The organism is Arachidicoccus rhizosphaerae (assembly GCF_900107765.1).
GTDB classification, from domain to species: Bacteria; Bacteroidota; Bacteroidia; order Chitinophagales; family Chitinophagaceae; genus Arachidicoccus; species Arachidicoccus rhizosphaerae.
Genome location: NZ_FNQY01000012.1, coordinates 1 through 115,343 on the forward strand (window position 1 = coordinate 1; position 115,343 = coordinate 115,343).

General features: G+C 42.1%; 93 protein-coding genes, 1 tRNA gene and 1 riboswitch. Of the genes, 39 read left to right on the top strand and 55 right to left on the bottom strand.

All coding sequences use genetic code 11. The annotated features are described in order from the left end of the window. The 4 genes from BLU80_RS11180 to gloA2 all read right to left on the bottom strand — a co-directional run. Positions 1-657, bottom strand: a 657-nt coding sequence (locus BLU80_RS11180; protein ID WP_139188133.1) for a transposase, incomplete at its 3' end; no start/stop codon positions are given. 34 nt (positions 658-691) lie between these two features. Continuing rightward, positions 692-823 carry a DarT ssDNA thymidine ADP-ribosyltransferase family protein gene (locus BLU80_RS20120; RefSeq protein WP_139188134.1) on the bottom strand — a complete coding sequence of 44 codons (132 nt, stop codon included), beginning with the start codon at positions 821-823 and terminating at the stop codon, positions 692-694. A 508-nt stretch (positions 824-1,331) separates the two neighbouring features. Next, on the bottom strand, positions 1,332-1,781 hold the full coding sequence (locus BLU80_RS11185; protein WP_091398173.1) for a hypothetical protein: 450 nt from the start codon (positions 1,779-1,781) through the stop codon (positions 1,332-1,334). A 210-nt stretch (positions 1,782-1,991) separates the two neighbouring features. Continuing rightward, the gene (gene gloA2, locus BLU80_RS11190; RefSeq protein ID WP_091398175.1) at positions 1,992-2,381 is read right to left on the bottom strand and encodes an SMU1112c/YaeR family gloxylase I-like metalloprotein; all 390 of its coding nucleotides are present in this window, start codon (positions 2,379-2,381) and stop codon (positions 1,992-1,994) included. A gap of 252 nt (positions 2,382-2,633) precedes the next feature. Between gloA2 and BLU80_RS11195 the strand changes: the two genes are divergently transcribed. Next, on the top strand, positions 2,634-3,236 hold the full coding sequence (locus BLU80_RS11195; RefSeq protein ID WP_139188135.1) for a hypothetical protein: 603 nt from the start codon (positions 2,634-2,636) through the stop codon (positions 3,234-3,236). Between the two features lie 5 nt (positions 3,237-3,241). Here the strand turns inward: BLU80_RS11195 and BLU80_RS11200 are convergent, their stop codons facing one another. From BLU80_RS11200 to BLU80_RS11255, 12 genes are all read right to left on the bottom strand, one after another. Continuing rightward, on the bottom strand, positions 3,242-4,423 hold the full coding sequence (locus BLU80_RS11200) for an alginate lyase family protein (RefSeq protein ID WP_170831215.1): 1,182 nt from the start codon (positions 4,421-4,423) through the stop codon (positions 3,242-3,244). Positions 4,424-4,456: 33 nt separating this feature from the next. Beyond that, positions 4,457-6,907, bottom strand: coding sequence for a glycoside hydrolase family 2 TIM barrel-domain containing protein (locus BLU80_RS11205; protein ID WP_091398183.1), 2,451 nt, complete (start codon positions 6,905-6,907; stop codon positions 4,457-4,459). Between the two features lie 254 nt (positions 6,908-7,161). Then, positions 7,162-7,572, bottom strand: coding sequence for a DoxX family protein (locus tag BLU80_RS11210; protein WP_091398186.1), 411 nt, complete (start codon positions 7,570-7,572; stop codon positions 7,162-7,164). A 74-nt stretch (positions 7,573-7,646) separates the two neighbouring features. Further along, positions 7,647-8,183: a DinB family protein gene (locus BLU80_RS11215; RefSeq protein ID WP_091398189.1), complete on the bottom strand. Its 537-nt coding sequence runs from the start codon at positions 8,181-8,183 to the stop codon at positions 7,647-7,649. A gap of 306 nt (positions 8,184-8,489) precedes the next feature. Next, complete coding sequence (locus BLU80_RS11220; RefSeq protein ID WP_091398192.1) at positions 8,490-9,554, bottom strand: hypothetical protein; 1,065 nt, start codon at positions 9,552-9,554, stop codon at positions 8,490-8,492. A 227-nt stretch (positions 9,555-9,781) separates the two neighbouring features. After that, positions 9,782-11,335 carry an alpha-N-arabinofuranosidase gene (locus tag BLU80_RS11225; protein WP_091398195.1) on the bottom strand — a complete coding sequence of 518 codons (1,554 nt, stop codon included), beginning with the start codon at positions 11,333-11,335 and terminating at the stop codon, positions 9,782-9,784. A gap of 106 nt (positions 11,336-11,441) precedes the next feature. Then, on the bottom strand, positions 11,442-12,278 hold the full coding sequence (locus BLU80_RS11230; RefSeq protein ID WP_244518880.1) for an NUDIX hydrolase: 837 nt from the start codon (positions 12,276-12,278) through the stop codon (positions 11,442-11,444). Between the two features lie 53 nt (positions 12,279-12,331). After that, a complete protein-coding gene (locus BLU80_RS11235) occupies positions 12,332-14,017 on the bottom strand; it encodes a sodium:solute symporter family transporter (RefSeq protein WP_091398198.1) in 1,686 nt (561 codons plus the stop codon). Positions 14,018-14,063: 46 nt separating this feature from the next. Next, on the bottom strand, positions 14,064-15,554 hold the full coding sequence (gene araA / locus BLU80_RS11240) for an L-arabinose isomerase (protein WP_091398201.1): 1,491 nt from the start codon (positions 15,552-15,554) through the stop codon (positions 14,064-14,066). Between the two features lie 65 nt (positions 15,555-15,619). After that, a complete protein-coding gene (locus BLU80_RS11245) occupies positions 15,620-16,318 on the bottom strand; it encodes an L-ribulose-5-phosphate 4-epimerase (RefSeq protein ID WP_091398203.1) in 699 nt (232 codons plus the stop codon). A gap of 51 nt (positions 16,319-16,369) precedes the next feature. Beyond that, complete coding sequence (locus BLU80_RS11250; RefSeq protein WP_091398206.1) at positions 16,370-18,019, bottom strand: ribulokinase; 1,650 nt, start codon at positions 18,017-18,019, stop codon at positions 16,370-16,372. A gap of 121 nt (positions 18,020-18,140) precedes the next feature. Next, positions 18,141-19,043: an AraC family transcriptional regulator gene (locus BLU80_RS11255; protein ID WP_091398208.1), complete on the bottom strand. Its 903-nt coding sequence runs from the start codon at positions 19,041-19,043 to the stop codon at positions 18,141-18,143. Between the two features lie 328 nt (positions 19,044-19,371). Here BLU80_RS11255 and BLU80_RS11260 point away from each other — a divergent pair, with 328 nt between their 5' ends. From BLU80_RS11260 to BLU80_RS11325, 13 genes are all read left to right on the top strand, one after another. Next, positions 19,372-20,292, top strand: a complete 921-nt coding sequence (locus tag BLU80_RS11260) for a dihydrodipicolinate synthase family protein (protein WP_170831216.1) — start codon at positions 19,372-19,374, stop codon at positions 20,290-20,292. 179 nt (positions 20,293-20,471) lie between these two features. Then, positions 20,472-21,971, top strand: coding sequence for an aldehyde dehydrogenase (NADP(+)) (locus BLU80_RS11265; RefSeq protein WP_244518881.1), 1,500 nt, complete (start codon positions 20,472-20,474; stop codon positions 21,969-21,971). 26 nt (positions 21,972-21,997) lie between these two features. Then, complete coding sequence (locus tag BLU80_RS11270; RefSeq protein ID WP_091398213.1) at positions 21,998-22,999, top strand: 4-hydroxyproline epimerase; 1,002 nt, start codon at positions 21,998-22,000, stop codon at positions 22,997-22,999. A 237-nt stretch (positions 23,000-23,236) separates the two neighbouring features. After that, positions 23,237-24,496: an NAD(P)/FAD-dependent oxidoreductase gene (locus BLU80_RS11275; RefSeq protein WP_091398217.1), complete on the top strand. Its 1,260-nt coding sequence runs from the start codon at positions 23,237-23,239 to the stop codon at positions 24,494-24,496. A gap of 10 nt (positions 24,497-24,506) precedes the next feature. Further along, positions 24,507-25,907, top strand: coding sequence for an aminopeptidase P family protein (locus BLU80_RS11280; RefSeq protein ID WP_091398220.1), 1,401 nt, complete (start codon positions 24,507-24,509; stop codon positions 25,905-25,907). A gap of 423 nt (positions 25,908-26,330) precedes the next feature. Then, positions 26,331-27,287: a glycoside hydrolase gene (locus tag BLU80_RS11285; RefSeq protein WP_091398225.1), complete on the top strand. Its 957-nt coding sequence runs from the start codon at positions 26,331-26,333 to the stop codon at positions 27,285-27,287. 61 nt (positions 27,288-27,348) lie between these two features. Next, positions 27,349-29,814: a glycoside hydrolase family 127 protein gene (locus BLU80_RS11290; protein ID WP_244518882.1), complete on the top strand. Its 2,466-nt coding sequence runs from the start codon at positions 27,349-27,351 to the stop codon at positions 29,812-29,814. 367 nt (positions 29,815-30,181) lie between these two features. Further along, positions 30,182-31,930, top strand: a complete 1,749-nt coding sequence (locus BLU80_RS11295; RefSeq protein ID WP_244518883.1) for a M1 family metallopeptidase — start codon at positions 30,182-30,184, stop codon at positions 31,928-31,930. A gap of 180 nt (positions 31,931-32,110) precedes the next feature. Further along, positions 32,111-35,080, top strand: coding sequence for a SusC/RagA family TonB-linked outer membrane protein (locus tag BLU80_RS11300; protein ID WP_091398229.1), 2,970 nt, complete (start codon positions 32,111-32,113; stop codon positions 35,078-35,080). 19 nt (positions 35,081-35,099) lie between these two features. Beyond that, entirely contained in the window at positions 35,100-36,689 is a 1,590-nt protein-coding gene (locus tag BLU80_RS11305; RefSeq protein WP_091398233.1) for a RagB/SusD family nutrient uptake outer membrane protein, read from the top strand. Between the two features lie 306 nt (positions 36,690-36,995). Beyond that, positions 36,996-40,076, top strand: a complete 3,081-nt coding sequence (locus BLU80_RS11310; protein ID WP_091398235.1) for a sensor histidine kinase — start codon at positions 36,996-36,998, stop codon at positions 40,074-40,076. A gap of 517 nt (positions 40,077-40,593) precedes the next feature. Then, positions 40,594-41,427, top strand: a complete 834-nt coding sequence (locus BLU80_RS11320; protein ID WP_091398240.1) for a UDP-2,3-diacylglucosamine diphosphatase — start codon at positions 40,594-40,596, stop codon at positions 41,425-41,427. A 2-nt stretch (positions 41,428-41,429) separates the two neighbouring features. Continuing rightward, a complete protein-coding gene (locus BLU80_RS11325) occupies positions 41,430-42,476 on the top strand; it encodes a glycosyltransferase family protein (protein WP_091398242.1) in 1,047 nt (348 codons plus the stop codon). A 122-nt stretch (positions 42,477-42,598) separates the two neighbouring features. Here the strand turns inward: BLU80_RS11325 and fabG are convergent, their stop codons facing one another. The 10 genes from fabG to BLU80_RS11380 all read right to left on the bottom strand — a co-directional run bounded on the left by fabG (position 42,599) and on the right by BLU80_RS11380 (position 53,800). Continuing rightward, positions 42,599-43,354 (bottom strand): 3-oxoacyl-ACP reductase FabG, encoded by a 756-nt coding sequence (gene fabG, locus BLU80_RS11330; protein ID WP_091398244.1) that lies wholly within the window; start codon positions 43,352-43,354, stop codon positions 42,599-42,601. 12 nt (positions 43,355-43,366) lie between these two features. Further along, positions 43,367-43,867 carry an acyl carrier protein gene (locus tag BLU80_RS11335; protein WP_091398246.1) on the bottom strand — a complete coding sequence of 167 codons (501 nt, stop codon included), beginning with the start codon at positions 43,865-43,867 and terminating at the stop codon, positions 43,367-43,369. A gap of 30 nt (positions 43,868-43,897) precedes the next feature. Continuing rightward, the gene (locus BLU80_RS11340; protein ID WP_091398248.1) at positions 43,898-44,722 is read right to left on the bottom strand and encodes an enoyl-ACP reductase FabI; all 825 of its coding nucleotides are present in this window, start codon (positions 44,720-44,722) and stop codon (positions 43,898-43,900) included. Positions 44,723-44,758: 36 nt separating this feature from the next. Beyond that, positions 44,759-46,042 (bottom strand): beta-ketoacyl-[acyl-carrier-protein] synthase family protein, encoded by a 1,284-nt coding sequence (locus BLU80_RS11345; protein ID WP_091398249.1) that lies wholly within the window; start codon positions 46,040-46,042, stop codon positions 44,759-44,761. Positions 46,043-46,089: 47 nt separating this feature from the next. Beyond that, on the bottom strand, positions 46,090-47,403 hold the full coding sequence (locus BLU80_RS11350; protein WP_091398251.1) for a beta-ketoacyl-[acyl-carrier-protein] synthase family protein: 1,314 nt from the start codon (positions 47,401-47,403) through the stop codon (positions 46,090-46,092). Positions 47,404-47,405: 2 nt separating this feature from the next. Next, the gene (locus tag BLU80_RS11355; RefSeq protein WP_091398253.1) at positions 47,406-47,930 is read right to left on the bottom strand and encodes a 3-hydroxyacyl-ACP dehydratase FabZ family protein; all 525 of its coding nucleotides are present in this window, start codon (positions 47,928-47,930) and stop codon (positions 47,406-47,408) included. Between the two features lie 102 nt (positions 47,931-48,032). Beyond that, positions 48,033-48,812 (bottom strand): lysophospholipid acyltransferase family protein, encoded by a 780-nt coding sequence (locus BLU80_RS11360; RefSeq protein WP_139188136.1) that lies wholly within the window; start codon positions 48,810-48,812, stop codon positions 48,033-48,035. 46 nt (positions 48,813-48,858) lie between these two features. Next, positions 48,859-50,421 (bottom strand): apolipoprotein N-acyltransferase, encoded by a 1,563-nt coding sequence (lnt, locus tag BLU80_RS11365; protein WP_170831217.1) that lies wholly within the window; start codon positions 50,419-50,421, stop codon positions 48,859-48,861. Between the two features lie 184 nt (positions 50,422-50,605). Further along, complete coding sequence (locus BLU80_RS11370) at positions 50,606-51,997, bottom strand: T9SS type A sorting domain-containing protein (protein WP_091398258.1); 1,392 nt, start codon at positions 51,995-51,997, stop codon at positions 50,606-50,608. Positions 51,998-52,663: 666 nt separating this feature from the next. Continuing rightward, positions 52,664-53,800, bottom strand: coding sequence for an aldose epimerase family protein (locus BLU80_RS11380; RefSeq protein ID WP_091398262.1), 1,137 nt, complete (start codon positions 53,798-53,800; stop codon positions 52,664-52,666). A 304-nt stretch (positions 53,801-54,104) separates the two neighbouring features. Between BLU80_RS11380 and BLU80_RS11385 the strand changes: the two genes are divergently transcribed. Then, on the top strand, positions 54,105-54,809 hold the full coding sequence (locus tag BLU80_RS11385; protein WP_091398264.1) for an NUDIX hydrolase: 705 nt from the start codon (positions 54,105-54,107) through the stop codon (positions 54,807-54,809). 101 nt (positions 54,810-54,910) lie between these two features. On the opposite strand, the gene BLU80_RS11390 is transcribed toward BLU80_RS11385, so the two are convergent. Together BLU80_RS11390 and BLU80_RS11395 are read right to left on the bottom strand one after the other, a co-directional pair. Continuing rightward, positions 54,911-57,349 (bottom strand): S9 family peptidase, encoded by a 2,439-nt coding sequence (locus BLU80_RS11390; RefSeq protein ID WP_091398266.1) that lies wholly within the window; start codon positions 57,347-57,349, stop codon positions 54,911-54,913. 159 nt (positions 57,350-57,508) lie between these two features. Continuing rightward, positions 57,509-58,654 carry an alpha/beta fold hydrolase gene (locus tag BLU80_RS11395; RefSeq protein ID WP_091398268.1) on the bottom strand — a complete coding sequence of 382 codons (1,146 nt, stop codon included), beginning with the start codon at positions 58,652-58,654 and terminating at the stop codon, positions 57,509-57,511. Positions 58,655-58,934: 280 nt separating this feature from the next. Between BLU80_RS11395 and BLU80_RS11400 the strand changes: the two genes are divergently transcribed. After that, the gene (locus BLU80_RS11400) at positions 58,935-59,180 is read left to right on the top strand and encodes a hypothetical protein (RefSeq protein ID WP_091398271.1); all 246 of its coding nucleotides are present in this window, start codon (positions 58,935-58,937) and stop codon (positions 59,178-59,180) included. A 67-nt stretch (positions 59,181-59,247) separates the two neighbouring features. Here the strand turns inward: BLU80_RS11400 and BLU80_RS11405 are convergent, their stop codons facing one another. The 9 genes from BLU80_RS11405 to BLU80_RS11450 form a co-directional block, all read right to left on the bottom strand. Continuing rightward, entirely contained in the window at positions 59,248-60,069 is an 822-nt protein-coding gene (locus BLU80_RS11405; RefSeq protein WP_091398274.1) for a copper resistance protein NlpE N-terminal domain-containing protein, read from the bottom strand. A 216-nt stretch (positions 60,070-60,285) separates the two neighbouring features. Beyond that, the gene (locus tag BLU80_RS11410; RefSeq protein WP_091398277.1) at positions 60,286-60,534 is read right to left on the bottom strand and encodes a hypothetical protein; all 249 of its coding nucleotides are present in this window, start codon (positions 60,532-60,534) and stop codon (positions 60,286-60,288) included. 525 nt (positions 60,535-61,059) lie between these two features. Then, positions 61,060-61,662, bottom strand: coding sequence for a methylated-DNA--[protein]-cysteine S-methyltransferase (locus BLU80_RS11415; protein WP_091398279.1), 603 nt, complete (start codon positions 61,660-61,662; stop codon positions 61,060-61,062). Positions 61,663-61,776: 114 nt separating this feature from the next. Then, positions 61,777-62,334, bottom strand: a complete 558-nt coding sequence (locus BLU80_RS11420) for a DUF2059 domain-containing protein (RefSeq protein ID WP_091398282.1) — start codon at positions 62,332-62,334, stop codon at positions 61,777-61,779. 411 nt (positions 62,335-62,745) lie between these two features. Next, on the bottom strand, positions 62,746-63,384 hold the full coding sequence (locus tag BLU80_RS11430; RefSeq protein WP_091398287.1) for an NAD(P)-dependent oxidoreductase: 639 nt from the start codon (positions 63,382-63,384) through the stop codon (positions 62,746-62,748). Positions 63,385-63,507: 123 nt separating this feature from the next. Then, positions 63,508-63,912, bottom strand: coding sequence for an Rrf2 family transcriptional regulator (locus BLU80_RS11435; RefSeq protein ID WP_091398290.1), 405 nt, complete (start codon positions 63,910-63,912; stop codon positions 63,508-63,510). Positions 63,913-64,060: 148 nt separating this feature from the next. Next, on the bottom strand, positions 64,061-65,326 hold the full coding sequence (locus tag BLU80_RS11440; RefSeq protein ID WP_091398292.1) for a DUF2264 domain-containing protein: 1,266 nt from the start codon (positions 65,324-65,326) through the stop codon (positions 64,061-64,063). 172 nt (positions 65,327-65,498) lie between these two features. Further along, a complete protein-coding gene (locus BLU80_RS11445) occupies positions 65,499-66,668 on the bottom strand; it encodes a glycoside hydrolase family 43 protein (protein WP_211481823.1) in 1,170 nt (389 codons plus the stop codon). A gap of 144 nt (positions 66,669-66,812) precedes the next feature. Further along, positions 66,813-67,850, bottom strand: a complete 1,038-nt coding sequence (locus BLU80_RS11450) for a helix-turn-helix transcriptional regulator (protein ID WP_091398295.1) — start codon at positions 67,848-67,850, stop codon at positions 66,813-66,815. Positions 67,851-68,284: 434 nt separating this feature from the next. On the opposite strand from BLU80_RS11450, the gene BLU80_RS11455 reads away from it, so the two are divergent. The 4 genes from BLU80_RS11455 to BLU80_RS11470 all read left to right on the top strand — a co-directional run bounded on the left by BLU80_RS11455 (position 68,285) and on the right by BLU80_RS11470 (position 73,404). Next, positions 68,285-68,917, top strand: a complete 633-nt coding sequence (locus BLU80_RS11455; RefSeq protein WP_091398298.1) for a GNAT family N-acetyltransferase — start codon at positions 68,285-68,287, stop codon at positions 68,915-68,917. Between the two features lie 407 nt (positions 68,918-69,324). Continuing rightward, a complete protein-coding gene (locus BLU80_RS11460) occupies positions 69,325-70,605 on the top strand; it encodes a lysine N(6)-hydroxylase/L-ornithine N(5)-oxygenase family protein (RefSeq protein ID WP_091398301.1) in 1,281 nt (426 codons plus the stop codon). A gap of 189 nt (positions 70,606-70,794) precedes the next feature. After that, on the top strand, positions 70,795-72,243 hold the full coding sequence (locus tag BLU80_RS11465; RefSeq protein ID WP_091398303.1) for a Gfo/Idh/MocA family protein: 1,449 nt from the start codon (positions 70,795-70,797) through the stop codon (positions 72,241-72,243). 69 nt (positions 72,244-72,312) lie between these two features. Then, a complete protein-coding gene (locus BLU80_RS11470) occupies positions 72,313-73,404 on the top strand; it encodes a Gfo/Idh/MocA family protein (protein ID WP_091398305.1) in 1,092 nt (363 codons plus the stop codon). A gap of 13 nt (positions 73,405-73,417) precedes the next feature. Here BLU80_RS11470 and BLU80_RS11475 read toward each other — a convergent pair whose 3' ends face one another. Both BLU80_RS11475 and BLU80_RS11480 read right to left on the bottom strand, forming a co-directional pair. After that, on the bottom strand, positions 73,418-74,560 hold the full coding sequence (locus BLU80_RS11475) for an FAD-dependent oxidoreductase (RefSeq protein ID WP_091398308.1): 1,143 nt from the start codon (positions 74,558-74,560) through the stop codon (positions 73,418-73,420). A 29-nt stretch (positions 74,561-74,589) separates the two neighbouring features. Next, the gene (locus BLU80_RS11480) at positions 74,590-75,345 is read right to left on the bottom strand and encodes a helix-turn-helix domain-containing protein (RefSeq protein WP_139188137.1); all 756 of its coding nucleotides are present in this window, start codon (positions 75,343-75,345) and stop codon (positions 74,590-74,592) included. A 252-nt stretch (positions 75,346-75,597) separates the two neighbouring features. Between BLU80_RS11480 and BLU80_RS11485 the strand changes: the two genes are divergently transcribed. Both BLU80_RS11485 and BLU80_RS11490 read left to right on the top strand, forming a co-directional pair. After that, on the top strand, positions 75,598-76,764 hold the full coding sequence (locus tag BLU80_RS11485) for an acyl-CoA dehydrogenase family protein (protein ID WP_091398312.1): 1,167 nt from the start codon (positions 75,598-75,600) through the stop codon (positions 76,762-76,764). A gap of 42 nt (positions 76,765-76,806) precedes the next feature. Beyond that, entirely contained in the window at positions 76,807-78,909 is a 2,103-nt protein-coding gene (locus tag BLU80_RS11490; protein WP_091398314.1) for a 3-hydroxyacyl-CoA dehydrogenase NAD-binding domain-containing protein, read from the top strand. Positions 78,910-79,016: 107 nt separating this feature from the next. On the opposite strand, the gene BLU80_RS11495 is transcribed toward BLU80_RS11490, so the two are convergent. From BLU80_RS11495 to BLU80_RS11525, 7 genes are all read right to left on the bottom strand, one after another. Continuing rightward, a complete protein-coding gene (locus tag BLU80_RS11495) occupies positions 79,017-80,471 on the bottom strand; it encodes a bifunctional 2-methylcitrate dehydratase/aconitate hydratase (protein ID WP_091398317.1) in 1,455 nt (484 codons plus the stop codon). A 42-nt stretch (positions 80,472-80,513) separates the two neighbouring features. Next, a complete protein-coding gene (gene prpC, locus BLU80_RS11500) occupies positions 80,514-81,665 on the bottom strand; it encodes a bifunctional 2-methylcitrate synthase/citrate synthase (protein WP_091398319.1) in 1,152 nt (383 codons plus the stop codon). A gap of 4 nt (positions 81,666-81,669) precedes the next feature. After that, positions 81,670-82,554, bottom strand: coding sequence for a methylisocitrate lyase (gene prpB, locus BLU80_RS11505; protein WP_091398321.1), 885 nt, complete (start codon positions 82,552-82,554; stop codon positions 81,670-81,672). A gap of 202 nt (positions 82,555-82,756) precedes the next feature. Beyond that, positions 82,757-83,515: an enoyl-CoA hydratase/isomerase family protein gene (locus tag BLU80_RS11510; RefSeq protein ID WP_211481824.1), complete on the bottom strand. Its 759-nt coding sequence runs from the start codon at positions 83,513-83,515 to the stop codon at positions 82,757-82,759. Positions 83,516-83,642: 127 nt separating this feature from the next. Continuing rightward, positions 83,643-85,223, bottom strand: coding sequence for an MFS transporter (locus BLU80_RS11515; protein WP_091398324.1), 1,581 nt, complete (start codon positions 85,221-85,223; stop codon positions 83,643-83,645). A gap of 11 nt (positions 85,224-85,234) precedes the next feature. Beyond that, positions 85,235-86,287 carry an HlyD family secretion protein gene (locus tag BLU80_RS11520; protein WP_091398326.1) on the bottom strand — a complete coding sequence of 351 codons (1,053 nt, stop codon included), beginning with the start codon at positions 86,285-86,287 and terminating at the stop codon, positions 85,235-85,237. Between the two features lie 4 nt (positions 86,288-86,291). Beyond that, entirely contained in the window at positions 86,292-87,623 is a 1,332-nt protein-coding gene (locus BLU80_RS11525) for a TolC family protein (protein WP_091398328.1), read from the bottom strand. Positions 87,624-87,766: 143 nt separating this feature from the next. On the opposite strand from BLU80_RS11525, the gene BLU80_RS11530 reads away from it, so the two are divergent. Next, positions 87,767-88,567 (top strand): helix-turn-helix domain-containing protein, encoded by an 801-nt coding sequence (locus BLU80_RS11530; protein WP_091398329.1) that lies wholly within the window; start codon positions 87,767-87,769, stop codon positions 88,565-88,567. Between the two features lie 220 nt (positions 88,568-88,787). Further along, on the top strand, positions 88,788-89,462 hold the full coding sequence (locus BLU80_RS11535) for a hypothetical protein (RefSeq protein WP_091398331.1): 675 nt from the start codon (positions 88,788-88,790) through the stop codon (positions 89,460-89,462). A gap of 49 nt (positions 89,463-89,511) precedes the next feature. On the opposite strand, the gene BLU80_RS11540 is transcribed toward BLU80_RS11535, so the two are convergent. From BLU80_RS11540 to BLU80_RS19875, 5 genes are all read right to left on the bottom strand, one after another. After that, the gene (locus BLU80_RS11540) at positions 89,512-90,159 is read right to left on the bottom strand and encodes a DUF6929 family protein (protein ID WP_394331867.1); all 648 of its coding nucleotides are present in this window, start codon (positions 90,157-90,159) and stop codon (positions 89,512-89,514) included. Further along, complete coding sequence (locus BLU80_RS11545) at positions 90,080-90,355, bottom strand: DUF6929 family protein (RefSeq protein ID WP_091398337.1); 276 nt, start codon at positions 90,353-90,355, stop codon at positions 90,080-90,082. Before BLU80_RS11545 ends, BLU80_RS11540 begins: the two co-directional genes overlap by 80 nt. A gap of 122 nt (positions 90,356-90,477) precedes the next feature. Then, complete coding sequence (locus BLU80_RS11550; RefSeq protein WP_091398341.1) at positions 90,478-91,677, bottom strand: basic secretory protein-like protein; 1,200 nt, start codon at positions 91,675-91,677, stop codon at positions 90,478-90,480. A 254-nt stretch (positions 91,678-91,931) separates the two neighbouring features. Further along, positions 91,932-92,828, bottom strand: a complete 897-nt coding sequence (locus BLU80_RS11555) for an acyltransferase family protein (protein ID WP_244518884.1) — start codon at positions 92,826-92,828, stop codon at positions 91,932-91,934. Beyond that, the gene (locus tag BLU80_RS19875; protein ID WP_244518885.1) at positions 92,825-93,043 is read right to left on the bottom strand and encodes an acyltransferase family protein; all 219 of its coding nucleotides are present in this window, start codon (positions 93,041-93,043) and stop codon (positions 92,825-92,827) included. Before BLU80_RS19875 ends, BLU80_RS11555 begins: the two co-directional genes overlap by 4 nt. A gap of 320 nt (positions 93,044-93,363) precedes the next feature. On the opposite strand from BLU80_RS19875, the gene BLU80_RS11565 reads away from it, so the two are divergent. The 4 genes from BLU80_RS11565 to BLU80_RS11580 all read left to right on the top strand — a co-directional run bounded on the left by BLU80_RS11565 (position 93,364) and on the right by BLU80_RS11580 (position 97,204). Beyond that, positions 93,364-94,917 carry a HEAT repeat domain-containing protein gene (locus tag BLU80_RS11565; protein WP_091398347.1) on the top strand — a complete coding sequence of 518 codons (1,554 nt, stop codon included), beginning with the start codon at positions 93,364-93,366 and terminating at the stop codon, positions 94,915-94,917. Between the two features lie 32 nt (positions 94,918-94,949). Then, positions 94,950-95,330 (top strand): hypothetical protein, encoded by a 381-nt coding sequence (locus BLU80_RS11570; protein ID WP_091398350.1) that lies wholly within the window; start codon positions 94,950-94,952, stop codon positions 95,328-95,330. 917 nt (positions 95,331-96,247) lie between these two features. Continuing rightward, positions 96,248-96,694 carry a MauE/DoxX family redox-associated membrane protein gene (locus tag BLU80_RS20125; RefSeq protein ID WP_091398353.1) on the top strand — a complete coding sequence of 149 codons (447 nt, stop codon included), beginning with the start codon at positions 96,248-96,250 and terminating at the stop codon, positions 96,692-96,694. Between the two features lie 156 nt (positions 96,695-96,850). Beyond that, on the top strand, positions 96,851-97,204 hold the full coding sequence (locus tag BLU80_RS11580) for a hypothetical protein (protein ID WP_091398356.1): 354 nt from the start codon (positions 96,851-96,853) through the stop codon (positions 97,202-97,204). 67 nt (positions 97,205-97,271) lie between these two features. On the opposite strand, the gene BLU80_RS11585 is transcribed toward BLU80_RS11580, so the two are convergent. Genes BLU80_RS11585 through BLU80_RS11595 form a run of 3 tightly spaced genes read right to left on the bottom strand, consistent with a single transcriptional unit; the run spans position 97,272 to position 103,087 of the window. Continuing rightward, positions 97,272-98,630, bottom strand: coding sequence for a RagB/SusD family nutrient uptake outer membrane protein (locus BLU80_RS11585; protein WP_091398359.1), 1,359 nt, complete (start codon positions 98,628-98,630; stop codon positions 97,272-97,274). Positions 98,631-98,640: 10 nt separating this feature from the next. Beyond that, complete coding sequence (locus BLU80_RS11590; RefSeq protein WP_091398363.1) at positions 98,641-101,832, bottom strand: SusC/RagA family TonB-linked outer membrane protein; 3,192 nt, start codon at positions 101,830-101,832, stop codon at positions 98,641-98,643. After that, a complete protein-coding gene (locus BLU80_RS11595) occupies positions 101,825-103,087 on the bottom strand; it encodes a TlpA family protein disulfide reductase (protein WP_091398365.1) in 1,263 nt (420 codons plus the stop codon). Before BLU80_RS11595 ends, BLU80_RS11590 begins: the two co-directional genes overlap by 8 nt. A 334-nt stretch (positions 103,088-103,421) precedes the next feature. On the opposite strand from BLU80_RS11595, the gene BLU80_RS11600 reads away from it, so the two are divergent. The 4 genes from BLU80_RS11600 to BLU80_RS11615 all read left to right on the top strand — a co-directional run bounded on the left by BLU80_RS11600 (position 103,422) and on the right by BLU80_RS11615 (position 105,173). Beyond that, entirely contained in the window at positions 103,422-103,838 is a 417-nt protein-coding gene (locus tag BLU80_RS11600) for a helix-turn-helix domain-containing protein (RefSeq protein ID WP_091398459.1), read from the top strand. Positions 103,839-103,860: 22 nt separating this feature from the next. Further along, positions 103,861-104,268 carry a helix-turn-helix domain-containing protein gene (locus BLU80_RS11605; protein WP_091398368.1) on the top strand — a complete coding sequence of 136 codons (408 nt, stop codon included), beginning with the start codon at positions 103,861-103,863 and terminating at the stop codon, positions 104,266-104,268. A 40-nt stretch (positions 104,269-104,308) separates the two neighbouring features. After that, positions 104,309-104,539: a hypothetical protein gene (locus BLU80_RS11610; protein WP_091398371.1), complete on the top strand. Its 231-nt coding sequence runs from the start codon at positions 104,309-104,311 to the stop codon at positions 104,537-104,539. A gap of 445 nt (positions 104,540-104,984) precedes the next feature. Further along, positions 104,985-105,173 (top strand): hypothetical protein, encoded by a 189-nt coding sequence (locus BLU80_RS11615; RefSeq protein WP_091398374.1) that lies wholly within the window; start codon positions 104,985-104,987, stop codon positions 105,171-105,173. A 296-nt stretch (positions 105,174-105,469) separates the two neighbouring features. Here the strand turns inward: BLU80_RS11615 and BLU80_RS11620 are convergent. Beyond that, positions 105,470-105,542, bottom strand: a tRNA-Lys gene (locus BLU80_RS11620). Between the two features lie 214 nt (positions 105,543-105,756). Then, positions 105,757-105,872: riboswitch (SAM riboswitch) on the top strand. Positions 105,873-106,341: 469 nt separating this feature from the next. Between BLU80_RS11620 and BLU80_RS11625 the strand changes: the two genes are divergently transcribed. The 7 genes from BLU80_RS11625 (at position 106,342) to BLU80_RS11655 (ending at position 115,195) form a co-directional block, all read left to right on the top strand. Continuing rightward, complete coding sequence (locus tag BLU80_RS11625) at positions 106,342-107,646, top strand: O-acetylhomoserine aminocarboxypropyltransferase/cysteine synthase family protein (protein WP_091398377.1); 1,305 nt, start codon at positions 106,342-106,344, stop codon at positions 107,644-107,646. A 51-nt stretch (positions 107,647-107,697) separates the two neighbouring features. Next, positions 107,698-108,756 carry a homoserine O-acetyltransferase family protein gene (locus tag BLU80_RS11630; protein WP_170831218.1) on the top strand — a complete coding sequence of 353 codons (1,059 nt, stop codon included), beginning with the start codon at positions 107,698-107,700 and terminating at the stop codon, positions 108,754-108,756. Between the two features lie 5 nt (positions 108,757-108,761). Further along, on the top strand, positions 108,762-110,021 hold the full coding sequence (locus BLU80_RS11635) for a homoserine dehydrogenase (protein ID WP_091398380.1): 1,260 nt from the start codon (positions 108,762-108,764) through the stop codon (positions 110,019-110,021). Positions 110,022-110,407: 386 nt separating this feature from the next. Next, positions 110,408-111,565: an amidohydrolase gene (locus BLU80_RS11640; RefSeq protein ID WP_091398382.1), complete on the top strand. Its 1,158-nt coding sequence runs from the start codon at positions 110,408-110,410 to the stop codon at positions 111,563-111,565. A gap of 24 nt (positions 111,566-111,589) precedes the next feature. Further along, positions 111,590-112,768: an alanine racemase gene (gene alr, locus BLU80_RS11645; RefSeq protein WP_091398385.1), complete on the top strand. Its 1,179-nt coding sequence runs from the start codon at positions 111,590-111,592 to the stop codon at positions 112,766-112,768. A gap of 141 nt (positions 112,769-112,909) precedes the next feature. Further along, on the top strand, positions 112,910-113,971 hold the full coding sequence (locus BLU80_RS11650; protein WP_091398388.1) for a YncE family protein: 1,062 nt from the start codon (positions 112,910-112,912) through the stop codon (positions 113,969-113,971). A gap of 141 nt (positions 113,972-114,112) precedes the next feature. Beyond that, complete coding sequence (locus BLU80_RS11655; protein ID WP_139188138.1) at positions 114,113-115,195, top strand: YncE family protein; 1,083 nt, start codon at positions 114,113-114,115, stop codon at positions 115,193-115,195. The last annotated feature ends 148 nt before the right edge of the window (positions 115,196-115,343 follow it).

Genomic DNA, 115,343 nt, shown 5'->3' on the forward strand with positions numbered 1-115,343 from the left:
CTTCCACATGTCCATATTCACAATATTTAGTTCAGGTAGCACTTCTTTTCCAGAAAGCTGATACAGCAATGTTTTTAGGTCCTTTTCACTCTGGCCTTCCTGCAGCTCCAGAATGTATTCCTTGTCACTGTCAAGCACAATTGTTGCGTAGTTATGCCCTTTCGTAAACGCTTTCTCGTCTATACTAATATTCTTAAAGGATATAGCTTCCCCGCGATTTAGCATGCCTTGCTCAACAGCATCTTCCATAATGCTTCTTATTATGTACGGGGTGGTTTTCATTATTTCTGCAACTGTATTTTGCACTTTAATTTTTTGCAACAACCTAATCGCTTCACTTCTAAATAGATAGGTGTAGCTTCTATTAGGAGGGGTAAAATTGGGCTTATAGGTCTTAACCTTGCCATCATGATCTTTATATCTAGGAAGCTTGGCTATCAGGTAGCATTTGTACTCAAACCAAGCTAAATGCTGCCACTCCCTTTCCGGGGCATAGTCATAAATGGGATACCATTTCCCATCAACTAGACAATCTGTCAACTGGTATTTTAAATAAATTCGAGTGATCTTCTCAGGCGAGGTCATCTTCTCCACCTGCACAATCGCAAACTCATCTGTTATACCCAACATCTCCTGCAAAAACATGTCAAATTCCATCCCGCAAATATGCACCTAAATAATAATGTAACCATTATTTATTTACGATAGCCACAAAATTTGGACTGGCATTAGGAGAATTTTTATGAGTAATACCATAACGTAAAACATGAGGAATATTATCAATATGAGTTATTCGATATAATTTAACGTCCTTCAGATCCATAGGTCCAGTTTATTGTTTCGTAATCGAGTCCAAATATAATTCTTTTAATAAGACATTAGCTGAAAATTAAAATTCGCTGTATATATCCTGACCCGAAAAAGCCCTGATTCTATTTTAATGATCTCTAACAGAATTTTGACAGACTTTAACTACAACATACTGACGTTTAGTGCTTAAGGAATCCAGTCCTGGGCACCAACAAAACCCTGAAAGGCTATAAATCTCTGATTTATGGCCTTTTTTGATATTCGAAATAACCCGCCTCTATCTTAGGTAATTCCTAAAGGAGTATATCACACGTTTGCGACGATAGTATCAAATACAATATTAGCTTTGAAAGCGATTCCAGATTTTCAAAAAAGGAGTACGATAAACTTGTTATAGTTGATACAGTATCATTAGTTGTAATCCAAAATAATTCGACAAAAGTCATTGCAAACTTTCATGCGAATGACACGCGATTACAAGTTCGAAAATAATTTTGTGTGATTATTGACAGTGTCCATAATCACTTATTTAGTTTAAAAAATAATGTGTCAGATAATCTCTTTGAGCTCAATTTCAAATTATTACCGGTAACAACCCACTCATCCGGATACATGACTCCAGTAACATAGTTGTCCAATTCAGGACCAAAATAGGGCAAATCGGAGGCAAATTCAGGCATTATAATCCTGTGATTTTTAAATTTAGCCTTTTGTTGCATAAAATAGTAAGTGGTTCCAACCCTCGCAGCATAATTATTTTCCCTGCTATCCGAAATTAACAATACAAGGCAGTCGCATGTTTTGTTTATATCCAATAGGGTGGTATCTCTATCCTGCCTGATATACCCTATCAGATGCCACTCCCCTCTCAATTCTTTAGGAGGTACAGAACTTTCAGTAGTTTTGGTACAGCCTAAACAAATACTTAAAAAAACACATACAATAAATGGGAACGTTTTTAAAGAATTCATAGTTTTTTATTTTAAGTCATTGGTGTCTTTATAACCTTAAGCAGCTACCAAAAAAACCATCATTTACTTTCAAACAAAAACAAACAGTTTACAACCGTTTATTAGAACGGGATTAACCCCTATTAACGTTACACCAAAATATCATAATTATTTCAAATTATATTTTCAAAGTATTGCCCTTTATATATTGTCCTATTATTCCAGTATCCGCTATAATTCATAAAGCTCAATAGGCAATCCATCGGGGTCATTGAAAAATGTATACTTTTTTCCGGTGCATTCATCAATTCTGATTGCCTCTGTAAACACATGCTTATCCGCTAAACTGGTTACTTCCTTTTCGATATTTTTTACAGCAAAGGCTATATGTCTGAGACCAGCTGCCTCCGGCCTGGTCATTCTCGCAGGCGGATCAGGAAAAGAAAACAGCTCAATTAAATACTGACCGTTTAAAGAAAGATCAAGCTTATAGGAATTCCGTTCTTCTCGGTAAATCTCCTGCTCTATTTTAAAACCTAGTATTTTGGTATAAAAATCTTTAGAGAGTTGATAATCCCGGCAGATTATTGCTATATGATGTATCCTTTCAATATGTATCATATTTCTTCTAATTTTTTAAAGTTATACGGGCCTGAAAAATAAATATTCAATCCAGATTCTGCCAAAACTAAAATCACAAACTCCCTAATTCCCTTCTTTCCCCAAAAAAGCGTATTGCTCAGTCAATAGCCCCGGCCGTATTTCAAATAATGGTCATTTTTAGCACCGATTTCGCTGGAATATCTGTAATTTTAGGGTTGTCAAGGGATGCATCCTTTGGCAAATTACATCTTTTTAATTGAGAACCCGCTTATGAAACGATATACGGTATTACTCGCCTTGGCTTTATTGTTATGTTTATGCTGCTATAATTCTTTCGGACAATATAGTAGCATGCATACACCGTATGGCAAGGTTAACATCCCTAACCCTTCTACAGGCACGACCTTTTTGCCATTTTTAAAATCAGGTAGTGGAAGCCCCAAGATGAAGGCGCTGGACTATACGGTTGTTTTAAATTCAGGAGAAATCTATAAAGGAACAGGCAAACTTCGTTTATATAAAGGAAAATATTATATTCAATTTTATAAAGGGAAAAAGCTCAGACTATTTAATCCGGAGGATACCAAATCCATTACCGCTATTACAGAAATGGGCAGAAAAATGGTTGGCCTTCCAGCTTTTAATGATTCCTGTTGGCTTTTTAAAACCTATGAAGGCAAAATCAATAAATATTCCGTAGCCCCTGAATGGGGAACACCCTATCCTGCGGCCATCCAAAAAGACCCTCAAATGCCGCCAGTTGAAATATCCAAGGAAAATGTCATGAACTTCGTCCAGGATAATCCAGAGGCTCTTGAAAAGGTTAAGAAAGGAAAACTACTGGACGCTGTCAGAATCTATAACAGACCGTAAACCTATTACAGCCATATAAGCGGATTTCTGACCGGCAGATTTCTAATTACTTCTTCCACAGTGGGAAAATGTTCCAAATGGCTCCAGCAATCCAACCATTCTCTCTGTCCAAATTCTTTGGCCCCGAAAAGCAAGGACGGCTGAGCAACAGGCCACTGATCCCAATACATCACATCCGGTTTCAATGGCCACTTGGATTTATCTTTTATAAAAGGGTACATAAATTCGATTCCTTTTCGAATTGACTTACCATCAGGCGTTTTATAGATCCATAAATTGTTTTGTGGCGTAGAAAGTAGCTGGCATATAGTGGCAAATGCATCCAGATTAAACAAAGAATATCCGTAGGGCTTGGTTCTCGCCATCTCCATTGGGAAGCTTCCACCAGTCGCCATTTGATTTGGCAATAAAACGGTCTTATATCTACTGCTGCAAAAATCCATCAACTTTTCATTTCCGGTAAAACGGGCAAAGCAGGCTACCTGCATCACCCAGCAGGTGCCGTGATTATTAGCGGCATTCATTTCATCTTTACCGTAAGGATGGGTTGTTACCCAATCCAGATAGGCGCTAAACCAATCTTTTATTTTTCCCAGGGCCACCTGATCCATATCAGGAGATTTTTCCATTACATATAATCCCTCGGCCACCTCCATTAACTGAATGGCATCAATAATACCTATCCCCCTGCCTGTCACCCTTCCCTTTATGGCCTGGGCATATAATAAATTGGGATGCATCATGGTGGCCGTATCTACAAACCATGCCCTGCAATGCTCCATCGCTTTTTTTAAATAAACCGAATTATGGGTAATTCGCCATGCTGAGGCTAAAGAGCCTACAATACGGCTCAGCCGGACCATGGCAAGTCGGTGTTTTACAAAATTATCAGGATTGGTCAGGCCATCTTTTTTAATATAAGGACTATCAGGACTTGCAGCATTAGGCCACCAATAATCTCCTTCACTATAAAAATCATGTATTCCGCCTGCACTTCGTTTACAGATATAGGATGTAACAGTTACAGGCTTTTCCTTCAAGGCCCTGCCCGCACGTTGTAATACAGCTTGTCTGAGTACAGATTCTGTTAAATGGTATACGGAAGTATCCGGCGTGACATGTTGCGCCCTCACTATCATTTTGCTGCTTAAAATCAGGATAAACAACAGCATTATCAACTTTCGCATATCTGTGGCTTTATCAAGTTTATAATGTTATTACTATAGGGAGACAAAGGCAACTGGCAACCCGTCTATTTTGGCACTCGCTACCGATTTCCCATTATTTGTATGAATCCTGATGATGGCCCTGCCATTGTAGAGCTGAACCCTTCTGGAACCGGAAGAAGTACCCAGATCATCTATTAAAGTGCCATCACCGGCAAGTCCGAACCGGATCCAGTTCTTAGCATCCAGACATTCAACCTGATTTACGTCATATACCTTTGCCTCAATAGTGGCTATACCATCTTTTTCACTAATTTTTTTGAGTTGCACCACTGCAGGTTTACCCCAGTTGTCTGTCTGGTAATCAAAATGAATCGTATCTGAAATACTAGCGCCTCCCTTACTTGCTTTAACAATGGCCTCGTAACTACCTTTGTGCATGGGTACATTCCATCTAAGGCCGGCAGCTGGAAAATTCTGACTATTACGCTTTCTCTTCCCATAAGATTTACCATTCACAAAAAGCTCCGCCTGATCACAATTGGAATAGACCTTGATCATTTTTTCCTCGCCGTCTTTACCCCACCTGACAGGCCAGTGATGGCCGTATATATGTGCCATAAGTTTATTAGTCCAGTATGACTGGAAGACATAATAAGACTCTTTTGGAGTCAGATCCCTTTCAACAACCCCTTTTTGATTCATATAAGGAATCGGATTGTCCGGTCTCACGGGTGTTGAGAAATCTTTAAACACCCACATGGCAGCACCCGTCAGCCATGGCATTGTTTCCTGTTCCTTTAGATGCCAGTCAAATAAATTACAGATATAGGTTTCGCTCCAGTCACCATCCTTTGAGGCACGGGCTGCACCTCCGTATAAGGAAGCATCTCCTGCCCTTTCATCAGCAGCGCCTGTTGCTTTAATATTCTGCAGTCCCTTATCTGGATTTTCAGAATTTCGTCCGGCATGGCTGTCACCTCCCCATTCTACGTGTAAAAAGTGATCCACTTTATCAAATTCTGTTTTGGTAATTTCTTTGTATTCAGTATAAATACCCCTATACCAGCCCGCCCAAATAGAAGGAGAATACACATCTACAATATCACTGGCAAACTCACAACGACGAATCGCGGTTTTTCTGGAGGAATCTAATTGATGGGCCAGATTATTTAACTCAGTAAAATATGCTCTGATCTTTTGTTTGTCAAATTCAGCAAAATCATTTGGCCAGTCATTTTCATTACCTAGACCCCAGATAATAACAGCAGGATGATTATAATGCTGTTCTATCATATTGGTTAACATACGCTTGCCCTGTGCCTGATAGACAGCCCCCCCTAAACCTCCCCGGCACCAGGGAATTTCTTCCCAGACCAAAATTCCCAGGCTGTCACATAAATGAAGTATAATCGGAGACTGCTGATAATGAGCCAGGCGGATAAAATTCACACCCATATCCTTCATCAATACCATTTCCTCACGCATTTGACTTTCCGTCATTGCGGCACCCTGGCCTGCAAAATCTTCATGTCTGTGCGTACCTCTCAGAAGCAGTCTTGTACCATTAAGTTTAAAAGGTCCTTTTTTTACAAATTCAAAACTTCTGAATCCAACAGGAGTGATACTGATATGGCTACCGGCCTTTGATGAGATCTTTGTTTCCAGACTATACATCCTTGGAGTCTCCGGAGACCAAAGCTTTGGATTTTTAATATCCAAAGTTGTTACCTCTTGATCACCATTAAACAGATTCATTGTTTTATTGAAGGAAGCTACAACCTTTCCATCAGGGTCCTTTAAGCTTACAGACAAATCACCTGCTGCTATATTGCCGGGATTATCAAATCTTACTTTTACCGGCAATTTTGCACTTTTTAAACCGGCAGTCATTACCGGATCAGCAAAGATCTTATCAATATATAAACCCGGTTCATACACAAGGTTAACATACCGATATAGCCCGCCATACAAGTTAAAATCTGACAAGTCAGAAGGCATCATTTCCAGATCACGACTGTTATCACATCTGACTGCTACAGGAATCTTGCCTTTAAAAGCCTTAAATAAACTATCGTTGGATTTAAAACTATTTACAGCGTCCGTAATATCTACCGTCCATTCATCATACCCTCCGACATGGCTCCCCACTTTAGTAGTATATACGTACACTTCCGTTTTCTGGCCGGCCCCTTCAAAATGCAGCAAGGTTCTTCCTGCTGAATATGGATTACTGATATTCAGCTGCGTTTTATACCACATGGGACCTTCATAATAATTTACATCCGGATCTACCGCATCTCTTGCATTCACGCAATGCGGCAAACTTACCTGGCTCCATAATGGAACCGTTTCAGGGTCACCCTGCTTAGCCGGCCTCACGGCCTCCCAGATGCCTCCTAAATCTTCCCTTAAAAATGACCAGCCTGTGTTCAGCCTGCGAGACTGCTGCCCGAAGGATAAGTTGTAACCTAATAAAAATAAAACAGCCAATAAGTACCTCATATACGGGATTGAATAATTTAAATCGAAACGGACCGCCTCCGCTGTGTCCGATTGGAAACGATTTCAAAAAATAAAACTAACATCAATTACCCCCTAAAACTAAAGCAAAAAGATCAGTTGTTAGTTAATTAATTCCGCAACCGTTTCCGTAGTTAGGTTATGGTCCATAAAAAATGTGTCCCTGGTCTTTTATGAGTTACGAGGACACATTTTATAGAGATAAAACCTTCTACATACATTCCAATACCGTACAATTATTTGGGGCCGACTATTACAGGGAACCGCTTGACATCCTGAAGTCTATGATAGCTTACGTATGAGATGACAAGTAGGACCATAAAGATGACTGGAGATAACAAACTGGATGTCCACCCGTCAACGGCCGCATAGGCTATAAAAGCAGAGATAAAATCAATCCCGAAGGCAACATAGGTCCATTCCTTGATTCGCGGGGAAACAGGGACAATCAACAGGATACCGCCAATAATATGGCCTATACTTACTTCCCACCTGAACCATTCCGGCAGTAGGAGATGTTGGGTTCCCTGTTTGGCTATTTCACTATTGATAAAAAAGGCGCCAGATAATTCAAATAGCGCAATGATCAAAGTCGTTACCCAATAGGTAATCTTGACCGACTTGTTGTTTTTTGAGGTCGTTTCCATATTTCGATTTAAGATTAATAAAACAAAAAAATACTATTATAGAAAAATGCTTCCCAACGACGAACCATTCCCCGTCAGGCCCTTTTATTCAATGATTGCCAAATAGTTAATAATTGCTTTCTATGGCGGTCCATATGAAATCCTGCAAAACCAATCAGTTCATACCGGGTTAACCGGCCCAATTCCGGAAAATCCATACCCTGACACACCAAGGTTAGATCCAAATCCCTGATATCTTTTAATAAAGCCTGCTCTGCTTCTGTGGTCGCGGTCCGAATAAGGGTCCTGGATATATATTCGGTACCAGGGCGTAATATCTCTGCAGACTTCCCCTTAACATGCATATCCTCCATCCCTCTTTTTAATATTGCAATGTTTTCATCTGCCGATCTTGGGCACGCCTCAACCGGTCCATTTACCAGCTGGTGGATAAGGGTCAAAGATTTCACCACATGGCAACCCACCTGTGCTGCTGACCAGTTATCTGCATTTATCCGCTGATTAAAGACTGTTTCATCAAAATCATACAGCACTTCCACAAAATTTCTTACTGCCTCCAAAAGTTGAACTTCTAACTGATATATTTTTTCTTGTGTAATGCTGGCTATCATAATATAACTGCTCCTGTTTAATCAATAGAAAATAACCACTGTCTGAATACTTACCCGGTGGCGCTATGGGAAATAGATGCTACAACAAAAATAAATGCTTTTCCCTTTATTCAAGGGTGGTAATTACGGCAATCTAAAAGGCCTTATACGACATCATGATCAACTCTCAAAACAGTCATCCGATCAGCAGACAAAGTACACTTAATTGATTCTCAAAATATTAATTAAAAAAAGCGTCAATATTTTTACAAAGGGCCAGATATGACATCCTTTTCAGTAAGATGCTGAAAACAGTATTTTTACCAACTATTTTCTAAGTGCAATTGAAGTTATATTGCTGTAAGCCAGACTATCAGACAAGGGCTGGACCATACCATTTTTCCACAGTCTCCCATATTGTAAACCGCCATCCATAAAATTACCCACTACATATATATCCTCACCATTTACTGCAATATCGTTGGCCGTAAAACCTGGCAAATGGATTGTCTGACCATTTTGCCAGCTAAGGGCTGACCAGTCAATATAGGTTTGGCCGGCCACATACACCCCTGTATCCGTTACCGCCATTTTATTCGCCGAAGTAAAATCATTCAGAGGTGCATATAATTCTCCATTTTTAACTACACAAGGCAGGCCGTAATAACTATCGCTATTATAACTACAAACAATATAGATATCTTCCCCTTTAACAGTCATATCGAATGCAGTTATAGCATAATCCAATGTCGAGCGTACTCCGTTTTTCCAAAGCGAGGGAATCACATAATGATCCTGAATAACTGCCCCCATGATATACATGTCTCCACTCGTGGTAAAACCGATCGCCTGAGCAGCTCCTCCTTCGGGTCCTTCGTCCAGTTTCTCTGATTTCCCGTCCACCCACAACGCCGCATATTGCTCCAGATCAGTGCTTGTCATCATACCCGCTACATATACCTTATGATCATGTACGGTAATATCCGTCGCTACTGAGGGTGTACGAAACTCGCCTTCGGTATCCATCGTATCCACAAGTGGAATTAATTGACCGTTTTTCCAGATAACGGCGCGGGCATCTCCGTTTTGCAGCTCAATAGCCCCTGCTATATACACATCTTCCCCATCTAAAGCAATAGCCGTGGGACTCGAAGATACGCCACCGGGTAACCGACTGGCTACCCCATTATGCCAGAAAGTGGCATAATCTCTCTGGGTGGACATTTCATACTCTGTTCCCACCATAAAAACATCCTTAATCGTATCAGTCTCTACGGGCACTGTCGGAAGGGTATCTACTGGAGGAGTCACAACAGGCGGTTCAGGTGCATTATGATGTTTCGTACAGGCTAAAAATCCCATAATAAAGATCGAAAGTATCCATACCTTCAAATGGCCATATTTAAGCATAAACAGTTCAATAAGATGATGTATGACTGAAAATCAGTATTTTAAACATCAAACTTAACATTCTTATCCCATTTGGAAAAATAATTCTTGGACAACAGAATATCCCTAATAGAACAGGGGCCGTCTTTCAGGAATATTTCCCTAAGACCGGCCCCATTCACCCTTTTATCTAAAATCCAAAACTTAAATGAATATTTATTTGTCGCTTTTTACTGAGCGTCCAGCATCACCACACTATGTGCAGGCAAATTTACAGTCAAAATCTGGTTCTCCGGGGAACCAGATAATTTATAATCTGCAAATCCGGTTGTTTTAACATTCCCAGGCTGTTCAAATGTATTGATGGCCGTCACGGTCTTTGCGTCCAGAAGTTCTCCGCTTACTTTTCCATATTTGGTATTTGTCAGATCCACGGTAACAGTTCTAGCCTTTTCTGCGTCCAGGTTCACCAGACTGATGTGCATCACACCTGCTTTATCAATGGAGGCTGATCCGTTAATCGCGTCAATGGATTTACCATCGACTGTGTAAGCCGGGCTGATTAAATGGAGCGGCACCAGCTTACCACCCTGATGTTTTTTATACATCTCGAACACATAATAGGTGGGTGTCAGAATCATTTCATCGCCTTTCGTAAGTATCAGTGACTGCAATACATTCACGGTCTGAGCCAGATTGGCCATTTTTACCCTATCTGCATGATTATTAAAGATATTAAGCGTGGTAGCTGCAATCAACGCATCCCGCATGGAATTCTGCTGATACAGGAAAGAAGGGTTTGTTCCAGGTTCTGCATCAGTCCAGACACCCCATTCATCCACTACCAGAGCTACTTTCTTCTGAGGGTCATATTTATCCATGATAGCAGAATGTTTGGTCACCAGATCTTCCATATGCAGGCAGTTTTTCATGGTATTAAAGTATTCTGCTTCCGTAAAATCAGTCGCAGAGCCTTTTTTGCCCCAGCTACCTGTCGGAATTGTATAATAATGCAGACTGATTCCCCACATCATTCCGAGAGGAATACCTTTCATCAGAACTTCCGTCCAGTGGTAATCATCTGAGTTAGCGCCGCTGGCAATTCTTTTTAAAGGAGCATTCTGGTAACTTCTGGCAAAAGTGGCATACCTGCGGAACTGATCCACATAATATTCCGGCGTCATATTTCCACCACACCCCCAGCTTTCATTGCCAATGCCGAAAAACTGAACGCCGTAAGGCTTATCTACACCATCCTGCTTGCGCAGTTTAGTCATCGGACTCTCACCGTCAAAGTTCAGATACTCCACCCAATTGGACATCTCCTGTACAGTGCCGCTCCCCATGTTACCGGATATATAAGGCTGGGTATGCAACAGATGGCATAACTGCATAAATTCATTCGTACCAAAGCTATTATCTTCTGTAACGCCGCCCCAGTTAGTATTTATCATTTTAGGGCGCTGTGCCGGATCTCCGATCCCGTCCATCCAGTGATATTCATCCGCAAAGCAGCCTCCCGGCCACCTGAGATTGGGAATCTGTATTTTTCGCAGCGCTTCGACAACATCCATACGGATACGTCCTTCTTTTTTAACTTTTGCATCCTTAGGCACCCAGATACCTCCATAAATGCCTCTTCCTAAATGCTCGGAGAACATCCCGTAGATATTGGGATCTATTTCTGTTTTGGCCTGGCTGGCATCCAGACTCACGACTGCTTTCTGAGCAGAGGCGCCTAATACCAGACAACCCATCAAAATCGTCAGCAATTGTTTTTTCATTTCAGTTCTTGTGTTATTGCGATAATCAATCGCAGGTTAATCAATTCAAAATAATTAATACAACAGTAGTTGGCCCGGTATTAATTCACAAAGACGGTCTGCAACATTAGGCGCTTTTTCTGGGCGTTCTATTAACGGCCTTGTCCGCATCAGTATTCTCTTTTTTGTCCGTTTTTTTCTTGACTTTATTTTTAAACTTTGGCCGATAGACAAAATTCAAAAAGGTATTAAATCCTTCTTCATATTTTTCATTATCCAGTTTATAGAAATAGGCTCCCTTTTTTGAATTTAATTTATCCCTTTCCTTTAAACGAACGAGTAACCCGGTGGAACGAATTTTCTTAAAGAAGTTCCCGGGATCAAATTTGGTATCATAAAGCTTTTCATAAAGAATCTGAAGTTGCGGGATCGTAAATTTATCCGGTAACAATTCAAAGAGTAAGGGGTGAAGAGCCGCTTTATAGCGCAACCGCTCTTTTGCCATCTCCACCATTTCATTATGATCAAAAATCAGTTTAGGCACTTCTTCTGCAGGCACCCACCTGGCCTGAAAATCAGCACTCATCTGGCTCTGATAGCTTTTAATATCAATTAAGGCAAAATAAGCCATTACGGAAGTTCTGGCCCCCGGATCTCGCGCCGGATTACTGAACAGATGTAACTGCTCCATATAAATCCCTTCCAGACCGGTGAGCTCATGCAGGACCCGGATAGCAGCGTCTTCGCTGCTTTCCGTTTCTCCCACAAATCCGCCCATCAGACTCAGTCTGCCCATGCAGGGTTCAAAACCTCTTTTAATGACCAGGAGCTTAAGTCCCTCCTCATCAAATCCGAATATGATACAGTCTACAGCCAGCAGAAGTTTCTTGCCGCTATATTTCCTTTTCTTTTCCTTTATCTTCGGGTTGTCTTTTTTGATCTGGCTCTTTTCTACCTTTTCCAATGTATTGATTTTGGATAATTTGATCTCAATTAATTACAGTATTACCTTATCTACTACCAGAACTTCGCATATAGAGCGGCGAATAACATCATGATTACTACAATCAGCACTAAAACGCTAGGCTCAACCTTATACATTTTCCGGTCAATAACAAAGGCTTTAGGATTGACTTTCGGACTAAACATGCTGCAGATCACCATCAGCACCACGGTAAATCCAAAGGCCAGGCCCATACAAATCAGAAATGGTATCTCATAGCCGCCATGTCCGTTAGGATATGCCGTATAGAACCAGGTATTATTTCCAAGCATGGCCGGTGCAAACTCATTAAAGAATACACAAAGCACAAATCCTCCGACAATACCTACAATGGATGCAAGACCATTCGTTCTTTTCCAGAACATCCCCAGTAAGAATACCGCCAGTACACCCGGGCTGATAAATCCTGTATATTTCTGTATAAAGGTAAAGCCGCCTGCACCGCCGATGCCAAGGATATCATCCCAGGTAAAGAACAGGCCAATTGCCATAGAAATCACCACCGCAATACGGCCTATCCAGACCATTTTCTTATCAGTCGCTTCTTTATGGAAATAGTTTTTATAGATATCCAGCGTATAAATTGTGGAAATACTATTGGCCTTTCCTGCCAGGGAGGCAATAATGGCTGCGGAAAGTGCCGCAATAGACAGCCCTTTTAAACCATTAGGCAAAAAACCTAATACGGCAGAATAAGCATGATCCTTATGCCCACCCAGATCCGGTAAAAATCCTTTTTGGTACAGCACATAAGCAGCAATACCAGGAAGCATGACCACAATCGGGGTAAACATTTTTAAAATACCCGCAAACATCAGCCCCGTGCGTGCAGTTTTCAGATTTGCGCCCAGCGCTCTTTGGGTAATGTATTGGTTGGTTCCGAAATATTCCAGGTTCACAATCCACTGACCAGCGATATACATTAGGATGCCGGGTACAATCAGATACTGATCAATGTAATGCTGGGAGGAGCTGGCTGTCGGTTTAGAATAAATTAAGTGGAAATGCTGCGGCGCAGCGTCCATCATTGCCTTGAATCCCGCAAAAACATCTTTTCCCAGCCCGAACTTTTCACTAACTACCTGTAAAGCAAAGTAAGTGGTGGCCAGACCGCCGATTAACAGCATGGCCACCTGAATGGCATCCGTATAACCGATTACCTTCATGCCCCCAAGAGCGATCAGTACAGAACAAATTGCAAAAATCACCATAATCAGATGCAAAGACTGCCCCCCTACCAGGGTATTAACAGCCAAGGCGCCCAGGTACAAAATGGAAGTAATGTTTACAAAAACGTATAACATCAGCCAGAATATGGCCATAATCAAAGCCACCGTTCCATTAAACCTTCGTTTAAGGAACTGCGGCATGGTAAAAATCTTATTTTTTAAGTAAATCGGTAAAAACCAGACGGCTATAATAATCAACCCTAAGGCTCCCACCCACTCATACACCCCTACGGCAATTCCCACGAAAAAACCATCTCCGCTCATACCGATAAATTGCTCAGCTGAGATATTGGAGGCAATAATAGAAGCGCCGATTGCCCACCAGGTGAGCGAGCCCTCAGCCAGAAAATAATCATGGCTGCTTAGGTCCTTATTTTTCCTTTTACGATAAATCCACAGTCCATAAAACGTAATCAGTAAAAAATAGGCAACGATTATGATATAATCAATATGGATAAGTCCACTTTTCATGTGTCTAATTTGTTAGTTGAGGGCTTTCCCCCTGGTGAATGAATATTTAACGGTAATATGCCTGAGCGAATTTAAGTTCTTTCTTGATTTGACGAATGGTGGTATCCTGGTCAATAACCACTGTCTCAATACCGGCGATATCTGCAAAATCCTCAATCTGTTCCATGGAGAGGTTTTGGCTATAACAGGTATGGTGCGCACCACCGGCAAGTATCCAGGCAGCACAGGCCGTCTGAAAATCCGGTTTGGGTTTCCAGATAATACGGGCAACCGGCAATTTAGGTAAAGCCTCTGTAACATCCACGCCTTCCACCGCATTTGCGACAAGACGGAATCTGCCTCCCATATCCACCAAACTGGAAGCGATGGCCGGGCCACCGCCTCCGTTAAATACCAGCCGAACCGGATCTTCTTTGCCGCCTATGCCCAGCGGATGTATTTCACAGCTGATTCGGCCCTTAGCTAAAGTCGGGTCTACTTCCAGCATATGAGACCCCATAATCTTTGCATCTTTTGGATCCAGGTGATAGGTATAATCTTCCATAAAAGCATTCGCCCCCGGAAGCCCTGCTCCCATTACCTTCATGGCACGTACCAGGGCAGCCGTTTTCCAGTCACCTTCTCCTGCAAAGCCGTAACCGTCCGCCATGAGGCGCTGAACGGCAATACCCGGCAGCTGCCGCATACCATGCAGATCTTCAAAAGTATCGGTGAATCCTTTAAAATTACCCGCTTTTAAGAACTGACGAAGCCCCAGTTCAATTTTCGCCGCTTCTTTTAAGGCAGCACGCTGTGCACCTCCATTTTCTAAGGAGGCCATCAAATCATAGCTATCCTCATATTCCTGAATCAGTGTGTTTATTTCTTTATCAGAAATCTCATTCATAATAGCGACCAGGTCTCCGATCCCATATGTATTTACAGAAAACCCAAGTTTGGCTTCAGCAGCAACTTTATCACCTTCTGTAACGGCGACATAGCGCATATTGTCTCCAAATCTGGCAAATTTGGCCCCTTGCCAGTCAGCCCATCCGGCCGCAACCCTGGCCCAGTCTCCAATTTGCTGCTGTACACTTTCATTCGCCCAGTGACCTACGACAACCTTACGGTTGATGCCAAGCCTGGTGACGATAAAACCAAATTCCCTATCCCCGTGCGCACTCTGATTGAGGTTCATAAAATCCATATCCATGGTGGACCATGGGATATCCTGATTAAACTGCGTATGTAAATGGAGTAAAGGTTTACCTAAAATATTAAGCCCCCTGATCCACATCTTGGCTGGGGAAAATGTGTGCATCCAGGCAATAAGACCTATCACATTTTCATTATTATTGGCTTTTTGGATCAATTCATAGATCTCGTCCGTGGTTTTCACCGTGGGCTGCCAGACAATTTTGGCAGGTATCACACTGGCTGCATCCAGGGCGGCAGCAATCTGCTGACTATGGCTGGCCACTTCTTTAAGCGTTTCTTCTCCATATAAATGCTGGCTACCGGTCACCAGCCATATTTCCCGGTTTGTATCGTTAAGCATAGATTTTTGTTTAATGATAATATTTTATAGTTATAAATAGATTCAAATTAAATCCGGGCCTGGTGCTACTGGCCGTAATAGGCACCGCTACCGTGTTTTCTTTCATAATGCTTCTTAATCAGGGCATCTTTTAATCTGGGTGCGTCAGCATTGATTTGTCTGGTGAATAATGCCATTTTAGCAACCTGCTCTAAAACCCCGCTGTTATAAACAGCTTTTGCTGCATTTTTACCCCAGGTAAAAGGAGCATGGTTACCCACCAGAATCATTTCCATTTCTTCATAACTCAGACCCCGTTCCTTAAAGCAATCCATAATCTGAAAACCGGTCTGATACTCATAATCCCCTTGTATCATTTCATCTGACATCGGAGGGGCACAAGGAATATCCATGGTATTATGGTCAGCATGCGTAGTCCCGAAAATAGGGATATCCAATCCTGACTGTGCCCAGGAAGTTGCATATGTAGAATGAGTATGTACCACACTGCCGATTTTATCCCAGTGCTGATATAATACACCATGCGTTTTCGTATCGGAAGAGGGCCGCAGGTTTCCTTCCACCACTTTTCCTTCATAATCAACGATGACCATTTTATCCGGGCTCAGCTCTTCATAAGGAACACCGCTGGGCTTAATGGCAAAAACAGCTTCGCCGCGGTCCACCACACTAACGTTACCAAAAGTAAACAAAACGAGACCTAATGCAGGTAGCTGCATATTGGCCTCGTATGCTTCTTGTTTAATGGATAAGTATTTTTGCATAATAATATTTTAATAGTAAGATTAAATAAAGCTTCATCAGCATCGGGAAAACTAGTGACCGGCGGTTTGCGCCTCCACCCAGCCTCCAAGGCTCTGATACTGCGCATACCGCTTATTATATAATGTATGCCTGCCCTGATCAGGTATATAAGGCGGATCAAAGCCTTGTCCCATTGCAGCCATGGCATCTTCAACTTTCGTAAAAATGCCCGCTGCCGTGGCGGCAAACATTGCAGCACCGGTCGCACAAGTCTGTTCAGAGCGGTGAACTTTAATAGGCATCCCGATAACATCCGCCATGGTCTGCATAATAAAGGCAGATTTTTGTGCAACACCGCCCATTGCAATGAGTCCTTTTACTGCAATACCTTCTGATACGAATCTTTCCACAATTGCCCGAGCACCAAAACAGGTAGCTTCTACCAGTGCCCTGAAAATTTCCGGGGCATCCGTACCCAGGTGCAGCCCGCTGATGGCAGCCGTGAGTGCCTGATTTGCATCCGGCGTTCTGCGGCCGTTTAGCCAGTCTACAGCAAGGATACTGTTTTCTGTCACCGGTCTTTTGCTGGCTTCAATGGATAATTTCACCAGTAAGTCTTTTTCCATTTTTTCCAGTTGCTCTTCCGGGAGTCCCATATTTTTAGCGGGCCATAATAACAGGTTTTTAAACCATGCATACACATCCCCGAATGCACTTTGTCCGGCTTCCAGTCCAACCATGCCTGGGATGACGGAACCTGGCACCTGGCCACAGATACCACTGACCTGAATACCATTCATCTCTGATTGCGGTACTACCATAATATCGCAAGTAGAAGTTCCGATAATTTTACTGAGCATATAAGGTTCTATTTCCGCCCCTACGGCTCCCATGTGGCAATCAAATGCCCCAATGCCAATAACGACATCCGTAGAAAGCCCTAATTTGTCAGCCCATTGCTGGCTAAGGGTACCAACGGCCTCTGACGCCGTATAAGTCCGGTCAAATAGACGATCCGAGAACCCATCCAGCAAAGGATCGATGGCTGTAAAAAAACTATTAGGAGGTAACCCGCCAAACTCAGCCGCATATAACGATTTATGCCCCGCAGAACAGACCCCTCTTTTCAGATTTTTTATATCTGTTCCTCCGGTGAGTAAAAATGGAATCCAGTCACAATGCTCCACCCAGCTATATATATAAGGTCTGATTTGTTCATCTGTACGTAACACATGTAATAACTTAGCCCAGAACCATTCTGTACTATAAATCCCCCCTACATATTGCAGGTAATTGATTTGCTGTTGCGCGGCCACTTCATTAATACGGGCAGCTTCCTGGATGGAAGTATGGTCTTTCCATAAAACAAACATGGCATTAGGATTCTGCTCAAAACCGGGCTTTAATGCCAGCGGCGTACCTGTTTCATCTACTGCAACCGGAGTGGACCCTGTGGTGTCCACGGAAATACCTCTTACATAACCAGCCGCATCAGGGCCTGCTTTTTCCAGGACATCTTTAATCGTGGTAGTCAATCCTTCAACATAGTCTAAAGGGTGTTGTCTGAACCGCTGATTTTCAGCATCACAATACTGGCCGGCCGCCCATCTGGGATAATAAAATACACTGGAAGCCAATTCTTTACCACCTGCCGTATCCATCAGGACGGCACGGACAGAATCGGTTCCATAATCAAGACCTATTACATAATTGTAATTCATACAAATATAATTATGAGTAAAATTTTTTAATTGTAAATTTAACTATTATTACCAACTCACAAAAAAAATATCTAATTTTTTTAAAACAATATAACTATCTGATTGATTACCAATATTTAAATTATTTTCCTGCTACGAGGCTTGGTTGTTGCAATTCTCTTAAACTCTCTATATATTCACTTGGCGCCTGGCCCATGACCGTCTTAAAGACCCGGTTAAAATTAGTAATACTATTAAAACCTGAACTGTAGGCAATGCTGGAAATACTCTCAAATGAACCTGAAGAGAATTGTTTTCTGGCTTCCCCTATTCGAATCTCATTTAAAAACTGGACAAAAGTATGCCGGGTGTGTTTCTTAAAGAACCTGCAAAAGGCCTGTGGCGTCATATAAGCCTGGGCGGCAACATCCTCCAGGGTAATCGGTTTATCATAATTATGCAGGATATAATTATAAATATGGCTGATTCGAATGCCGTCTGTTTCCGTTTTGACCATTCTGGGACCTTGCTTGGATAAAATAGTATGATCACTGATACTGCTCAGCTTTTGCAATAGCTGAATAAATAAAATCGTGGATTTAGTAACGTCCTGTGTTTTATATAAAGCGTCCATCATCCGGGAGACTTCCGGAACATGACTACCGGGAACCTGAATACCATATTGGGCCTGATCAATAAAGCTGCGTAAATGTTTGAGTTCAGGAATTCCCAGTAATGTATTGCAAATGACTTCAGGATCAAAAAATACATCTAAAGAACAAATAATTCTCTCTGAACCTTCCTCAAAATAAGCGGCCGGGCTTTTAAATAAATGCGGCTGTCCACCCCCTATAATAAAAATATCATTATGAGTAAAGCTATGGATATTATGGTCCACCATCAGGGTACCTTCACCGTGCTGTACCCAGGTTAACTGCATCTCCTTATGACGGTGCAGATAGGGGTAAAAATGAGGTAAAATATCCATTCTGGTAACGATGGTCTTGTCATGACTGACCGGTACGGTAAACTGCAGCACTTTCATAATTAGGGAAATTTAATGTGAAGGAATCATTACCTTATTGCAATCACTTGCTAATGCCAAATTAACATCTTCTTTTTAGATAACACGTAAATTACCCCTAAAAAGTCAAATTTTGCATATATTCGGTTAAAATCCGATAAGTGAGACTGATATTTTGTGCCATTTTAAGCTTTTACTAGCATTTAATACCATTCTTCTACCTGGTTAATATCTGAATAGTAAACAACAAAAAGCGGGAATATACCTTCAAAACCAGCCGGTAATTTTACAATCGTGAATACCTTACTTAGATAGGGGACTTTATTTACTCTTAAAATCATATTAAACTATGGCAATAGAATGGAAGGGTGTATTTCCAGCAGTAACCACAAAATTTAATGAAAAAGATGAGCTGGATCTGCCATTATTTGAAAAAAATCTCACCGCTCAGCTTAGTGCCGGGGTGGCAGGAATTATCATTGGCGGGTCACTGGGAGAATCCAGTACGGTAAGTGTGGAAGAATTATCAAAATTAGTAGAAAGCGGATTAAAAGTTGCGGCAGGCAAAGTGCCTATTATCGTAAATATTGCCACCGGCTCAACTAAAGAGGCCGTAACACTGGCCGGTAATATTAAAACCTGGGGAGCACAAGGTATTATGCTACTGCCTCCCATGCGCTATAAATCTACCGACAACGAAACCGTGCAGTTCTTCAGAACCGTCGCAGAGTCAACAGATTTACCCATATTACTCTACAATAATCCGGTGGATTATAAAACAGAAATCACGCTGGATATGTTTGAACAGCTTCAGGATATCCCGAACATCCAGGCGGTAAAAGAGTCCACCAGGGATGTCTCTAATGTAATCAGAATGCGCAATCATTTTGGAGAACGTTTTGCAATTTTGTGCGGCGTTGACACGCTGACCTTTGAAGAACTTTCCTCTGGCGCTGATGGTCTGGTAGCAGGTCTTGTTTGCGCCTTTCCGAGGGAAACCGTCGCCATATATAAATTTATTAAAAATAACCAACACGACAAAGCACTTGCAATTTACAGATGGTTTATGCCTTTATTGGAATTTGATATTACGCCGCAACTGGTCCAGTATATCAAACTGGCAGAGGTATACACAGATCTGGGAAGTGAGATTGTCAGAGCACCTCGTTTACAATTAAGTGGAACACAAAGAACGGAGGCTATTCAAATTATAGAAACTGCCTTAAGAAACCGTCCTTTGACGCTTGTTGAGGAAGGTCTTGCCTTATAGCAGTCAGTTAAGCAGACGCAATATATTTCCGTAAAAATAGCCCTAAAGCCTTCATAAGGCAAATAGGACAAGCTCATGTAAAATACGTAACTTAGACAATTAAGCGTAATAGGTTTTTCACAAAACCAACCTATGGCAAAAATTACCTAATTGAATGATTTCACTTTAAATAACCGAAGATGCAACACGACATAACAGAATCGATGAATCAGGCAGCAGCCTTCATGGACCGGGCCCAGGCCGCTTTTTTACAGTACCAGCATACTACAGCCGGGCAAAGGGCTGAGCTGCTGGAGCGCATCGCCGAACATCTGGAAAATAACAGAGCAAAGTTAATCCCGCTGGCTCAGGCAGAGTCTCATTTACCAGAGGGAAGGTTAAACGGGGAGCTTAGTCGCACTACGGGACAATTAAAGCTCTTTGCAAGCCTGATCAGAGAAGGAAGTTGGATTCAGGCTGCCATTGACCCCGCTTTACCCGACAGAAAACCATTCCCCAGAACAGATATCCGAAAAATGCTGCGTCCCAAGGGGCCGGTTGTTGTTTTTGGCGCGAGCAATTTTCCTTTTGCCTTTTCTACCATGGGCGGAGATACCGCCAGCGCTTTGGCAGCAGGATGCCCGGTTGTTATTAAGGCGCATCCAGGACACCCGGGCACTTCTAAAGCAGTATTTGAAGCGGCCGTGGCCGCCGTTGAAGCCCTGGGTCTTCCAGCAGACACCATTCAACACGTGGCACTGGATGGATACCAGATTGGTATTGATCTGGTTCAGGCCGATGCAACCGCCGCTGTCGGGTTCACCGGTTCGTTTCAGGGCGGGCAGGCGCTCATGCAGGCAGCCAGCGAAAGACAAAGGCCAATAGAGGTTTTTGCTGAAATGAGCAGCACCAACCCCGTAGTGGTTTTACCCGATCTACTCAACAGTCAGCCTGAACAAACAGCACAGAAGCTGGCCGGCTCCATCGCCCTTGGCGTGGGTCAGTTCTGTACTAATCCGGGCTTAATATTCATCCGCAAGGATCAACAGTTCGAACAATTTCAACAGGCATTAATTACTGCACTGCAAACAACCCCGGCCGCGCCAATGCTGCACCCGGGCATCGTTGAGAACTACCATAATAATCTTCAGATAGTATTATCTCAGGCGGGCGTCCAGACCTTAATTGAAGGAAGTGATGAGATTAAGGACCTTTCTATTACCCCTTCTCTGGCCAGCGTAACAGCTGACAGTTTTATTCATAACGCTGCGCTGAAAACAGAGGTCTTTGGCCCCTTTTCCCTGCTGATAGTAGCTGAAAACCAGCAGGAATTGTTGGCAGCCATCCAAAGCGTGGACGGTCAATTGACTGCCAGCATATTTGGCACGCAAAAAGATTTTACAAATAATGCCGATTTAACTTCCTTGCTGGACATTGTGTCCAACTTCGCCGGCAGGGTTATCTTCAATGAAGTACCAACAGGCGTGGAAGTCTGTCACGCCATGGTACATGGCGGACCTTTCCCTTCCACTTCCAACAGTAGTTATACTTCCGTAGGTACAGATGCTATTTTGCGGTGGGTCAGACCCGTCTGTTTTCAGAACTTCCCGGACTCCCTGCTTCCTGCAGCCCTACAAAATAATAACCCTCTGGGTATCTGGCGGTTGATTAGTGGGCAATTAACCAGGGATTCCCTGTAAACTTTTAAAAGTATATCATTTTACATATGCGCAAAACATTTTTCTGTATTGATGCACACACCTGTGGCAATCCGGTCAGGCTAGTCGCCGGCGGCGGTCCTTTATTAGAAGGCGCCACCATGCGGGAAAAAAGGCTTTATTTTCTGGAGCATTATGACTGGATCAGAAAAGGGCTGATGTTTGAGCCCAGAGGCCATGACATGATGAGCGGAAGCATACTTTATGCCCCCTCCAGTAAAGATTACGATATTGGCGTCTTATTTATTGAAACCAGTGGCTGTCTGCCCATGTGCGGCCATGGCACAATCGGCACCGTAACGGCCGCCTTAGAAGCCGGCCTGGTCACCCCGGCCACCCCTGGCACCCTGAGGCTGGAAACACCGGCCGGCCTTGTAGTAGCCTCCTATCAGGAGGTAGCGGGAAAGGTAAAATCTGTTAAACTGATTAATGTCCCCTCTTTTTTAGCGGCAAAAGACCTGGTGGCCGAGCATCCGGAGTTAGGAACCTTAACCTATGATGTTGCCTTTGGCGGTAACTTTTATGCCATTATTGACCCGCAAAAGAACTTCAGTGGCATGCAGAATTATACGGCACTTGATATTGTCCGCTGGTCTCGTCAGATGCGCCAGGAAGTGGCCAAAACGGACCATTTTGTTCACCCGGTAGACACAGCTATTCATGGTGTGCACCATGTAATGTGGACCGGCACCACATTAGACCCTAAAAGCAATGCCCGTAATGCCGTTTTTTACGGAGAAAAAGCCATTGACAGATCACCTTGTGGCACCGGCACTTCCGCTCGTATGGCTCAGTTATATGGCAGAGGTAAATTAAAGGCAGGTGAACGGTTTATTCATGAGAGTATCATTGGCTCCACTTTTACAGGAACCATTGAAGGAACTACCCAGATTGGAGACTTTCAGGCAATTATTCCGGGAATAGAAGGCTGGGCACGTGTATTTGGTCATAATACCATTACAATAGATACGGAAGACGACCCTCTGGCCCTCGGTTTTTCGGTGATTTAGCAAAACAAAAAATAATCATAACCCATTTTTATGCATCGCTCTGATGATATATTAAGCTCATTTTGAATGTCCGGCCTGCTGCTGCTCAAATACAGAAATTGCCTCCTAGATACTTCAAATAAAGGAAATGGTGAAATCTGACTATACGCCACGGTCTTTTCAGCAATCCAACATTTACCATCGCAGCTCAAAAATGTATAAAAATAACGATACGATTCAAGATAATTCAAATAATATATGAGCCAAAACAAGGTGATAATTATTGGAGGCGGAATTTCCGGCCTATCCTCGGCTCGCTACCTGGCAAAAGCAGGCTGGCAAGTGACCGTTCTGGAAAAAGGTGATTTTAAAGACGGCTGTTCATACGGTAATGCAGGATTTGTCTGTCCCAGCCATTATGTTCAATTAGCCACTCCCGGTATTGCCAGACAGGGGCTTAAATGGATGCTTAACCACACCAGCCCTTTTTATATCCAACCCAGACTTGACAGCGCCTTAATCAGATGGGGAATTCAATTTTTAAAAAGAGCCAAGCAAAAATATGTAAACCACAATGGAGTCCCTTTAAGGGATATCGGGCTTTTAAGTCAAAGAGAATATGAAGAGGTCTGGCAAAAGGAGCTCAATTTTGATTATCAGCATAAGGGAATGCTGGAAGTCTTTCAGAGCACTGCTGCCCGTAAAGAATGTACTCATATCGCCAAAATGGGCCAGGATTTAGGTCTGGACATAGAAATGCTGGATAAAGAAGGACTCGAACATTTAGAGCCCGACACGAAATGGAATGCCATTGGAGCTGTTTATTATAAATGTGACGGTCATTTAAATCCCAGAAAGCTGATGGAAGGACTGCAGGATCAATTAAGTACGCTTGGCGTTCAACTGATCCCGCGCCAGACTGTTACTGGTATAAAAAAGGAAGGCAACCTGATCAGTGAAGTACATACAGATAATCAGATTTACAAAGCAGATGCCGTTGTATTAGCTGCCGGCTCCTGGAGTGAACCACTGGCTAGGCAATTATCCCTGAATCTTCCGGTCGTTGGCGGCAGAGGCTATTCTTTTATGGTTCCTGTCAGCAATGGACACAGGATTCATCGTCCGGGCCTGCTGGTCGAAGGACGGGCAGCCTTTACGCCTTTAGCAGACCAGCTTCGTTTCGGAGGCACTATGGAAATCAGAAAACTGGACGCCCCGCTTGCGCTAAACAGGGTAAAAGGGATTATTCAGGCTGTGGGCCAGTTTTTTCCGGATTATCAACTTGATTTTAACCAAATACAGCACCAGATCTGGTCTGGATTCAGGCCGGTTTCTGTGGACGGCATGCCTTATATCGGCAAATCACCTAAGATTGACAATTTAGTGATCGCAACCGGCCATGCTCAACTGGGCATCAGCCTGGGAGCGGCTACGGGGCTGCTAGTCAGCGAACTGGTCCGGGGTGTCCAAACTAGCATAAATATTTCTACCTTTGGGATTAATAGATTCAATAACTAAATAAGAAATTATGTTTAACAAAGAGATCTATATCCAGCGTAGAAATCAACTGGCCCAAAAAGTCGGTTCAGGCCTGATTTTATTGTTGGGTAACGATGAAGCAGGTATGAATTTTAAAAATAATTGGTACCCATTTAGACAAGACAGCACCTTTTTATATTATGCAGGCATTGATCTGGCGGAATTGGCAGTCATCATAGATCTGGATCAAGGCTCCACCACCCTATTTGGCAATGATCTGACCATTGATGATATTGTGTGGACAGGCCCGCTTCCCACCCTTACGGAGCAGGCCAATAGTGCAGGCATTGAAAATGTTCGTCCATATAAAGAACTGGAAACAGTGCTAAAAAATGCAAAGAACAAACAACAAACGGTTCATTTTTTACCGGCTTATCGCCCGGAACACACACTTAAGCTTCAGGCCTGGCTTGAAGTCCCCCCCTCCCAAAGCGTATCTTCAGCCTCCGAAGCATTGATTAAAGCTGTCGTATCCATGCGTTCCCATAAGGGACCTGAAGAAATCGCAGAAATGGAAAAAGCGGTGGACATATCCAATGACATGCACACCTATTTTATGCGGGCCGTGGCAGCGGGGAAAAACGAGATGGCCATTGCAGGTCAGTTAAGAGCCATCGCCATAGCTGCCGGAGGGGATCTTTCTTATCCGACTATCTTAACTTCCCGAGGGGAGACCTTACATATTCATGCCCGCAATCTGGAACTGCCTGCAGGCGCTATGGCCTTATGTGACGCAGGAGCAGAAACCCCTATGCATTACGCGGGAGACCTAACCAGAACAGCACCGGTCAGCGAAAAATTTACTGATATACAAAAAGATATGTATCAATTGATTTTAGATATACAACTAAAAACAATCGATGCCTGTCAGCCGGGCACTCCTTTCAGCGAGGTACACCGATTAAGTGGGCAGTTACTCCTGGAAGGATTACAATCATTTAATATCATTAAAGGGAATGTTCAGGAAGCGCTGGCTCAGGATGCCCATACGTTGTTTTTCCAATGTGGGCTGGGACATATGATTGGCCTGGATGTCCATGACATGGAAAATCTTGGGGAACAATATGTGGGTTATACAGCCGATGCGCCCAAAAACATGAATTTCGGATGGAAGTCATTACGTTTAGGCAGGGCATTAGAACCAGGCTTTACCATTACGGTCGAACCCGGCATTTATTTTATCCCTACTTTGATAGATTTATGGAAAGCAGAAAACAGACTTGCGGATTACATAAATTATCAGGAACTTGAAAAGTTCAAGGATTTTGGTGGCATTCGCATTGAAGACAATCTGGTTATCACAGAAAATGGTTACCGGATCCTGGGCAGCCGAATGGCAGCAAAAACGGTAGCAGACATGGAGGCGCTGCACCGCCAGGGACTTCTATAAAAATAAAAACTGCTTAAAAGGCTTGTTTCAATAAAAAACCGGGTGAAAACATCCGGTTTTTTATTACACCCAACCCTACTCAACAGATTGCAAATCAAACGTTCAAAAGGCCACAATGGGCAATCAGGCCGCCAACAGGCCAATTCCAGGTTAATATCAAATTAATAAAGGTTAAGAAATGCTCAGCAAGCTACCATGATTTTTACATGAAAATGGTTAACTTTATGTTTTATAATTGTACATATTACAATATAAATACTGAATTCACTCGCGGATAACAGACAAAATTGATTAACGAAAACAAAGTAATTGCGGTCCTTTAACAAGCTGTGACAGTGCTGATTTGTCCACAATTGAAAGGCCCATAATATCATAAAGCAGCGCATCAATAAACGGTTACACTATTTATTTAAAATCTACCTTATGACCATAAAAAACAGGCTTTTACAAATCAATGCAAAGATGGTATCAGGGTTATTTTTAGCAGGAACAATCTGTTTTTCGGCAATGGCCCAAAAAACGAATCTGTCCTCAATCCATAAAAAGGATAGTGCGTCTCTGGTCGGGAAATATTTTGCCCAAATGATTAGTGCTCCTCCAGACAGCCTTCACCTCAATCCTTTTTACAAGCAATATTGTAATGCTTCCGGCATCCCGGTAGTCGGCTCTAAGAAAGTGCCCCCTACAGCGCTGCTAACCGCCAGAGATATTATTACTTATATGCTGGCCGGCAGAAGTGACATCAGAGCAGAACTGGTAAAAGAAAAAAGCCGGGTTTTGGTAATGGCAGAAACCGAAATGGAGACTGATCTTCCGGAACGGAGTGACTGGAAAAAACCGGCTTATGACGACCCGAGGCTTACACCAAAAGAAAGAGCCAATTACAATAAACCAGGAGGCATAGCCTCCCAGACAGACAAAGGCTATTGGAATCAAAGAGCCCGAGGAATGGGGGGCCGTATTACATCCTGCGCCGAGGAAAACCTGTTGGGCTATCCGGGCACCAGATATTATGGCGAAAACATTACTGTTCATGAGTTCAGTCATAACATGATGAGTGCCATTGAAAAGATCGACCAGCCCCTTTATAACCGCATCCTGGCTGCTTATGAAGTGGCCAAACAAAAGGGCATGTATAAAGGGCAGTATGCCATCAATACGGCTGATGAATACTGGGCAGAAGGAACACAGTGGTGGTTTTGGTCAAATTTTCCTTTTACAGATACCTCCAGAAATATTACAGTCTGGTCTCCGGCTTCATTAAAGACATATGACCCGACACTTTACCAGATACTATCTGAAGTGTATATCGGTCATCACAATCCAGCAGATGCCTATTATAAAACACATTATAGCCCCGGGGCAAACAGCACTCATTAAAAATCACCAATAGAACCTAACAATACAGACAAACATTTTACTACCTTCTTATTTTTAACTTATGTACACGTTCAACAAGCATGCAAGCAAAATGCAACAGCTGATTCGTAAATCAGGCAAGACCATCGGACTGGGTCTTTTGGCGGCAGGGATGCTCCAGGCAAGTCCTTCCGCCTTTGGACAAGATTACCCCTATAAGCCCGTAGCCTTTACTCAGGTACAGCTTACAGATCATTTCTGGAAGCCTAAAATCGAAGTAAATGCCACCGTCACTATCCCCTACATCTTACAAATGTGTAAGGAACATGGCCGAATCGACAACTTTCTGAAAGCTGCCGGTAAGGAGCCTGCCGGTGATAAGTTAACCGCCTATCCATTCGACGACACAGATATTTATAAACTCATCGAAGGCGCTTCCTATAGTTTACAAACCACACCCAACCCGCTACTGGACAGACAACTTGACACGTTGATTCAGATTATTGGGGAGGCCCAGGAACCTGACGGCTATCTGTATACTTTCAGAACCGCCAAAGTGAAACATCCACAGGAATGGATTGGTCAGCACCGTTGGGAAAATGCTGAAATATTAAGTCATGAATTATATAACTGCGGTCATTTATATGAAGCAGCAGTAGCGCATTATCAGGCCACAGGCAAAAAAACACTCCTGGATATAGCCACCAAAAATGCCGATTTACTCGTTAAGGATTTTGGTTGGGGAAAAATTGAAAAATACCCCGGCCATCCAGTAGTTGAAATGGGACTGGCCAAACTTTACAGAGTCACCGGACAGAAAAAATACCTCGACCTGGCCAAGTTCTTTTTAGATGTAAGAGGCCCTCAGAAAGATAATAAAGGGGATGTCTATAACCAGTCTAATATCAAACTGGTTAATCAAAGAGAGGCCGAAGGCCACGCCGTAAGGGCAGCTTATCTGTATTCCGGCATGGCTGATGTTGCAGCACTCACAAAAGACACCGCTTATCTGACCGCAATAGATGCCATCTGGAATGACATTATAGACCACAAACTCTATATTACCGGAGGCATTGGTGCCACCGGTAATGGGGAAGCCTTCGGACCTGCATATGACCTTCCCAATATGACCGCATATGCAGAAACCTGTGCCGCCATCGCCAATGTATATTTCAATGAACGCATGTTTTTATTACATGGTGATGCCCGATATATAGATGTACTTGAAAAAACCTTATATAACGGTTTACTATCAGGAGTATCTCTGGATGGCACCCATTTTTTCTATCCCAATCCGCTTGCCTCTCTGGGGCAACATGCGCGTAGTGCCTGGTTTGACTGTGCATGTTGTATCACAAACATCTCCAGATTCATGCCTTCCATGCCGGAATATATCTATGCACAGGACAAAAACTCTTTATTTGTGAATCTGTTTGCCGCCAACAAGGCCAGTTTTGAACTGGCAGCAGGAAAAGTTCAGTTAGAACAGATTACGAATTACCCTTGGGATGGCAAGATTCAAATTAATGTTACACCCATTACAGCCAAAGACTTTTCTTTACACATTCGCATACCAGGCTGGGCCAAAGGTGATGCCCTGCCTGGAGATTTATACCATTTTCTGGACATCAACCCCCATCCGGTCGATCTGTTCCTCAATGGCAAAAACGTTGACTATCAACTGGTCAACGGATATGCAGTGATTAACAGAAAATGGAGTAAAGGGGATCAGATTAGTTTTGACCTGCCTATGCCTGTTAAAAAGATTCTTGCCAACCCAGAGGTAAAAGCAGATGCGGGGCGGTTTGCCTTCCAAAGAGGCCCGATTGTCTATTGTATTGAAGGAGCCGACAGAAAAGATAGCAGTGTGATGCATTTAGTAATTGACACTGCGGCTCAGGTCAGAACCAGTTATGCAACTCATAAATTAGGTGGTATTGAAGAGCTTGAGATTCCGGGCTACCTTCTAAAACGTAAAGATGCAAATGAAGGAACAGCTGTAGAAAAGTCGCCCACCCAGGTAACGGCCATCCCATATTATAGCTGGAACAATCGTGGCTCCGATGAAATGGAGGTCTGGATTCCTTATGATGCGTCCAGTAGCACACCACTCCCGGCACCATCCATTGCCTCTAAAAGCAAAGTAACAGGATCTCATGTTTCCAAACTGATGCTCAGGGCAGTTAATAATCAGGTCACACCGGAAGACTCAAAAGATCAAAGTACAGGTAATCTGCATTGGTGGCCTGCCAAAGATCAACAGGAGTGGGTTCAATATGAATTTGATCAGCCATATACTATTTCCAGCTCAAAGGTCTATTTCTTTGATGACGGTCCTTTTGGAGGCTGCAGGGTTCCTGCCAGCTGGCAATTACTTTACAAAAAAGGCGACAACTGGATACCGGTAGAAAACACGTCCGGCTATACCACAGAAAAAGATAAATTCAATGAGGTTCATTTTAAACCTGTAAAAACAACAGGACTGAAATTACAACTTCAACTTCCAAAGGATAATTCTTCCGGCGTATTGGAATGGTCCGTCAAATAAATAAAGGCGTCTGATCAGTCCAATGATTAGCAGTCTATTAAAGGCAATTATCGAGTAATGTTACCTAATTACTCAATAATTGCCTTTTTTTTGAAAAGCAAAAAAGAACGCAGATAGTTTAAAAGGTTAAAATCCTGCAATCATGCAGCAATATTGGTAAAAGATTTACATATCTATAGTCATAACTTCACTTTCTATTTAAATATTACCATTTTATTTTGAGCCAATTCAAATTGTTGCCCAATTAGAGGATTTTTTTGGCTTTTTTAAATATGTGTATTTTATACAATTCAAACCTGTGTTTAACCAGCAATTGGTATCACTTAAATTATAGATAATACGTTTTGAATGCCTCAACCTTTTAGCCATGCCTAAAAAATATCACATCCTCCTGTTGGTTATTCTATGCGCTATTAATAATAGCTTTCTGTCCGCTCAGGTAAACCTGCAGCCAAATGCAGACAGTGTACGCGCTCAAAGAGACCGGATGGTCCGGGCAGCAACATTGGCATACCAAAACAAGGTATTTACCAAAGCTGACACGATTAGAGGCAGCATTACTCCGGAGCGCGCCTGGTGGGATGTGCTGCGTTATGATATAACCATCAAACCGGTGTTTGACTCACATTTTACAGTAGGTAACAACCTCATTACCTATCAGGTTATAAGTAATGAGCAGCCATCCATGCAAATTGATTTACAGGAACCATTGAAAATAGACAGTATTGTATTAGATAATAACGAGCGCTTAAAATTTAGTCAGCAAGGAAACGCCTGGTATGTTCAAACACCTAAACAGTCCTTATTCAGCATTCATACGGTCCGCATTTATTTTCAGGGCAAGCCGCAAATAGCCGTAAGGCCACCCTGGGATGGTGGATGGACCTTTACCAAAGACCGTTCGGGTCATCCCTGGATGACCGTCTGTTGTCAGGGACACGGAGCGTCCATCTGGTATCCCTGTAAAGACCACCAAAGTGATGAGCCTGATCAGGGAGCCACACTGACGATGATTGCCCCTAGTAACCTGGTTGCGGTAAGCAATGGCAGGAAAATAAGCGAAGTCAAAAATCAGGACGGCACAACCACCACTAAATGGGGAGTCAAAAGCCCTATCAGCAATTATTGTATCATTCCTTACATAGGTGACTATACCAGTTTTTCAGAAGTTTTCCATGGAGAAGCGGGGCCTTTAGATATCACTTACCACGTTTTAAAAGAAGATCTTCAAAAAGCAAAAGACTATATGCCATTTGAAGTTCGCCATATGCTGCAAAGCATGGAATATTGGTTTGGACCTTATCCTTTCTATCAGGACGGCTATCAATTAGTAGAGGTTCAACACACTGGCATGGAGCACCAGAGTGCAGTCGCTTATGGAAATTGGTTTGCGCATGGTTACAGAGGTAAGGACCTGGCCGCAAACGGATGGGGCAGCAAGTGGGATTTTATCATTGTCCATGAAAGCGGGCATGAATGGTTTGGGAATAATATCACCTCAAAAGACGTGGCTGATATGTGGGTTCATGAAAGCTTCACCAATTACTCAGAAACCCTTTACGTTGAATACAGATGGGGCAAAAAAGCGGGCAATGAATACAATTTTGGAATCCGCCAGAATATTCGCAATGACCGGCCTATTTTAGGACGTTTCGGCGTAAACGAGTCAGGAAGCGGAGACATGTATTATAAAGGCAGCAACATGATTCATGCCATTCGCCACAGTTTAGATAATGATTCACTCTTCAGAAGTATATTAAGGGGACTTAACAAAGAATTTTATCATAAAACCGTTACAGGTAAACAAATAGAAAATTATATCTGTAAAAAAGCCGGATTCAATTATTTACCCGTTTTTACTCAATATCTGACGACAACAGAAATCCCTAGACTGGACTTACATTTTAATCAGGATAGCAGCATCTTATCATTCAGGTGGAAAAACTGTATCGATAGCTTTAATCTACCCATTGCACTACATGAAGCGAAAACAAATACCGCCATTAAAATCTATCCAAGCACCCAATGGCAGAAAATAAAGGTATCCAAAGATCAATTACCCTTATTTAATCCAGATAGCATAAAATTCAATTATTACATACAAGTGGACTTTTAAATTTTAATAATTTCAACTAAGGACCTTTTTAACGGTCCGGCCATAGAGATAAATTACATCATCAATACTTCAGAAGACATTCTCCTTCTTACAATCATTATTTAACATCACTGGCATAAAATATTTTTTATCGAACAGACAAAAAACAGGCTATAAATTTTCACACAAAAAGAAACCGCAATGAATACTAAAATCCCAAAAAAAATTAGGGCCACTCTACTATTGCCCTTAATTGCCCTGCTGTTTTGCCAAATCGGCATCTTGCAGGCCCAAGACAATCAAACTATTACAGGTACGGTAAAATCTGAGGAAAACGACCAGCCTCTTCCTGGTGTATCCATTACAGTTCAGAAAACGGGTAAAGGTACCACAACGGATATAAATGGACATTACCAAATCAAAGCCACATCTGCCGACACCCTTATTTTTCATTTTGTCGGCTATCACGAACAACATGTCGCAGCCGATCACTCACCACTGGACATCGCACTCCAGAACGCTTCAAACCTTCTTGGAGACGTTGTCGTTGTAGGTTATGGAACTGAAAAAAAGGAAGTGGTCACGGGGGCTATCGGAACCGTAAAGTCTAAGGACTTCGTGAAAGGCGCCGTAAAGGATGCTGCACAATTGATTACCGGTAAAGTGGCAGGCCTAAGCGTGTCTTCCTCCACAGGCGACCCGACAGAAGGCACAGAAATTATGCTTCGGGGTATTTCTACCCTCATGTCTTCTACTGCCCCATTAATTCTAATCGATGGCATTCCAGGGGATTTGAAAACCGTTGCACCTGAAGACATCGCTTCTGTTGACGTACTTAAAGATGGTTCAGCAGCCGCTATTTACGGAACTCGTGCAACCAATGGTGTTATTTTAATTACCACCAAACAATTCAATAAAAATCAGTCAAAATTGCAATATGACGGTTACGTAAGTGTCCAGACCATTGCCAAAAGACCCGAATTTCTGGATGCAGCAGATTACCGTCGTTTAATTAAGGACGGTGTTGCCTACACGGATTACGGAACATCTACAGACTGGTTTGGTGCGATTTCCAGAACACCGGTTAGCCATACCCATAATTTTTTACTTCAGGGAGGAAACGCACAGACAAACTATACAGCCAATATTAACTACAGCAATTGGCAAGGGCTTTTAAAACGCTCCAATAATGCAAACCTCAGGGCAAATTTTGATATCAATCATGCTATGTTTAACGACAAAGTGAAAATCCACTTAAATGCAATCATGTCCAAAAGAAAATACTGGACAGGCGGGGATGGATATAGCTTTAATACCTATATCTACCGTCAGGCACTCATCCGTAATCCAACGGATAGCATCCGCCACGCCGACGGCAGTTTCGTTACAAGAGATGGTTATTTCTATGACAACCCGGTTGCCTTACTAGAAGGTGTTGACGGAGAAAATACGGAAAAGGAACTACGGCTAAATGGAAGCATTACCTATCAGCCCATTACATCATTGATTTTTAAACTATTAGCTTCTGACAACAGTTGGATGCAAACAAGGGGTTATGCGACAAACAGCTCTTATCCCTCCAACGATGCCAACGGATGGGGCAAATCATACGCCTCCAGAGGACAGTCAAACACAGAGGATCATCTATTAGAATTCACGGCTAATTATGACAAGGCATTTGGAGCTCACCATATAAACATTCTGGGCGGTTACAGTTACCAGGACGCTATGGCTGAAGGCTTCTGGGAAAATAACTGGTATTTCCCCACCGATGTATACGGTTACAATAATATGGGTGCCGGCGATGCGCTTTCAGAAGGAAGTGCCGGCATGGGAAGCAGCAAAGGCGAATATAAACTTATAGGATTTTTCGGAAGACTTAACTACAATTATGCAGAAAAATACCTGTTTATGGCCTCTTTACGCCGAGAAGGTTCTTCCAAATTCGGTAAAAATTACAGATGGGGTATGTTTCCCGCTGTTTCAGCAGGCTGGAGAATTAGTCAGGAAGATTTCTTAAAAAGCAGCAAAGTCATAGATGATTTAAAACTGCGTATAGGTTTCGGGATAACAGGAACAGCTCCTTCAGATAACTATGATGCGTTAACCACCCTTAATTATGGCGACCGTTTTTTGTATAACGGGAATTGGGTACAAGGATTATCTCCAACCAGGAACCCTAATCCGAATCTAAGATGGGAACAAAAGGAAGAATATAATATAGGTGTAGACTTTTCGCTGTTCAATCATTTTGTCTCCGGAAGTATCGATGCCTATCGGAGAAATACCAAGGATATGCTATACGACTATCCTGTTCCGGTGCCTCCCTATCTATATAGCACCATCCTCGCCAATGTTGGTCAGATGCGCAATGAAGGTTTGGAAGTCCTCTTAAATTTCAATCCCGTTACCACCAAGGACTTTGCCTGGAACTCCGGGGTCACTTTTTCAACCAATAAAAACACCTTAGTCTCTATCAATAATGACGAGTTTAATCTGACGCAAGACTGGTTTACAGCAGGATATACAGGAGAGCCTATTCAAACCTATACCCACCGTGTTCAGGTGGGTCAGCCTATAGGCAATTTTTATGGCTGGAAATCAGTAGGAATTGACGAAGATGGTGTCTGGAAAATATTAAATAAAGACAACGAAGTCATTTCCATTAAAGATGCTACGGAGGAAGACAAACGTGTTTTAGGTAATGGTCTTCCAAAATATTATTTGTCTTGGAACAATACCTTCAGGTATAAACAATTTGATTTAAGTATTAATATGCATGGCGCATTTGACTACCAGGTTTTGGATTTCCTACGTCTGTTTTATGAAAATCCCAGAAATGCACAATACAATATGCTTAAATCAGCATTTAATAAAGTATACAATACCGCACAGCTTGATTACGACCTGTCCTATGTAAGTTATTACGTGGAAAACGGAGATTACTGGAAAATAGATAACATCACCCTCGGATATACGCTTCCTTTAAAGAACAAAAAAACATTTTCGTCGGCCAGAATATACGCCTCTGGCCTTAACCTGGTTACGCTCACAGGATATAAAGGTATAGATCCGGAAGTCAATCGAAGCGGACTTGCACCAGGTAATGATGACAGGGATAAATATCCAACCACCAGAACTTTCACCTTAGGTGTCAATCTTACTTTCTAACCTTATAAATTTAAATAGAATGAAACCGTTAAATATTTTATATAAAGGTTTGCTTCTAGCTGGTATATTAACTGTTACCACTAATTGTACAAAGCTAGATGTCACAGACTATTCAGAAATCATCAGCGATAATTTTAATCCTACGGCAGATGATGTTGCCTCCATTATTGCTCCCGTTTATATAAGTTTCAGGCCAATGTGGGCTGACTGGTATGGTAATTTTGACCTGCAGGAAGAAAGCGCGGATGCGATAGTGACGCCGGTGCGCCCGAATGGATGGTATGACGGAGGAACATATATCCGTATGCATCAACACTTATGGACACCAACAGAAGGCCAGCCAGAGACGCTTTGGTATAATTGTTTCAATGGTATAAATGCCGCAAACAGGGTACTCAGTCAGATAGAATCGGGTGAGCTTCCTATAACAGATGGCAAAGAAGCCATTGTTGCAGAAATGAAAGTAGCCAGGGATTTTTGTTATTATGAACTTATGGACAATTTTGGGAATGTCCCCATTGTAACAGATTTCACTAGTAATGACCTGCCTCAGCAAAGTACACGTAAAGAGGTATACGACTTTTTGATTAGTGAACTCAAGGAGAACATCCCCTTACTAAGCGATGAAGTCAGTTCGAAAACCTATGGCAGATTTAATCAATGGGCTGGTTACAGCCTGCTAGCTAAAATCTATTTAAATGCACAGGTATATACAGGGACTGCCGCATGGCAAGACTGCATAGATGCATGCGATAAAGTGATTAATAGCGGAAAATACATATTAGAGTCTGATTACAAATCAAATTTCATTACAGAAAATGAAAATTCCCAGGAATTAATCTTTACTGTTCCCTATGATGAAACAAAAGCTCCAGGTTTTATTATTCACATGAAAACATTAAAGCCTGCGGATCAGAAAGTATACAATCTTCAGGCCCAGCCCTGGGGCGGTTCCTGTGCCGTTCCTCAATTCATCCATACATATGATCCGGATGACAGCAGACTTGCAGATTCCTGGATTTCCGGGCCACAAATCACACCTGAGGGCGAAGTAGCCATTGATTATATAGATTCCCTGATCAATATTGATCAGGCCGGTGGCAATCCTTTTAATTACGGTTACCCAATTGGCAAATACGAAATAAAAATGGGTGCTAAAGGATCCTTAAGTAACGATTTCCCGATTTTCAGATATGCCGACATTCTGATGATGAAGGCAGAATGTTTATTAAGAACGGGGAAGGCCGATGAAGCAGCTACCCTGGTAACTCAGGTTAGACAAAGAGATTTTAAATCAAATCCCGCAAAAGCAACGGTGACAGGAGCAGATCTTCAAAAAGGTAGCGTATACGATTATGGTTATGTCAAAAACGGAAAAATTGTAACTGATGAGGGAGGAGCCGATATACAATACGGCAGATTTTATGATGAACTTGGATGGGAATTTGCCGCCGAAGCACACAGAAGGCAGGATATGATCCGCTTCGGCGTATACTCAACAAAAATGTGGTTCCAACATAAGCCAGTCGGTACTTACAGGACTTTATTCAGCATCCCGGAAAGTGTCTTAAACTCCAATTCAAATCTGAAACAAAATCCCGGTTATTAATTTCCGGACGGGCAGATATTATTTGAAAAAAATCAGGAAGATATAAAGCGAAGATTATCTTCTGCATCTTGCAAAAAGCTAAACAAGTAGACGATCTTTACCTGTTTAGCTTTTTCTGTAAAAGTCAATTTAGAACCCACGGAAAACAAAACTATGCGCTAAACTGCCGGGGAACCAGCGTTTTTAATCAGAGACAATTAGGCAGCAGAACACATGAAATAAATTTAGAATATATCACATTTTTTGTAGCCTCATAGCTACGCTCACTAGCAATATAGTATATTTGCCATCAGACTCATTTTAACCATGGCCTTTCCCATTCATTTTGGTAGTACACGTACAAGACGAAGGGTATTAGCAGCGCTACTGTTTTTCTTCGTGATCTCCTCCAGCTTTGCCCAATCCTCTGATTACATAATCAGACATTATACCACCAATGATGGCCTTTTGCAAAATAGTGTTCTTCATATAGAATTCGACCACAATAGTTATTGTTGGATTGCCACAGAAGCTGGACTTACCAGATTTGATAATAAAGAATTCAGCGGTTATAATGCCACCAACATCCCAGGGCTGAAAGACAACAGGATCCGTCGGCTCTGTATTACCCTGCAAGGCCAGCTGTACGCCAAAAATCTCCATGAGCAGGAAATTACCATCAGTACAGAAAACAGCGCCTTCGCATCCAGGCCTGTGATCTTGTCAAAGGTCAGCCCATACTATTTCCCAAAATCAGGCTATGCCACGGCCAATGATCAGATTGAAATCTTGTGGGACTCTTTGAAAAAAACAGTGGCTGTTCCGCTTATAAGAAGCCACTATGCAACGTCAACCGGCGACACTTATCTTACTTTCCGGAGTCAATTATTTCAGATCTTGCCCCAGGGCAGCCAAATGCTCAAAAACTGGCCTCAGGCCCCCGTACAGACCGTTCCTGTCGGCCCCTATCTGCTTCAGGTCTGGGAAAGTCATAAAGCAGCTGTCTGGAAAGGGGGCAAATTATTATTTGAGACGACCATCAGGGGTGACCTCCCTGCAAATACATCTTTCATTGAAAATGATTCTAAGCTGCACTGGAGCCCGGCCGGCACCTTCGTTTTTGCTCAGGGAGACCTCTTTCGTATCCAGGTATCAGACAGTACCGTTTCAGCAAAAAAAGTACTCAGCCACCTGCCCATGAAAGCTGTCAGTTGTGTAAATTATCGACCCCGAAGTAATATTTATTATCTGGGCACACTAACTGACGGACTATATATTGCCAAAGTATCTCCTTTTCACTATCCGCAATTATCCGGCACCAACAAAAATAATTCAACCTATGCCATTGGGAAGACCTCAAAAGATGAACTTATTGTCAACAATACCGTAATTCCTAAAAACGGACCCAGTTATGGCGTAAAATTTTCAGAATACACCTTCCGCGCGTTTGTAGACAAATCCGATTGGTTCTATTTTCAAAACGCATTTGATTTATATAGATATAACAGTGTAAGTCATCAAATGCCAAAAATCATGAAACTGGATGAGAACCTGGCCAGTATCCTGAAAGAGAACACTTCGGAGGACTTGCTGGTGTGTACCAGGCAATCACTGACCAAGCTATCCATATCCGGCCCAGAGCCTAAAATCTTATGGCAAAAACAACTTCCCATTCCCTATAATGCAGAGAGCGTAAATAAAATGTATCCGCTTAACGGCAATCATTATTTGCTGCTGACCACTAGTGGCATCAGATGGTATAATATCCAGAACAATACTTCGGAGAAACAGATACTGGACTCCATAGCCATGTACAGCTTTTATAGGGATAGAAAAAACCGTTATTGGTTTTCGGGCGACGGTTATGGAATCTTTCTATATGTTGATAATAAAATTTTTCCGCTACCCAAAAGCAAATTCGACAAACTCAGCTCTGTCATTGACTTTATTGATGACGGCAGAGGCAATTTCTGGTTACCCACCAATAATGGCCTATATAGCGTTGAGATAGAAAAGCTGGCAGCGTACATTCAATTAAAGACCAATAATCTGTTTCTCTACACGATCAACAATCTGGACGGCCTCAGAACCAACGAATTTAACGGCGCTGTCCCGTCCTACCAGTGGTTAAGTGACAGCACACTGGCACTAGCCTCCATGAACGGACTCGTAGAGTTTAAACCCAAATCACTACGCCCCAATTATCCGGGTAATAACATCTTCATTGATGATTTTTGGGTGGATTCGGTAAAAATAATGCCCAAATCCCTCAAAAACCCTATCCGCCTTTCCCCCGACTTTAACTTAATGAAATTAAAGATAGGAAGTCCTTATTACGGCAACCCCCAGAATAATCATTTGGAATATGCCATTCATCGGGCGGGAACACCGGTACAATGGGAAGCCTTGCCTGTTGATGGGATATTAACCGTTAACAATCTACCCTCAGGATCCTATATTATTAATTTCAGAAATAAAGAGGGTTCTCAGAATGCAGAAAACCAGCAACTTAATATTTCTTTTGATGTTATTCCTCATTTTTACAATACCTGGGAATTTTACTTATCGGTTATTGTACTGATCATCCTGATATGTTTTGTGATTTTCAGATGGCGACTGAGACGGCTGGAAAAAGACAAACAAAGGATTGAAGCCATCGTCATTCAAAGAACAAAAGACCTGGAGAAAACAACCAGACAACTACAGATTTCAGAGAAAGCACTCCAGCAAAGTAACAAACAAAAAGAGCAGATCATCACAATGGTGCTTCATGATCTGCGGTCTCCTTTAAGATTTCTCAAAACCGTCACCAACGGAATAATGCATAAGTTTCAGGAAGAGATATCCACATCCCTGTCTGATAGCCTGCAAAAGCTCAACGGCTCAGCTGTCTCATTATGGGAGTTCACCGACAGGTTCTTTACCTGGGCCGTCACTCAAAAACAGGACTTTAAAATACAGGAATCTGAGTTCGAACTGCAGGAAGTCTTTAACCTTGTAGCCTCCTTCTATATGGATATTGTGATGCTCAATAACAATAGGCTACAAATAGAGGCTACCAGCCTGATCTGCCATACTGATAAAAACATTTTAATGCTGATTTTGCGCAATCTGGTGGACAACGCCAATAAAAATACTTTTGGCGGCATTATATCCTTAAGGGCGACTGCCGATCAAAAACAAAACCACATTATCATAACGGACCAGGGTAGCGGTATGCTGCCGGAGCAAATCCAGATGTTTCAAACAGGCGATGGAGGTAATGAGGCTCACTCCAATAAGCATATCGGAAGCCAGGTAATTTACCAAATGCTGCTCAAAATCAATGGCCAGATAACTATTAATACATCTGAGAAGGGGACGACATTTACCATTAGCCTGAAAAAACGGGCGGCATCACACCTGTAATGCCTCCGCAATGCAGTCCCAACTAAGACATACCGACTTTAGGCTTTATCATCATGCTTGTCAACACGCACGCAACCTGTCGCAACTTTTCGGAAAAAGCCGTGGGATCCACTGTTTTTGAAGACCATATTATCTTAGTTTAGTTCAATAAAGTTTAATGCTTAATGCCGAATTTCCCTGAAAAAAGGACGCCGTGAATTCCTCCTTTTAAGGAAATCACAGCGTCTCTATATACGTTAAACAGCAAAAAACATAATTGATTATGTCGCAGCAAAAAACAAACAGCGTTCCCGCTGCTGTTTCCTGCCGGGACATTAAGCTCCAATCTTTTGTAAAAGTCGTCCGTCAGCGCCATTATAAAAGTAACAATTTAGCTACAACGGCAAAACAAAGGCCCCCACATCTAACCTGGTTACTGATATAACCCGGATCAAAAAGCTAACACTCAGTTGACAATTCAGTCATAATTGATTAACACAATGCAACTTACTTTACTATATCAAAAATAATATTTGATATGACAAAAAGAAAGCTTGACGTCGTTGTTCTCTCAGATATACACCTAGGCACCTACGGCAGCCACGCCAGAGAACTACTTCAATATCTGCGATCCATTGAGCCAACTTTACTGATCCTGAACGGCGATATAATTGATGGCTGGCAGTTTACCAAGAGGTATTTCCCGAAGAGTCATTTTGCGGTTATTAAAGAAATTCTGGATATAATCTGCCGGGGTACGCAGGTCGTATATATTACCGGCAACCATGATGAGGTCTTGCGTAAATACACAGACACTCATATCGGCACTTTTACATTAACCGATAAATACAGCATCGACATCCATGGCAAAAAGGCATGGATATTCCATGGGGATGTCTTTGACAATACAACCCGGGGCAGTGCACGGATCCTGGCGAAGTTCGGATCGAAAGGATATGACTTACTGATACTTTTAAACAGGGCGATCAATTATTGCATGAAAAAACTGGGTCGGGAAAAAGTCTCCTTTTCAAAAAAGGTCAAAAACGGCGTAAAGCAGGCCGTCAAATTCATTAATAAATTTGAGCAGACAATCGGGGGGCTGGCCATAGAAAACGGCTATGATTATGTTATTTGCGGGCACATTCATCAACCTTGCATGAAGCAAATTATAACAGCCGAAGGAACAGTTACTTACTTAAATTCAGGAGACTGGATAGAAAATCTTACCGCACTGGAATACCACAACAATCAATGGAAAATATATCATTATGATCCATTAGAATTTAATGACCTTCATCCAGAACCGCCAGTCAACTCCTCTCTCAATGTCTTTTCAGAACAGATAGACTATAATCTACAACCTCAATAACTATGAAAATATTATATGCAATACAGGCAACCGGCAACGGTCATATCAGCAGAGCCATGGAGCTGATGCCTCACCTGAAGCGCTATGGGCATGTGGATGTATTTCTCAGTGGGAGCAACAGTACCTTACAGGCTGACCTGCCTATAAAATTCAGAAGTCAGGGGCTTAGCCTTCAGTACAGTTGCAATGGCAAACTGAATTTCGCCAAAACAATTAAATCTTGCCAGCTGCGCAAGGCATTCAAAGAAGCCGCCAGCCTACCGGTCAAAGATTATGACATGGTCATCAATGACTTTGAAGCCATAACCTCCATTGCATGCAATAAACAATCGGTTCCGATGATACATTTTGGACATCAGGCAAGTTTTGTTTCAGATGCCACTCCCAGACCGGACAACAAAAGCATCATAGGCGAATGGATTCTGCGCAATTATGCGCATAGCCATTTGAATCTCGGGCTTCATTTTAAGCGGTATGACCAGTTTATCCTTCCTCCCGTTATCCAGCGTTCAATCTGGGAAGCAACTCCTTCAACCGAATCCCATGTAACTGTTTATCTTCCCTCTTTTTGTGACAAGGAATTACTGCAGCTATTCTCCGTAATCAAAAATGTACCGTTTGAAATCTTTTCCAGGCACTGCAAAGAGATCATGACATTTCAACATATTAAACTTATTCCAGTTGAAAAAGAGGCCTTCAATAAAAGTCTGATTAATAGCACGGGCATTATCACGGGAGCCGGATTTGAGACACCAGCTGAAGCGCTCTACTTGGGTAAAAAGATCATGGCTATTCCCATCGGCGGTCAGTATGAACAAAAATGCAATGCGGCCGCACTGAAAAGGTTAGGTGTAAAAACAATCAATGCGATTGTTCCGAACCAGTTTAAACAGGAGGTAGAAAACTGGCTGACCAGCCCTAATAAGGCGACCGGCCTTAAATGGCAGTCCACAGAAAAAACGGTTACGGCATTATTTGATCTATGGGATACAGCCACCCGTAAAACGATGCTGTCCAAAAGCACCTCTCCGGAAATCGCACTCTTGTAAAAGAGTGACTTTCACGCAGGTGATTATCATTGAAAGTCAATTTGTTTCATATCCCCACAGCATGTAACCTTGGTTCGCAATAGCCCATTGAGAAAATTTTGCGATCTGTCTGTTACGCCCTGCTATTTGCCAATACCACCGTCTACGCAGATTACCTGTCCGGTCATATAAGTGCTCTCATCTGAGGCCAGAAATAACGCAAGGCCGGCTACATCTTCCACCTGACCGTATCTGCCTAGAGAAATATTTTTTAAAAATCCAGCAGAGATATCTGTATCAATTAGATGCTGGGTCATATCTGTTTGTATGAATCCCGGTGCAATTGCATTGCACCGGATCTGTTTACCCCCCAGCTCTTTGGCAACCGATTTGGTGAATCCGATGATGCCGGCCTTAGAGGCGGCATAGCTGCTTTGCCAGGAGTTACCATATATTCCCACAATGGAACTGATATTTATAATACTCCCTCGCTTAGCCTTCCCCATATGCCGGGTCACCAGCTTGGTCATATTAAAAACGCTATAAAGGTTATTAACAATAACTTCATCCCACAGTTCGTAAGAAGTTCTGGACAGCGTACTATCCTTTGAGATACCCGCATTGTTTACACAGATATCGACTTGTCCATACTCTGCAATAATTCGGTTTACAAAGGTTTCACATTGTCCAAAATCAGAAACATCCACCTTGACAGCTCTTGCAAGCCCGCGGTCTCCGCTAATGGCATTTTCAATATCCTTTATTTCCGCTTTTTTATATTTACTTTTATAGGTGATAATAACCCTGGCTCCCTGATCCGCAAACTTCTTTGCAATCGCACACCCTATCCCACGGGAGCCACCGGTAACAATCGCGACTTTGCCCTTAAGCTGTTCCATTGTTCAATCGGTTTATTTTTTTGCAACTTTTATTTTTGTTTCAATTGCCAGATACAGATCCTCAAAGCTCTTGAGATCATATATTTCCTCGTCTTCAATCGTGATATTAAAGGCTTGCTCCACATCCACTATGATCTCCACGAAGTCCACCGAATCAATATTTAATTCATCGATAAAACTTTTGGTGGTATCTCGCTCGATATTATCCAGCAGTTCCGGATGCTCCGTATAATTAGCAACGATTTTCTTTAACCGCTCAGTTATCTTTTTGTCAAAAGAAATTGCCTTTTTCAGGATTCTCTTCTTCGTGGCGGGCTGTGTAGCAGCCTTTTTCGCTGTAGTCTTCCCCTCGGAATCAGTTTTCGAAGTTGTTTTCTTTGTGGCCCCAGTTTTTGGACTGGGAGCGGCAACTACTTTAGGATTTTTCTTTGCCACGCCTTCGGTCTTATTAGCCTTCGCGGGTGCAGCAGCAAGAGATGCCGGCTTCTTTGAATGGGTGCTTGACGCTTTCATATAAATCAATTTAATAATTTAAAAGTATTTTTATTTAATTTCGCCCCTCATTTCATGTATTAATTTCTCAGAGAGGCCCGTTGCGCTAAAGCCGCCATCATGAAAAATATTCTGCATGGTAATATATCGGGTATAGTCACTAAATAACATTGCACAAAAAGAGGCGAGATCCGCTACAGGTGCATTACCCAAGGGACTCATATGATCCGCATAATCCATAAATTCCATAAACCCGTTAATACCGGTACCGGCCCTTGTGGCGACAGGAGACTGAGAAATGGTATTAACCCGGACATTCCGCCGGATTGCATAATGATAACCAAAGTTCCTGGCAATGGCTTCCAGCAGTGCTTTTGCATCGGACATCTCATTATATTCAGGAAATATCCTTTGTGCGGCGATATAAGTCATCGCAACGACACTCCCCCATTCATTCAGTACATCCTTTTGATATGCTACTTGTAACACTTTATGAAAGCTGACTGCCGATACATCCAGCGTTTTCTGATAATATTCATAATTCAATTCCGTATAGGGATGTTTTTTACGTATATTCAGGCTATTGGCTACACTGTGCAGGATAAAATCAATCTTTTTCTTTTTAAAATGCCTGGAGCAGAAGGCATATAATTTTTCAATATCTTCAATTTTTGTAAGATCCGCCCCAAATACAGGCGCCTGAATGTCGGCTGCCAGCTTTTCCGTATCACTAAACCTTATGGCGATTGGTAAATTAGAAAGTACAATATCAGCTCCTTCCTGCCTACATTTAAGCGCCACTTGCCAGGCAATGGACTGTTCGTTCAATGCGCCGAAAATGATTCCTTTTTTACCTTTTAATATCTTACTTGTCATATTAGTTTTTAATTACTCAAACTATTTGCCCTCTGCCTATGCTTTGAACTTTTTCAACACCAGGCAGGAGTTCACATCTCCAAATCCAAAACTGATTTTGCATACAATATCCAGCGCTATATCCATAATAGCTTTGGGCGGTACACAGTCATGTGCAATTAATTGGCCGATTTCGGGATGCAATTCATCAGCATTGATGGACGGGTGAATAAATCCATGATAGAGCTGAAGAACGGCGGCAACTGATTCGATTGAGCCTGAAGCGCTCAAACAATGCCCAATCATAGACTTCATAGAATTAATATAAGGAAAGTCAGTTCCTTTTCTATTCAGTGCTTTTACCCAGGCATTAATTTCGGTAATATCTCCGATGGTTGAGGACAGATGCCCGGAAATCAGATCGATCTGACCGGGTAGTACCCCGCAACTTTTAAGACCGTTTCTGATACATCGAACCATACCGTTGACATTCCCAATAGTCATCGTGCCTTTGCCGCGCTGCCCTCCGGAATTAATATGGCCTCCGAGGATCTCTGCATAAATTCTGGCACCTCTTTTCTGGGCCGTGCTCAGGTTTTCCAGCACTAAGGCTCCCGCCCCCGAACTGGGCACAAAACCGGCGGCATCTTTATCCATAGGTCGGGACGCTTTTTGGGGGCGGTCATTAAACCCGTGGGCCGTAGCAAACATAGAGTCAAAAGGGCCCCATACATAAGGACTGTTACTTTCTGAGCTACCCACAAGCATCCTTGTAGCCGCACCGGACCTGATTTTCTCAAATGCCATTAAAATGGCTTCCGTCCCTGTATTACAGGCCGAAGCATTACTGGTAACCTGATTGCCCAGCCCGAGTATTTTCGCAATATATGCACTCACCGCACTATTTATCGCCTGAGGCAAAGCCCTGGGATTACCTTTCCTGGTATCCTGACCGCTCTCTCTGAGCGCAATTCCATAGTGGGTGGCCTCAATGCCATTGCTACCGGTCCCAAATATACAGCCACTGGTATAATCTGCCCCATCCGAGGCTTTAGGGAATGCCAGTCCGCTATCCTTCCAGGCCTGCGCAGCTGCAATACAACCGTAAGTAATTCCGGTACTGAATACCTCCTGTATCTGATGCTTCTCCAAAAAAGCCAACCGGTCCTTTTCGCTTAATGCAGGAACTCCGCCAATCTGACAACGAAAAGCATGCTCCCGCAGTTCGGGATAAAATTTTATACCCGACTTCCCTTTTCTGATGGCCGATGTAAACTTCTTTACGCCTATACCATTTGGGCTTAATACTCCCAGGCCGGTAATTACAATTCTATCATTCATTTTAATTAAAATTCAGTTTATGGACAGGGTCACCTATTTGTCCGGTCTTATTTTACGCCTTCCGGCCAATGCCTTACCATAACACAGCCGGCCACATCCCCGAAACCATAAGAGGTTTTGGCAACAATATTCAGTCTTTTCTTTATCGACTTTAAGGGCACTTTTGATCTCGGCACGATAGCGGCAATTTCTTGATCCAATTGTTCCGCATTAAGGGTCGGATGAATAAACTGATCCTGTAACTGCAAAGCCGTCGCAACCAGTTCCAACGAGGAGGACGCTGCAAAACAGTGTCCAGTCATTGATTTCAAAGCATTGATGTAGGGAAAATCATTTCCTTTTCGTTTCAAAGCACCGGCAAGCGCTTGGACTTCATACACATCCATGATATAGGACGGCAGATGCCCGCAAACAAGGTCAATTTCATCAGGGCGGATCTTAGCCGCCTCCAGGGCAAAACCGATAACATCCTCCATACTTTGCCGGTTATTAATCGTCATCGTCCCCCCCGCCCTTTGGGCGCCACAGATCAGGCTTCCACCCAACAGTTCACCATATATTCTGGCACCTCTTTTTTGGGCAGATTGAAGACTTTCAAGTACCATCGCACCGCCGCCGCTTCCAGGCACCAGCCCATTAGCCCCTGTGCTCATAGGACAACTGCCTTTTTCCGGTCTGTCATTATATCCTTTTGCCAACGCATAAAAATCATCATAGAGCGTCATTCCATCATACCCTCCCCAGACGTTATGATGACTGCTTTCTGCAGATCCCACTAAAACGATACTGGATTTCCCCTCCCTGATCCTGTTGAAGCCCTCCAGCGCTGCCTCTACTCCGGTAATACAGGAAGAAGAATTAGTGGTTAATTGATTACCGATTCCTATTATACCTCCCAAATAGGCACTGACACCACTATTCATCGCCTGCTGAGCTGTCCGGCCTCCCATTTTACGGACATTGCCGGTATCCACCAGGCTGATACCGTAATCAATCGCATCAATACCATTAGTGCAGGTTCCGAAAATGCAGCCATAATCCCAGGCCGCCTGACTGCTCTTACTGGGCAACAATTCCAGACCGGCATCATACCAGGCTTCAAGACCAGCCATGCATCCATAAATAATACCCGTCCCTTTCATTTTAACCAACCCGTATTGCTTTGTAAAAGCGTCAATCTGCTTTTGCTCCAGCAGGGGCAATCCTCCTATATGACAGCGATAGTTCTGCTGTTCAAGAATTTCATGATAACGGATACCGGAAATACCTTTTTTCAGGCCGGCCTTAAATGCCTTCAGGCCGGTGCCAATCGGGCTGCATACCCCAAGTCCCGTTATAACAACTCTAGTATTCTTACTCATAATTAATTAGAATTAACGACAACTCCAGACAATACCCCTTTAGCCACGAGTTGACCTGCTTCATTTTCAATTCGGACATTACATTTCAGTTTATTCAATCTGAAAAAGACCTTTTCGGCTCTCACGAATATCTTTTCCTGAGGGCGTATTATAAATTTATAATCCATATTCGCTGAAGTCAGATAAAAAAGATGGTTCACTTTATAACCAAAAGCACTAAGATCTATGACCGTCATTGAACTTAGGGAGGCTGGCAGTTCAATGGGCAACTCGCTGAGTGTTTCAATGCCATTCCCTAATAAATACATTCCAAAAGCAAGTAGCCCGATTTGAGCCGCCGACTCCTGTAATATGGCACCCGGCACGACCGGGTTACCGGGAAAATGCCCTTTGAAAAACATCTCCTGTTTTTTAAAGGTATATGTAGCCAAAATATGCGTACTGTCAACTTCCACAATATCCTCTATAAAACAATAGGGTTTTTTGCAAGGAAAATGTTCAATAATCAGTTCTTTGGTCACTTCCATATTATAACTTTTTTAATCACCTCAAAATTTTATCGCGCTATTTTATAGCTATTACCAGGCTTCCCGGAATTCCTGTATGAGTCATGCTCATCAGCCCCATCTTCAGATAAGCGCTGCATACCTCTTATTCAACTTCCGGAGCACTGACTCCATTCTTTTGTATACGGTTTCTTTTAAAAAATTGGCATCCATATGCATACATCCGTCTGCCTGAATTTCTTTCAAAAACATCACCCTGCAAACACCTGGACGCAGGGATAAAGCACGGTTAAAATGCATCCTGTCTACACTGTCAATAAAAACAACCGGCCTTATGCTCACCCCTCTTTTAATCGCCAATTGGAACGGACCTTTGTAAAACGCTTTTAACGGAAGTTCGCTCTCATTAAAAGTTCCTTCGGGGAAAACAAAAACCGAGGTTTTCTCTTCCAATGCCCGGTTCAGGTCGATATAGCATTTTGCCCGTGAAGCAGCGCTGCCTCTGTCAACGGTTACTGTCATTCTGCGATAAAACCAACCAAATAAAGGAATACGCCCCATCTCATCTTTTCCAAGCGGTTTATAAGGGCCCTTCATACTTGCCAGCATCAGAAAAACATCAATATATGATCTATGGTTTGCTATGTATATTGCCGGCTCGTCCGTCCAATCATCCCGCTCGGCCTCATATTCCCATTCCAATTTAACGGCCACAGCCCATAACCAGCACCTGGCAATGCAGCCACAGATTCTATAGAACAGTTTTACGCCCACCGTTCTATTCAATAGTAATACACCAAATGGGAACAATAAAACCATCATAAAAACAATGCCCGCCAGTGCATATGCATTATAGGCCCACAAAAACGCTTCCTGATACCATTTTAAATGCTGTTGCTCCAAAATACTAATGCTTCATATAGTAAAATAAAATATATTAACTTTACCCTTATCCCTTCTTACTTTTTATTTGTTTTTGATCTTTGTCCTTTATAAAAATGCTATTATAAATAATAAAGGTCACAAAAACCAACAGGCACAAATAAGCAAACCAGTGAGGATGCGCTACAATAAAGGTTTGATAATCATTGGGGGTAATCATTACATAGCCGATCATTGCAGCAGAACTCTTATTCATGTCCGGCATCTTGCCTGTAGATTGTATCATTCCTGAATAGCCGTCATTATTATTAATAACCAGGTCTTTTCTTGTTTCAATAGCCCGCAGCCGCGCATGAAACTGGTGCTGTTTGGCAATATATGTATCACTGAACCAACCATCATTACCCGGATTCACCAGAAAATTTGCGCCCTGACTGACGGTGCGGTAGGCCAGATCGGGAATGGTAGATTCATTACACAGCAACATCCCGGCATTTCCAACAGGGGTCGGCAGGGGCTTATCACTTGTCCCCTCCTTAACCCTGAAGCCGGTACTGTTGTAAAAGGGGATCAACATCCCCAGAAAAGGTTTTTCGATCAGACTCAGCGCGAGCCGTTTGTCATAGCGACCAATAACTTTATGATGCGGCTCCATACAATAGATGGAATTATAGAAAATTCTGTTTTTACGGTCAAAATCGGTATTCATACCAATCAAATGAGTGATGTTATACCCTGTTGTAATGGAGTCCAATACCTTTAAAAAGTCGTCATCCGGTGTATAATTCCAGGGAATAGCGGACTCATACCAGATAGTCAGGGCTGTTCCTGTACCACAAATCTGTCTGTTCATTTCAAACAGCTGCCTGGCCAGAAAATCGCCATTGGCAGGATTCCATTTAAATTGCGGGTCCAGATTCTGAGATAAGATAGCGGCCTTGAAAGGCTTTTCTTTTTTTATGGCAATATCTTCCTGAAGCCGGTCCTCATAGTTATTTAAAATTACAGCGCCGAGTAACAGGCTACCCAGGATTATGCCCACGGGAACTATCAGCATCCTCCATTTTTTATAATAGAAGAAATAAGCAGTACAATAACTTAAAAAGACCACTAAAAAAGTCAGCAATAACGGTCCGGTAATCGTCGTAATTTGTGCAAGATATAGATTCTGCGCCAAAGAGATATAGGAAACAAACAAGCAAAGCGCAAATCCTTTGGCAAAATAGATCATAAAAGCATCAACCAACACCCAGAACGAAGACAGATAGATTCCGTTGACAAGCCATTCCAGTTTATATCGTTTTTTTCTTTTAAGGAACAAAATAATCCATCCCAAAATACCGGCATATAGCGCAAAAATAACAGTAAATATCAATGTGATACCGACACCGAGTAAAACCCCTTTACCCGTAAATTTATCTGCACCGCCTATAATCCAGAAAAAATTCAGTACAGCGGTAACTCCGCCAACAAATGCTCCTCTTTTGAAAGCCTCCGCCGGCTTATCAATATCCATAAACCCGTAAAATACCAAAGCATAAACGATCCAATTCAAAGGTGTGTCAGTCATTTGAATGGACATCGTAATGGGAATGGCACTCAATAATAATATCCAGTACTTTTTATTCAATTTTATGTGCATTTTACGTAATTCAGTTGGGGCAGCTTTAAAAATGTTATAAACAGTAAATAATCCCAATTTACCAGCAGAAAAATAAAATCAATTAAACATCACCATGCCTTTGCATTATATAAATAGGATGTTCGCATATTTCAGCGAACACCCTATTTAAGCCATGATTTCCTAAATTCGACTACTTCTTAACAAATGTCACTGATTGACTGGTTCCATTGTCAGTGATTACCTGTAAAATATAGACGCCTGCGATTAGTTTAGTTACATCTACCTTATTGGAAGAATCAACCACGCCTTTTGCTACGTTTGTTCCACCGAGAGAAACAATACGGTATGCACTTCCAGCTTTTACTCCCTTAACAGTTAAATATCTGGATGCGGCCGGATTTGGATAAACGGATAATGATGAAGCGGCATCCGCCAAGGTAACATTCACACTATTGGAATAACTAACCGCCCCTTCTTTTGAGACTTCACCCACTCGGTAAACAGCCTTAGTAGCAGGTGTTACGTCAGTAAAGCTATAATTCAGCGTAGTTGTGCTGTAGCCGCCATTAGCTTTGCTGGCTACTGTTCCCAGTGTCTGATAGCTGCTGCCACCATTCACACTTCTTTCAATAGTAAATTCTTTATTGTTCAGCTCGGTTTCAGTTGCCCACGAAAGAACTACTGTACCTTTATTAACTGTTACCTGCAGACCGGCTGGACTCCATTTAACAGGAAGGCTGGCAGTAGCGATATCTGGTCCAGTAGCAATGAAAGGCATACCGTGATCAAAGTGATTACCTCCATTGACAGCCACTGGATCAGGGTTCCCTTCTGAAGCATGATCCTTGATTCGATTCTGTCCTCCTTCAAAAGTATTGAAGTTAATGGTCTGTTCAGCTATAGTCCCTGGACTTTGTCCATCCCATGCAGCAGTAGTCGTTAATAGCCTGAAAGAATAGACTGAGTCTGGAAGTATAGTGCTTCCAGGCATAATAGCAAACTTAAGTGCCCCTTTCATATAGTTATAGTCGCCTGAAACAAATCCCGGTACGGTTGTACCATCAAGTGTAATACCGGTCGCATTAGAAGTAACCACTTTGCCGCCAAAATCAATTGTATGAGAGGCGGTTGTTGCAGTTGGTCCTGCATAAGCACCGAGTCCGGAATAATCTGTAAGGCCTGAAGGCGTATAATCACCTTCTGTCAAAGAACTGAAATTTCTCGCTAAAACCCAGTCCTTTCCGATTGAATCCGTATTAATTGTCACCCACGCCAATTGATAGTTAGGGCTCTGAGCCTGTGAGGTTCCGCCAGCACCTGCTACAAAGGCCTGCCCATTGGCATTACCTCTGGCATATTGAAGTACAATTGTTCCATTTCCCTGCGTTTTAAAAAATGTCCACATACCGAGCGACATTTCCAGGTCAATAGGTTGGCGATCATTTTTTACAAATGAACCATTTGTTTTTAATACACTTTGGCTGGCATCATCTTTCCATACATAATCCCCCATACCAAAGGTTCCTGCCTTTGCAAGGGCTATCGCAAAGACAGCGATAAAGAGTGTAAAAATCTTTTTCATGAAATTAAATTATTGATTAAAAAATATAAAAAACTGTCTTTAAAGAATCCTCCACATCTTTATTGTTGTACACTGTTCTACAAAAGATGTACTTTAAAGGATGGGTGCCAGTTTTAAATTAATACTGCATAGGCTAGCACCTTAACATTAACAAAAGTACCTTAGGCAAATAATTTCATTTGTAGCTTTGCAGCTACAAAACAGAAAATAATCATTAAGCAAACTATTTCATTCCCAGTAAATAGCAGATGAAACATAAAAGGGTGAAATAATAATCTGACTTAGAAAAAAAACGTGATTTTCGTTAACGTTTGTCAGTATATGACAATGCAATCTTTAGGGAAAACTTAAATGCCTATACTTTTTTATTTTAGTATATCATTTATTTTTCATCCATAAAAAATAGACTTCCAATCTGAGACCTAGGTATCCTCACATCTAATGCTCATTAATAAACACTTTTTTTTTGCCGATGTTGACTTATAAATACTATAAGAAGAGGAGAAGAACTTTAATACAAAAGATAACAGGTTATTGGTGGAAACTGTTATCTCCGAAAATTAAGCCCAAAATCAAAACAATAATAAATAATGAAAAGAGCGCTAAGCAGTTTCTATTTAAAAAACTACTTAGCGCTCTTTTCACTAAACCGACTCTGTAAAGTATCTATTTTATAGACAAAGCATAGGTGGTTTGTTCATGATAATGTTCTCCCGGTCTCAAAATCGTATTAGGGAATTTAGGTTCATTAGGGCTATCAGGAAAATGCTGTGTTTCGAGTGCTAACCCATCGTATTTAACGACTTTGTGGCCTCTGGCTGTAATCGAACCATCCAGGAAATTGCCTGAATAGAATTGCAGGCCTGGTTGGGATGTAAATACCTCCAATTGTCTGCCGGAAGCACTGTCATAAAGAGTGGCGACAGGTGCATTTGCTCCAACAGTCGTGTCCAGAGCCCAGTTATGATCATAACCTCCGGGAACCTGGTCAATTCTGGCCCCTATAGCGGTGGCGGTATTAAAATCAAACGGAGTTCCCTTGACACTCACGGGCAACCCAACCGGTATCTGATCTTCTACCGGAGAATAATTAGGAGCCTTAATGGTCAGTTTTTCATCCAGAACGGTTCTGGCCAGATTACCTGACAGATTAAAATAACTGTGATTGGTCAGATTAACCGGGGTAGGTTTATCTGTTGTTGCATCATAAGTAATATTTAGTTTATTATCACTTGTCAATTCATAATGAACCGTCACATCTAATGTGCCTGGATAGCCTTCTTCCCCATCCTTAGAGGTATAATGCAGAACAAGCTCCGTTTTGTTACTATCAGGCACCTCAACGTTCCATAGCACTTTATCAAATCCTTTAATTCCACCATGAAGATGATTATGCCCGTCATTTACTGCCAATTGATAGGTCTTTCCATCTAGTGTAAATTTACCTTTAGCAATACGATTGGCATAACGCCCGATGAGGGCGCCAAAGTAGGGCGGATGAGCCAAATAGCCACTTAGACTGTCAAACCCAACAATAATTTCACTGGTATCTGCATTTCTATCCGGAAAACGCCAGGAGGTGATCGTACCTCCATAATTGGATATGGCCATCTTTGTTCCATGACCATTATCCAGGTGGTAGAGCAAAACCGGGCTACCATCATAAGTACCCCAGCTGGAAACTGTAACCGCCTTCTTAGTGCTGTCTGTTTGATTTTGCTTCTGAGTTCCAGAACCACCACAGGAAACAAGACCGGCAGCTAGTGCCAGTGAGCAAAAGCTCAAATACCATTTTCTATTCATAATGTATTCATTTTTAAATTTAAAAGACCATTAAAAGTACGTATTTTATTGTATATATGACAATTTATATAAACGTTTTTTACATGCTTTAAAGTTCTGAAATTTTTCTCATTTCAGTCTTCAAATTGAAAACTTTCATAGCGCATGTACGGCCGGAGCTGCCCCCCAACTCAAATTAAAGGGAACTTTAACATTTAACAATCACAAAACAATATAGAATTAGTTAGAATATGATACCTTTATACATAATAACCCTTTATTATTTATCGATTGAAATTTAAATCGAAATTCAAACTGTTTTTAAATGACGCAATACAAAGGACAAGAACACTACCTGGTAGCCGTGGATTGTATAATATTCGGCTTTGATGGAGAACACTTAAACCTCCTACTCATTAAAAGAGGTTTTGAACCTAAGAAAAACAAATGGTCCCTTATGGGCGGCTTCGTTCAACCTACCGAAGACCTGGATGGCGCAGCCAAACGTATTTTACACCAGCTGACCGGATTAAAAGGAGTCTATCTGGAACAATTAAAAGCATTTGGTCAGCCCAAAAGAGATCCGGAAGAAAGAACCATCAGTATCTCCTATTTTGCACTGATAGACATCAACCAGTATAAGGAAAAAATCAGCGATACATATGCAGCAGAATGGTTCCCGCTTAAAAAATATCCTAAACTGATTTTCGACCATGACAAAATGATTGAGCTCGCCAAAGGAAGACTACGTTATAAAGCCTCTTTACATCCAATCCTATTTGAACTTTTGCCTGAGAAATTCACAATGCCTCAATTACAAAACCTTTACGAGGATGTATATGACACTTCCTTTGATAAACGTAACTTCTCAAGAAAGGTGCTTTCCACTTCTTTATTGGTTAAATTAAATGACAAGGACATGTCTACCTCTAAGAAGGGCGCATTTTACTATAAACTCAATAAAAAGCAATATACCGAGAACTTCCATTCATTTTTGAAGTTTATTCCAAATCCAGATCATTTATTGTAAGTTTGATTTTATATTTAAAAAGGTCCCTGAATATGCTAATTTGCATTACAGGGACCTTTAAATTTTATGATGTAGTCATTCAGTCAATTATCCGCCGCACGCTATCTGATTCCCGTCTTGGGCAAAGTAAACTTTTCATTCCCGTTATGATCCGGCGGAACAGCATTTAATAAATGCCTTACAAAGAAGTCCTTCTTCCTGGCTCTTCCATAAGGTCCGCCATCTGTATGGTCAGATCCTGGTACCGGCAGAAAATCAAAGGCCTTCCCGGCTTTAATCAGCGCGTCGGCTACTCTATAGGTACTTTCCGGTGGCACATTCGTATCCGCCTCTCCTACGATCAGCAACAGACTGCCCTTTAATTTGTAAGCATTATCAACATTGGAGGCAGCAGCATATTCAGCATCCACTGGATATCCCATCCACTGTTCATTCCACCATTGCTTATCAATGCGGTTATCATGACATCCACAGGCTGCAACACCAGCTTTATAAAATTCAGGATGACTCAACAGCGCATCCAGGGCATCCTGACCACCTGCGGATGTACCATAAATACCCACCCTACTGTCATCGACAATCGGCAACTTCGCAGCCAGTGCTTTAATCCAGGCAATGCGATCAGGTAATCCCGCATCCTGCAGGTTTTTCCAACAAACATCGTGAAAAGCTTTTGAACGATTGGCTGTTCCCATTCCATCAATCTGTACGACAATAAAACCCAATTCAGCAATACTTTGCATTTCACTATAGCCTAAAAAACTTTTAGGAACAAAAGCATCCTGAGGTCCGGCGTAAATATTTTCTATGACCGGATATTTTTTAGCCGGATCATAAGAGGATGGCACACAATATATACCGTAAATATCTGTTTTACCGTCCCTGCCTTTTGCCACAAATGAAGTAGGCAAATGCACGCCGGTTGCCAGCAGATCCTCAATATTGGCCTTTTCGATGACAGCAATTTCCCTGGCATCAGACACTTTTTTTAATTTGGTGACGGGGGCAATATTCACCTCAGAATAAGTATCCAGCATAAATCTTTTATCAGGACTAAAACGAACCGTGTGATTACCAGCTTCAGGTGTCAAGTCAATTAGATGGGTCCCGTCAAAACGAATTCGGTAATAATGAATATAGTATGGATCTTCACCTGGATTCATGCCGCTGGCCCTGAACCAGATCTCCCTTTTTTGGGTATCCACACTATCCACCTCTCTTACTATCCAATCTCCGCGCGTAATTTTTGTTTCCCTTTTATTTTTGGTATCCAATAGAAAAAGGTGCTGCCATCCATCCTTCTCAGAGGAATAAATAATTTCATGCGACTCAGGAAGATAATAAGTCATTAATCTGGACTCGTAAATAAATGTTTTTGCACGTTCATCGTACACTTCAGAAGTGTCCCCGGAAAGGGCATCTACCTGGATTATTCTGAACCTCTGATTACCTCTGTCCATTCTTTCATACATAAACTTAGATGGGTCTTTACTGTCCCAGTGAATCATGGGTGCCGGAAAATAATCAATGGTGTCCGTATGTACTTTAATATCCCTACCCGTTAATGGATTAAAAACATGCATCACATAAGCCGTAAACGGATCTCCTGGCTGTTTATAAGGATGTGATTTCAGTTGTCCCCGCGTGGTACCGGGAACTGAACTCAACACATAATAAACATTAGAGTCAATCACCGGGAAAATATGATAAGCCACAAAATAATTATTATCCTCTGACCATGCAATAGACCCGTAAGGATTTTCGTCCGTCCCGTCTGTGGTCAACTCTTGCACCTTGCCTGTCCTTGTATCCGTTACAAAAACATTCCCTTTTTGAATGGCAACAGCAAAACGGCCATCCCCCGAGATCGTATCTGTTTGAAAACTATCATAACGGCTCGGCCGGGGTACAAAGTCATACCCTTGTTGCCGCCACCAGGGAAGTGACCCTTTCTTTTCATGTCCGCCCTGAAGCGTCCATAAGTCCCCTTGCGCATCATTGTACCCGAATTTTTTCCCTTCTACATCAAAAGTCCAGATATTATTAAGGGTCCCGGCTCCCTTCTCAAATGTTTTATGCCATTGTAAACCGTTTAAAGGCAGACTGTCAGCAATGAATGATTTCCCGGTTTTATCCGTTAACAAGGCGGCAAGACGGCTTTCATTAAATGCCGGTCTTTGCCTTCCGGTTTCGGCCTCCACCAACCGATAATCCATTTTCCCCTGAGCCATCTGATGGATATACCAGAATCCCGGGCTATTTTTTTCATTCTGGATCCAGTGTCCATTTACAGCTGCGTTATATATTTTATTTTTAGTCAGGCTATCCATAAGCTGGCTTTTCAAATACCCATCAGCAACCTGTTGCGCAGTTGGAAAGTACGATTCATTAGGGCTACGCTGAGCATGCACTTCTTGCTTTAAGAAAATGAATAACCCCAAAAATCCGGTTAAGACGAATATCTTTTTAAGTCGACCGCTTATGCTGTGCTGGACGGCTGTTTCTCTCATTATTACGTGTTCAGAAGGTGACTGTTGCATACATTAAGGTTCAGATTTTACCTGCCATCGCTCCAGTGGGGAGAAAGCAGACTCCCAGTAAAGGTATTAGGGTTTTTTAACCAAAGCCATCCGGATTTTAGCTAAAGTTATGTAGATTTTAACCCGTCACGCAACCAAACTCCTGTTATGGCTTAATCATTAATCGTGTTTATCCAGGAACTTCTGTACAATCGGATAATATAACTCTGGAACTTCAACATTTACATTATGCGCCGCTCCCGGCAAAACATGTAGCTGTTTTTTATCATTAGGAACGCCGCTCAGACAGTCATATATCAGCTTCGCCTGCCCCGGACCTACGGCATAATCCTCTGCTCCGCCAATGACCGCCACCGGGATATGAATGGAGGCCAACAGATTATTTAATTCTAAATGATTATAGGCTGGCGTATTTCTAAAAATCTTATTGACATATGCACCTTTTTCAGCTACGCTATCATAACTTTCCAGATCGTAGTGGGCCAGTTGATAAAAAACTGAATCTTTCCCTAATTTCATGATTCTGTTATGAGCAGCCGTATCACACCAATAAGGGTCAAATCCGAGAATTTCCGGGAATGTAAATTTTATGAGTTCCATATCCTCAAAAAATTGATTAAAATTCCCTTTCTCTATACGGTTAATTTCCCGTAGTACATAATGCAGAGAGTCGGACCTGGCAGATTCATGCCCACCTAATACGTTTAACTCGCTATTGGCTAATGCTTTCTCATGGTCCAATAAAACCTTATTCTGATAGGGTCCGCTAATCTTGCCACTCACTGAAACAAAAGACTGAATCTTTTGTTGATGATCCAATAAATATAAAAACCCAAGTGTGCCGCCCCAAGAGCCTCCCAGTAAATGAATAGGACGATTCGCAAACCGTTGTTTCAAGGTATCTACCACGGCATCCAGATCCGCTACAAACTGCTCCATTGTAATGAGACTGTCCGCAGATTCCCTGGGAGATTTCCCACAACCCCGCTGATCCAAATACCCCAATAAATAATCCTCTTCCAGTACATCTTTATAAAAATACCTGTCAAAACCAGAACATCCTCCCGGCCCTCCATGCAATAGCAGCACAATAGGTCCGTTTTTATTACCTGCAAGGCGCAGGTATAAACTATTTGCTTTTACCGGAATAAATACTTCCTGATCTATAAAGGTATTGCGAGAAGAATTGCAGGATACCCCTGGTATCAAAATAATGAATAACCAATAAATTGACAGCCTGCAAATAGGTTCATATCTTTTCCATACCCACTTAAGAGGTATTACCACACAATCGATGTTTTTCATAATAGATTATAACTTAGGTTCTTATTATCCAGGGATTCTTATAACTCTTTAATATACCGGCACTTGAGATAAATCCCGTCTTTTAATCAATTTTTTCAGCGGTACTGCTTTACACGACTTTGTCTTTCAGAGCGGAAGGCAAGTCCGTTATTCCTTTGAAATGCAACGGTTTAATCAATTATTACACATTGCATAAAAAGAATAAGCACGCGCTTGCCACCATAAAAACGCAACTATGAAGATAAAGGTTTAAATTTGGTTAAACAACTGTCGGCAAGTCATGGAACAGATTATCAATATTAACAAGCATCCTTACTGGGAAAACCATCCCGATCAAATGCAGGCTTTAGAAGCCAGAGTCAATGAACATATTGCTGCTGGTAATATTTATGAAGACGGTGAACAGGCCGAGTTTAATTTACTGGGACATCCCGTAACCTTATTGATTCATGTGCAAACAGAAGAAAGCAGGGTATCGGGGGACATTTATAACATTTTGGATTTGGAACTGATAAATCATGGCTAAACGATGATTACGTCATTGTACTAATCCGGTCCAAACCCAAATAATAACTTGTTTTTTATATTTACAATTATCTCAGATAGACAGCTACAAACTGTGCCAAAGGAGCCATTCTAGCTTTATTTAAATAAAGTGTATCACCATGCTGGCTATAATTGTCCGCCTTATTCAACACTTGCATAAACTGTTTTTCTAAAGCCAGATCCGAGCAAGCCATCATGGTAGAAATCATTTTTGAGAACAGGATCCTGTTACCTGGCTTTAATTCAAAATGACCGCCAAAGCCATTACATCCGGCAAAACCCCTTACAGTACTGTCACCTGTTTTTAAAATCATATAAGGTTCTTTACTTCCGCTATAACTAATCTGTTGTCCGTTTAATTGGGTCAGTTTCCAGTATTTCTCCTCAATGGACTGTTGATCCAGCTTGGTTAATTTATAAGAACCGGCCGACGGGCCCTGAACGGCATTCCCGGACTGATCTAATTGTAATAACCCGTTTTCTATAACCTTATAACTTTGCTGGCCGGCTGAAGACTTCAGGGCAATTATCCCACCATGGTTATCCCAACTAAAGGTGCCATTTTCTTTATAGGTTGAATCCCCCTTCCCTTCATATTTATATTGCTTTGTAAAGGTACCGTCAGCATTCAAAGTTATCACAGTCTGGATGGCTGAGCAATCAGCACATGGCAATTGTCCCTGATATACACCGGCCCAATCCAGACTGTTTTGGCTGTTATGGCCACTGTTTATCTGTGCCTGTGAATTGATTCCGTTAGTTTGTTGAACGTTCTTACAACTTTGGATACCTATTGAGATAAGTAACGGCATGGCGCAGTATAAAAGCTGGTTAGCATATTTGCCAGAAAAATAAGTGGTGATTTTCATTTTGTTTCGTTTAAAGGTTGATAAAGAAAATCAAATTGTCAGACTTTCTATATACAGAAACTCAACAAGCTCAAAAAACGCTACGAAAGGACCCTAAAAAATTCCTCAAAAATCATTGAGGGCAGGCCGCAACCGTCTTTTCAAAGATAAGCATTAATATACAAACAATACCCATATCTGAACTTCAAGAAGTTCGAATAAAGTCACTTTTTAAAACTAAGACACAGATCCAAAATATAAAGCCCCAAAATACTTAGCCCCATAAAAAGGAATAAACATTTTCCAAAATTCTTTTTTAGGTAATTGTCCCAACCGGATCAACCTATAACCGTCTACAATGGGTCGATAGATCAACACATACGCTAAAATCAAAAACAAGGTTGTTTCGTACAGTTCACATTCATACAAATAGACCATGATTGCCATTGGTAACAGAATCTGCAGGTAATAGTACAGTAGTTTCATGCTTATTAGTTTTGCAAGTACACAGGTGATTAAATCATTAAAAGCAGTGCGATACCCAAGACTAAAAAGTGCACCTCAATTTTGTATACCGAAGTTAAGAAATAACTTGGGCAAACCAAAATAAATAGGGAAAAATAAGAATTTATTCATGTAGCCGGACTATAAAAAACGCAATAAGCCAGCAAGCCACGCAAAGGCGATGGCCCATATCAGGAAATATCCCGCAATCAACCACAAAATCGTATACTTTGAAAACGACTGCTCATTCCTTTTCATTTTGCGACTTCTTTTACAGAAGAAGATACCTATAAAATAAAGATAATCAACTAACTAGAAGAGTTTAGCTGATTTATATTTCGGGGTATCTTCCATTATTTAGGTTAACGAAATAATTTAATGACGATCATCCTTAAGAAAGAGGACAACTATAAGTACCCTAATGAGCCGATAACCCCCATTGTGTGGTGATTTTTTTTATTTTTATAAATTTCAGAGCAGGTAGTTGAATATCAATATTTAACCCGATTAAAAAAGTCTGCCAGCCTGAACCGGGCTATTATTTTTTTCCATGAGCAATAACCATCTTTTCTTTTCAACACCTCCTGCATAACCGGTTAGGCTGCCATTGGAGCCGATAACTCTATGACAGGGAATAATAACCGCAATTGGATTACGGCCATTGGCCGATGCGATAGCCCGGATGGCCAGCGGGTTATTCATGATTTCAGCCTGTTGTTTATAAGTCCAGGTCACTCCATAGGGAATCTGAAGCAGGGTTTGCCATACGGTACGTGCAAATTCATTCCCTAAAATATCCAAATCAAGCGGTACGGTAAATATTTTCAGAGAACCTGCAAAATAAGCCTCCAACTCCCTGATTGTCTGTAGTAATATAGGGTGGGTAATAGAATGCTGCTGTATATTCCAGCTGGTATTTAATTTAATGGCTATATCATCCACCTCTTTTTTAATCTGATCCAGGCTCCCGAATTCCAAAATCGCCAGCCCTTTATCAGTAGCTGCCGCCACCATGGTACCGAGGGGCGTATCAATCCTGCAGACCGTAATGGGTGCAGCCAGGGTTTTGTTTTGGGATGCAGGTACAGATGCGGCTAATTTTGTATTCATATTTTACAAATTTAAAGGCAGCAATTAAGGACGTTGATTTATACTTCAAATTTAGCCTTTTTCAGTTAAAACAGGGAAAATAAACTTAGGGATACCTAACTTTAATCATCCAATTCAAATGTGAGGAAGTGCAGAATTTTCTGCCCCCTCCACAATGGTCGGCGGCGTTGAATCCGACGAATCAGCCGGCTGCTCAGATTCTTCCTGCTTTTTTTCCTGCAATTCCTGAATACGGTGAGTTACTTTTTCTTCCAGCAATTCAGCCCTTGCCTTATTCACTTCTATGGATTCTTTTAATATAGCCGGCATTTCCCCCAGCATTTTTTTACCTACAGGACTTTTGTAAAAAGCAATGATTCCCTGTAAATCTTCCTCAGAATAGTGTTTGGCATAAATGGGCAATATAATCGCGGCCATCGAATCATAACTGAGGTAATTGCTGAACTCTTCAACTATCATATCTCCATACACCGGATCCTGTTGTTTGAGTTTATCCCTTACAGCATCCACCATTAATTCGATATATTTTCTGGTACCAACAAGATCCACCATTTCCATAATAAGGGCCTTTTTTCGGGGACTGATGGCATCGTTACTTTGTCCTTTAGCCAGCAGGACCATACCAAAAGAAAATAAGATGGTGCAAAATAATCCGCAGATAAATTTTCTCATTTCGCATTGTATTTATTCAAAATTAATCGAAAACCTTTAATAACCAACTATATTTCTCCCTTTTCCTGTTATAGGTCAGAAAGGTTAAGCACTGTTTGGATATTTTCCAATTTACGACAATCAATTTCCCAATTTGATAAACAAGGACTTAAGGATAAGCTTCATCTTTGCATTAATAATGGTTTTTCAAAATAAGGCAGGATCCGGCTTAATCTGTTACCCGGTTCCCATAGCTTCTGCCGGCCTGCCTGATTTTGAATGTTTGAACAATTTTTAGATGATAATTTTTTGCTTTGATTCGGTTGTGACCCTGTTATTATGAAAATGCTTTGCAACGCAGCAGGGCCGTGCATTACCTAAGTAATCGCACGGCCCTCTTTTATTATTATAAACAAAGCTGTTCTGCTTAAATTAATACCCTAATGTAAATCTTTTTTGGATATGTTGTGGCTGAAGAATTTCACCGACAACCGCTACCGCTAAATCTTCCACTGAAATTTTACTTTTACCAGCCTCATCAAAAACAGGGTTTTCCAAACCTAGTCTAAATACACCTGTTCTCTCACCGGGAACCAGCTCAATTGCAGGACTCAAAAAGGTCCAGTCCAGCTCTTTTTCCTGTCTGAGACTGCTCAGATAATCTCTTGCCGCAGTAGCTCCTGGTTTCCACTCTTTTGGAAACTCATCACTATCTACCAGCTGGTTCTCCCCTATATACAGACTTCCTGCACCCCCAATGACTAAAAGGCGCTTTACGCCGGCGGCCTTTGCTGCAGCCTGAATAGCCTTAGATCCTTTTATAAAATCATCATAGATATTGGGATTTGCCCAACCCGCATTATATGCGCTGATAATTGCATCCTGATCTTTAAAAATTGCTGTCAGCTCTTCTGTTTTATTGACGTCAGCTGCTACAGCTGTCACATTCGGCAATGCAGGCGCCATAGTTACATCTCTTGCAATGGCCGTTACAGTAAGCCCTTTGTCACTGGCTTCTTTTAAAATGGCTTTTCCTACAAACCCTGTTGCTCCGATAACTACTACTTTCATTGTTTTATTTTTTATTTATAATTTAATAGGTTTTCCACTAGGCTAATCTTGACATTCTCACTGACCCTTTTTAACGAACACCTTAATTGTAATTAAATTTATTACAGTTAAAGGTAAAAAACATTATTGAAACTGTTGGCAAAATGCCTTTAATGTAGTCGCAGACAACTGACGTTCCAACTTCAAATCGATCTGTTCGTAAAGCTGATCCAAATGACCTTTAATCTGACGACCTACCGGACAATCCGGATTAGGGGTATTTTTCGATATTCCTAACAGTGCTTCCGGTTTAAGCGATCGGTAAATTTCAGCAAGTGTAATGATGTCTGCTGATCGGGCTAATTGATAACCGCCATTTTTGCCTTCTCTGCTTAAAACAAGTCCCTGATCAATCAGCTCCTTAAGCGCTTTTCTTACCTGAACCGGATTTATATTCAGACTGCCGGCAATATAATCAGAAGATAATTGCTCCTTTGCGTAACAAAGCAGGGTCATAATGTGTATTGCTATAGGAAATCTTCCATTCATTTACCTTCGGAAATTTATACTGTAATATTTTTTATTACAGTACAAAGGTAATACAGATATTTCAAACCCAAATTATTTTTAAAAAAAATTGTGCTAAAAACGGGAATCCGCCCTTCATTTATTGTATAAATGACTGACATCCTGAGATTTAAATGGAGTGATGAATGGAAATATCCTCTCCCTCCCAGACTTTTTTACCAATCCAGTCCTGATCAGGGCCTTGCCAGAGTTGATTGTCCGGAGCCAGTCCAAGAATCAAAAAGGCTTCAGAACATAAATAAAGACTTCCGGTAGAAATGTACCCTTGCGCGATCTTCCTTTGATGCCCCACCATACCTATTTGCAACCAACCTTTTGAATCAAAGGTACCTTTAAAAGAAAGTTGCCTTTTAATCACCGTATACAAGGCAGCCCTTACTTCCTGAGGAGCAACATCTGCAGGCAAATGCTGCATCAGTGCCATCTGAGAGAGCAGCTGAAATGCTCCGAACCTATAAGCTAATGAACGTCCAAGCGGCGGATAGGTTCCCTCGGGCGAGATTAAAGACTCCTGAATATAGGCATAACGGGTCGCCCTTTTAAGGACCTCGCCATAGATCTTCTCAAATCTCTCAGTCTGCACATTTGCTGCCAAAAGCTCTTGTAAGACTTCAAGGAACATCGGCTGAATGACATATGAATTGTAATAATCCCAATGATAATTCGGGCCATCCCCGTACGTTCCGTCTCCTACGTACCATTTCATGTGAGCGTCCACCGCTTTATTAATCGCTGCCATTTGGCAGGTTCCGGTAAATTTTAAAATTCCTGCTTCAACTATCGCACTGAATAAAAGCCAGTTGTTATTTCCAGGTGTAATCACCCTTGTAGATTTTAAAGCCTGGATAATATTATCTTTGGTGGTCAGGTCAAGCGGATCCCACAGCTGCTTGGGTGCCCTGAGTAAGGCCTGTACTAAAAATGCTGCATCTACCACAGGCTGTCCTCCCTTATTAAAATTCATAAAATCCGCACCGGCAGGGTCAGTGGCATTATGCAGACACTTTCTGGCAAGAAGAATATATTTTTCTCTTAAACGGCCTTCTTTAGATGCATCAGGCCCCAGGGCCAGCCAGGGAGCCATACCGGCAAGCAGTCTGCCAAAAGCCTCCAGATAAGTATATTGTTCACGGCCATTTTCTACGGCCTCCACAGGCATGCGCGCTACTAATTGATTTTGACTTAATGCACTCAGTAAGGGATCAGCAATTTTAACCAAACTATTCACCAGATACTTCCGCTCTTTAGCACCATCTTTATTTCCTGCCGCAAAGCTTACATGACTTGCCACAGATAATAAAATAATTGCGATAAGACAGTAAGGTCTTTTAAAACTATTCAGAACACCATAACGCCAAAGAACAACCTGATTCATAATTAAAATTTAAAGCTTTTAGAAGTGCAGATAAAAAAGTTGTGTACCGCTCAGATTCCGGATAAAATTAAAAAAAATGGACGGCCCTATACAAAAATAGAATTTGCCGTCCATATTATCAAGGGGATCCTATATCCAAATCAGGATAAAGCGCCTTCATGAAATCATTCACTTATTTTTCCGTTTGCGCCTTTTTTTTCATATAATTTTCAGACCATTTTTCAAGTTTCTGATATTCCTTCTTATTCAAAACAAGGAAGGAACCATGCTGGGCATACTGAGCGGCGTCACCTGCTATATCTTTCGGATTTTTAAAATTTTTCAAATACTTATCTGCCTGACATATCCTGTATTTTGTCGGTCTTGAGGAATACTCCACATAAGCCACCTGCCAGGCTGAATCTCCAATTAACTGGAAAGCAGAAGGACCTTCCACTTTGCGGTTCCCTTCAAAACGAATATAATCCTTATCATCAGGTTTACTGTAGGGCCCGGTCAGTTCATCCGCCTGCGAGGTGTAAATACCGGGTGTCCCGCCCTCTTTTTTAATCAACAGATGATATTTACCATCAGCTGGAACATAATTAATATCGGCATCAATAGTAGCATATCCCCAGTCAATCAACAATTTTGGTTTAGTCAGTTTTGTAAAGCTCTTGTCCGCATAGGAATAAAAGATCCTGTCATATTTATCTTCTTTAGCATTTAGCAGTGAATAATAAATAAAATAGCCTCCGGTTTGTCCGTCTTCCCATTTATAGCCAGGATCCCAGATGATTTGCGGTGCCCATACTCTGCATATTGCTCCATAATCTTTATAAAAATCAGCGGAGCCTGAGTGACAAAATATACCCGGGCCTTTTCTGAAATCAAAACTAACTGATCTCCAATGAATTAAGTCATCACTCTTTAATAAATCTATGCCGTAGTTAAACCAACTATGGCTTTTATGATTACTCATATCCGTTACCACCATGACATACCCCTTGTGACCGCCTGCCCTGGCGATAAAGGCATCTCTGCTGCCCCCTTCAATAGCGGAAAGTTTTTCGGGATTATAGACAGGACCGCCACCTAATAATTCATGAAATTCAATGCCGTCACGACTGAGCGCATAGCAGGTATATTCCCCATTTTTATTCATATGGCAATACAGATAACCGTACCCTTTGGTTGAATGATCACTTTTAGACTGTGCGATTACACGACCTACTGAAAGCACCATTACAACGGCAGCGAATAATAAAGCAAGGCTATTGAAAGGTAAAGCATGTTTATTCCACTTTCTACCTGGTTGCCCTTTCCCAGCTGAAATAACCAGATGATCCCTGTGCAGTCTCATATGTAACTTTGATTTAAAATAATTAATGCAACAAATATAAGAAAAACAAGTCTTAATTGTATCAAACACAATTAAAGAATTAAAGAAAAACAGCTCATTTAATAATGAATATAAGCATGATTATCAACAAAATAATATAAATTTTTAACACCTGTCTTTTTTGGCTATCCAGCTTTCCCCCTGGGCCAGGCGCCTCACTTGCCAGGCTTCCATATGCAAATATTTCCGAATCGCTTCGTTGAATTTAAAAACGGAAGCAAATCCGCATTCTAAGGCAATTTGCGTTATCCGTTCATTGGTATTCACTAAAAGATCAACAGCTTCCACAATTCTATTCTCCAACCAGTTTGCTTTTAAGGTTGTCCCGGTATGATCAAAAAAGCAGGTTTTAAAACGCGTTTGTCCCATCGCAAATTTCTCTGCGTAGAATTGATTGCCTCTGAAGTCCATAGCATCTGCCTTAAGCAGTTTAATAGCCTCTGTGGCCACTCTTTTATCATGAAGTACATAATCAAAACGTGTATTCATATACTTATTATGACGCTTCAGTTTTAAACCTTCCAATAAAAGCGTTACTGCCAGCACTTCTATGCCTGATGCAGAACCGTACTCGTTACTTAATGCATGAAATAACCGTTTAAACATTTTTACCATATCAGGGCTTGCATAAATATATTTATGAAAATACTTCATAGGTCTTCCGGCATGTATGGCATCCAGTAAAGGTCCGAATAAATCCGGATAGTACTCATTCATCCCCTCCAGAACATCCAGCTGATAATGGATATCCACGGTTACGATCTTCGCACCTTTCTCAAATTGAGTTTCAGCATCCATGTGTGTATCATAGACAATATTAAATTGCCATCCTCTGGCCATCATCTTTCCTAAAGAGTTCATTTCAAAATCAGTCTTTGTTCCTAAAACAAAACTCATTTCAATCATTGGAAGGTCTAGTAAAGCCCGGCCCTTCATTCTTGAAAACACCAGATAGTTATTCAGCCAAATAGATACATTTTTGAAAACTCGCCCCTGAAAAGTAAAATAACCAAAACCGCCATTTAATGTATAAATACCGGCTCCAGGCAAGCGTATCCCGGTATAAGCTTCCGGCAAGGTAAAGCTCCAACAGCTATCATGATTTTTATCATTGGAAAAGTCAAATAAAGGCTTATCATTCATAATTAAACAGGTTTATTTAGTTGGCATCTTAGACCACAGACTATACAGATGAGGGCATATACCCTAAAGCCCTATCAGGTGGCCAAATGAATCAAAATCTTTGAATTATAACCTCTGAAGATCAAGCACACATTTCCTAATACACAAACAGACGAAAATATTTTTCAATAGTATTTACGACAAAAGCAAGAGATTATTTATACCAATAGTTCAAATTTCAGGAATCTTTTTTTAAAATACCTATCTCTATGGCAAAACATAAATATTTATGTAGACTGTCTATACATATACTTTTTAATAGCCATTTATCAAAAGGTTCATTTTTCAAAAAATTACGACTTAGAAGTACTTTGTTCTATTATTCATTAAACTAGTTTGCGCCTGTAATCATTTTGCACCTATGCAAAACATTTAAAAATATTAAATCTTAAAATATGGAAAGCAAGCCACGGATTCAAATCAACAACTTTAACCCATCGGCAGAAAACATCCGCAAAGCAAAAGGCATTTTAGGGACGTTCAATGAGACAGAAGTGCTAACTTACAAACCTTTTACGCTAAATGAGCATGGACGCATTCTTCATACCTGGTGCAACAAGCCTTACAGTGCCAAATTCTGGAATATGACAGGAAGCTATCAGCAACTAGAACAGTACTTCCAAGAAAGACAGACCTGCACAGCTGTAAACCATACCATTTTTTTTATCAATGACCAACCATTGGCTTTTGCGGAAACATACCCCATAATCGGCAGTGAACTACAGCAGCACATTGCTGAGATCTCTGAAAAGGATTATGGCATTCATTTTTTAATGGCTCCGCCAAGATCCATCCTGGAAAACTATGAAATAAGTTCCTTGCCACTTACCTACTTTACGTTTAATCAGGCACTGCGGAACCTCTATAAAGAAGCCTCCTTTGAGAATATATATGCAGAACCAGACATTGAAAATAATCATGCCATCACTTTAGCTAAGTTAGCAGGCTTTAAAAAATTAAAAAGCGTTCAGCTACCCGACAAGACCGCTGCTTTAATGCACATGGATAAAGATAATTTTTTAGTATAGCAATAGCCCCCTATTTCACCATACCTACCTAATTACAAAAATGAAAAACGATCGCCCCCTGAATCGGCCACCTTGATTCAGACAGAGAAATGATGGTCTGTTCTTAGATTCCTCAGCAAAATTCCGGACCGTCTTTACATGACCAGCGCCTAAATAAATTACGGCCTGCCCTTATCATTCAATTTTTTTATATACCATGCCCCCCCTTTGGTCATTCCAAGGGACAGGTAGAGTCTTGCAACCTTATATAGATCAAAATAGCACACCAAAAGAAAAACACCTATAGATCTCATATTATTTGCTACTCACCTTTCCAGCGGATACCATTGGGGGTTTTGGTCAGCTACCGATGTTTGCCAGAAAAAGATGACTCTTCTAATGATTTCAACAACTCAAAAAAAATACCTATGGACCATATTTATGACCTTATCGGCATCGGCATTGGCCCTTTCAATCTTGGCCTGGCCGCACTAGCACAAACCAATACAACATTAAGCAGTCTTTTCATCGATCAAAATGAGGGTTTTAACTGGCACACCGGCATGATGCTCAAGGGAGCCAAACTACAGGTGCCGTTTCATGCCGACCTGGTAACCCTGGTTGATCCCAGAAATAAATTTAGTTTTCTATCCTACCTGCAGGCCAAAAAACGCCTTTTCAGATTTACCATCCGTGAAGAATATTTTCCACTCAGATCCGAATATGATGATTATTGCAAGTGGGTTGCCGATCAATTAACCAATTTAAGATTCAACTTGCGCTGCCTGGATATTGATTATAATGAAGCCAAGGGCTATTATATCGTTTCCTGTATCAAACTACCCTGGGGACACAATATCTTATTAAAAGCCAGGCGCCTGGTTATCGGGATTGGCACTTCTCCATATCTGCCTTCCTTTATTGACAAGAATTTTAAAGGCATTTTACATTCCAGCCAATATAAATTTCATAAACAGGAGCTGCTCGACAGCCAACGGATCACTTTAATTGGCTCAGGGCAAAGCGCCGCAGAGATTTTTGACGACCTGCTTAATGAAGGTAAAACACCCTATTGGTTCACCAGATCACCCAGATTCTTCCCCATGGATTACTCAAAGTTCGCTTTAGAGATGACCTCTCCAGATTATATCCAGCATTTTTACCAGCTCAATGCGAATACCAAACAAAAAGTACTCAAGGAACAGGCACCGCTATACAAAGGCATCAACAAAGAGCTCATATCGGGCATTTATGATAAACTATATGAAAGAGATCTAAGTGTCAAAAATGAGAAACATTCTTTTTTATTCCCCAATTGCGCACTGACGGATATTAAGGAATTAAACGGCTGGCTTAACTGCAGTTTTCTCCATCAGGAGACCATGGAAACCATCCGACACAATACCATGCACCTGATTATGGCAACGGGGTATAAATATGCCACCCCTAAATTCCTGCACCCCATCAGAGACAAAATTCAGTGGACCAGTAACGGCCAGTTTGCGGTGTCCGCCAATTACCATATCGACCGAGAAGCCACGCTGTTCGTTCAGAATGCAGAAATGCACTCCCATGGATATAACACCCCGGATCTGGGTATGGGACCCTACAGAAATGCCATTATTTTAAACACGATACTTGGCAAAAAACAGTTCTCGATCGAGGAAAATGTGCCTTTTCAGGGATTTAGGGGGCCGGAGCATAAGTAATGCTTCCCTTGAAAAATGCGCTTTTATATGGAAATTCCAAGGCAGATCAAGGCCTGCTTACTGTTATCACACTCAGGTTATTAATTAATGCTCCTTTTTAATTCCTCCAATTTTTTTAGAAAAAAATTGTATCTTCCATCTCTCCCATTTTGGTATTATTTTTTTCTTACATAAAAATTCTTTGTTTGAATGAAAAAGGAAAAGCACGTATCAAATTCCAGAAGAGAATTTATCAGAACAACCGCAATAGCTGCCACCGGCGCCCTGATCATACCGCGACATGTACTGGGAGGACGTGGTTATATTGCCCCCAGTGACAAACTGATGGTCGCAGGTATTGGCGTCGGAGGAAAGGGGCAAAGCGATCTTGAAATAATCCACAAGGGAGGTATTACGGAGATTGCCTATCTATGCGACGTGGATGATAGAAGAGCCGCTTATTCCCGTAAGGCGTTCCCAAAAGCCAAATACTATAAAGACTACCGGGAACTTCTGGAAAAAGAACATAAATATATTGACGGGGTAACAGTTTCTACGCCCGATCACAATCATGCCATGATTGCCATGGCTGCCATGCAGCTGGGTAAACATGTATACGTCCAGAAGCCCTTAACCCATGACATCTATGAAGCCCGCATGCTGACGGAAGCGGCAAAGCGCTATAAAGTAGTAACGCAGATGGGCAATCAGGGCGCATCCGGTGATGGTGTCCGCAGACTGAAAGACTGGATGGATGCGGGTCTGATAGGCAAGGTACATACGGTCTACTGTTGGACCGACCGGCCGGTTTGGCCGCAGGGAATTGGATGGCCTGAGCAGAAAGCCGCTGTACCGAGGCCTTTGGACTGGGATCTCTGGCTTGGCAGTGCTCCATATACGGATTATATAGACAATCTGGTCCCATTTAACTGGAGGGGCTGGTGGGATTACGGCACAGGAGCGATTGGCGATATGGGGGCCCATTTAATCGAGCCGCCGGTAAGCGTACTGGGCTTAGATCATCCAGTGGATGTACAGTGCAGCGTCGGCACCCATTATATCGGAGAATTTAAAAAAGGATATTTCCCGGAAAGCTGTCCACCTAGCAGCCATATCATCATGACTTTTAAACAGACGGCTAGCACGCAGGGAAATTTAGTATTGCACTGGATGGACGGCGGCATCAAACCGATGCGTCCGCAGGAATTAGGAGCCAATGAAAAATTCGGCGATAACGGCGTTCTTTTTGAAGGTACCAAAGGCAAAATGATGTGTGGAATTTATGGTCAGGATCCTCAGCTGCTTCCCCTGTCCCGTAATAAGGAGGATAATACCCCCCGAACTACACCGCTGGTCCCGGGTGGGGTGGACGGTCATTACTGGCAATGGGCGCTGGCCTCCAGAGCGGGCTTTGGCAAAATCCCTTTGGCTTCAGACTTTTCCATAGCAGGTCCATTAACGGAAACCTTATTAATCGCCAATCTGTCCATTCGGGGAACTAATATCCGAACGCCTCAAAAAGACGGAAAAGGCTACAATTATCCGGGAACAGACATTAAACTGCTCTGGGATAAAGAAGCGATGCGTGTCACCAATTTTGACCTTGTCAATCAATACATCAAAAGAGAGTACCGCCAGGGCTGGTCCTTAGGAATCTGATGGGACCCCGGATCATAAATCAAGTCAATTAATTTATATACCATCCTGATTTCAGGTCAAATCCAAAAAATGAATAATGCACCACATCTTCCGCTACGTGTATTGGTTGTAGGCTGCGGCAATATGGGAAAATCCCATGCCAAGGCCTACCATGACATGGAAAGCTTTTCTATATGCGGACTGGTATCCAGAGGCGACAGTAAAGTAAAACTCAATCAGTACTTAGAAAGCGATTACCCGTTATATGATAACTACAGCCAGGCACTCCGGCTGACAAAACCGGATATCGTCTGTATCTCCACTTATCCGGACACCCACGAAAGCTATGCCATTACAGCTTTTGAAGCCGGCTGCCATGTCTTTATAGAAAAACCGATCGCCACCTCGGCAGCGGGGGCCCGCAGTGTTGCTGAGACAGCTAAAAAAGCAGGCAAAAAGCTTGTGGTGGGATACATATTAAGATATCATCCTTCCTGGCAACAGTTTATAAAATGCACGGAAGCATTGGGCAGGCCCCTGGTCATGCGCATGAATCTAAACCAGCAAAGCCATGGCCATAAATGGAGGGTACATAAAAACCTGATGCAGAGTTTAAGTCCCATTGTTGACTGCGCGGTACACTATATTGATGTTATGTGCCAGATGACAAAGGTGAGACCCATTCAGGTTTCCGCCATTGGAGTCCGCCTTACGGATCAGATACCTGACTGGAACTATAATTATGGGCAACTACAGATTAAATTCGAGGATGGATCTGTAGGATGGTATGAGGCCGGATGGGGGCCTATGGCCAGTGAAACGGCCTTTTTCATTAAAGATGTCTGGGGTCCTAAAGGTGCGGTCTCCATCGTAGCCGATCAGGCCTCCAGTTCAGGAAATTCCGATAATATAGATGCACATACTAAAACAGAGCATATCAAAATACATTATAGCGACCTGAACGAACAGGGCGAATTTATCAGACCAGATGAATGGATTTCACTAAAAGATGAGCCGGATCATCTGGAACTTTGTATGCGGGAACAAAGCTTTTTATTAAAAGCCATACTGGAAGACCTGGATCTGCACGAACAGACGCAGCATGCAATGATCAGTCTGGAAATCGCATTAGCCTGTGACAAAGCGGTTAAAACAGCAGAGATCATCCGCTTTGATTATTAAAATGCAGGCGTCTTTAACGCATGAGTGCCATCATATCGCTCAGCGCATTTTCACCATGCAGCATGACCGTATTATTTAAACTGTCCTCAGTTACAGCGGCGGCCCTTGCAATCATTTCCTTTTCATAGGCTTCCAGAGCATCTTTTACACTGCCCTGTTTGTCAGAACAGAGTGTCCCGGATAATACCAGCGCGTCCAGTAAAGCCATGTTGACACCCTCACCTGCATACGGCGGCATCCGGTGTGCGGCGTCTCCAATTAAAGTCAGATCTCCTGTGGATACCCAGTTCTGATCCACATAATGATACATCGGTCTTGGAATGGCTGTAAAAGCGCCATCCGTCCATTCACTTAATTGTTCATCCCAACCCGCATATGTGGCTTTAAACCAATCAGCCACACTTTGGTGTTGCTGAAAATTGATCCCGCTTTGTTTCACCCAGGTTTCTGCAACCTTGCACCCGGTATAAATAGTCAGGGTTCCATCTGCTTTGGCAGACATAATAATGGATTTTTGTTCATCCAAAATAAATAGTTTACCTCCCTTAACCGTTGCCCACATCTTTGGTGCATGTTTAGCTGCCTGATAAATATTAAGCTCCACCATGGTAATATCCGAATAGACCGGTTTCACATCACTTAGATAAGGGCGGACTTTAGAATTAGCACCATCGGCTCCTATAACCAGATCCGCCTCAGCTTTAGTTCCGTTTTTAAATGCGACTTTCCAGCCACCACCCACAAGTCTTCTTTCCATGGATACAAACTGACTATCCCACACGATGGTTCCCGGAAGTAACGATTGAATTAATAAATCTCTTAGTGGGCCGCGGTCAATTTCCGGACGGGTTTCCGTATATCCGGCACCGGAATGATGGTCATCAATGAAAAAATTCAGATTTTTATCCGCGACACGCATTTTACCGGCATCCGGCCGGTAATGCTGTTTAAAGGCTGCCATAAGCCCCGCCTCTTTTAAGGCTTTCAATCCGGACTGCTCGTGCAGGTCCAGGGTCGCCCCTTGCTGCCTCACCCCTTCTGAGACGTCTCTTTCATAGACCTTAACCTGCAATCCCTGGTTTTGTAAAAGTCTGGCCAGCAATAATCCGCCGGGGCCACCGCCAATAATGGCGATTGTTTTATTTTGTGCTATCATACATCTGTATTTTGTATACAAATGCAAAATTATCTGGATGGCATTACAGTAAATTGTAAAAATCGGTCATTTTGGTTTTGGAGCAGTTCCTTAGGCAGATGCCCGGAAAGTCTTTTTACTTCTTTGATAAAATGAGACTGGTCGGCGTAATTCCCCTCGGGATAGAGCTTACCGTTTTTAATATGGTTAAAAGATTGCCTGAATCGTAAAATCTGCATATACGTTTTTAAGGGCAGCCCCAGTTGCTGTTCCCAGTAACGGTTCAGCTGTCTGGCACTTATAAAGCAACGCTTCTCCATCGCCTGTACCGTCATGTTGCCTCCCGTCTCATTTAACACCCGCTGCATCAACAGTTTCCTGTTATCCGGCATTTTGGGAACCAAAGCAGTTATTTTTAAGACGGCCTGCTGAACGCAACCCTTAAAATCATCCAAATCCAGGTTCTCCATTCCCCAAAACCCGCTCGGTAGCAGAAGCGCTTTATTTACAAAACCTGCCATAGATTTTCGAAGAATATATTCCAACCCCAATGGATGAAAACTTATTCCAAACATCACGAGCCCGGGCAAAAGCTTTAGTTTCTCGGGCAGCGTAGACAAGCCAACAAGCACCACATGATAAGGCTGTTGCTTAGCGCTTGAAAACAATAAATCGATTTTACCATCCGGTAATAAAACAACATCCATCGGCGCCTCCCCCTCATATTGTAAGGACCAAAAGCCATCTACATAGGGTTGAAGTGCTTGCTCAGGTGCCTGGAATCGATATTTGGGTACTTGTTTCAATAAAAAGATGCAATAAATGTACAGGTAAAATTATGACTTTCCCTTTACATCCCGGGCTAAGGCATAATATCAATGCGTTAATTGTACGGACTCCAGGAGTGGAAGCGTCCGGTTAGGGTGCTTCTTTCCCAATTAAAAAGCGCAGGTTCTTTAACCCGAATAAATTTTTATCCCGGCAATAAAGACTATTCATTTTTTTCTCTACCTTTACTAACAATTGATAGTATTAATATTAAATAACACATTAGCAATATGATACGTGCAACCAGGTTATCCGAAGACCATCAGATGTTCAGAGATTCTCTTAGAATTTTCATGGAAAAAGAAGTACATCCTCATATAGATAAATGGGAAAGAAACCAGCAAATTGATCGTGATATCTGGAAGAAGATGGGAGAAATGGGCTTTATGGGCATTAATTTCCCGGAGCAGTATGGCGGTCTCAATCTGGACTTTTACTACGCGATGATTTTATGTGAGGAATTGTCCCATTGCTTTTCCGGAGGCTTTACCATCTCTGCGCTCGTTATTCAGTTCATGAGCGCTCCTTACTTATTAAAATACGGCACTGAAGATCTTAAAGAGAAATATTTGAAACCGGTTATAATGGGGGATCTGATCAGTGCCGTTGCCATAACAGAACCCGGCGCAGGCTCCGATGTCAAAAATATAAGAACTACGGCCGTTAGGCAGGGTGATCATTATATCATTAACGGGTCAAAGACATTTATCACCAATGGTTATTATGGCGACTTTTTTATCACGGCAGTCAAAACGGACCCCGGTGCCGGCAGCAAGGGCATCAGCCTGATCCTGATTGACCGGCATGCTCCGGGTGTCAGTGCCCATAAAATAGATAAGATGGGCTGGCACGCGTCCGATACGGCTGAACTGCGATTTGATCAGGTACAAGTGCCCGCCACAAACCTGCTGGGAGAGGAAGGCGCCGGATTTGGCTACCTGATGGACGGGCTGCAACTGGAAAGGTTAACGGCCGCCATACAAAGCATAGCCACCGCTGAGTTCACCCTACAATACACCATGGATTATATCAATGTCCGGGAAGCATTCGGGAAAAAGCTCCAGGAGTTTCAGGTCATCCGACATAGAATTGCCCAGATGGTCGCTGATATTAAAACGACCAAAGCGTTTGTAAACTATTGCTGCGATCTCCAAAATGATAACATTTATGCAGTAGAAGACTGCTCCATAGCCAAATTACAAGCCAATGAACTGGCCATCAGCATTGTACATCAATGCCTGCAATTATTCGGGGGCTACGGATTTACGGAAGAATATAAAATAGCCCGTATGTACCGGGATGTGCGGGCAGGTACCATTATCGGGGGCACCTCGGAAATTATGCTGGAGATAATTGCAAAAATGGAAATTGACGGTGTCCATTATAAAAATAAATAAATTTATATATCCTTACTTTTTAATTCAACTTTATTTAAACGAATGCAAAACAGCCCCGTACAATCAGACAGTTCCTTCCATATAGCCCTTGACGCCAATGGTATCATCCGGGTAACGCCCAAGGAGTCCGATGCTTCTATTGTCTCAGATCCCGTCTTATGGCTGGAAAAACTGGCCACGTTGTTGATTACCTTACTGGATCCGGTAAAAAAAGTCAGGGGCATCATTTATCAAAGCACAGGCAGCACTGAACCCGCAAATTATTCCAATCTCTTTCAGGCGGCTACCCATAGTCATTTTTATCCCCGGCTCCAGACACTGGCTGAATGGGTCCCCGTTATCAAACAGGCAAAAATCCCGATTGTCAGCATTATCAGTGGCAAACAGAACAGTCAGACACTGGCGCCCGCGCTTTGGGGACATTATATTATTGCAGCCGAACAGACGCTGATTCAGTTCCCCGAAGCGACCCTGGGCGTGCTGCCCGCCATGGGAGCCACCGTCCCCAGTATCTTAAGATTATCTCGACCCGTATGCTTTGAGCTACTGATAAAAGGAAAATCTTTTAACAGCCAGCAGGCATTGGAAGCCCATCTTATCGATCTGGTGACATCAGAAAATGAGCAGCTGGTACAAAAAGCAGTTGAATGGATAACCGAGCATCCTACTCATCTGTATCTTCCGCATGCCATAAAAAACGAGACGGCTGAAGCAGCGCCTGAAAAATTAAAACAAAAAGCCAACCTTAAATTTCCCGGTATATACAGCTGCTTTGAATTAATGAAAGCTGCCGGTCAATTACCTGTTGAAGGGGCCATGCTATTAGAAGCCGAACACTATAATAAGGTCTTTCATAACGGCCATGCCTTAGCCCTGGTACGCACCTTTTACTATGGTATCCGAAATGCCACAACACCCCGGGATAATGCCCCCGGAATGAACCTACAAAAAATAGGCATTATAGGAGCCGGTATTATGGGGTCAGGTATCGCTTTTGAAATGGCGAGAGCAGGCCTCCGGACTGCTTTAAAGGACTCCTCTCTTGAGCTGGCAGAAAAAGGTAAGCAATACACGGCAAAATGCTGTGACAAACTCATCGCCATGGGTAAAATGACCCAGGCAAAAAAAGAGACGATGCTGTCCTTGATCACGCCTGCCAGTGATTACACCCAATTACAGGATGCAGATATCATTATCGAAGCCGTATTCGAACAGCAGTCTTTAAAAGCTGCGATTATCCGGGAGTCCGAAGGTTTTCTGCGACCTGACGGCATTTTTGCTTCCAATACCACCTCTTTACCCATTACAGCATTAGCCCAAAACAGCCGACACCCCGAAAGGTTCATCGGCCTTCACTTTTTTTCTCCGGTCGACCGGATGCCGCTTGTAGAAATCATCAGCGGCAGAGGGACCAGTGAGGCGACCCTCGCTGCAGCTGAGGCACTCGTATTGAAATTAGGTAAAACCCCCATCAGCGTTCATGACGGTCCCGCTTTTTTCACATCCCGGATATTTTTTAACTACCTGCTGGAAGCCGTCACCATGCTGCTGGAAGGCATAGATGCTGAAGCCATCGAGACATCGGCCATCCGGGCCGGTTTCGCCGTCAGTCCGCTTTCAGTCCTGGATGAAATCTCACTCCCCTTACTGCTTCATGTATACGACCAGCTCCCTGAATTAACAGCCAGTCAAAAGCGCTGTTATGATTATATTCAAAAGCTCACGGCAAAAGAGCACCTTGGCAGAAAAGCCGGCAAAGGATTTTATCTGTACGACACGGCTACAGGGAAAAAAATATTGGCCCCTGATATTCAGCATAATAATAGCCTCCTTGTGCCCTCCTCACATATCCAGACCAGGCTACTTCATGTGATGGCGCTGGACAGCTACCGCTGTCTGGCATCAAACATATTAAGCAAGCCCATTGACGGCGACCTGGGCTCCATATTGGGTGTCGGATATGCCGCTCATACCGGTGGCGTCTTCTCCCATATGGATCAGGTCGGCCTTGAGAATTTTATTCAGGATTGCGACGCCTTCAAAGACAAGGGCGAACAATGGGAGGTACCGGACGCCCTTAGAAAACTGGCGAGTCAGCAATACAGCTTTTATAAGGGCTTTGATAGCAACTGGCCTTCTGTATAGCCGTATCTTAAGTAAAAAGTATAAGACCTTCCAACAAGAATGCCAGGTCCCTCCTTTTTTCAAGATGAGGGACCCGGCATTAATTATTTATCCGTCCACTTTCCGGATTATGGCCTTATCATCAGATCGACAATTTCATTTACAGGAGTATTGATAAACCGGTCATAACTCAGCGTAGCTGACAAAATCTCCTGTTGTTGTTTTGCAGGGAATATTCTGGCCAGATTAATTTTATACTTTTCAATTAATTTGGGGATCCCCTCTTCCCTTCTTCTGGGATGTCCGATCGGATATTCCACTACCACTTCCGGCAGGCTGCTGCCGTCCTTGAAGATGACGGTTAAAGCATTGGAAATCGCTCTTTTATCCGGATCATGATAATCTTTTGTAAAGGCCGTATCTTCCACACAGGTCATCTTAGCCCTTAAAATATCTATTCTGGGATCACTGGCCACCTGCTGTTCATAATCCTCAGCGGTTAATCTTCCAAAAATCAGCGGCACCGCAATCATATACTCAATACAATGATCCCTGTCCGCGGGATTATTAAGCGGCCCCTGTTTATCAATAATACGGATGGCTGCTTCATGCGTTCTGATCGTTATTTTTTCTATGTCTTCCACTGACTTATTGACTTCTTTTAACTGGCCATGAAGGGTCATGGCCGCTTCCGCTGCCGTCTGCGCATGGAATTCTGCCGGAAAAGAGATTTTAAAAAGAATATTTTCCATGACATAACTGCCATAAGGCCGCTGGAAGCTGAAAGCTTTCCCCTTAAAGGAAACGTCATAAAATCCCCAGACCGGAGCCGTCAATGCAGAAGGATAGCCCATTTCTCCGCTTCTGGCCATAAGGGCCAGCCGGACGGCCCGGGAGGTCGCATCACCGGCAGCCCAGGACTTGCGGCTTCCCGTATTAGGCGCATGTCTGTAGGTACGCAGCGACTGACCGTCTACAAAGGCCAGAGATACGGCATTGATCAGTTCCTCCTTGGATAAGCCCAGCAATTTACCGGCTACGGCCGTTGAAGCCACTTTCACAAGTAATACATGATCCAGCCCCACCCTGTTAAAAGAATTTTCCAGGGCGATGACCCCCTGAATTTCATGCGCCATGACCATGGCTTCCAGCACTTTCAGTGCGGTCATAGCAGGTTTCCCTTTGGCGATATTCTCCCTGCTGATCCAATCCGCCACGGCCAGAATTGCGCCCAGATTATCGGAAGGATGACCCCATTCTGCTGCCAGCCAGGTATCATTAAAATCAAGCCATCTGATCATGGCTCCGATATTAAAAGCCGCCTGAACGGGATCCAGCTGATAATTCGTTCCGGGAACTTTTGCGCCATTTGGCACATAGGTTCCGGCAACAACAGGCCCCATCAGCTTGGTACATGCCGGATAGGTTAAGGCTTCAAACCCACAGCCCAGCGTATCGATAAAACAATAAAATGCGGTATCCAAAGCCTTTTTACTTTCAACTTTATAGTTCAGCACATAATCCACGATATCCACCAAGACCTGATCGGCCTGTGGCCTTTCATTTGAAATAGAAGCACTCATATAAAATAGGTATAGTATTAATTTTTATTTATAACAGACGAATTAACGATTTTTAAGCGGTACATAAGCCCTGTTCTCAGGACCATTATAATTAGCGCTGGGACGGATGATCTTACCGTCCTTACGCTGTTCAAAAACATGAGCAGACCAGCCTGTAATTCTGGAGATGACAAAAAGCGGGGTAAACATATCGGTCGGAATACCCATTAAATGGTAGGACACGGCGGAAAACCAATCCAGATTGGGAAACATTTTCTTTTCCTCCCACATCACCTGCTCAATTCTTTCCGCCACAGAAAAAAGGGTCATATCCCCTGCCTCCACAGATAATTGGCGGGCCACCTCTTTAATGACTTTATTACGAGGATCAGCAATCGTATAAACCGGATGCCCAAAACCTATGATCACTTCCTTATTCTCCAGTCTTTTTTTAATATCGGCCTCCGCCTCATCAGCGGTTGCATATCTGGACTGAATCTCAAAAGCTACTTCATTGGCGCCCCCGTGCTTAGGCCCCCTTAAAGCGCCTATTGCGCCCGTTATACTGGAATAGATATCCGAACCTGTCCCGGCAATGACCCTGGCAGTAAAAGTGGAGGCATTAAATTCATGTTCCGCATACAGATTTAAAGAAACCTGCATCGCAGTAATCCAGGAAGCGGCCGGAGGTTTCCCATGCAGCAAATGAAGGAAATGCGCCCCAAGGGTCAGTTCATTTGTTTCTACTTCTATTTCCCGGCCATCTCTGCAGTAATGATACCAATACAATAAGGCAGAACCCATAGATGCCATCAACCGGTCTGCAATGCCTTTGGCGCCTGCCAGGGGATGTCCCTCCTTTTCCGGCTGAATGCTACCCAGAACAGACACATAACTGCGCAGCACATCCATCGGGTGTGTGCCCAAAGGCAGCATTTTCAGCACGACCTTGGCAGCAGCAGGTAAGCCTCTGGAAGCCATTAAACTATTCTGATAGGTATTTAGCTGCGCTTTAGTCGGTAAACTTCCATAAATCAGTAGATAGGCTACTTCCTCAAAACTGGCCTGGCTGGCAAGCTCTAAAATATCATAGCCTCTGTAATGCAGATCATTGCCGCTTTTGCCTACCGTGCTTAGCGCCGTATTACCTGCAGCAACACCAGAGAGTGCCACACTTTTTTTGGGCTTAAAGGTATTAGATGGAGAATCGCTCATAGGATTATTTTTTAGATTTACTAAACAACGCGTCTAAATGCTGCTCATAGTCGTAATAATCGATGCTTTTATACAGTTCATCCCTTGTCTGCATGGAATCAAGCGCAGCCTTTTGTGTGCCCTCTTTTCTGATATGTGCATACACATTTAAAGCAGCCTTATTGGCCGCCCTGAAGGCTGATAAAGGGTAAAGCACTAGGGAGACTCCCGCAGTCTTTAGCTCCTCCACTGTGAATAAAGGCGTTTGACCAAATTCTGTAATATTAGCCAGTACAGGCAGGCCGGTCGCTTCACTAAAACGGGTATATTCATCCAGGCTGCGCACGGCTTCCGCAAAAATAAAATCAGCACCGGCCTCTTTATAAGCTACCGCTCTTTCCAGCGCTCTGTCCAACCCTTCTGAGGCTAGGGCATCCGTTCTGGCACCTATCACAAAATCAGGATCCGTTTTAGCATCCACGGCTGCCTTGATACGGTCCACCATTTCTGCGGCGGAGACCAGTTCTTTACCCGGCCTGTGTCCGCATCTTTTGGCGCCGACCTGATCTTCCATATGAACTGCTGCCACACCTGCTTTAATCAGAGATTTTATGGTACGTGCCACGTTAAAAGCGGAAGCTCCGAATCCGGTATCAATATCCACCATTAAGGGTAAATCGCAGACATTTGTAATCCTGTCTGCATCAATGAGTACATCCTGCAAATTGGTGATTCCCAGATCAGGAATCCCCAAAGAGCCTGCAGCGACACCTCCGCCCGACAAATACACAGCATTAAAACCAGCCTGCCTGGCCAGTAATGCATGGTTGGCATTGATCGCTCCGACGATTTGTAAAGGATTTTCTTTTTTAAGGGCTTCTTTAAAGGCAAGCCCCTGAGAATGCATCATATAGTATATCTTTTAAATACAGGAAAGAATCATTCGGCCAGCGAGCCGAATACTAACAAATGTACGCACTAAATTCTTAAAATATCCAAAAGAATCCTTGAAGCAACCGCGTTGTAAACACCCGGATCCCAGGACAGGCAATCCGGACTAGAACAAAATATTATCATCCGGGTGAAGCTCCTATAAAATCCGGTTCAAGCTATCAGAAAACAGGTTTACGTCGTTGCAGAAATGCACTTACCCCTTCTTTTTTGTCAGTGCCGTCAAATAATTTCCCGAAAGCTTCTATTTCACTTTGAAACCCGTCCTGCTGACCGGATTTATTGATCACGGCGATGGCCTGCTCAATGGCCTGAGGAGAATTTTTTGCAATCAACTCCGCCAGTTCCACTGCTTTGCCCAGTAATTCAATGGGAGCAAAAACCTCATTGACCAGACCGATCTGTTTTGCATATTCAGCGCTGATGTATTTGGCAGATAAAATCAATTCAAAGGCATGTCCCAGGCCCACCAGCGCCGGCAATCTTTGTGTCCCGCCATAACCGGGGATTAATCCCAGTGTGGTTTCCGGCAGTCCCAGTTGAGCCGTCTGTGCCGCATAACGAATATGACAGGCCATTGCCAGTTCCAGACCTCCGCCTAAAGCAAACCCATTTATAGCCGCTATAACAGGCACGGATAAATGGGCAATCTTATCAAACACGCTTTTTTGACCGGCAAGTGCCATATCGCGACCTTGCCGGCTGTTATAATCTGCAAACTCCTTAATATCCGCGCCGGCAACAAAAGCCTTTTGTCCGGCACCGGTAAGGACAATACAACGAACGGCAGGATTTTGGGCTGCATGATCCAAAGCATCACTTAACTCCTGCAAAGTATCTTTATTCAGGGCGTTTAAACTTTGTGGCCGATTAATGGTAATAATCTGCACCTTGCCCTTTACCTCAATTAGAATGTTCATGTATTCCATTTTAGTCGTTATTAGCTTTGAAAAAATGGGATTAAGTTTTGCCAGGTAAGTTACGACTTTTGCCGGTAAGGCCAGTCTCTCCCTTTTCAGCACCCATTTTCAAGCTTTAAAATCTCAATTAACACCTCGCCCGGCCGGGTCTTTTTTTCCAGACAAATAAAAGCGGACGATACAGCAAAATCAGTATAAAAGCCGCAAACCCCAGTACAGCCAGCCACCTGAATATCTCCGTATTGGCAATCAGCAAAGCCTGGCTGGCCAGTTTAGCTTTCAGCGCCATTACTGATAAATGCACCGCGTCATTTTCCAGATGGGTGGCGCTTAGCTTATCCATCAGGCTGGACCACTCCTGCTGAAAGACCGGGTGCGTCTGGTCCAGGTTCCTGGTTAATAAAAACTGATATTTGGTACTTAAATAGAGCACCAGGTTTTGCATAAGCGCAAAACCTATGGTCGTCGACCAGAACCTGATGGCTGTACCCGTCTGCGAAGCATGGCTGGAAATAGAAGCGTGGACACTACCGATCATAAAAAACACCAGCGGCGTAAAAATAATCCCCTGCCCCACCCCTTCCAAAAACAAGGGAATGCCAATTGCACCTACTGTAGTATCCGGATAAAACAGAAAACTAAACCAAAGCATACTTGCGGCCAGTAGTAAAAAGCCAATGACAAAAATCTTTCTGAAACTCAATTGCCGGGCAAAAAGTAAATAGGAAATGACCACCCCGATAACAGAACCGGCCACGTTAATATACTGTATTTTTAAAATATATTCCCAGGGCCATTTCCAGACCACGGACATTACCTGGTAGATATTGCCCATACTTGAACGCAAAATATAAAAGATGAAAAAGATGAAAATCCCGAAGACCACTCTTTTAGATTTAAGCACAGAGAAATGGAATAATGGTCTTTTGCTTGTCATTTGAAAGAGCACAAATAAGGCGCCACATAAAATACAAAGACCTAAAGCAATGACGATCCTTGGAGATTCAAACCAGTCATATCTTTTCCCATAGATGAAAAAATAAGCTCCGGAAATCAGACAAATCACCATCAGCATCACCCCGGATAAATTGAGTTGATACAGTGGCACTTTGGGAAACATCCTTTTAGCATTAAAAATGAACAGGTAAATCAACAGGGCCATAACGTGTAATGCGACAAGGCTATAAACCATGACATTATGACTGTAATTTTCGATGGCGAATTTTATAATGGAAGTCGTAAATTTATCACTGGTGAGCATCAGCCCGTACAGCACACAATAGCCTATAAATTTTGCGTTAGGGTTTTTAATATGAGACATTAAAATAGGCAGTATAATGGCTCCTTCAAATAAGGTCATCGGCCCCTGCAAAAAACGCAATACCAATATAGCCTGAGGGTTCGTCGTCACGGTCATACCCAGCAAAATCAGGATATTGAGCATTGTCATCAGCAGCAGATATGACTTCACATTAATAGCACTAAATAATCTGTTATGTAAAAACAATCCACAAACGATTAGTCCGTATGCCATGGAGAACATAAACTGTAAATCATCCGCCTCTACATCTAAAAAAGAAGCCGTAAATGTACTGTTCAGACTAAACATACTTAGCAGCATCAGATGCGGCAATAAGGAAATCGCCAGTAGCGGCACGATTAATTTTTCAGGAATCCAACTTTTTATAACAGAATTTTCGCGCGTCATTTTTTACTCCTTTATTTTTCAACTTTTTCAGCAGCAACCGTTACATTCATACCTGTCATTAACTTACTTAGGTCTTTACTCGGGTTTAAAATTATTTTCACCGGAAAGCGCTGTTCAATTTTTACAAAGTTCCCGGTCGCATTATCGGGCTTAATCAGTGAAAACTCGGAACCGGCAGCAGGAGACAAAGACTGTACCTTTCCGGTAAATACCAGATCAGGATAAGCATCCGCTTTAATCTGAACATCCTTATTCATATCAATTTCTCCGAGTTGAGTTTCTTTATAGTTAGCTACTACCCATTTTTCTTCCGAAACAACCTGGACCAAGGCTTGTCCTGTTTTTATTAACTGACCGGCCTGGATATTTCTGGCGCCCACCCAGCCGTCGTAAGGAGCCACAATATAGGTATAGGATAAATTGAGTTTTGCATTATTTAACTGCGCCTGATCCAGATCAACCTCGGCTCTGACCGGTGCAATTTTGGTCTGTTCCGCAGTAGCATTAATCTGGGCTACCTTTAATTGCTGTTGAAGCGCTGCCAGCTTCGCCTTCGCCTGTTTATAATTAGCCTCCATCGTTTCAAATTGTTGCAGTGTTGCGGCCTCCTGGTCTACCAGGTTTTTAAACCTTTGATAATCCTGCTGCGTCTTCCATACATCTATTTTGGCGGCTTCTATGTTCGCTTCAATAATCTGCGTATCGTTTTGTTTGGCCTTAACGGTGGTCTCATAGGTCGCAACAGACTGCGCAGTACTGGTCAGATTCGCCTGGGCAATTTTCACCTGATTGATAAATTCCCTGTCATCAATCACCACCAGGGTATCGCCCTTATGTACAAACTGATTTTCCTTAAATCTGACTTCCTGAATAAAGCCGGATACCTTGCTGGCCACCGGGGTGATGTATTGACGGACCTGTGCATTATTGGTATTCACATGAGAGGAGGAAAACAGGTAGAACCAGCCCACCGTAAGCACGCCAATCCCTACAAATACCCAGGCGATAACACTTAATACCCTATTGGTAATTTTTTCTTTTTTTGTCAATTGCTTTGCTGTCATTTTATTATAATTTTCCTAATACGTAACCTAATTGATAGTATTTTAATTGTTTATCGATAAGCAGTGAGATGTATTCTGACTGCGCCTCCAGATTGGCATTGTCCGCATCCATCAGCTCCGTTATCAGACTCAGCTGGTTGGCATATTTTAAACGGACAATCCGGTAGTTTTCCTTTGCCTGATCAATCGCTTCTTTGGCAATGCCGATTTTCTTGTCTGCTTCCACCAGTCTCTTCTCAGCAGCATACACATCGTGCCTCAGCTGGTCTTTCTGATCCTCTACCTGTAGTTGAGCCATATAAACATTTTGATTCGCCTTTTTCACCTTTACCTTGTTTTTAAATAATCCGGATAAAGGCATCGTAAGATTTACGCCGACCTTACCAAACCGGTATAAATATTCTTCCGGAGGGAAAAACATAAAATTGGGATAGCTATAACCATATTCTCCCCCTGCCGTTATCCGGGGTAGGACATTTGTTTTTGTAATTTTTTTGGCTATCTCAGAGCTTTCGGCATTTTTTTTCGCAATAGCGACCGTTTCATTATTGTTATAAGCCTCCGTTACCATCTGATCCATACCGGCTATAAGGGTGGTCTCAGTAAAAAGACTGTCTGTATTTATATGCAGATCCACCTCTTCATCAATCGCTAACAGGGTTTTTACCTTATGTTCCAATATGGCGATTTCCTGTTCTAATTCAGAAGCGGTCATTCTGTGTTTTGACAATTGCAGCTTCGTTCTCAATACGTCATTATAGGTAACGGCTCCATTTTTTTTCAGGGTTTCTGATTGCCTGATCACCGCAGAATCCTCGTGCATTTTATCAAAAATCAGTTTTTGTTGTCTATGCAGATTCAGCGCCTGCAGATAATCTGTAATGACTTCTAATTTTACCTTTCTTTCTTCTTGTCTGGACTTAAGCCCTTCCACTTCCAGGGCCACATTGGCCTTTTCATCTTCCAGTTTCAGCTTACCGCCTTCATATATGGGCATTTCTGCTTTCAGGGTAAAATCATATTGCTCTCTGGGCACTTCGTAACTGGTTGCTTTATGGGTCAGCCCGTTTTCAAATTGATTTAAATTGCTGAGGATGGCATAGCTCGTATGAAATTCAACATCAGGCAGTCTGTCATTTTTAGTATCCGCTACATCTAAGGCTGCAATGGAGTGCTTAACCGTTTGTATTTTCAGCTTTTTATTCTGCTCCAGGGCCAGATTAATCGCATCGCTTAATTTTAAATCTTGATAATCAGCAGCTTGCTGAGAAATCCCGGCAAAGCATGCTAATAAAAAGCAAATCAGTAATGCATATTTAACTAAGTTCGATTTCATTTTGATGTCCTAATTTTTAATTGACAATGCAAAATTACCGCGACCTTTATTCGATTTTTTGATAAAATAGGAATTAAATTTGTCCATTTACGCCATTTTTGATTTACCTTGCATATAACAAATAATCGTTAGCAGACAGGCAGATGGATATACAAGAAATTTTAAATGAGATAGACCGGCCAGATATTGCGTTTTTCGTCAATAACATGCATATAGGTGCGGCTGAGACCCCTATTCAAAAACATAATAAGGGGCAACTGGTCTATGCTGAAGGGGGAATTGTACATGTTTTTATAGAAAACAAGCACTGGTATCTGGCGGCCAGGTGCTTTCTTTGGATTCCGGCCCATATGGAGCATTATTTTATGATTTCCAGTAAAAATGTAGAACTCTATAATCTTTATTTTAAACCCGGAAAATCCGAAGTCGCCTTTTTTCAACAACCCAATATCTACTTCGCCAATGATCTGCTTCGGGAAATGATTCTTTTTACCAGGGACTGGTTTGGCAATATCACCAAACAGGAACCCGCCAAATATTATTTTATTAAAGCGATCCAGGAAAACCTGCCTGTCGTGGAAAGCACCAAACACCCGATTGTCACGCAACATCCCTTTCCTACGGATCCGAAGCTCTTTGAGATCGCGCATTACCTGAGAAATAACCTGGACACCAATTATACCATCGAGGAGATTGCAGAAAAATTCGGTATGAGTACCAGAAGTCTTTCCAGAAAATTCAAAGAGAATCTGGGCATGAATTACGTCCGTTTTCTTAGATCCTTACGGATTACCCAGGCCCTGGAACTACTTGCTGAGCAAAAATATAATATCTATGAAATTGCCATGATGGTTGGCTATGGCTCTCTGGCCAGTTTTAGTAATGTCTTTTACAAAGTTGCCGGTATCCGTCCGACTGATTACGCTAAACTACTCAGCAAATAACAGGCGGAGCCTTTAAATAATAAAAACTATCCTGTCCCCTCCGGCTTAAATATGCTATCTTACGGGCACATCTTTTTGAATTAAATTCAGGGATCCTGAAAATAAAAACAACTGGAATTCGTTTTTAATAAAAGCAAATATTCGTAGAAAAAACTATTGATTATAAAGGCATTATGAAAATAAATCAAAAACAATAACCGCCATCCCCCAAGCTTTCATTATGAAGAAGATTTTATGTCTGCTATTTATCACCCTGTCCTTATCTGGATTTGCTCAGTCGAGGTATCAACTTTTTGTGGATTCCTTAGGCATAGTTGTTAGTGATTACATTGAGAGTCATGCATCTTCTGGCATGGATAGCGCCGGTTTTATGCAATATTTTACACAGACGGCCAAAAATATAACCGGAAGTCTGGATACTTTGACCGCCGATCAACGCAGGGACTTACCTGCCTTAATCATTTTCAGGGTATTACACCATAGTAATCTGGTGACGGCTTATCTGACAAATAAAGTAGAAGGCAGTAAATATTGGACTCATTCAGACGAGATGCCTGCATCCTCTATCAGTGAGGCCGATCTGGCAAGTTTCTGGACGCATAAAAAATTCATTTATCATGATACGGACACTTCCATCGTTCACCTGACACTGGATCAGAACTTCTGGATAGATTCCATGGCAGACAATACCTATTCAAAACTTACCGTTCAAAAGCTAAACAACCAAACCTTTCAAAGTACGTTTATAAAAAGCAACAATAAAATTAAACGACTGGCCAGTATTCCGGGAGACATCTATCACTATCAGATCTTAGAAAAAAGTGACCATTCCTATAAAGTCGCTACCCACATGAATGGGATCTCTACCTATTTTATTTTTGAATTGGAATATTAAGGATAATGCCGGGTTTCAGGGCTTTGTCCTTTCACCATTCAACAATTTGCTAATCAACAGCTGCGAACTGATAAATAGGACAAATCATATTAGAAACGTCGTCCGGATCCTCACAAAACAGAAAATTCATCTGACCTGATTTTGCCTGAGGTGCAAAAATACTATCCTTATATACAGTAAGCCCTTCCAGTTTCTTTTGATCAGAGAGTCGCCGTACGGGGCCTAATGACCAGCTATCCAGATCCAGATAACTCAAAAAACTACCCTTATTGGCACCATCCTCGAAATTACTCGCTTTGTCCTCGGCCGTAGCTAAAAACCAAAGCCGGTTACCCGACAGCACACCATCCGAAAAACCGGACGGGTACCCCTCTATCGGAGGTAACGAAGTCCGGTGCACCTCAATGGTCTTTTGATCAAAACCCAGTGCCGTATCTCCTTTAAAAGTAAAAACAATGTTTTGCCGCAGGGGGCCATTGCCTCGATTCAAAAAATACCAGGTGCCTTCTCTAAAGGCAATACCCTCAATATTAAAGTTTTCCCCGTCGAGTCCACCCTTTACAGCCAAAGCCCGGTACAGGCTGTCAAGTGCTATAAACTGAACGCGATGACTCCTTTTATGATATATAAATGCTTTTCTGCGATTGGCGGTAGAACCTGAACCAACGGCAACCAGGCCATCTCCTGCCGGACAGATCGCTTATGGTCTCACCACCTTGCGTACTGTCCAGCAGTATTTTATGCAATATACGGGTGCCTATGTCATAGTGGTATAAATAAGGGCTGTTGTCTGCCACCACATACAGTTGCTGGCCTGCCTGATAATACAACCCTGAAGCTGCACTTATACCTGCAATTTGCAAAAAAAAAATCAGAGAAGAGAGTATATTCATAATCAGAAATTCAACAAATATCAGCCACTTTCATTTTCCTGAAGCAAATGAACCGTTGCGAAAGGATTGGCTTATGACGATCTACTGTTCAAAGCAAGTCCCGGAGAATTCAACCTAATGCATTACAACGCCGGATTTTTACCGTATTCGGACCAGGTTTGATCAATGGACTTACCTAAAGTGCTAACAAAAAAGTCTTTATAATTAGTTCCCTTCCTGAGCGCCTGATCCAATTGTTTAACAAAGTTCTTTTCCTTGTGGTTTTCAATCCAGACCAGGAATCTGGCGGTCACCCTGTAACTGTCATCATAGTTCTGATCACTGGAATAATCCGGTAACTCCCAGGAGTCCGGGTTATCTATACCGTAACGATAGCGGACATAATCAGCTATCCCCTCTGTCAGCCAGCTGGGGATATCTCCCTGGTAGCCATTTTGTATTTTATGCATGATTTCATGAACAGCAACATCTCCTTCCTTCGGATGGCCTTCCATATAATCATAGCTAAATACCAGGACATCCCCAAAAGAATAAGCTACGCCATCATAAGTCGGATCAATAATAAAATACACCCTTTTTACTGCATCCGGATTATATTCTTTTAATAATTCAGGATAGACCGTAAAAAAAGTATTGGTCAGAACTGACTGATAGGATAAGCTTTTTTTATCAGTATGGTTGACAAAAATGAGCTTTAGATTATCCTTAGTGGTACTATCTACCCACTGGACAGGTTCTGCCTTCTGGGCTGAGGGCGGCATCTGAAACAGCCTGAACTCCGATGCCTGGAACATATCAGCTCCATATAGCTTTAGTACCTGCCAGCGGTAATAAGTATAGGCTTTGTCATTTTTAAAATAAAAACGGTAATTCGTTCTCCTCACTCGAAACTGCATCCCCATTCTCTCATCCAGCAATGTCCACTGTTTACCGTCATTAGAACCATAGAATTTCCAGTCCAGCGGATCTCTTCCATCAAAATCATTACCCGTAGTGAATCTGTAGGAAGCGACCAGTTTAGCAGAATCAAACTTAAAATCAATATTTACCTGAGAAAAATCCTTTATCAGAAACTTAGTCGTCGTGTCATTATCCACCAGCTTTTTGGATCCTTCCGACCCGTCAGAGCCATCCGGATTATCCTTGCTTACAGAGAGGCTGGCCTTACTGGTAATATCCAAAACCGGAATATGCTCATAACTGGAATCAGCACCTCCTCCGCCTGGATCCGTACCCACATTATCTTTACTGCAACTGCCAAATATTGCGGCACTGCAAAGCACCAGTAACAACAATTTAAAGTCCACGCTAAGCTTTTTCATAGAATACTGAATGTAAGATGTTAAAGACGATTGTACTTTATTGTATTCACAGGGGTAAAGAGCATATTTAAAAGCCAGGCTTCCATACCAGCTTTATAAATATCCTTTTCAGATATTAGATGTAATCCCCCATAGGTACAGACAACTAAGATACTGTTTTATTCCTAATTGCCCAAGCTCCAGGATAAAAGCAGGGCTTCACCAACTATAGTATTCAAACAGCTTATAAATTAATCAATTATTTAATTGATTAATCAGGCAAAGCGTCTGCGAAGCCATTTACGAATTGGCTCATCATACCATTTGAGGCTGATATAGGCAAAAAGGATGCTTCCAAATAAAATCAACAGCGCATAGGGCAAGGCCTCCAGAAAGGTGACTCCTTTATTGTTGCTGATCCAGGCCACATAGAAATAAACAAACGGGTAATGTACCAGATATAATGGATAGGAGATATCACCCAGAAACTTGCATATTTTGCTTTCCGCCTTTCCCTGGATAACACCGCTGGCTCCCAGATATACAATCAAAGGAAAAACAATGATGATACAAAAGGATTCATAAAGGCCGTTTAACCAAAGATGCTCCGCTCCCCCAATTCTGGGCATATAAAGTACCACTATAACCAGTAAGCTGCACCATAAAAAGGCATTTTTTATTCGGGTGGGTTTAGCCACTCTGGACATTAAGAGTCCGGCAAAAAAAGGATACATGGTTCTGATAAAACCGATATAAACCTGCTCTGTATTTAAGGTCCATCCACCACTGACATCCCCGTTGGAACTGGTAATTGCCATATGAGCCAGCGCAATGGCGGCAATCACGACAAAAATGCTCAAAGACTTTTTGGAAAATTTACGAATAAACAGCGCATACATGATATTGGCGATGTATTCAAAAAATAAGGACCAGCCGACGCTGTTGAGCGGATGCATTTCTTCCCAGCCTCTAATATCAAGGGAGAGTGGTACGGGGAGCACCGTATAACCAATGAACAATACTAACAGTAACTTCCAGAGCGGGACTGTATGAATGAGCGGCCATAAGGCGGAATCTGTATAATAAAAACCAATGGCCCCAAGGGTCATCCCAAGTATAACCATGGGCTGCAATCTTTCAACCCTGCGCTTAAAAAACGTTCCTACTGTCATCTTAGGCCAGCGGTCGTCATAAGCATAGCCAATGACGAAACCGGAAAGTAAAAAAAAAAATCTACTGCCAGATAACCATGATTGACCAGAATATCCAGATGCCCCGTGCCCAAAGGTTCAGTCAGGTGAAAAGTCACCACAATGATGGCTGCCACACCTCTTAATCCGTCTAAAATCTGATAATGGGGTTTCGTTGTAATGGATTTCTGATTCATGCTTTTATTACCGGACTGATTATACAATAATTATAAAAGGGTAAATTTATTTAAATCCCAAGCAATTGACCGGGCAATTCGTCTCAAAAAATAGGCAGATTGTCTCATTAATAGGACACGGATAAAGGCAGGTCATGAAAACTGCATTCCAGTCATCCTGAATTCCGGGACACCGGTTCCCGTATTTTCCGTAATCCTTAAAAAAATATTCACAGAAAACCAGTAACTTGTAGCGTATCATTGCAGGAAGCAGGAAAAAATAAAAAAACCGATAATCTCTGTCACAGTAAAAAAGAACAATAATAAAAATTTCCCGAAAGATGAACATCACCGAATATTTAAACATTTTACGCAAGCCAGATAAACTCTGGTTATTCTCAAGGGAAAGGACGGCAGAAAAAATTAATGCCTTAGCCATAATTGCTGCCAGGGATGAACCCGCCTTCATCTACTATTTAATTGATTTATTAAAATCTAATAACAAGGAGGTAAGAGAAGCCATCAGCCGGACTATCATTCATTTATTCAAGCAAATTAAGCATAAAAACGAGTATTATAATACGCTAAAAAATTGCAATATTTTTAAAAGCGACCTTCACTATTTTGAGGCGGAATTTTCAAAAGAGGTATCCATAGAATTGCTGGCAATTAGTTCATTAAACGGCAATGGCCACATTAGAGAAGAAGCCGTAAAAAAGCTGGCACAGGCAAAACATATAAGGGCCGTCCCTTTTTTAATCTACCGGTTAGCGGATTGGGTGGCACCTGTCAGACAGGCTGCCATGGACGGTATTAAAAACTATCTAAATATCTCCTATATCGACAGCCTTATCCATCACCTACCTCTATTCGAATGGGTCAGAAGAACCGAAAGAACAGACATAGGTCCCATATATCACGAGATAATTGATTTTATAGTTAAAAGCAATAGAAACTATATAATATCAAATTATAAAAAATACCCGGAGAAGCTCCGATTAATATTAGCCAAACATATTTCCTCCACACTTAATAACAATTCAATAGAATTAGGTCTTCTTTTGGCAGATAAAAATTTTCTGATCCGCAAACTCACCCTCCATCATTTCGATAAACTTGGTAAAAATGAGATCCATCAATTACTACTGGACAAATCCTCCACTATTCGACTGGAGACTTTATATCATTTAAAAAACAGCATTGAGTTTACGGATACTATTCAATTATTTTTAGCAGACCCCTCAGGGACCATAAGAAGTTACGCAAGAGCAGCACTTAGTCAGTTCCCCATTCATTTTGAGGCTAGATATTTAAAAAATCTAAATGAGGGCAAACAAATCATTGGATCTTTATGCGGATTGGCAGAGATACAATCCAGTAAGTTTCCAGAAATTGTGGAACACTATCTGGATTATCCTGTTCAAAAAGTCAGAAAAGCAGCCTTTATTGCACTTTGCAAAGTGGATAGAGAAAAGGCATATCCGTATGCGATTGCCAACCTGGGGACAGATTACATTGGGCTAAGACGTAGGATCATTGATTATTTATCTACCATACCCCGTCAGGAGGTACTTGAAAAAGCCAGGGCATCCTTCCAGAATGGAGACAATCATCTAAAAGCATCAATGCTTAATCTTTTTAGTTTGATTGGAAACTGGGTAGCCCTTCCGGACTTAATGCTTGGAACAATTAGTGAAGAGGAAAATCTGCGCTTATTATCATGTAATTACCTCCTAGTCTGGCAAAAAAGGGCCACAAACATGTATACTAAACCTACGTCAAAAGACCTTGAAAGAGCGAACAAAGTGTTTCAATATGTGTTTGAAACACATGAAACCAAGCAATATTTTAAAACAAACCCCGTAGCAGGACTAGACTTTTATTTCTCAGCGTAACTGCTGATCCACCTTTAATAAAAAGAACAACCATGTCAACAAGACGATTTGATGTGTTACTAGATGATAAAAAGATCGGCTGGACCTTCCTTGAAAATGCGGATGCTCCAATGGGCGTCGTTACAGGCCGAATATATTTTATTGATATAGATTCTGGTTATGGGTTTTTAAAAGCCTATTGTGAAGAGCACTGCATTGAAATCATTACAGAAAATCCGGATCAGCAATTAATTGCCACCTCTGCCATGGCTCCTCTGAGCGTTGTCAGTCCTGAAGGCATAGAAATTAAAGGTCAAAGTGTAAATATAGAAGGAATGGACCAGGACTATTTTGAAATCTTTATTTTAGGCATTCCTTATCCTTTTTTCGAACAACAGTTTGGTCATCACGTAAATAAATATCGCGGGGAGTGAATCCTGATATCTTTTGATGCAGCATAATTATAGATGTAAACAAGATTAAATCGCGTGCCACTATGCGGTAAAAAATCTTTTGAACCGACGAAACCCTATTTCGATAATTATTGTTCAATCGTCTTGCAATTAGAACAAGTTGCTTAACATAAGTAAGCGAAATCAGGCAGACGCGTTGCCTATCTCCAATAGTACCAAACATTCTTTAAATCCATGAAATGCTATTTTAGCAAGGCCTATCAAAAATCAAATAATTTTACCGTCACAATATTCAGTCCCTAAATTCCAGAAAAATTCCCCAACTACACCTAACAGGACTCCAATGTTACATCATCATATTAATGTTTGAAAAAAACAGGAAGATAGCCCAGAATAAAAAAAATAAACTATATTATTCGTAGGAGAAAATAAACTATCCTTAGCAGAGGCTTATGCTTAGGACTTCTAATCCCTTCTAAAGAACCCTGAAATTGATACCAAATAACCGAAGGGTCAAATCTTTGGATGACTTTCTAAGTAAATTTTCAATCCTTGTTCCATTTTTCGAGAAAAGGATCCTATATAAGCATATCCTCATTCCAGTACAATTTAATTGACATTAAATTACACAACTATTTATATTGTATTTCCAAAAAATATACAAAAATTCACCACGTTTCTTTGGACAGGTAAAAAAATTTGAATAACAAAAGGTACTCGATCCAATATAAAGCATTTATTTTAAATTATAATACATATGAAAAATAACTTTAGTTTCAAAATACGTCCGTTTTGACAGTCCTCAAATGTAAAATTTCCCTCACCTTTGAAGTAGAGAAGAAAATAAGGGATAATTAATCGATCTGAAACCCCACCTAAATAAAAAAGCACGCAACTCCTTAAGTACGCTCAAATTGAATATTTCACAAAAGGGAAAAATGAATCACAAGCAAATCATATCAACCATTAGTGCTCTATTGATAAATTTAGGGACATACCCAGCACTAAGTAAATTATGTGAATTTACTACATTTGCTTCCCTGCTTAAATTACAGCCACTTCCCAAATGGTCAATTACGCCTAAACAATTGAGATTCCACATATTTGAATTTGGAATTACGACTCTTCTGTATTTTCAAGGAACTCACAAGAAAGGGTTCATCCTTTCAGCAGTTTTGATGACCATATTTACTATTTATGTCCTATTCGTATTAACAAGTACATACGGAAAAATTCCGTGTTCCTGCGCCGGATTAATTACGGCGCTGCATTGGCAAGTGCATTTAATCTTCAACATCCTTTTTACGCTCCTCAGCTTTTATGGTATATATCATCAAATACATCAAGTAAATAGTTTCACTAAGCATAACCCTATCCCTGTATAATTTATTGTTTATCTGGCCGGATAAAACAGGCAAGTAACCGAAAACCTGTAACCAAAAGAGTAGGTTTCATTTTCTAACCCAGTAACTGCGCCGCTGTAAAATCGAGCGACGGGCGAAAGCATGGAATTTATTTTTTAACAACAAAATTGTAACACTATGGTACAGTTATCTAAAGTACTCCCGGCTTGCGGATTCGTGATCGCGGTAGCCCTGGTAGGCATCACCAGCGCTTTTAAAGATGCGCCAAAAACAAATGGAAATAATTTTGCTCAGGCTTATTTCCAATTCACTGGCACACATAATCAGGAAGACAACCGGTTAGAATGGACACAAATCACGCAAGCCCAGTATGATGCGCTAGATTGTCCAGGCTCATTAAAGGGCTGTAGTATGATTGGTGATTTGAATGCATCAGACAATCACCCAGTAGAGGTATATGTTGACAACACAACGAATGAAACGCCTCAAACTGGTACGCATGTCAGTGTGGTGAACAACAAAGACAATTAATCAATTGAGTCGCCAACTTGATGGAAGGAAGGGCTCATTACGCCCTTCTTTCCTTTAATATGGCGCTCTATTTTGGATTTTGTTGCATGCCGGTCAAAGTAACTACATCAATGGGCAGAGGTAATGCGAAACCGCTACTTCCAGCATTCAGCATGAAATGTTGCTCCCCAATAACACGTTGTAATGATATATCTGCTCCTTCCTTGTTAAGCCGTTTGATATCCATCCATCGTAGGTCCCTCAGCAACAATTCTTTTCGCCTTTCGGTCAGAATATAGGTTATTGCCTCTTGCTTATTTGATGCCGTTAACTCCTCGAAGGTTCCAGATTTATATCTTTTTAGTAATAAAGCATTCAAATCTTCCATCGCCTGATCTACATTCCCTAACCGAGCTTGACACTCTGACCGAATCAGGTAAATCTCATCTAAGGCAATCCCAATGAAATAACTACTTTTCCCTGTATAAGAACCTCGAAAGGATACAGTGCCATCATTATTAGGCTTAAAAAAAAGAATTCGCCTAAGGTCATTTTCCCTATAAGTCGCATATAAGTTTGAATCCACTTTGGCCATGGTGGAATTTAATGATCCAGCAGTCGTTGCCACATCATAAAATATCACTTCCATATTAAAAGCTGTTATCGGGTAGGTTCTTGAAGAATCAATTAGATTATAGTCCAACAGGTTACCTTCAAAGATTTTGATACATGAATCTGCATATGCCCCAGCTTTCTTATACTCCCGCATTGTCAGGTATATTCTGGCAAGCAAGCCATAGGTCGCGGCCTTAGACGGCCGGGTAACAAAGGAGGGGTGAATCGGCAATAGTCTCAATGCTATTTTTAAATCATCGATTATCTGCTGATACGATTGCTGAACGCTAGCTCTTCTGGAGACTTCATTAAAATTACTGTTCCCCCGCAATGGAATCCCTAAATCCTGCTCGGCAGTTAGGCTGTCGTAAGCCAAAGACCAATTAAACAATGCCTGCTGATACGCATAGCTTCGAAAAAAAAGACCGCTTCCTTCTAGATTGTCCCAATCATCGATGTTTTGGCTATTCTTGCTAACATTGTTCAACGTTTCAAGCCCAATATTGGCTTGATACACTACATCATAGAGTCTAGACCACTCATTGTTTGATGCTCCCCGCACTATATCTCCGCCCCATGTATATAATTCCTTAAAATGTTCATCGGCTAAAGCGTTATATGCGTCTTCTGGAAGGTAGTAATTGTCTGCACTCGCTTCTCCAATTATGCTGCCCTTTTCGTTCATAATATTGTTTTGGTCGTACAATGCCTGGACATCCTTAAGCGTTGAAGGTACTACTAACTGTTTGTCTGGTTTCTTGTCCAGGTATTTCTGACATCCGCTATTCAATAATGCTGCAACGAAAATTATAAATAGAATTGATTTGTTCATGCGCTTAGTTTTAAAAATTGCATTTGATTCCGATAGTATAAGTTTTTGGCTGTGGCGTCACATCTATATATTGTGGGTCTATACCGACATCGTTCGAACGCCACAGAAGACCGAGGTTTGCGGCATTCAAATAAATTTGTAAGCTATTCAGGATATTAGGTCTTTTACTGACCTTTGGAAATGTATAGGTAAGATTAATGTATTGAATCCTAATGTAGTCGCCTTTTTCTACATTCGCTTCGGAGTACAAATAAAAAAGATCTCTATAACTATTGTCGGGATATATCATCGATGGAATATTTGTATGCTTCTCATCTCCGGGTTTCTGCCACCGCCCTGCATAGTCTGCGTTACCCGCATCCATACTGAAAAGGCCGCCATAATCAATGGATGACCTCCTGAAATAAAAACCAAAAGCACTAGTTATATTAACGTCCAATTCAAAGCCTTTCCAATCAAATGTGTTTCGTAAAGCGCCGGTATATTTCGGAATGGCTGAACCGTCATAAATCAAGTCATCTTTATCTTTTGCATTATAGATTGCTTGATAATCTTTACTTTTCTCTCCATTCAAATAACCGATGGGATCTCCTGTCATGGGGTCTAATCCCCCCCATTTATAACTGATAATTGAATACAAATCAAATCCGTTCATTGGATTAATTGTATTACCATTACTAATAAATGAGGAAGGAAGCGCCGGATTTAAATAGTAAGCTTCCGTTTTACTAACCGAATGGCTAAAAAGTAGGGTTGTATGCCACCCAAGTTCACCTTTCAAGTTACGTGTTGTTAATGATAATTCCCATCCCCGCCCTATCATAGAGGCAACATTTTTCATAATCGAAGTTCCATCACTAATTCCGGCTGTGGGGTCTATTGGCGTTATGCCATAGAGATCGGTTCCGTGTTTCAGATAATATTCAAAGCTTCCACTTATTGTATGATTTCGAGAAGCGAAATCAACAGCGATATTAGTCATAGCAATTTTTTCCCACCTAAGATCAGGATTGCCATATTGCAGTATCCTCGCCTGCTGGAAGCCACTATAGGAAGCCGGTAAATCCAGGTATTGTTCCGTGGTAACGGCAGACCTTGACGGATCAACGTTGCCGCTAAAACCATATGTGGCTCGAAACTTCAGATAAGGTATGGCATTAAAATTATAAAATCCTTCTTTAGACAGCTCCCATGCCAGTCCACCTGACCAAAGTGGTATTCCTTTGTCGTTGGCTTTTACTCCAAAAAGGTTGGACTGGTCTTTTCTCATGCTACCTGAAACAGAATATCTTCCTTTATAGCTGTAGGCCGCATTGATATATCCCGATAAGTATCGATTCGTCCGGTCAGCAAATGAGGTGCCATCGGCAATGTTTTGGTATCCGCCTAAGTAAGTGGTAAAATAGTCCACGTAGTCCACTGATTTATAGCTTAGAAAATCGTCGTCATAGCCATAAGTCGTAGCACTTCCACTAAAGGTATGCACCTGTCGAATTTCGGCTCCAGCGATAGCAGTTAGGTCGCTGTTACCCCAAGAATGATCAAAGTTTACTTGTAAGCGTCCGTTGTTGCTTTCGATGGTAGCATCTGATCTATTCAATATTCCGCCATTGGGAACGTTGTACACCAATTCGCCGAATGCGTCGAACTGAGTAAATAAATTAATCATATCCCTGGCGGCAAAACTCTGAATGTCAGAAAGGTTTTTATTTTGCGTCGACTGCCGTTCATATTGATAATAGAAGTTCAGCGACAGCATCTTATTAATTGAATATTTCCACGAGGAGTTCGCCACAATGTCACTTATGAAGGTCTTTGTAAAATCATGTTTATAATCTTGTAGTGGATAATAGTTCCAGTCAAGCAATTTACCACCACCAGCAGTATCGATAAAGCTTTGCCGGTAATTCTTCGCAAAGGACAAAGGTTGGCCTAAATTGTCGGCTAACCGTGTATAAGTATAAATTGGGCCTCCCGTGTTATTAGTCAAATAGCTATATCCGTGCGCACCTGTTTTGGAGGAAATGAGGTTTATTGCCACAGAAGAGTTTACTGATAGTCGCGGTGCTAGCCTAATCGATAGCTCAGACCGAAGTGTCGTCCGATTATTGATGCCTCCCAAATTATCCATATTCCTATCGTATCCGCCTGAAAAATAGTATGACACATTTTGCGTACCTCCACTGAAGTTAAGTGCATATTGCTGCGTGAAGGGTTTTCTGTACATATACTTTTCTAGGTCGTTCCGCACATCGTGCAGTCTTAGATCATTTATCTGTTGATCAAAATCAACAGCGGAAATCAGCCCATCCCGCTTTTTGATCAATAGTTCTACAACTGGTGATAGAGCGGGAAAAGATGAGGCACTCTCTTTATCATTGTAATAACCTTTCTCAAAAAGCATCTGTTCCACATCAATAAGATCAGAGGATGCAATAGGTCTTAGGTAAAACAGGTTCGGTTTTCCTGAAGTAATCATGTCAGCATTAAAACTGACACTCTGTTTACCGGATTGGCTTCCCTTTTTAGTAGTGATAACAATTACTCCGTTCCCAGCCCTAACCCCCCAAATACTAGTGGCAGCAGCATCTTTTAACACAGTAACACTCTCGACATCATTAGGGTTTATATTGCTGACACTACCTTCATATGTAAAATTATCAACTACAATCAATGGCGATCGCAAGCCGTTGATTGTACTAAGTCCTCTGATAGTAATTGGTTGTTGCCTATTACCGTCATTATCAAAGACGACATTGTTTGCAACACCGTTCAATCTGTCAAGTATATTCGATCCTGTCTGTTGATTTAAAATCTTACTATCCAGGTATTCATAGGATCCAGTCGCTCTTTCTTTTGAAATATGCTGATAACCAGTTTGGACAGTCACATTTTCTAATGAATAGTCGGTAGCTTCTAGATATTCTATCAAATTGTGGGGACTAGTACTATCAATTTTTCTAAATAAAATCTTATAGCCTACCATTTGGGCGACGAGCGTGTCTTCTTTGAATTTCATCGGTATAAGGGCTGTACCATTGTCGTCAGTCATCCTATGAATACCACTATTACGAAGCTCTAATGATACTCCGGGAATTGGCTGACCAGTAGAAACATCTTTTACCTTAATGGTTAAATCCTGTCCGTTTACCATATTATACATATTCAAACACAGGAAAATAAATAAAATACTTTTACTCATTGATTTTTGTTTGGTTAGTAGACAGTGGTGCTATTTTCGATTTGGGCTTTATTACACAAACCTTAAGCATTCTTCTTGCAAAAGAAATATCAAGGCCATATGGAGCTAGCGCTTTTTTCAATTTAGGAACATCTGTGAGATCGGTCGGGAGGCCGTCTATCGTGATGTGACCGGTAATACCGGTTTCATCAATTATAGGTACGGATGACTTTTCGTTCAGTGCATTATAAAAAAATCGCATAGGAAAGTTATGAATGTACCGGTTGTCATAATAATCAAAAAGAGTTGATTCAGAAGCCATTAATGTATCAAACAAAGCTTTAGTGGTGTACTTCTTTGTAAGTACCAAGCAATTGATAGGCAGAATCTGCTCTTCTACGGATAAATGAAAAGCCTTATCTAAATCTTCACGCATTCTGCTAAAGAATTCCCAGTCCTGCGACGCAGGGAGTTGTAGATCATAACAATAAATACTATCCAATAACGGAGACGACTTAATGATTCTGTTATGACTGTACTTTTTCAAAACCGGATATGCTTTGGAATACAAAATGGATAATTTTTTATTGGCACAATAAAAACACGTCATTAACCCATCAGAATTCCTGACGCTGCCTTCAGTAACTGCCTGGAAGTTATCTGTGTATCGGGTAAGAATAGAATGTTCTAGAATGTTACCTAGTGCAGCTGTATCCGTAAAAAATGGGCCCTTCGAATTAAAATTGGGGAAATCATTTTTCGTTGGTAAGCGCTTATTACTATCGGAAATGATTGATCGAATATTAACTGGAGTCAATTCTTTTGGAGAGGTAATTGCCCTAACGACTTGGTTATAAACCCATACATAGTGTGGTATCTCTCGATGTGGGAATAAGTGCGTCAGTACAGTATCTCCTGTAATTGAGGGCATTATAAGACGGGACTGTTTTTGAAATAGTTTAATAATCTTCTCATAGGTATCCCTCGTTTCTTTGGAGTTGACCAGCATGACCATAATACTATCGCCGAACTGCTTTTGCAATGTCTGAGAATGTGGAATGGCTGCCAAGCAGCTGGTACACCAAGTTGCCCAGAAATCAAAAATAATTAGTCGGTCTTTAAAGTCGGAAAGCCTAGCCGACTTTGCTTTGTAATTAACAATACGACTAAGCGTTAAATTGGGGATGGTATCTCCGATCGTTAGCGGGGTAATTTTCTGCGAGAAAATGTTCGAAAAAAACAAGGCTCCGCCCAACAAGCATAAAAGCTTTTTCATTTGGCATTGATAATTAATCAGTTAAGAATATGATGAAATAAAAGCCAGGATTGGCAGGCTGCAAAGTACATGAGAAAAAAAACAGCCCGCCCAGCCCAGCAAAAGCTAGATCGGGTTTTTGGGCTTAATAGCAAATAAGATCCAGTAAGACACTAAATCCGCCATAATAGCCCGCTTTATAATGGAGACTGGAAGCAATATGAGGCCAGTTATTAACAATCTGTTCTGTTTCTTCAAAGAAAAACAGAAATATTAATTTTTTTCAATAAATTTGTTTGACTTTTATGCCAATTTGGTTGACAATTATATTATCTTCGATCAAAATATTAATCAAATGAGTAGCAAGGAGGAAGCAACACAATTGTTGAATGATGAAAATCATGTAGGCCATAATATTCAACGAATAAGAGTTTATATGGGTATTAAACAAGACACACTGGCCCATGAACTTAATTTAACCCAACCCCAAATATCACTTTTAGAACAACAAAAGGAAATTGACGATGAAACTTTACAGAAGATATCCACTGTATTAGGTGTTTCTCCTGAATTAATTAAGAAATTTAATGTAGAAAAAGCAATTTATAATATTAGTAGCAATAATTATAAAGAGGCAACTATTAATGAAGGTGCTAATACTTATGCAATTTCGCAACAGAATAACCCACCAGATATTGTTATTGATCTATACGAAAGATTATTAAAAAGTGAAAGGGAAAAATTAGAAATTTTATTGAATAGAAAAAACTAATCAAACTTCAAAAATTTAAATTATGGATGATTTACAAATGACTGAGCCATCGAAACATATTGGACGAAAAATAGGTAGTGTTAGACGTCTTGTAGGGTTGTCTCAAACTGCTCTGGGAGAAAGGCTGGGAATGACAAAACAAGCCGTTTCTAAATTGGAACAGACTGAAAATATAGATGAAAAGCGTTTAAAAAAAATCGCTGAGGCTCTGGGTGTTACTGAAGATGGACTTAAAAAATACAATAGTGAAAGAGTTTTATATTTTACAAACAATTTCTATGAAAATTCAAACGCCAAAATTGAAAGTGGGCTAAATGGTCATGTAGAAAATATTAATTCTTTTTCAATAGAACAGGCCGTTAAACTATTTGAAGAACTTATTAAAATAGAAAAAGCAAAATTCGACAAAGTCCAAGGGACAAAAAAATAGACCAGGCATAAAATTGGGTAAACCATTCAAAAATATTACCATGGATACCTGCTTAATAGAACTGACAAATAATAATGCTTGCCGGCTCTTAAAAGATCTGGAAGATTTAAACATAATCAAGATTCTTCGACGAGGTAGAGATCAAAAAGATGAGCAACCAGCAGGCAATGCCGGCCAGTTCAGAGGCGAATTAAACCTTTCAGATGAGCAATACAAAGACTTTCAGACACATTCAAAAAATATACGTGGCGAATGGCCGAAGAGTATTTAATAGATACCAATGTAGTAATTGACTATTTGGGAAACAGGCTTCCTTCAACTGCGGCCTCCAAATTAGAAGGAGCGCCACTTAGTATCCTAACAATAACAAGAATGGAGTTGTTAGCTTGGCGCAACAAGTGAACAAATCGCTGTACTTGAAAATTATATAAATAATTGCAATATTCATAAACTAAAGGAACCGACTATACTTAAAGCAATTGAAAATTAGAAAGAAGACTAAGTTGTCTGATGCCATTATATCGCCACCCCGTTGCCAATAATCTGATTCTTGTCACACGTAATTTGGATGATTTTTAAAATCTTAATGGTTTACGGATGGTTAATTCTTGAAATCTTGCCTCAACCACTACATAAGGGAAATTGTCTAAGATTATTTTTACTCAAAAGTAAAGGTCATTTAGATTTCCTCTTTTTTTAGACAAAGTATGTAAGAAATGGAAAATAAAAATATCATTAAGAAAATCAAGGCCCAAAAGGTCAAGATTAAAGCTATCCGGCAGGGTTGGAAACCATTATCCGAAGCGGAGGCAATAGATTTGAAAAATGAATTATCTAAAAAGAAAGAAATAAAGACCTTGCTTTTAAATAAGGAAAATTGTCTATTCCCTGATTTAGAGCATTAGAAAAATGAGATCTTGGCAAAGCTTACAAAAGAATATCCATCCATAAAATTTACGGTTTCATAATAATTTGTACAGTTTAGAATAAACGTCCCAGGCTTTCATCCGTAACAGGCAGTGTAAGTCCAATGGAGAGCTTCCTCATACCGGCTGTAATTAATGCCGCCGGAAAGCCCTGTTGTTGCATTATTTTATCCAATTAATCAATTACCGGGTGCCAATTTTATTGACAAAACTGAAAATGTGTATCAAATAAAAAACCACTTACGTTTTTTAATGTGTAAGTGGTTCATTCTAAGTGACCCCGCAGAGACTCGAACTCTGGGCCCGCTGATTAAGAGTCAGCTGCTCTACCAACTGAGCTACGGAGTCAATTGAGGCTGCAATTTCAGTAAATATTTTCTTTATTCCAAATACCAGATTAAAATTTATCAGGGGGTTCAGGGTAAATTCCACTGTTTATAAGGCTTTCAGATATTTATAATTAGTTTTTTCACGGCCTGATTATTCCCCCGGCCCATCAGGAATTGTAAAATATTTTTTTGGTCACCGATTTCCTATTACCTTTGCAGCAGTTCTTTAAAGAATCTTATCAAGAAAGGCAGAGGGATTGGCCCGATGAAGCCTTGGCAACCTCACTCAGGTGAAAGGTGCCAAATCCAACCGAACAGGGTGTGCGAACACCCGACGGGTAGATAAGTCAGCGTTAAACTTAAAATTGGTTTCAATTAATCATACTTGAGCTTGCCTGACTTGGCAGGCTTTTTTTATGCAATTTGGGCAACTTTTCAAGTTAGCCTACCTACTCTTCTCTTTTCTAATTGGTTTACTTCAGGCTAGTAATAAACGGTCATCAGAATACCCTTTATAATTGCTTAACAAGCATTTATAACAGATTTACAACTAGTTGTAAGTTTTACGGATAAGTTCTTTGCGTATTTTATTTGGTAATTAGAAAATTAATCTATTAAATTTGTGGTGTAAAAGATGCAAATAACAACAAATATACAATCCATTCGTATGAAGTACATTATGCCAGTAATGTGCTGTTGTTGTATGTGTATGGGCGCATAAGCTTTTGTAGCTGCGCTATCTCCACCATTGGGCATATTCAAGCCTTTCATAGAATTTTTCTGTTTTTCTTTTGCTAAACTTCTAAATTTTACTTTCGATGAGTAAACTTAAATTTGAAACCCTGCAAGTGCATGCAGGTCAACCCGTTGAAGCTACAACGCTTTCACGCGCGGTGCCAATTTACCAAACAACTTCTTTTGTATTCAATGATGTTGCACATGCAGCCAATTTATTCGGCCTGAAAGAATTCGGGAATATCTACACCCGTATCATGAACCCGACAACTGATGTATTTGAGCAGCGGATTGCTGCGCTGGAAGGCGGCGTTGCCGCTGTGGCCACAGCCTCCGGTATGTCAGCCCAGTTTCTTGCACTTACGAACATATTACAGGCAGGAGATAATTTTGTTTCCTCCCCATATCTATACGGAGGCACTTTTAATCAGTTTAATGTCTCCTTTAAAAGATTCGGCATTAAGGTTAAATTCTCTGACGGCGACAGCCCGGAAGCATTTGAAGCCCAGATCGACGAGAACACAAAAGCTATCTATCTGGAAACCCTGGGTAATCCGAGGCTTAATATTCCGGATTTTGAAAAAATAGCCGCTGTAGCTCAAAAGCATAACCTGCCCTTTATCGTGGACAACACCTTCGGAGCTGGCGGGTATCTGTTCCGCCCGTTCGAATGGGGCGCTAATGTCATTACCCATGCTGCCACCAAATGGATTGGCGGCCATGGCACTTCCATTGGCGGGGTGCTGATTGATGGCGGAAACTACGACTGGGGGAATGGTAAATTCCCGGCATTCTCAGAACCTTCTGAAGGCTATCACGGTCTTAAGTTCGCTGAGATTTTTGGGGTAAACAACCCACTGGGCCTCCCCAATATCGCCTTTGCCATCCGGGCCAGAGTGGAAGGTCTCAGAGATTTCGGACCTGCACCCAGCCCTTTTAACTCCTTCTTACTGACTCAGGGCCTGGAAACCCTCTCTCTTAGAATGGAGAGAACTGTCTCCAATGCCCTGGCCCTGGCCAAATGGCTGGAAGCGAATGACCAGGTAGAGTTTGTATGGTATCCGGGACTTGAAAGCAGCCCTTATTATGAGCTATCGCGAAAATACCTGCCCAATGGCGCCGGCGGCGTTCTCAATTTCGGGGTAAAAGGAGGCAATGAACAAGCCCAGAAAGTCATCAACAACCTTAAACTGGCTTCTTTATTGGCCAATGTCGGAGATGCCAAGACCCTGGTTATCCATCCGGCCTCTACTACTCATGAACAATTAAGCGAAGAAGAGCAAAAAGCAGCAGGCGTGTTGCCCAATCTGATTCGTGTTAGCGTGGGTATAGAACATATAGATGATATTATTGAAGATTTCAGTAGAGCTATAGCCGCACTGGACTAAAGATATAATGCGTAGTGTCTTCCAACAGACACTACGCTTATTTACATACAAATGGAACAAACAATACAAGTGGATCAACTTATTTACCAACACTCGGAACCTATTACGCTGGAAAGCGGAGTGGTGCTGCCGAGCTTTCATTTACAATACACGACCTATGGTACTTTAAATGAACGGAAGGACAACGTCGTATGGGTTTTCCATGCCCTGACAGCCAGCAGCGAAGCTGCTGACTGGTGGCCAGGCCTTGTCGGAGATCAAAAAGTCTTTGACCCCCAAAATCACTTTATTATCTGTGCCAATATGCCAGGCAGCCATTATGGTAGCAGCTATCCATTAGACACAGATCCTGATACCGGTGCTCCCTATTACCATGATTTTCCATTATTTACGCTGAGAGACATGGTACTTACTTATCAAAAGTTACGTGCCCATCTGGGTATTGATAAAATTTGGTTAGGCATCGGAGGATCTATGGGTGGCATGCAGCTGCTGGAATGGGCCATTATGGAACCTGCCCGCTTTGAAAATATCATTCCCATCGGAACCAATGCCAAGCACTCCCCCTGGGGTGTAGCCCTGAATGCCTCTCAAAGAATGGCTATTGAAAGCGACTGCACCTGGGCTTCCAGAACTGCGGATGCCGGACATAACGGCATGAAAGTCGCCCGCTCCATAGCACTGCTGTCTTATAGGGATTATACCGCCTATAACAAAACCCAAAAAGGGTTTAGCCCGGAATCAGAAGGCAAGCCGGTAGATCAACAGGTGTTCAGAGCAGAGACCTATCAGCGCTATCAGGGAGAAAAGCTCGCCAAGCGTTTTAATGCATTCAGCTATTACGCCCTGAGCCGTTCCATGGACAGCCATGACGTCGGCAGAAACAGAGGCGGCGTTGAAAAGGCATTACAGACCATTGAAGCCCGAACCCTGATCATTGGCATTTTTACAGATATATTATTTCCTCCGGATGAACAGCTTTTTCTTTCTCAACATATCAAAGACGCTGAAGTTCACATCATTAATTCAATGTATGGACACGACGGCTTCTTACTGGAGTTCGAGGCAATCGAAAAGCTCATTACGCGTTTTCTAACCCCAAAATTTTAAAGACCATGACCAGGCATAAAGAAATAACCATAGGTATGTTTGGATTTGGTGTAGTGGGTGAAGGATTATACAAAATCCTGCAACAGACCCCCTCATTAAATGCCAAAATCAAAAAATCCTGTATCAAGCATCCGGGCAAAAAAAGAAATGCGCCCGAGGAACTCTTTACAACAGACAAGGACGAGCTGCTCAATGACCCGGAGATTAATGTTATTGTAGAGGTGATTGATGATTCAGTGGCCGCCTTTGACATCGTAAGCACGGCACTTAAAAACGGCAAAGCCGTTGTCAGTGCCAGTAAAAAAATGGTAGCAGAACACCTGCAGGAACTGTTAGAATTGCAAAAACAGACCGGACAGCCTTTCTTATGCGAAGCGGCTGCCTGTGCCTCTATTCCCGTTATCCGCAATCTGGAAGAATACTATGACAACGACCTGCTGCACTCCATCAGAGCCATTGTCAACGGATCCACTAATTTTATCCTGACCAAGATGTTTGATGATAAAATAGGATTCCAGGACGCTTTGATCCTGGCCCAGCAACTGGGCTTTGCAGAAAGTGACCCAACGCTTGATATCGAAGGTTATGACGCCGTAAATAAATGGGTCATCCTGCTCAATCATGCTTATGGCATTGTCGAGACGATTGACCATGTGCTCTTTTCCGGTATTCAGAATATCCAGCTCTCTGATGCCATGGTCGCCAAAGAGAAAGGATTTGATATTAAATTAGTCGCTCAGGCAAAGACACTCCTTAATGGCAAGGTGGCCGCCTATGTACTACCAGAGTTCGTGAAGCTGGACGACCAGCTGGCCTTCGTAAAAAATGAGTTCAATGGTGTTGTCATTGAAAGTGGATTTGCAGACAGGCAATTCTTTTACGGCAAAGGTGCAGGGAGCCTGGCCACCGGTTCAGCCGTCATGAGTGATGTTTCTGCACTGCGTTATGGGTATAAATATGAATACAAAAAGCTTTATCATCATACCCCCAGAGAACTCACCAGTGATTTTTACGTAAGAGTGTATATCAGTTTTGATGATATTAAGAAAATCAAAAAGGACGATTTTGAATGGATAGAAGAATGGCATGCAGGTCTGGAAAGAAGCTATCTGACCGGAGTGATTCATTTTTCCAAATTACAAAAGGACGACTGGTGGAAAGAAAACGGCGTTTCGCTGATTCTGGCCGCAGACGGCATTATAGAGGAAATAGATTCCCGTAATGCTAAAAGACGCAGTCTGGAGCTGGCGGGTATTCACCTGTAGCCAAACGCTTCGAAGGGGGCTCTGACCAGCATATGATCAGATAGCTCCGTCTGACATATAGGTTTTATAAGTTGTGGTTTTTATAACATTCAGGCTTAAGCAAATGCAGTTCAATCAGCTGGCAGGCGCTTAAGCCTTTTTGCATTTGGCAAAACATAGCCAAATGTCATTCAGACAGCGCCTAGCTTTAACCTTTTGTCAAGGAGCCTGCCAGGCTTTTTTCATTATATTTGTCCTGCCAGTCAGGGCGTTTCACAGATGCATCCAAGCATGCATGACAATTTGTTCAATCTTTAACGTCCCACTTTCTCTGACATACTTCTCCATTATCCGGTTAAGTATTAAGCGGTCCAATCTTTTTGTTACACACATAAAAATATCAGGACATGGAACTTCAGCATTTTATTGATTTCAGGCAGATGTTACACCGGTTTCCGGATCTCTCAGGCAGCGAGACGGCTACCCGTGAACTCGTCCGGGCCTTTACTCTGCCTTTTAACCCGGACGAGATTCATGAAGTGGGCGCTGATGCAAAAGGGCTGCTTCTCACCTATAAAGGTAACACAGCCGGCAAATCCATTCTTATCCGGTCGGAGCTCGATGCCCTGCCTATTGAAGAATCCAATAATTTTTTATACAAGTCCACCTATCCCGGGAAAAGCCACAAATGCGGACATGACGGCCACATGGCCATTCTCACGAGACTGGCCTGGCTGCTGCACCGCAAGCCGCTGGACAAAGGCGCCGTTTATTTACTATTTCAACCGGCAGAGGAAAACGGCCAGGGAGCCAGATCCGTATTGCAGGACCCGGAATTTAAGCGCATCGTTACCAGCCATGACGGCAGCCTGGATGAGGTGATCGCCCTGCATAATATACCGGGCTTCCCCATAGGTCAGATACTTATTAAAGAAGGCAATTTTACACCGGCTGTCCGGTCCATCATCGTCCGGTACAAAGGCAAGACCAGTCACGCGGCAGAACCTGAGAACGGCCTTTCTTCCGCCCCTGCCTTAGCCGAGTTTTTACAAAAAGCACTCAATATGGCCAGTGCCGATCCTAATACAGCCGGCTTCTTTCTGGTCTCTCCTATTTATATGCATATGGGAGAAAAGTCCTACGGAGTAACCGCAGGAGATGGAGAGATTCATCTTACTATCCGCAGTTGGGAAAACCAGTTACTGGATAAAAGAGCCCATGAGCTGGAGCATATGGCAACAGCCATCGGTAAGGAGTATGGGCTGCAAACCCGTATTAGCTGGACCGAACAGTTTGCGGCCAATGAGAACGATGCAGCTGTTATCCTTCAGATAAAAAATGCGGCAAAAACACTTGATCTGCCTATACAAACACTCAGCCATCCCATGAAATGGGGCGAAGATTTCGGGTTATTCACCCGGCAATTTAAGGGTGCCATGTTCGGTATTGGTGCAGGTGAAAAACAGCCGGCACTTCATAATCCGGATTACGACTTTCCCGATATTTTAATTGAGCCGGCCAGTAATCTATTTGAGCAGCTTATCCGGGATTTTTTAGACACCTGATTTAAAAAAAATACGCCCTTATTTATGGAAAACACCAGCGAAATCATTTTAAACCCCACCGCCTTACAATACAATCTGGAATTTTTACGTAAAGAAATGGGGCCGGAAGTGCTTATTTCCTCCGTTGTTAAAGGCAATGCCTATGGCCACGGTATAGAAGCTTTTGTCCCTATGGCGGAGCAACTGGGCATCCGGCACTTTTCCGTATTCAGTACCGGGGAGGCTTACCGGGTAGCCAGGGTAATCCGGCAGCCTGAAACAGCCATCATGATCATGGGCGATATAGCGCCGGGAGAGCTTCGGGGCGTCATTCAGGCCGGGTTTTCTTTTTTTGTATTTGACATGCAGCGTTTAAAAGCCGCTATAATGACGGCTCAGTCTGCCGGCATACCCGCGAAAATTCATATCGAACTGGAAACCGGGATGAACCGTACAGGCTTTAGTACCACCGCTATACTAAAAGAAGTCATACCCTATTTATTAAGCCATACGGAATACTTTCAGTTAAGCGGTCTGTGTACGCACTTTGCGGGTGCAGAAAGTATCGCCAACTACCTGCGTATCGATCAGCAACAGCGAAGATTTTTAAGGGGAAGAAAGCATTTCATCCAGGCAGGTCTGTATCCGGAGCGCACGCATAGCTGCTGTAGTGCAGCAGCCATACGTCTGCCTAAAATGCGATTTAACATGGTCAGAATTGGCATCCTTCAATATGGGTTCTGGCCATCCCCTGAAATCAAAATAGAATACCTCAGAAAACACAAGCTGGCCAATTTTAATTTACACCGCGTCATTACCTGGCGAAGCCGTCTTATGTCCATCAAAAAAGTACAGATGGGCGAGTTTATCGGCTACGGTACCAGCTATCAGGCTTCTGAAGAAATTTTAATCGGTATTGTACCGGTTGGCTATAGTAATGGCTATAGCCGGATGCTCAGTAACTCAGGCAGGGTGCTGATTGACGGGGTCCGTACCAGCGTTATTGGTAATATCAACATGAATAGTTTTGCCATCTCCCTGCAACAAATTGGTACGGCTAAAATCGGCGACGAAGTTATACTGATCGGATCTGCCGGCGCCCTGGAGATCTCCGTAGCCTCATTTGGAGAACTGTCCAGTCAGCTCAACTATGAACTGCTGACCAGACTCCCAATGGATATACCAAGATTATATACCCATCCATTTGAAAGTGTAACAGATTAGACTTCGCTTAATGGAGGGTTTTTTTAAAGCTTCTTTAAGGGGGTATTTCAGATACATCCATAATTTTGCGAAGAAAATGATCAGGCTCAGGACCATTCACTCAATACAGCCGGTTTTAACACTGGCGTTTTAAATCATCACATGAAAGCATCCGTTCTCATTTTTTGCAGCTTCTTTATATTGCAGACCATTTTTAATACAGGTACTGTCCTTAGTCAACAGACACCTGTAATCGCCCCGGCTTCGCATCACTATTTGCTGGCCTTATCCAAAACGGACAAGCGGCTGGTCATAATGGACGCTTCCGATTTTAAAATCATTAAAAAATTGCCGGCAGGCCAGGACCCTCATGAAATCACCGTTTCTCAGGATGGCACCACCGCCTATATTTCCAATACAGGCAGCGGCCTTTATCATACTATAGGGGTGGTGGATCTGACCAGACTTATTCCATTACCTCCTATAGATACCAGACCTTTATTGGGGCCACACGGTCTGGCCTATATACAGAATCATCTGTATTTTACTACACAGGGAACAAAAACCATTGGCAGATACAATATCAAATCCAAACAAATTGACGGAGTCATCGGAACCGGACAGGATCGTACACATATGCTAAAAGTATCCAGGGATGGTAAACATATCTATGCGACCAATGTGGGATCCGGCAGCCTTATCGTACTGGATTATATCCAGTATCCTCCTACCGTCACGCCCATGGGCTATGCTTTGCCGACAGCAAAGCCCTACTGGGACTGGCACGCTAAGATTTTGTCCGTCGCGGCCGGTATAGAAGGTCTTGACCTGTCTGATGATCAAACGCAGGTATGGACCGCTAGTCCGGAGAATGGGAAAGTCTATATTATGGATACCCGTAAAGAATCCATACTCGATTCCATAGATGCCAATATCCTGGGCGCCAACAGAGTGCGTATGACGCAAAACAATAAGTACGTCCTGATTAGTAGTCTCAGAACCGGAGACCTCTATGTATTTGATTACGCCACCCATAAGCTGCTCAGAAAAATCCATGTCGGCACGGGGGCATCTGAAGTGCTGATCGACAAACAAGACACCCATGCATTCGTCGCCTGCACACCCGACAATTATATTGCTGTGGTCGATCTCTCCAACTGGAAGGTTACCAGGCGTATTGATATTGGGGGCCGGCCTGACGGTTTAAGCTTTGCAGATTTTTAAATCCATACAATCAGGACAATATTACTCAACCGTCACCACTACTTTTTCAACTATTACTCCCACGTCATGCATATAAACTTATTAAGACTCAAAGGCCGCTATAAACATCCCCTCTGTAGACGCCAAAACGACATGAGTGCAATGAAAAAAGTACGCCCGTTCATAATTATTCTTATTGCGCTTCTGCAGGTGCGGAGCAATGCGGCAAAAGCAAATGTGGGCTATACACCACATGTATCTTTGCCTTTGACTTCTGTGGCAAAAAAATATGTGCTGATTCTCTCCAAAAGCAGCCAGTCAGTCGTGGTTTTAGATTATAACACACTGGATAGCATCACAAGTATCCCTGTCGGAGCGGATCCTCATGAGGTTATTACAAGTCCTGACGGCAGCAAGGCTTATATTTCCCGCCCTGAGATGAATGACAGTGGCCATCACATAACGATACTAAACTTACAAAGCCTGCAAAAAGAACAGACCATCGATACCCGGCCTTTTTACATACCACATGGACTTGCCCTGCAAAGCAACCGGCTTTGGTTTACAGCGCAAGGATCCAAGGCGGTCGCGGTCTATGACTTAAACGTCAAAAAGGTGACACAGGTATTTGGGACCGGTCAGGATTTTACACATCTGATTCAGCTTCGACCGGATGGCAAAGCTTTTTATACGACCAATGTTGAATCAGGTACAGTCAGTATTTATGAACTGGAAGAGCTGCCTCCCTATATGCCCCCCACAGGCGTGTTACCACAAGGTGCCAAACCCAGGCAGGAGTGGCGCCAGACCCTGATACAGGTGGAACCGGGTTGTGAAGGCTTTGATGTTTCCAAAGACGGCAAAGAGTTATGGACAGCCAGCCCCGCCGGTAATATATTTGTCATTGACTTAGAAAATAAACGGCTCAAAAGCCGCATTCATTCGGATGTTTTAGGATTACACCGCTTAAAGATCACGCCTGACGACAAGACGGTCTGCATTGTCAGTGTCAAAACCGGAGAACTGCTATATTACAACAGGCAAACGCAGCAATTAGAGCAGACCGTTAAAACCGGTCAGGGAGCCGGCATTTACATGGATGAGCAAAAAAACAGAATGTTCCTTTCCTGCACGCCCAATAACTATGTAAGCGTGGTGGATCTGGCTACCAGAAAAGAAATCCGCCGGATACCTATTGGCAGACCTGATGGCATAACGAGCGTATCTGTAAATACCCCGAACTAACGAGTCACAGATTCATTCCTTACATCAATCCCATTATCAAAAAGAGCATTATCACAAAATAAAAAGGTTGACTTAACACTGAATACGTCCATTCAGGCAATTTAAAGAATACAACCAGTAACCGGACTTAATACAATCCCTTTATTTT

Excerpts from the sequence above, each read along its gene's own strand:
- BLU80_RS11465 (WP_091398303.1), top strand. The coding sequence starts at position 70,795 with ATGAAAAAGGAAAAGCACGTATCAAATTCCAGAAGAGAATTTATCAGA.
- BLU80_RS11250 (WP_091398206.1), bottom strand. The coding sequence starts at position 18,019 with ATGAATTACAATTATGTAATAGGTCTTGATTATGGAACCGATTCTGTC.
- BLU80_RS11625 (WP_091398377.1), top strand. The coding sequence starts at position 106,342 with ATGAGTAAACTTAAATTTGAAACCCTGCAAGTGCATGCAGGTCAACCC.
- BLU80_RS19875 (WP_244518885.1), bottom strand. The coding sequence starts at position 93,043 with ATGAATCAGAAATCCATTACAACGAAACCCCATTATCAGATTTTAGAC.
- BLU80_RS11195 (WP_139188135.1), top strand. The coding sequence starts at position 2,634 with ATGAAACGATATACGGTATTACTCGCCTTGGCTTTATTGTTATGTTTA.
- BLU80_RS11630 (WP_170831218.1), top strand. The coding sequence starts at position 107,698 with ATGGAACAAACAATACAAGTGGATCAACTTATTTACCAACACTCGGAA.
- BLU80_RS11605 (WP_091398368.1), top strand. The coding sequence starts at position 103,861 with ATGGATGATTTACAAATGACTGAGCCATCGAAACATATTGGACGAAAA.
- BLU80_RS11650 (WP_091398388.1), top strand. The coding sequence starts at position 112,910 with ATGAAAGCATCCGTTCTCATTTTTTGCAGCTTCTTTATATTGCAGACC.
- BLU80_RS11185 (WP_091398173.1), bottom strand. The coding sequence starts at position 1,781 with ATGAATTCTTTAAAAACGTTCCCATTTATTGTATGTGTTTTTTTAAGT.
- BLU80_RS11525 (WP_091398328.1), bottom strand. The coding sequence starts at position 87,623 with ATGAAATCGAACTTAGTTAAATATGCATTACTGATTTGCTTTTTATTA.
- BLU80_RS11345 (WP_091398249.1), bottom strand. The coding sequence starts at position 46,042 with ATGAATGATAGAATTGTAATTACCGGCCTGGGAGTATTAAGCCCAAAT.
- BLU80_RS11580 (WP_091398356.1), top strand. The coding sequence starts at position 96,851 with ATGGTACAGTTATCTAAAGTACTCCCGGCTTGCGGATTCGTGATCGCG.
- fabG (WP_091398244.1), bottom strand. The coding sequence starts at position 43,354 with ATGGAACAGCTTAAGGGCAAAGTCGCGATTGTTACCGGTGGCTCCCGT.
- BLU80_RS11455 (WP_091398298.1), top strand. The coding sequence starts at position 68,285 with ATGGAAAGCAAGCCACGGATTCAAATCAACAACTTTAACCCATCGGCA.
- BLU80_RS11550 (WP_091398341.1), bottom strand. The coding sequence starts at position 91,677 with ATGAAAAAGCTTAGCGTGGACTTTAAATTGTTGTTACTGGTGCTTTGC.
- BLU80_RS11595 (WP_091398365.1), bottom strand. The coding sequence starts at position 103,087 with ATGAAAAAGCTTTTATGCTTGTTGGGCGGAGCCTTGTTTTTTTCGAAC.
- BLU80_RS11460 (WP_091398301.1), top strand. The coding sequence starts at position 69,325 with ATGGACCATATTTATGACCTTATCGGCATCGGCATTGGCCCTTTCAAT.
- BLU80_RS11590 (WP_091398363.1), bottom strand. The coding sequence starts at position 101,832 with ATGAGTAAAAGTATTTTATTTATTTTCCTGTGTTTGAATATGTATAAT.
- BLU80_RS11350 (WP_091398251.1), bottom strand. The coding sequence starts at position 47,403 with ATGAGTAAGAATACTAGAGTTGTTATAACGGGACTTGGGGTATGCAGC.
- BLU80_RS11405 (WP_091398274.1), bottom strand. The coding sequence starts at position 60,069 with ATGAAAATCACCACTTATTTTTCTGGCAAATATGCTAACCAGCTTTTA.
- BLU80_RS11200 (WP_170831215.1), bottom strand. The coding sequence starts at position 4,423 with ATGCGAAAGTTGATAATGCTGTTGTTTATCCTGATTTTAAGCAGCAAA.
- BLU80_RS11265 (WP_244518881.1), top strand. The coding sequence starts at position 20,472 with ATGCAACACGACATAACAGAATCGATGAATCAGGCAGCAGCCTTCATG.
- BLU80_RS11205 (WP_091398183.1), bottom strand. The coding sequence starts at position 6,907 with ATGAGGTACTTATTGGCTGTTTTATTTTTATTAGGTTACAACTTATCC.
- BLU80_RS11585 (WP_091398359.1), bottom strand. The coding sequence starts at position 98,630 with ATGAACAAATCAATTCTATTTATAATTTTCGTTGCAGCATTATTGAAT.
- BLU80_RS11600 (WP_091398459.1), top strand. The coding sequence starts at position 103,422 with ATGAGTAGCAAGGAGGAAGCAACACAATTGTTGAATGATGAAAATCAT.
- BLU80_RS11545 (WP_091398337.1), bottom strand. The coding sequence starts at position 90,355 with ATGAATATACTCTCTTCTCTGATTTTTTTTTTGCAAATTGCAGGTATA.
- BLU80_RS11445 (WP_211481823.1), bottom strand. The coding sequence starts at position 66,668 with ATGAGACTGCACAGGGATCATCTGGTTATTTCAGCTGGGAAAGGGCAA.
- BLU80_RS11535 (WP_091398331.1), top strand. The coding sequence starts at position 88,788 with ATGAAGAAGATTTTATGTCTGCTATTTATCACCCTGTCCTTATCTGGA.
- BLU80_RS11320 (WP_091398240.1), top strand. The coding sequence starts at position 40,594 with ATGACAAAAAGAAAGCTTGACGTCGTTGTTCTCTCAGATATACACCTA.
- BLU80_RS20120 (WP_139188134.1), bottom strand. The coding sequence starts at position 823 with ATGGATCTGAAGGACGTTAAATTATATCGAATAACTCATATTGATAAT.
- BLU80_RS11635 (WP_091398380.1), top strand. The coding sequence starts at position 108,762 with ATGACCAGGCATAAAGAAATAACCATAGGTATGTTTGGATTTGGTGTA.
- BLU80_RS11490 (WP_091398314.1), top strand. The coding sequence starts at position 76,807 with ATGCAAAACAGCCCCGTACAATCAGACAGTTCCTTCCATATAGCCCTT.
- BLU80_RS11340 (WP_091398248.1), bottom strand. The coding sequence starts at position 44,722 with ATGACAAGTAAGATATTAAAAGGTAAAAAAGGAATCATTTTCGGCGCA.
- BLU80_RS11565 (WP_091398347.1), top strand. The coding sequence starts at position 93,364 with ATGAACATCACCGAATATTTAAACATTTTACGCAAGCCAGATAAACTC.
- BLU80_RS11520 (WP_091398326.1), bottom strand. The coding sequence starts at position 86,287 with ATGACAGCAAAGCAATTGACAAAAAAAGAAAAAATTACCAATAGGGTA.
- BLU80_RS11470 (WP_091398305.1), top strand. The coding sequence starts at position 72,313 with ATGAATAATGCACCACATCTTCCGCTACGTGTATTGGTTGTAGGCTGC.
- BLU80_RS11530 (WP_091398329.1), top strand. The coding sequence starts at position 87,767 with ATGGATATACAAGAAATTTTAAATGAGATAGACCGGCCAGATATTGCG.
- alr (WP_091398385.1), top strand. The coding sequence starts at position 111,590 with ATGGAAAACACCAGCGAAATCATTTTAAACCCCACCGCCTTACAATAC.
- BLU80_RS11655 (WP_139188138.1), top strand. The coding sequence starts at position 114,113 with ATGAAAAAAGTACGCCCGTTCATAATTATTCTTATTGCGCTTCTGCAG.
- BLU80_RS11285 (WP_091398225.1), top strand. The coding sequence starts at position 26,331 with ATGACCATAAAAAACAGGCTTTTACAAATCAATGCAAAGATGGTATCA.
- BLU80_RS11325 (WP_091398242.1), top strand. The coding sequence starts at position 41,430 with ATGAAAATATTATATGCAATACAGGCAACCGGCAACGGTCATATCAGC.
- BLU80_RS11510 (WP_211481824.1), bottom strand. The coding sequence starts at position 83,515 with ATGAACATTCTAATTGAGGTAAAGGGCAAGGTGCAGATTATTACCATT.
- BLU80_RS11430 (WP_091398287.1), bottom strand. The coding sequence starts at position 63,384 with ATGAAAGTAGTAGTTATCGGAGCAACAGGGTTTGTAGGAAAAGCCATT.
- BLU80_RS11415 (WP_091398279.1), bottom strand. The coding sequence starts at position 61,662 with ATGAATACAAAATTAGCCGCATCTGTACCTGCATCCCAAAACAAAACC.
- BLU80_RS11300 (WP_091398229.1), top strand. The coding sequence starts at position 32,111 with ATGAATACTAAAATCCCAAAAAAAATTAGGGCCACTCTACTATTGCCC.
- BLU80_RS11370 (WP_091398258.1), bottom strand. The coding sequence starts at position 51,997 with ATGAAAAAGATTTTTACACTCTTTATCGCTGTCTTTGCGATAGCCCTT.
- BLU80_RS11215 (WP_091398189.1), bottom strand. The coding sequence starts at position 8,183 with ATGATAGCCAGCATTACACAAGAAAAAATATATCAGTTAGAAGTTCAA.
- BLU80_RS11380 (WP_091398262.1), bottom strand. The coding sequence starts at position 53,800 with ATGAATAGAAAATGGTATTTGAGCTTTTGCTCACTGGCACTAGCTGCC.
- BLU80_RS11385 (WP_091398264.1), top strand. The coding sequence starts at position 54,105 with ATGACGCAATACAAAGGACAAGAACACTACCTGGTAGCCGTGGATTGT.
- BLU80_RS11555 (WP_244518884.1), bottom strand. The coding sequence starts at position 92,828 with ATGACAGTAGGAACGTTTTTTAAGCGCAGGGTTGAAAGATTGCAGCCC.
- BLU80_RS11475 (WP_091398308.1), bottom strand. The coding sequence starts at position 74,560 with ATGATAGCACAAAATAAAACAATCGCCATTATTGGCGGTGGCCCCGGC.
- BLU80_RS11355 (WP_091398253.1), bottom strand. The coding sequence starts at position 47,930 with ATGGAAGTGACCAAAGAACTGATTATTGAACATTTTCCTTGCAAAAAA.
- BLU80_RS11610 (WP_091398371.1), top strand. The coding sequence starts at position 104,309 with ATGGATACCTGCTTAATAGAACTGACAAATAATAATGCTTGCCGGCTC.
- BLU80_RS11395 (WP_091398268.1), bottom strand. The coding sequence starts at position 58,654 with ATGAAAAACATCGATTGTGTGGTAATACCTCTTAAGTGGGTATGGAAA.
- gloA2 (WP_091398175.1), bottom strand. The coding sequence starts at position 2,381 with ATGATACATATTGAAAGGATACATCATATAGCAATAATCTGCCGGGAT.
- BLU80_RS11570 (WP_091398350.1), top strand. The coding sequence starts at position 94,950 with ATGTCAACAAGACGATTTGATGTGTTACTAGATGATAAAAAGATCGGC.
- BLU80_RS11260 (WP_170831216.1), top strand. The coding sequence starts at position 19,372 with ATGGCAATAGAATGGAAGGGTGTATTTCCAGCAGTAACCACAAAATTT.
- BLU80_RS11280 (WP_091398220.1), top strand. The coding sequence starts at position 24,507 with ATGTTTAACAAAGAGATCTATATCCAGCGTAGAAATCAACTGGCCCAA.
- BLU80_RS11335 (WP_091398246.1), bottom strand. The coding sequence starts at position 43,867 with ATGAAAGCGTCAAGCACCCATTCAAAGAAGCCGGCATCTCTTGCTGCT.
- BLU80_RS11615 (WP_091398374.1), top strand. The coding sequence starts at position 104,985 with ATGGAAAATAAAAATATCATTAAGAAAATCAAGGCCCAAAAGGTCAAG.
- BLU80_RS20125 (WP_091398353.1), top strand. The coding sequence starts at position 96,248 with ATGAATCACAAGCAAATCATATCAACCATTAGTGCTCTATTGATAAAT.
- prpC (WP_091398319.1), bottom strand. The coding sequence starts at position 81,665 with ATGAGCGATTCTCCATCTAATACCTTTAAGCCCAAAAAAAGTGTGGCA.
- BLU80_RS11255 (WP_091398208.1), bottom strand. The coding sequence starts at position 19,043 with ATGAAAGTGCTGCAGTTTACCGTACCGGTCAGTCATGACAAGACCATC.
- BLU80_RS11235 (WP_091398198.1), bottom strand. The coding sequence starts at position 14,017 with ATGAAAAGTGGACTTATCCATATTGATTATATCATAATCGTTGCCTAT.
- BLU80_RS11270 (WP_091398213.1), top strand. The coding sequence starts at position 21,998 with ATGCGCAAAACATTTTTCTGTATTGATGCACACACCTGTGGCAATCCG.
- BLU80_RS11495 (WP_091398317.1), bottom strand. The coding sequence starts at position 80,471 with ATGAGTGCTTCTATTTCAAATGAAAGGCCACAGGCCGATCAGGTCTTG.
- BLU80_RS11275 (WP_091398217.1), top strand. The coding sequence starts at position 23,237 with ATGAGCCAAAACAAGGTGATAATTATTGGAGGCGGAATTTCCGGCCTA.
- BLU80_RS11640 (WP_091398382.1), top strand. The coding sequence starts at position 110,408 with ATGGAACTTCAGCATTTTATTGATTTCAGGCAGATGTTACACCGGTTT.
- BLU80_RS11390 (WP_091398266.1), bottom strand. The coding sequence starts at position 57,349 with ATGCAACAGTCACCTTCTGAACACGTAATAATGAGAGAAACAGCCGTC.
- BLU80_RS11290 (WP_244518882.1), top strand. The coding sequence starts at position 27,349 with ATGTACACGTTCAACAAGCATGCAAGCAAAATGCAACAGCTGATTCGT.
- prpB (WP_091398321.1), bottom strand. The coding sequence starts at position 82,554 with ATGATGCATTCTCAGGGGCTTGCCTTTAAAGAAGCCCTTAAAAAAGAA.
- BLU80_RS11450 (WP_091398295.1), bottom strand. The coding sequence starts at position 67,850 with ATGAATGATAAGCCTTTATTTGACTTTTCCAATGATAAAAATCATGAT.
- BLU80_RS11210 (WP_091398186.1), bottom strand. The coding sequence starts at position 7,572 with ATGGAAACGACCTCAAAAAACAACAAGTCGGTCAAGATTACCTATTGG.
- araA (WP_091398201.1), bottom strand. The coding sequence starts at position 15,554 with ATGCTTAACGATACAAACCGGGAAATATGGCTGGTGACCGGTAGCCAG.
- BLU80_RS11400 (WP_091398271.1), top strand. The coding sequence starts at position 58,935 with ATGGAACAGATTATCAATATTAACAAGCATCCTTACTGGGAAAACCAT.
- BLU80_RS11295 (WP_244518883.1), top strand. The coding sequence starts at position 30,182 with ATGCCTAAAAAATATCACATCCTCCTGTTGGTTATTCTATGCGCTATT.
- BLU80_RS11420 (WP_091398282.1), bottom strand. The coding sequence starts at position 62,334 with ATGAGAAAATTTATCTGCGGATTATTTTGCACCATCTTATTTTCTTTT.
- BLU80_RS11435 (WP_091398290.1), bottom strand. The coding sequence starts at position 63,912 with ATGAATGGAAGATTTCCTATAGCAATACACATTATGACCCTGCTTTGT.
- BLU80_RS11225 (WP_091398195.1), bottom strand. The coding sequence starts at position 11,335 with ATGAAAAAACAATTGCTGACGATTTTGATGGGTTGTCTGGTATTAGGC.
- BLU80_RS11485 (WP_091398312.1), top strand. The coding sequence starts at position 75,598 with ATGATACGTGCAACCAGGTTATCCGAAGACCATCAGATGTTCAGAGAT.
- BLU80_RS11305 (WP_091398233.1), top strand. The coding sequence starts at position 35,100 with ATGAAACCGTTAAATATTTTATATAAAGGTTTGCTTCTAGCTGGTATA.
- BLU80_RS11515 (WP_091398324.1), bottom strand. The coding sequence starts at position 85,223 with ATGACGCGCGAAAATTCTGTTATAAAAAGTTGGATTCCTGAAAAATTA.
- BLU80_RS11410 (WP_091398277.1), bottom strand. The coding sequence starts at position 60,534 with ATGAAACTACTGTACTATTACCTGCAGATTCTGTTACCAATGGCAATC.
- BLU80_RS11310 (WP_091398235.1), top strand. The coding sequence starts at position 36,996 with ATGGCCTTTCCCATTCATTTTGGTAGTACACGTACAAGACGAAGGGTA.
- BLU80_RS11440 (WP_091398292.1), bottom strand. The coding sequence starts at position 65,326 with ATGAATCAGGTTGTTCTTTGGCGTTATGGTGTTCTGAATAGTTTTAAA.
- BLU80_RS11245 (WP_091398203.1), bottom strand. The coding sequence starts at position 16,318 with ATGCAAAAATACTTATCCATTAAACAAGAAGCATACGAGGCCAATATG.